General features: G+C 56.7%; 93 protein-coding genes, 1 tRNA gene and 2 pseudogenes. 51 read left to right on the plus strand and 45 right to left on the minus strand.

The features are described 5' to 3' along the window. The first annotated feature begins 73 nt into the window (after positions 1-73). From F3I47_RS21335 to F3I47_RS21365, 8 genes and pseudogenes are all read left to right on the plus strand, one after another. Positions 74-544, plus strand: coding sequence for a head completion/stabilization protein (locus F3I47_RS21335; RefSeq protein WP_150029883.1), 471 nt, complete (start codon positions 74-76; stop codon positions 542-544). Further along, entirely contained in the window at positions 544-747 is a 204-nt protein-coding gene (locus F3I47_RS21340) for a tail protein X (protein ID WP_150029882.1), read from the plus strand. Before F3I47_RS21335 ends, F3I47_RS21340 begins: the two co-directional genes overlap by 1 nt. 2 nt (positions 748-749) lie before the next feature. Further along, positions 750-968, plus strand: a complete 219-nt coding sequence (locus F3I47_RS21345; RefSeq protein WP_150029881.1) for an HP1 family phage holin — start codon at positions 750-752, stop codon at positions 966-968. Continuing rightward, positions 952-1461, plus strand: coding sequence for a lysozyme (locus tag F3I47_RS21350; RefSeq protein ID WP_150042106.1), 510 nt, complete (start codon positions 952-954; stop codon positions 1459-1461). Before F3I47_RS21345 ends, F3I47_RS21350 begins: the two co-directional genes overlap by 17 nt. Then, positions 1458-1808, plus strand: a pseudogene (locus F3I47_RS21355) (LysB family phage lysis regulatory protein); the annotation flags it as partial. The gene F3I47_RS21350 and the pseudogene F3I47_RS21355, both read left to right, overlap by 4 nt. Beyond that, complete coding sequence (gene lysC / locus F3I47_RS22585; protein WP_223812756.1) at positions 1729-2049, plus strand: Rz1-like lysis system protein LysC; 321 nt, start codon at positions 1729-1731, stop codon at positions 2047-2049. The pseudogene F3I47_RS21355 and the gene lysC, both read left to right, overlap by 80 nt. After that, positions 1982-2449, plus strand: coding sequence for a phage tail protein (locus F3I47_RS21360; RefSeq protein WP_033755169.1), 468 nt, complete (start codon positions 1982-1984; stop codon positions 2447-2449). Before lysC ends, F3I47_RS21360 begins: the two co-directional genes overlap by 68 nt. Continuing rightward, positions 2446-2901 (plus strand): phage virion morphogenesis protein, encoded by a 456-nt coding sequence (locus F3I47_RS21365; RefSeq protein ID WP_150029878.1) that lies wholly within the window; start codon positions 2446-2448, stop codon positions 2899-2901. The genes F3I47_RS21360 and F3I47_RS21365 overlap by 4 nt, the downstream gene beginning before the upstream one ends. Here F3I47_RS21365 and F3I47_RS21370 read toward each other — a convergent pair. Further along, positions 2898-3965 carry a hypothetical protein gene (locus F3I47_RS21370; RefSeq protein ID WP_150029877.1) on the minus strand — a complete coding sequence of 356 codons (1068 nt, stop codon included), beginning with the start codon at positions 3963-3965 and terminating at the stop codon, positions 2898-2900. The two genes, F3I47_RS21365 and F3I47_RS21370, sit on opposite strands and share 4 nt — an antisense overlap. Before the next feature lie 89 nt (positions 3966-4054). Between F3I47_RS21370 and F3I47_RS21375 the strand changes: the two genes are divergently transcribed. The 7 genes from F3I47_RS21375 to F3I47_RS21405 all read left to right on the plus strand — a co-directional run bounded on the left by F3I47_RS21375 (position 4055) and on the right by F3I47_RS21405 (position 8681). After that, complete coding sequence (locus F3I47_RS21375; protein WP_150029876.1) at positions 4055-4639, plus strand: phage baseplate assembly protein V; 585 nt, start codon at positions 4055-4057, stop codon at positions 4637-4639. Then, positions 4636-4986: a GPW/gp25 family protein gene (locus F3I47_RS21380; protein WP_150029875.1), complete on the plus strand. Its 351-nt coding sequence runs from the start codon at positions 4636-4638 to the stop codon at positions 4984-4986. The genes F3I47_RS21375 and F3I47_RS21380 overlap by 4 nt, the downstream gene beginning before the upstream one ends. Positions 4987-4990: 4 nt before the next feature. Then, positions 4991-5899, plus strand: a complete 909-nt coding sequence (locus F3I47_RS21385) for a baseplate assembly protein (protein ID WP_150029874.1) — start codon at positions 4991-4993, stop codon at positions 5897-5899. Next, complete coding sequence (locus F3I47_RS21390) at positions 5892-6500, plus strand: phage tail protein I (RefSeq protein ID WP_150029873.1); 609 nt, start codon at positions 5892-5894, stop codon at positions 6498-6500. Before F3I47_RS21385 ends, F3I47_RS21390 begins: the two co-directional genes overlap by 8 nt. Next, positions 6497-7456 (plus strand): phage tail protein, encoded by a 960-nt coding sequence (locus tag F3I47_RS21395; protein ID WP_150029872.1) that lies wholly within the window; start codon positions 6497-6499, stop codon positions 7454-7456. The genes F3I47_RS21390 and F3I47_RS21395 overlap by 4 nt, the downstream gene beginning before the upstream one ends. After that, entirely contained in the window at positions 7457-7861 is a 405-nt protein-coding gene (locus tag F3I47_RS21400; protein WP_150029871.1) for a tail fiber assembly protein, read from the plus strand. It abuts the gene before it with no gap. Positions 7862-8102: 241 nt separating this feature from the next. Further along, positions 8103-8681 carry a hypothetical protein gene (locus F3I47_RS21405; RefSeq protein WP_150029870.1) on the plus strand — a complete coding sequence of 193 codons (579 nt, stop codon included), beginning with the start codon at positions 8103-8105 and terminating at the stop codon, positions 8679-8681. A gap of 158 nt (positions 8682-8839) precedes the next feature. On the opposite strand, the pseudogene F3I47_RS22770 reads toward F3I47_RS21405, so the two are convergent. Then, a pseudogene (locus tag F3I47_RS22770) lies at positions 8840-9043 on the minus strand (tail fiber assembly protein). 166 nt (positions 9044-9209) lie between these two features. Between F3I47_RS22770 and F3I47_RS21415 the strand changes: the two are divergent. From F3I47_RS21415 to F3I47_RS21455, 9 genes are all read left to right on the plus strand, one after another. Beyond that, the gene (locus F3I47_RS21415) at positions 9210-10379 is read left to right on the plus strand and encodes a phage tail sheath protein (protein ID WP_150042108.1); all 1170 of its coding nucleotides are present in this window, start codon (positions 9210-9212) and stop codon (positions 10377-10379) included. 12 nt (positions 10380-10391) lie between these two features. Then, positions 10392-10901: a phage major tail tube protein gene (locus tag F3I47_RS21420; protein ID WP_150029868.1), complete on the plus strand. Its 510-nt coding sequence runs from the start codon at positions 10392-10394 to the stop codon at positions 10899-10901. A 58-nt stretch (positions 10902-10959) separates the two neighbouring features. Further along, entirely contained in the window at positions 10960-11238 is a 279-nt protein-coding gene (locus F3I47_RS21425; RefSeq protein ID WP_150029867.1) for a phage tail assembly protein, read from the plus strand. A 32-nt stretch (positions 11239-11270) separates the two neighbouring features. Continuing rightward, positions 11271-11396: a GpE family phage tail protein gene (locus tag F3I47_RS21430; protein WP_128086079.1), complete on the plus strand. Its 126-nt coding sequence runs from the start codon at positions 11271-11273 to the stop codon at positions 11394-11396. Next, a complete protein-coding gene (locus F3I47_RS21435) occupies positions 11386-13848 on the plus strand; it encodes a phage tail tape measure protein (RefSeq protein ID WP_150029866.1) in 2463 nt (820 codons plus the stop codon). Before F3I47_RS21430 ends, F3I47_RS21435 begins: the two co-directional genes overlap by 11 nt. 3 nt (positions 13849-13851) lie before the next feature. Then, the gene (locus tag F3I47_RS21440) at positions 13852-14379 is read left to right on the plus strand and encodes a phage tail protein (protein ID WP_150029865.1); all 528 of its coding nucleotides are present in this window, start codon (positions 13852-13854) and stop codon (positions 14377-14379) included. Then, the gene (locus tag F3I47_RS21445; RefSeq protein WP_150042110.1) at positions 14376-15551 is read left to right on the plus strand and encodes a phage late control D family protein; all 1176 of its coding nucleotides are present in this window, start codon (positions 14376-14378) and stop codon (positions 15549-15551) included. The genes F3I47_RS21440 and F3I47_RS21445 overlap by 4 nt, the downstream gene beginning before the upstream one ends. Before the next feature lie 78 nt (positions 15552-15629). Next, positions 15630-15845 (plus strand): ogr/Delta-like zinc finger family protein, encoded by a 216-nt coding sequence (locus tag F3I47_RS21450; protein WP_069026604.1) that lies wholly within the window; start codon positions 15630-15632, stop codon positions 15843-15845. Between the two features lie 104 nt (positions 15846-15949). Further along, a complete protein-coding gene (locus tag F3I47_RS21455) occupies positions 15950-17014 on the plus strand; it encodes a tyrosine-type recombinase/integrase (RefSeq protein WP_150029863.1) in 1065 nt (354 codons plus the stop codon). Positions 17015-17310: 296 nt separating this feature from the next. On the opposite strand, the gene F3I47_RS21460 is transcribed toward F3I47_RS21455, so the two are convergent. Genes F3I47_RS21460 through copC form a run of 3 tightly spaced genes read right to left on the minus strand, consistent with a single transcriptional unit; the run spans position 17311 to position 18945 of the window. Beyond that, complete coding sequence (locus tag F3I47_RS21460) at positions 17311-17658, minus strand: YebY family protein (RefSeq protein WP_150029862.1); 348 nt, start codon at positions 17656-17658, stop codon at positions 17311-17313. Between the two features lie 28 nt (positions 17659-17686). Continuing rightward, on the minus strand, positions 17687-18562 hold the full coding sequence (copD, locus tag F3I47_RS21465) for a copper homeostasis membrane protein CopD (protein WP_150029861.1): 876 nt from the start codon (positions 18560-18562) through the stop codon (positions 17687-17689). A 5-nt stretch (positions 18563-18567) separates the two neighbouring features. Continuing rightward, positions 18568-18945 (minus strand): copper homeostasis periplasmic binding protein CopC, encoded by a 378-nt coding sequence (gene copC, locus F3I47_RS21470; protein WP_150029860.1) that lies wholly within the window; start codon positions 18943-18945, stop codon positions 18568-18570. A gap of 151 nt (positions 18946-19096) precedes the next feature. Here copC and F3I47_RS21475 point away from each other — a divergent pair, with 151 nt between their 5' ends. Next, positions 19097-19330 (plus strand): DNA polymerase III subunit theta, encoded by a 234-nt coding sequence (locus F3I47_RS21475; protein WP_046101977.1) that lies wholly within the window; start codon positions 19097-19099, stop codon positions 19328-19330. Next, positions 19327-19998, plus strand: coding sequence for an exodeoxyribonuclease X (exoX, locus tag F3I47_RS21480; RefSeq protein ID WP_181161900.1), 672 nt, complete (start codon positions 19327-19329; stop codon positions 19996-19998). Before F3I47_RS21475 ends, exoX begins: the two co-directional genes overlap by 4 nt. On the opposite strand, the gene F3I47_RS21485 is transcribed toward exoX, so the two are convergent. Together F3I47_RS21485 and F3I47_RS21490 are read right to left on the minus strand one after the other, a co-directional pair. Further along, positions 19992-22055 (minus strand): prolyl oligopeptidase family serine peptidase, encoded by a 2064-nt coding sequence (locus tag F3I47_RS21485; RefSeq protein ID WP_150029859.1) that lies wholly within the window; start codon positions 22053-22055, stop codon positions 19992-19994. The two genes, exoX and F3I47_RS21485, sit on opposite strands and share 7 nt — an antisense overlap. Positions 22056-22171: 116 nt before the next feature. Further along, positions 22172-22828 carry a tellurite resistance TerB family protein gene (locus F3I47_RS21490; protein WP_150029887.1) on the minus strand — a complete coding sequence of 219 codons (657 nt, stop codon included), beginning with the start codon at positions 22826-22828 and terminating at the stop codon, positions 22172-22174. Positions 22829-22995: 167 nt separating this feature from the next. Here F3I47_RS21490 and purT point away from each other — a divergent pair, with 167 nt between their 5' ends. Then, complete coding sequence (purT, locus tag F3I47_RS21495; RefSeq protein ID WP_150029858.1) at positions 22996-24174, plus strand: formate-dependent phosphoribosylglycinamide formyltransferase; 1179 nt, start codon at positions 22996-22998, stop codon at positions 24172-24174. Positions 24175-24208: 34 nt separating this feature from the next. Here the strand turns inward: purT and F3I47_RS21500 are convergent, their stop codons facing one another. Together F3I47_RS21500 and zwf are read right to left on the minus strand one after the other, a co-directional pair. Continuing rightward, the gene (locus F3I47_RS21500) at positions 24209-24847 is read right to left on the minus strand and encodes a bifunctional 4-hydroxy-2-oxoglutarate aldolase/2-dehydro-3-deoxy-phosphogluconate aldolase (RefSeq protein WP_150029857.1); all 639 of its coding nucleotides are present in this window, start codon (positions 24845-24847) and stop codon (positions 24209-24211) included. A gap of 212 nt (positions 24848-25059) precedes the next feature. Further along, positions 25060-26535 (minus strand): glucose-6-phosphate dehydrogenase, encoded by a 1476-nt coding sequence (gene zwf / locus F3I47_RS21505; RefSeq protein WP_009089746.1) that lies wholly within the window; start codon positions 26533-26535, stop codon positions 25060-25062. Positions 26536-26899: 364 nt separating this feature from the next. Here zwf and F3I47_RS21510 point away from each other — a divergent pair, with 364 nt between their 5' ends. The 3 genes from F3I47_RS21510 to F3I47_RS21520 all read left to right on the plus strand — a co-directional run bounded on the left by F3I47_RS21510 (position 26900) and on the right by F3I47_RS21520 (position 30645). After that, positions 26900-27778 carry a MurR/RpiR family transcriptional regulator gene (locus F3I47_RS21510; RefSeq protein WP_190316311.1) on the plus strand — a complete coding sequence of 293 codons (879 nt, stop codon included), beginning with the start codon at positions 26900-26902 and terminating at the stop codon, positions 27776-27778. 107 nt (positions 27779-27885) lie between these two features. After that, positions 27886-29328, plus strand: a complete 1443-nt coding sequence (gene pyk, locus F3I47_RS21515) for a pyruvate kinase (RefSeq protein WP_150029856.1) — start codon at positions 27886-27888, stop codon at positions 29326-29328. Positions 29329-29412: 84 nt separating this feature from the next. Beyond that, a complete protein-coding gene (locus F3I47_RS21520) occupies positions 29413-30645 on the plus strand; it encodes an MFS transporter (RefSeq protein WP_150029855.1) in 1233 nt (410 codons plus the stop codon). Positions 30646-30671: 26 nt separating this feature from the next. Here F3I47_RS21520 and lpxM read toward each other — a convergent pair whose 3' ends face one another. From lpxM to znuA, 3 genes are all read right to left on the minus strand, one after another. Further along, complete coding sequence (lpxM, locus tag F3I47_RS21525) at positions 30672-31646, minus strand: lauroyl-Kdo(2)-lipid IV(A) myristoyltransferase (RefSeq protein ID WP_111207757.1); 975 nt, start codon at positions 31644-31646, stop codon at positions 30672-30674. Between the two features lie 125 nt (positions 31647-31771). Continuing rightward, positions 31772-33103 carry a murein DD-endopeptidase MepM gene (gene mepM / locus F3I47_RS21530; RefSeq protein WP_150029854.1) on the minus strand — a complete coding sequence of 444 codons (1332 nt, stop codon included), beginning with the start codon at positions 33101-33103 and terminating at the stop codon, positions 31772-31774. Positions 33104-33116: 13 nt separating this feature from the next. After that, positions 33117-34064, minus strand: a complete 948-nt coding sequence (znuA, locus tag F3I47_RS21535; RefSeq protein WP_150029853.1) for a zinc ABC transporter substrate-binding protein ZnuA — start codon at positions 34062-34064, stop codon at positions 33117-33119. 77 nt (positions 34065-34141) lie between these two features. On the opposite strand from znuA, the gene znuC reads away from it, so the two are divergent. Both znuC and znuB read left to right on the plus strand, forming a co-directional pair. Continuing rightward, positions 34142-34897 carry a zinc ABC transporter ATP-binding protein ZnuC gene (znuC, locus tag F3I47_RS21540; RefSeq protein WP_140923166.1) on the plus strand — a complete coding sequence of 252 codons (756 nt, stop codon included), beginning with the start codon at positions 34142-34144 and terminating at the stop codon, positions 34895-34897. Beyond that, positions 34894-35679 carry a zinc ABC transporter permease subunit ZnuB gene (gene znuB, locus F3I47_RS21545; RefSeq protein WP_009089730.1) on the plus strand — a complete coding sequence of 262 codons (786 nt, stop codon included), beginning with the start codon at positions 34894-34896 and terminating at the stop codon, positions 35677-35679. The genes znuC and znuB overlap by 4 nt, the downstream gene beginning before the upstream one ends. Here znuB and ruvB read toward each other — a convergent pair whose 3' ends face one another. The 6 genes from ruvB to aspS all read right to left on the minus strand — a co-directional run bounded on the left by ruvB (position 35680) and on the right by aspS (position 41199). Further along, entirely contained in the window at positions 35680-36684 is a 1005-nt protein-coding gene (ruvB, locus tag F3I47_RS21550; RefSeq protein ID WP_150029852.1) for a Holliday junction branch migration DNA helicase RuvB, read from the minus strand. 8 nt (positions 36685-36692) lie between these two features. Beyond that, complete coding sequence (gene ruvA, locus F3I47_RS21555; RefSeq protein ID WP_009089727.1) at positions 36693-37307, minus strand: Holliday junction branch migration protein RuvA; 615 nt, start codon at positions 37305-37307, stop codon at positions 36693-36695. Positions 37308-37402: 95 nt separating this feature from the next. After that, positions 37403-37930, minus strand: coding sequence for a crossover junction endodeoxyribonuclease RuvC (gene ruvC / locus F3I47_RS21560; RefSeq protein ID WP_150029851.1), 528 nt, complete (start codon positions 37928-37930; stop codon positions 37403-37405). 37 nt (positions 37931-37967) lie between these two features. Continuing rightward, a complete protein-coding gene (locus F3I47_RS21565) occupies positions 37968-38711 on the minus strand; it encodes a YebC/PmpR family DNA-binding transcriptional regulator (protein ID WP_009089723.1) in 744 nt (247 codons plus the stop codon). 278 nt (positions 38712-38989) lie between these two features. Continuing rightward, a complete protein-coding gene (gene nudB / locus F3I47_RS21570) occupies positions 38990-39421 on the minus strand; it encodes a dihydroneopterin triphosphate diphosphatase (RefSeq protein WP_111207755.1) in 432 nt (143 codons plus the stop codon). Next, positions 39421-41199, minus strand: a complete 1779-nt coding sequence (aspS, locus tag F3I47_RS21575; protein WP_150029849.1) for an aspartate--tRNA ligase — start codon at positions 41197-41199, stop codon at positions 39421-39423. Before aspS ends, nudB begins: the two co-directional genes overlap by 1 nt. Positions 41200-41410: 211 nt before the next feature. On the opposite strand from aspS, the gene F3I47_RS21580 reads away from it, so the two are divergent. The 4 genes from F3I47_RS21580 (at position 41411) to cmoB (ending at position 44473) form a co-directional block, all read left to right on the plus strand. Beyond that, entirely contained in the window at positions 41411-42232 is an 822-nt protein-coding gene (locus F3I47_RS21580) for a DUF72 domain-containing protein (RefSeq protein ID WP_150029848.1), read from the plus strand. 70 nt (positions 42233-42302) lie between these two features. Continuing rightward, positions 42303-42698 (plus strand): MAPEG family protein, encoded by a 396-nt coding sequence (locus F3I47_RS21585; protein ID WP_009089714.1) that lies wholly within the window; start codon positions 42303-42305, stop codon positions 42696-42698. 81 nt (positions 42699-42779) lie between these two features. Next, the gene (gene cmoA / locus F3I47_RS21590; RefSeq protein WP_009089712.1) at positions 42780-43508 is read left to right on the plus strand and encodes a carboxy-S-adenosyl-L-methionine synthase CmoA; all 729 of its coding nucleotides are present in this window, start codon (positions 42780-42782) and stop codon (positions 43506-43508) included. Continuing rightward, positions 43505-44473, plus strand: coding sequence for a tRNA 5-methoxyuridine(34)/uridine 5-oxyacetic acid(34) synthase CmoB (gene cmoB / locus F3I47_RS21595; protein ID WP_058957334.1), 969 nt, complete (start codon positions 43505-43507; stop codon positions 44471-44473). The genes cmoA and cmoB overlap by 4 nt, the downstream gene beginning before the upstream one ends. A 4-nt stretch (positions 44474-44477) precedes the next feature. On the opposite strand, the gene F3I47_RS21600 is transcribed toward cmoB, so the two are convergent. Then, a complete protein-coding gene (locus tag F3I47_RS21600; protein ID WP_150029847.1) occupies positions 44478-45101 on the minus strand; it encodes a LysE family translocator in 624 nt (207 codons plus the stop codon). A gap of 145 nt (positions 45102-45246) precedes the next feature. Here F3I47_RS21600 and F3I47_RS21605 point away from each other — a divergent pair, with 145 nt between their 5' ends. Continuing rightward, positions 45247-46344: a glycerol dehydrogenase gene (locus tag F3I47_RS21605; protein ID WP_046101995.1), complete on the plus strand. Its 1098-nt coding sequence runs from the start codon at positions 45247-45249 to the stop codon at positions 46342-46344. 30 nt (positions 46345-46374) lie between these two features. Here F3I47_RS21605 and F3I47_RS21610 read toward each other — a convergent pair whose 3' ends face one another. Next, positions 46375-47223, minus strand: coding sequence for a hypothetical protein (locus F3I47_RS21610; RefSeq protein WP_150029846.1), 849 nt, complete (start codon positions 47221-47223; stop codon positions 46375-46377). A 1339-nt stretch (positions 47224-48562) separates the two neighbouring features. Next, positions 48563-49315, minus strand: coding sequence for a copper homeostasis protein CutC (gene cutC / locus F3I47_RS21620; RefSeq protein WP_009089703.1), 753 nt, complete (start codon positions 49313-49315; stop codon positions 48563-48565). Positions 49316-49400: 85 nt separating this feature from the next. Here cutC and F3I47_RS21625 point away from each other — a divergent pair, with 85 nt between their 5' ends. Continuing rightward, positions 49401-50546, plus strand: coding sequence for a MalY/PatB family protein (locus F3I47_RS21625; protein WP_150029844.1), 1146 nt, complete (start codon positions 49401-49403; stop codon positions 50544-50546). On the opposite strand, the gene F3I47_RS21630 is transcribed toward F3I47_RS21625, so the two are convergent. Further along, complete coding sequence (locus tag F3I47_RS21630) at positions 50543-51103, minus strand: VOC family protein (protein ID WP_150029843.1); 561 nt, start codon at positions 51101-51103, stop codon at positions 50543-50545. The two genes, F3I47_RS21625 and F3I47_RS21630, sit on opposite strands and share 4 nt — an antisense overlap. 313 nt (positions 51104-51416) lie before the next feature. Between F3I47_RS21630 and F3I47_RS22640 the strand changes: the two genes are divergently transcribed. From F3I47_RS22640 to F3I47_RS21655, 6 genes are all read left to right on the plus strand, one after another. Then, positions 51417-51539, plus strand: a complete 123-nt coding sequence (locus tag F3I47_RS22640; protein WP_009089698.1) for a hypothetical protein — start codon at positions 51417-51419, stop codon at positions 51537-51539. Between the two features lie 211 nt (positions 51540-51750). Beyond that, positions 51751-53481: an arginine--tRNA ligase gene (gene argS, locus F3I47_RS21635; RefSeq protein ID WP_150029842.1), complete on the plus strand. Its 1731-nt coding sequence runs from the start codon at positions 51751-51753 to the stop codon at positions 53479-53481. Between the two features lie 83 nt (positions 53482-53564). Further along, positions 53565-54482 carry a LysR substrate-binding domain-containing protein gene (locus F3I47_RS21640; protein ID WP_150029841.1) on the plus strand — a complete coding sequence of 306 codons (918 nt, stop codon included), beginning with the start codon at positions 53565-53567 and terminating at the stop codon, positions 54480-54482. Positions 54483-54714: 232 nt separating this feature from the next. After that, positions 54715-55713, plus strand: a complete 999-nt coding sequence (locus tag F3I47_RS21645) for an aldo/keto reductase (RefSeq protein WP_150029840.1) — start codon at positions 54715-54717, stop codon at positions 55711-55713. Between the two features lie 51 nt (positions 55714-55764). Beyond that, positions 55765-56100 (plus strand): type II toxin-antitoxin system RelE/ParE family toxin, encoded by a 336-nt coding sequence (locus F3I47_RS21650; protein WP_150029839.1) that lies wholly within the window; start codon positions 55765-55767, stop codon positions 56098-56100. 84 nt (positions 56101-56184) lie between these two features. Beyond that, positions 56185-56517: a HigA family addiction module antitoxin gene (locus F3I47_RS21655; protein ID WP_046102057.1), complete on the plus strand. Its 333-nt coding sequence runs from the start codon at positions 56185-56187 to the stop codon at positions 56515-56517. Between the two features lie 130 nt (positions 56518-56647). On the opposite strand, the gene F3I47_RS21660 is transcribed toward F3I47_RS21655, so the two are convergent. The 18 genes from F3I47_RS21660 to otsB all read right to left on the minus strand — a co-directional run bounded on the left by F3I47_RS21660 (position 56648) and on the right by otsB (position 77618). Then, positions 56648-57040: a flagellar protein FlhE gene (locus tag F3I47_RS21660; RefSeq protein ID WP_009089686.1), complete on the minus strand. Its 393-nt coding sequence runs from the start codon at positions 57038-57040 to the stop codon at positions 56648-56650. After that, positions 57040-59139 carry a flagellar biosynthesis protein FlhA gene (flhA, locus tag F3I47_RS21665; RefSeq protein ID WP_046102007.1) on the minus strand — a complete coding sequence of 700 codons (2100 nt, stop codon included), beginning with the start codon at positions 59137-59139 and terminating at the stop codon, positions 57040-57042. The genes F3I47_RS21660 and flhA overlap by 1 nt, the downstream gene beginning before the upstream one ends. Then, positions 59132-60283 carry a flagellar biosynthesis protein FlhB gene (flhB, locus tag F3I47_RS21670; protein WP_046102008.1) on the minus strand — a complete coding sequence of 384 codons (1152 nt, stop codon included), beginning with the start codon at positions 60281-60283 and terminating at the stop codon, positions 59132-59134. The genes flhA and flhB overlap by 8 nt, the downstream gene beginning before the upstream one ends. A 191-nt stretch (positions 60284-60474) precedes the next feature. Continuing rightward, entirely contained in the window at positions 60475-61116 is a 642-nt protein-coding gene (cheZ, locus tag F3I47_RS21675; protein ID WP_009089682.1) for a protein phosphatase CheZ, read from the minus strand. A gap of 9 nt (positions 61117-61125) precedes the next feature. Further along, positions 61126-61515 (minus strand): chemotaxis response regulator CheY, encoded by a 390-nt coding sequence (gene cheY / locus F3I47_RS21680; protein WP_003849158.1) that lies wholly within the window; start codon positions 61513-61515, stop codon positions 61126-61128. Between the two features lie 39 nt (positions 61516-61554). Continuing rightward, entirely contained in the window at positions 61555-62604 is a 1050-nt protein-coding gene (locus F3I47_RS21685) for a chemotaxis response regulator protein-glutamate methylesterase (RefSeq protein WP_009089678.1), read from the minus strand. Beyond that, on the minus strand, positions 62604-63476 hold the full coding sequence (cheR, locus tag F3I47_RS21690; protein ID WP_009089677.1) for a protein-glutamate O-methyltransferase CheR: 873 nt from the start codon (positions 63474-63476) through the stop codon (positions 62604-62606). Before cheR ends, F3I47_RS21685 begins: the two co-directional genes overlap by 1 nt. Before the next feature lie 78 nt (positions 63477-63554). Next, the gene (locus F3I47_RS21695) at positions 63555-65231 is read right to left on the minus strand and encodes a methyl-accepting chemotaxis protein (protein WP_046102009.1); all 1677 of its coding nucleotides are present in this window, start codon (positions 65229-65231) and stop codon (positions 63555-63557) included. Positions 65232-65335: 104 nt separating this feature from the next. Further along, complete coding sequence (locus F3I47_RS21700) at positions 65336-66898, minus strand: methyl-accepting chemotaxis protein (protein WP_150029838.1); 1563 nt, start codon at positions 66896-66898, stop codon at positions 65336-65338. Between the two features lie 242 nt (positions 66899-67140). Then, positions 67141-68814: a methyl-accepting chemotaxis protein gene (locus F3I47_RS21705; RefSeq protein WP_150029837.1), complete on the minus strand. Its 1674-nt coding sequence runs from the start codon at positions 68812-68814 to the stop codon at positions 67141-67143. Positions 68815-68976: 162 nt separating this feature from the next. Continuing rightward, entirely contained in the window at positions 68977-69471 is a 495-nt protein-coding gene (gene cheW, locus F3I47_RS21710) for a chemotaxis protein CheW (protein WP_009089670.1), read from the minus strand. Between the two features lie 23 nt (positions 69472-69494). Then, positions 69495-71483 carry a chemotaxis protein CheA gene (gene cheA, locus F3I47_RS21715; protein ID WP_190311354.1) on the minus strand — a complete coding sequence of 663 codons (1989 nt, stop codon included), beginning with the start codon at positions 71481-71483 and terminating at the stop codon, positions 69495-69497. A gap of 11 nt (positions 71484-71494) precedes the next feature. Beyond that, positions 71495-72439, minus strand: coding sequence for a flagellar motor protein MotB (motB, locus tag F3I47_RS21720; protein WP_009089667.1), 945 nt, complete (start codon positions 72437-72439; stop codon positions 71495-71497). Beyond that, a complete protein-coding gene (gene motA / locus F3I47_RS21725; protein WP_009089665.1) occupies positions 72436-73323 on the minus strand; it encodes a flagellar motor stator protein MotA in 888 nt (295 codons plus the stop codon). The genes motB and motA overlap by 4 nt, the downstream gene beginning before the upstream one ends. Before the next feature lie 132 nt (positions 73324-73455). After that, positions 73456-74034: a flagellar transcriptional regulator FlhC gene (gene flhC, locus F3I47_RS21730; protein WP_009089663.1), complete on the minus strand. Its 579-nt coding sequence runs from the start codon at positions 74032-74034 to the stop codon at positions 73456-73458. Further along, positions 74031-74384, minus strand: coding sequence for a flagellar transcriptional regulator FlhD (gene flhD, locus F3I47_RS21735; protein WP_009089661.1), 354 nt, complete (start codon positions 74382-74384; stop codon positions 74031-74033). The genes flhC and flhD overlap by 4 nt, the downstream gene beginning before the upstream one ends. A gap of 1012 nt (positions 74385-75396) precedes the next feature. Then, a complete protein-coding gene (gene otsA, locus F3I47_RS21740) occupies positions 75397-76833 on the minus strand; it encodes an alpha,alpha-trehalose-phosphate synthase (protein WP_009089660.1) in 1437 nt (478 codons plus the stop codon). Further along, on the minus strand, positions 76830-77618 hold the full coding sequence (gene otsB / locus F3I47_RS21745; protein WP_150029836.1) for a trehalose-phosphatase: 789 nt from the start codon (positions 77616-77618) through the stop codon (positions 76830-76832). The genes otsA and otsB overlap by 4 nt, the downstream gene beginning before the upstream one ends. Positions 77619-78072: 454 nt before the next feature. Here otsB and eptA point away from each other — a divergent pair, with 454 nt between their 5' ends. From eptA to F3I47_RS21775, 6 genes are all read left to right on the plus strand, one after another. Then, positions 78073-79704, plus strand: coding sequence for a phosphoethanolamine transferase EptA (gene eptA / locus F3I47_RS21750; protein ID WP_009089656.1), 1632 nt, complete (start codon positions 78073-78075; stop codon positions 79702-79704). After that, positions 79701-80381, plus strand: coding sequence for a two-component system response regulator PmrA (gene pmrA / locus F3I47_RS21755; protein WP_046102013.1), 681 nt, complete (start codon positions 79701-79703; stop codon positions 80379-80381). Before eptA ends, pmrA begins: the two co-directional genes overlap by 4 nt. After that, a complete protein-coding gene (pmrB, locus tag F3I47_RS21760; protein WP_150029835.1) occupies positions 80378-81436 on the plus strand; it encodes a two-component system sensor histidine kinase PmrB in 1059 nt (352 codons plus the stop codon). The genes pmrA and pmrB overlap by 4 nt, the downstream gene beginning before the upstream one ends. Positions 81437-81728: 292 nt before the next feature. Beyond that, positions 81729-82295 carry a flavin reductase family protein gene (locus F3I47_RS21765; RefSeq protein WP_181161902.1) on the plus strand — a complete coding sequence of 189 codons (567 nt, stop codon included), beginning with the start codon at positions 81729-81731 and terminating at the stop codon, positions 82293-82295. Positions 82296-82354: 59 nt separating this feature from the next. Then, positions 82355-82888, plus strand: coding sequence for a peptide-methionine (S)-S-oxide reductase MsrA (gene msrA, locus F3I47_RS21770; protein WP_111207736.1), 534 nt, complete (start codon positions 82355-82357; stop codon positions 82886-82888). Positions 82889-83142: 254 nt separating this feature from the next. Further along, a tRNA-Ser gene (locus F3I47_RS21775) sits at positions 83143-83230 on the plus strand. A gap of 337 nt (positions 83231-83567) precedes the next feature. Here F3I47_RS21775 and phoH read toward each other — a convergent pair. The 5 genes from phoH to putP form a co-directional block, all read right to left on the minus strand. Further along, the gene (gene phoH / locus F3I47_RS21785; protein ID WP_009089645.1) at positions 83568-84356 is read right to left on the minus strand and encodes a phosphate starvation-inducible protein PhoH; all 789 of its coding nucleotides are present in this window, start codon (positions 84354-84356) and stop codon (positions 83568-83570) included. Positions 84357-84927: 571 nt separating this feature from the next. After that, positions 84928-86205, minus strand: coding sequence for an iron uptake transporter deferrochelatase/peroxidase subunit (gene efeB / locus F3I47_RS21790; RefSeq protein WP_150029834.1), 1278 nt, complete (start codon positions 86203-86205; stop codon positions 84928-84930). 2 nt (positions 86206-86207) lie between these two features. Further along, positions 86208-87323, minus strand: coding sequence for an iron uptake system protein EfeO (gene efeO, locus F3I47_RS21795; RefSeq protein ID WP_111207734.1), 1116 nt, complete (start codon positions 87321-87323; stop codon positions 86208-86210). A 52-nt stretch (positions 87324-87375) separates the two neighbouring features. Further along, positions 87376-88200 carry an iron uptake transporter permease EfeU gene (gene efeU, locus F3I47_RS21800; protein ID WP_150029833.1) on the minus strand — a complete coding sequence of 275 codons (825 nt, stop codon included), beginning with the start codon at positions 88198-88200 and terminating at the stop codon, positions 87376-87378. A 190-nt stretch (positions 88201-88390) separates the two neighbouring features. Then, positions 88391-89875: a sodium/proline symporter PutP gene (gene putP, locus F3I47_RS21805; RefSeq protein ID WP_140923187.1), complete on the minus strand. Its 1485-nt coding sequence runs from the start codon at positions 89873-89875 to the stop codon at positions 88391-88393. 451 nt (positions 89876-90326) lie between these two features. On the opposite strand from putP, the gene putA reads away from it, so the two are divergent. Next, positions 90327-94274 carry a trifunctional transcriptional regulator/proline dehydrogenase/L-glutamate gamma-semialdehyde dehydrogenase gene (gene putA / locus F3I47_RS21810; protein WP_150029832.1) on the plus strand — a complete coding sequence of 1316 codons (3948 nt, stop codon included), beginning with the start codon at positions 90327-90329 and terminating at the stop codon, positions 94272-94274. Positions 94275-94672 lie beyond the last annotated feature (398 nt).

Raw genomic sequence — 94672 nt, forward strand, 5'->3', positions numbered from 1 at the left:
CGGGCGGCAGGACGGCAACGCACTTTCAGTGTCTGCGCCGTCCTCCACCGCCCACCTATTTCAAAGGCCGATTATGAATAACACGGTTGTTATCCCCGCCCCGCGACCGGCAGACGCTGCCGAGCCGGCGGTAAAGAATACGTTTTTCTGGCCTGACGTTGACCTGCAACAGCTGCGCGATTCGCTGCGCTATGAGGGAACGGTCACGGCGCAGCGCCTGCGCCTGGCCGTGAAGACGGCGATTTCAGAAGTGAACGCCGAGCTGTACGACTGGCGCGCCGCGCAGATTGCGGCGGGCTTTAAGGCGCTGGCCGACGTGCCTGCGGAATCGCTGGACGGCGAGAGCGAAAAGATTACGGCCTACCTTGCCGCCGTCGGTGCGCTGACAGCTGCCACCATCGTTGAGCGCTATCGTGGCTATGACGCCAGCGGCACGAAAAAAGCGGGAGAAATTGAGGCGAGCGCCGACGAGTACTGGCGCGATGCGCGATTCAGTATCAGCCGCATTGCCGGTAAGCCTGGCTGCATTGTGGATCTGCTCTGATGAACGTTTACGCGCAACAGGGCGATACCGTTGACGAAATCTGTCAGCGCTTTTACGGGCGAACCGGTCAGGCCGTCGAGCTGGTTTATGCGGCTAATCCGGGCCTCGCCGAAAGCGGGCCGGTGCTGCCGCACGGCTGTGAGGTAACGCTGCCCGATCTGCCTGACTCTTCAGCAGGTGAAACCGTCAACCTGTGGGACTAAAAATGGAAAAAATCAGCTCTGTGATTAACTACCTGATAAGCCTCATCCTGATGTGGTTCGGCCGTCATACGCCACAGGATATCGCCTTTATGGTCGGTTCCGGAGTGGCCGTTATCACGCTTATCACTAACGTGGCGACGTTCTTTATCAACTGGCATTACCGCCGTAAAACCTACGAGCTGCAGCGCCTGCGGGGGGTGAGCCTTGAGCCAGACCGTTAAACGCTGCGCCGTGGTGGCCGTGCTGGCAATTGCCGCGCTGCTGCCACAGTTTAAAACCCTGAAAACGTCCGAGGCCGGACTTGCGCTTATCGCCAACGCCGAGGGGTGCCGCACCTCGCCCTATCAGTGCAGCGCCGGAGTCTGGACTAACGGCATCGGTCACACAGAGGGCGTGACCCCGCGAAGCCAGATCAGCGAGCGACAGGCGGCGGTCAATCTTGTTTATGACGTGATGCGCGTCGAGCGCGGGATTGATGCCTGTATGTCGGCTGAGATGCCGCAGCCGGTCTATGACACCGCCGTTTCATTCGCCTTTAACGTCGGCGTGCGTGCAGCCTGCAGCTCGACCTTTGCCCGTTATATCAGGCTGCAGCACTGGTCTGATGCCTGTAATGAGCTACGGCGCTGGGTGTTCGTTAAGGGCGTGAGAAATCGCGGGCTGGAGAACCGCCGCGCGAATGAGACAGCCTACTGCCTGCAGGGTGTGTCATGACGCGCCTGATAGCTCTGCTTTTGGCCGTCGCTCTGCTGGCGCTGGGCGTGACCGGCTGGCAGTGGAAAGTCGTTAAGGATGACCTGACCAGCGCACAGCGCATTATCGGCACGCTGTCGGCCGGTATCGAGAGCAGGGATAAAGCGATAGCGAGGCTTGATGCCGATGCAAGGGCCAGCCAGAAGCGCGAGGCCGAGCTGCGGCTGATGCAGGGGCGCGCCAGCACAGCCGCGCTTAACCGTGAAATGACCATACAGAGAGAAACCGATGCAAATCCGATACTGCGTGACTGGTCTGCTGCTGATCTGCCTGACGATGTTATCCGGCTGCACGCCCGTCCGGCCTTCGCCAGCGCCAGAGATTATCTGGATTGGGTGTCCGCGCGTGACAAGCTGCCCGGTGCCGGGAAACAGCCTCAAAACGGCGGGCGATCTGGCGGCGGATAATCGCCAGTTAGAGGCCGCGCTCGCTGCCTGCGGGCTGCAGGTCGAAATCATCAAAGACTGCCAGGAACAACACGATGCTGAAACCGCAACAACTACGCCGGGCGCTGACCGACAGCGTGCCGGAGCTGCAGCGAAACCCTGACGCGCTGAACGTATTTATCGACAGCGGGCGCATTGTCTCGACGCTTGCCAGCTCGCTGTCGTTTGAATATCAGTACCGGCTGAACATGGTGATTACGGATTACGCCGACAATATTGACCTGCTTATCGTGCCGCTGCTTGAATGGCTACGGACGAATGAACCCGACATTATGGCAACAGAGGAAAAGCGCCGGACGGGCTTTACCTTCACGGCAGACGTGATCAGCGACACGACCAGCGATATCAGCATAGAGCTACAACTGAGCGAGCGCGTGATCGTGAAGCAGGTAGACGGCGCGCTGCACGTCACTCACGTTGGCGAGAATCCGCTGCCGGATAACGATGCGAGGCCGTTGCAGCTTTACGCAGGCGGTAAGCTCATCAGCGAGTGGCAATCATGAGCGACCTGCAGCTGGTAAACGACCGTCTGGAGGCGCTCATCAGCAGCCTGTCAGCCCCGGCGCGTAAAGAAATGGCGCGCAGCATTGGCCGCAAGCTGCGCGCCAGTCAGCAGCAAAACATCAAGCGCCAGCAGGCGCCAGACGGTACGCCGTTCAAGCCCCGAAAAGCGCAGCCGGTACGCAGCAAAAAGGGCCGGATAAAGCGCGAGATGTTCGCAAAGCTGCGCACGGCTAAATACATGAAGATGCAGGCCAGCCCGAATGAGGCCGTGATCGAGTTTGCGGGTAACGTGCAGCGCATGGTACGCGTGCATCATTACGGGCTGCGTGACCGGCCATCGCGCAAAGGAAAGGAGGTGCGATATGAGGCTAGGCCACTGTTAGGAGTAAGTGACCATGACATCATTTTTATTGAGAATTACATAATAAATTATCTACATCTCTCTTATTAACCCTTCGATCCTTTAACGGCTTTAATCATGTTAGCAAGCTGATCAACACCATCAAATGTCGATGGGATTTTTTCTTCAGCAGTCATGATGTTCGAAAAGATTATATCTTCGAATTTATCAAGCGGGTTGTGCTCTTTACTTTTTATCTCCTTGCTATAATCAACATAGCTTTGAATGAACTGACAAAGAGTTTTCCTTAACTCAACTTGCAATAATTGAGCTTTTAGCGAGTTATAGTTTCTGAGAGATATGCGGAAGAAGTAAATTAGCAACAGGGACATTGATGCAGCGGGTAGGATTTTAATTAAATCCCAAGCTGAGGTGAATGTCACATCATTAAAAACAAAGTATACAGTTTCAAATATGATAGGCATGGGAACCATTATGGCTAAGGCAACAAGAAGTGCTTTTGCAGAGCGCGCTTCTTGTTTTTTGCTATCGCCTAAGTCGAAGAATCCCTTAAATAAACCTGCAAAATTGAAAGCTTGCTCATATTCTTTCAAGGTTTCTTTTAAACTGTTTGTTTTAACAATCCTTTCTTCCAGCTCGGCATCCCACTTTTCTTTGAGATTTTCAGCATGCTCGGTAATTGAAGGTAACTCTCTCAAGGCTTTAAATTCTGCACTATGCAAAATGTCTTTTAGGATATTTATTGGCATCTCCCTCAAGGCATACTCGATTTGAGCCTTAGCAGAATCAGTAAAATCATCAAGGTGATGTACGGCAAATGACTTGATAGAACCGAAAGGGTGACCAAGTTCGCTTGGCATGTTTATATAGTATTCAAGTAAAAATCTAAAGCAGCTGGAAAAAACCTCATCTAAAGAGTCTTGATTAGACTCTTTAGCTTGTAACTCATTAAAAAATCTTTCACCTATGTAATTAATGTTAACTTGTGACTTCTGATCCCACTCTTGAGCATTTCTTGAAAATGAGGCGAGCATTGTGGAAATATTTTCGTTCCTACTTTTTTCAAAAGAGTTTGCTGGAGTAAGGTTGTTTAACATGCTGCGGTAGTAGGCAATTATATTCTGAACATTACTTAACGTAAAAAAATCCTGCATACATCCACCCGAAGAATAATTGTGTTTGTTAGTAGACCACCATACGACATGGTTTTGAATCTTGAATTGCTCTGCTTCATCATCTTGCCATGAATGAGCAAATTTTTGAAATCCAGCGCTTGCTGCGCAACCTAATCCGCATCGGAACCGTGTCGGCCGTCAATCTTGACGGCGGACTGTGCCGTGTCGATACGGGAAAAAACACAACCGGCTGGCTGCACTGGCTGAGCTCCCGCGCGGGTAAAACCCGCTCCTGGAATGCGCCGTCAGTGGGGGAGCAGGTGCTTGTTCTTTGCCTGGGCGGCGAACTCGATACCGGCTTTGTGCTGCCGGGCATTTTCTCCGATGACAACCCGGCTCCGTCAGCCTCGGCTGATGCGCTGCACTGGTCATTTCCTGACGGCGCGGTGATCGAGTACGAGCCGGAAAACGGCGCGTTGATCGCAACCGGCATACAGACCGCAACTATTAAAGCAGCGGCAAAAATCCTGTTTGACTCGCCCGAAGTGGAATGCACAACGCTGTTAAAAACTGCGCAGCTGGAGGTCACAAAGGGCGGCACGATGAAAGGCGACGTTACGCATACCGGCGGCAATCTGTCCTCAAACGGCAAGGTGCTGCATTCGCATATCCATCCGGGCGACAGCGGCGGCAAGACGGGGGCACCAGTATGACAACCACAAAATATATCGGCATGAACCGCGAAACCGGCGGCACGCTGACCGATCTCGATCATATCCGGCAGTCGGTGCGTGACATTCTGCTGACCCCGCTCGGCTCCAGGGTGATGCGCCGCCAGTATGGTTCGCTTTTATCCGCCCTGATTGACAAGCCGCAGAACGAGGCGCTGCGCCTGCAGATTATGTCGGCCTGCTATCTGGCGATCCTAAAGTGGGAGCCGCGCGTAAAGCTGACCGCCATCAGCTTTGAGTCGGATATCAACGGCGCAATGGTGGTTGAGCTGTCCGGCAGCCGCACCGACAGCGCGCAGCCTTTTTCCTTAACCGTTCCTGTGAGCTGAGACTATGGCAACTATCGACCTGAGTCAGCTTCCCGCGCCTGATGTGGTGGAGCCGCTGGACTATGAAAGCCTGCTGGCCGAGCGAAAGGCGACGCTGATTTCCCTTTACCCTGCTGACCAGCAGGAGGCCGTCGCCCGCACGCTGACGCTGGAGTCAGAGCCTATCGTTAAACTGCTGCAGGAAAACGCTTACCGCGAGCTGATCCTGCGCCAGCGCATCAACGAGGCGGGACAGGCGGTAATGGTGGCGTATGCACTGGATGGCGACCTTGACCAGCTCGGCGCAAACAATGGCGTAACCCGCCTGACGATTACCCCGGCCGATGATACGACCATTCCACCAACCGCCGCCGTGATGGAAAGTAACGATGATTTCCGGCTGCGCATTGCCTCGGCGTTTGAGGGGCTTAGCGTTGCCGGGCCGACCGGTGCATATGAGTATCACGCCAGAAGCGCCGACGGCCGCATAGCTGATGCATCAGCTATCAGCCCGTCGCCCGCCGTTGTCACTGTGACTGTGCTCGCGCGGGAGGGTAGCGGCGTGGCGGGCGACGACTTGCTGGCCGTGGTTAACGCTGCGCTCAATGACGAAGACGTGCGCCCGGTTGCCGACCGGGTGAGCGTGCAGTCAGCGAAGATTGTGAATTATGAAATCGTGGCCGAACTTTACCTCTATCCGGGGCCTGAGGCGGAGCCAGTCCGAGCCGCCTCTGAGGCAAAGCTCGCCGCCTTTGTCAGCGCGCAGAAGCGTCTCGGCCGCGACATTCGTCTGTCTGCGCTGTATGCCGCCATGCACGTTGAGGGCGTGCAGCGCGTCAACCTCATCAAGCCTTCTGCTGACGTGGTGCTCGATAAAACGCAGGCCGCTTACTGCACGGGCTACATGCTGACCGTGGGAGGCTCGGATGAGTGATCGCCTGCTGCCGACCGGTTCTTCAGCGCTTGAGGTTGCCGCCGCTGAGGCGCTGGCAAACCCTGGTGCTATGAGCGTGCCGCTGCGCCAGTTATGGAATCCGCAAACCTGCCCGGTGGATCTTCTGCCCTATCTGGCATGGGCGTGGTCAGTTAACCGCTGGGATTCAGCCTGGCCGGAATCGACAAAACGCGCCGTGGTTGCCGCCTCGCAGTACGTGCACCGGCATAAAGGCACTATCGGCGCTATCCGCCGCGTCGTTGAGCCGCTGGGCTATCTCATCAGAATCATTGAGTGGTGGAAAACCAACGAAGCGCCCGGCACGTTCCGGCTTGACGTGGGCGTGCTGGATACCGGCATTACCGAGGAAATGTATAACGAGCTGGAGCGCCTGATAGCCGACGCGAAGCCCTGCAGCCGACACCTCATCGGCCTGTCCATCAATCTTGATGCTAACGGCACGCTGCCGGTTGCCGTTGCCAGCTACAGCGGCGACGAGCTGACCGTTTACCCTTACACACCAGAACTTATCAGCGTCGGCGGGCCGGGTTATTCCGGCGTGGCGGTGCATCTTATTGACTTGACGGAAGTGAGCGCATGACGACTAAATATTTTGCCCTGCTGACCAATCAGGGCGCGGCTAAGCTGGCGAACGCCGCCGCGCTCGGCACAAAAGTGAATATCACATCATTGGGGGTCGGGGACGGTGGCGGCACGCTGCCGACGCCAGACGCGGCACAGACTAAGCTCATTGGCGAGAAGCGCCGCGCGCAGCTTAATTCGCTGACCGTTGACGCGGCAAACAGCAGCCAGATTATCGCTGAGCAGATTATCCCCGAAAGCGAGGGCGGTTTCTGGATCCGCGAGATTGGTTTGTATGACGCCGACGGTGTGCTGATTGCCGTAGCTAACTGCCCGGAGACCTATAAGCCGCAACTTGCTGAAGGTAGCGGCCGTACGCAGACCGTGCGCATGATTTTAATCGTGAACAGCAAAGCGGCCGTCACGCTGAAAATTGATCCATCAGTCGTGCTGGCAACGAGGAAATATGTTGATGACGCTGTGATCGAGGTGAAGGCTTACGCAGACAGTGTAATGAAAAACCATATCGCGGCGAAAAACCCACACAGCCAGTACCTGCAGATCGCAAGCGCCCTGGCAGAAATCAAAGACGCCGGGGTGGTTCCTGACGTTCTCAAAAACCTCGGTTTAGGTGACGCGGCAAAAAAGACCGTAGGTAATGGCACCGGCCAGCTGCCTGACATGAGTTTCTTCTCAATCGTTAAAAGCGGTAACGGGTACTGCAAATTCCCGAACGGCCTGATCCTGCAATGGGGGAGTGGCACATTTGCACAGCAGTCAACCACGATTGTTACGCTTCCTGTGTCGTTTCCAAGTGCCGGATTTTCACTTGTTGCTAATAAGGGATCTTCAATTCCGTCAAAAGGCGAATACGCAGTAGGTGTGCAATTTCGCGATAAATCATCTTTCTCTCTTACAAACAGCGGCCCGGATACTACTCAGCAGGGCATCTGGTGGATAGCGTTAGGAATTTAAATGAAAAAATATTCGCCTTCGAATAATGCCTTTTATGATACCGCCATTAATCGGGATATCCCGGAAGATGCGATCAATATTACCGAACAGGCCTGGGCTGATTTACTGTCCGGGCAGGCAGAAGGAAAGCTGATTGCCTGTGGTGCTGATATGCGGCCCTGCCTGACTGAACAGCCATTACCGACAGCTGAGGAACTTATCAGCCAGGCTGAGGACAAGCGAAGCAGGTTGCGGGCTGAAGCTGATGCGGCTATTCAGCCCCTGCAAGATGCGAACGATTTAGGGATAGCGACAGATGATGAGGCAAGCCAGCTTATCGCCTGGAAAAAATACCGCGTCATGCTGATGCGGGTGAACCCGGAAGATGCTAAAAAAATAATATGGCCTGAACAGCCTGTCCAATAAGAAGGCTGCGTTATTGTCTGGCTCAGTATTTGTTCTGCATTGTGGAGCTGAGCCAAACTTAAAACCCACCTCCAGCCATGAGCGGCATACATAAGTCTACATTATTCTCTCAACCTGATAGACATAACGAGCGTGATTATTTTTTGAACGGCAAGTATACTTGGATATTTTAGAGCATTTTAAAGTAGAATTGGCATTGATTTATTAGTCTATATGTATGCTCAAACAAAAAGAGGAAGCCATGAATTTAAAAGAGTTGTCGAATTTCATTCGTAAAAACCTTGTCGCCTGTATTGTTTCTTTACTTATTTTTGGCGCTTTTGGTGCTTTTTTAGTCCAGCAATATATAGTTCTATATGATAAGAAAAATGAATTAGACCAGCAGGTTAAAGCTTTTTACGATGAAAGCCTTATTAAGCAGGAGGAGTTTTTAAAAAGGGAGAAAGAAGTATATAAGCAAGAGATCTCAATTAAAAGCGAAAAAGAAACTTATGCCAAGAAACTCTTGGAATTAGATAGCTTAAAGATAAAATATGAGAAATTAAATGCTGAGCTTAATGAGAGCGCGAGAGCTTCATCAGTGGAAATACGTAGGCAAATAGCAGAAGAAAAACTAAATAACTTAATGTCTGAATTTTCTGCAACAGGTGCTAATTTAAGGGTCACTCCTGAATGTAATGATAAAGAAGGTTGGAAACAGTATAATATCGCCAGATCCAAGCTTAATGAAGCAATAAGTTTTGCACGTGCAAATGGACTATATGAGGACTATCAAGGCTTTTTTAATGCAAATTCATCTTTGATGATGTCAACATGTTGAGTTGCTCTTCATTGAGATTCGCAAACTCTTAATAGATTTATCTTTAATCATAGTTGGTGTTGTGCAGTAATCAGAGTCCGCTTTTGGCATAAAGCGGACTCAAGAATATATTTCTCTCAGGAATGGTGTTAGCTTAAAATTTAGTTGACACGCTTATTTTATTTCGCCCTTTCAGGCCATTCGATATCTGGCGCTTTGCTGGTATCAATCCAGCTCAGCGCCACCCGATACCGTTTTCATTCTGCCATGCAGGTGATCTCCTTATCAGATGCAAAACTAATATCAACCGCATCCTGCAGCGGCGCAATGGTCCGGTTTGTCTCATCCATTTCAGCGGCCAGTCTGCTGCTGGCAATCAGCACTGCATTCTCGTGGTATCAGTAAAAAAACCCTTTACCGATACATACCGGCCAATAGGCAGCGCCAGATTATTAATTTTGTCTGCTGACTGACCAGCAAACCCCCATCAGATGCACTGCAAAACCTGACCTGACACCCTGAGCACACCCTCAAAACGGAGTGCATCAGATGTCTGATTATCATCATGGTGTCCGCGTCGTCGAAGTTAACGACGGCACGCGCACCATTACAACCGTATCAACTGCAATCGTCGGCATGGTCTGCACCGCCCAGGATGCGGATGCGGCAACTTTCCCGCTCAATACGCCGGTACTTATCACCAACGTGCAGGCCGCTGTCGGCAAGGCCGGTAAAAAAGGCACGCTCGCTGCCGCGCTGCAGGCTATTGCTGACCAGTCAAAACCCGTGACCGTCGTCGTGCGCGTCGCTGAAGGAGCCGACGAAGCCGAAACCACGTCCAATATCATCGGCGGCACGGATGAAAACGGCCAGTATACCGGCATGAAAGCGCTGCTCGCCGCGCAGACCCAGCTCGATGTGAAGCCGCGTATCCTCGGTGTGCCGGGACTGGATTCACTGCCAGTGGCAACCGCGCTTGCCAGCATTGCTGAGCAGCTGCGCGCCTTTGCCTATGTGTCAGCATGGGAATGTAAAAACATTTCCGAAGCCCGCCTGTACCGCCAGAACTTCAGCCAGCGCGAAATCATGGTTATCTGGCCTGATTTCGTTGCATGGAACACCGCAACCAGTAAATCCGATACCGCCTTTGCCACTGCCCGTGCGCTGGGCCTGCGCGCCAGAATCGACAACGACACGGGCTGGCATAAAACCCTGTCTAACGTCGGCGTCAACAACGTGACCGGTATTTCCGCATCAGTGTTCTGGGATCTGCAGCAGACCGGCACCGACGCCGACCTGCTCAACGAGGCCGACGTTACCACGCTGATCCGTAAAGACGGTTTCCGCTTCTGGGGTAACCGTACCTGCAGCGATGACCCGCTGTTCCAGTTCGAGAACTACACCCGCACGGCGCAGGTGCTGGCCGACACGATGGCCGAGGCGCATATGTGGGCGGTTGATAAGCCGCTGACGCCGGTTCTGGTGCGAGAGATTATCGCAGGCATTAACGCGAAATTTCGCGAGCTGGTCACTGCCGGTTATCTGCTGGGTGCATCCGCCTGGTATGACGAAAGCGCCAACGACAAAGACAGCCTGAAGGCGGGCAAGCTCTCTATCGACTACGACTATACGCCGGTTCCGCCGCTGGAAGACCTGACGCTGCGCCAGCGCATTTCCGACAAATATCTGGCGAACTTCGCCGCATCCGTAAACAGCTGAGGAGCCGGATAAATGGCACTGCCACGCAAACTGAAGGGCATGAACCTTTTCAACAACGCCAACAGCTATCAGGGCGTCGTCACCGCCGTCACCCTGCCGAAGCTGGCGCGCAAGCTCGACCCGTTCCGCGCGGGCGGCATGAGCGGCGCGGCCTTTATCGATAACGGCCTGGAAGATGACGCGCTTGATATGGAATGGAGTATCGGCGGCATTGATGAGCTGGTACTCACGCAGTGGGGAGCCTCCGACATTCCCCTGCGCTTTACCGGCTCTTACCAGCGCGACGATACCGGCGAGGAAATCGCGGTAGAGATTGAGGTGCGCGGTAAGCATCAGTCTTTCGACTTCGGCGAGGCCAAGCAGGGTGAAGACTCGGAAATCAAAATCACCAGTAAAAACACCTATTACAAGCTGTCCTTTAACGGCAAGGAGCTGATCGAAATCGACACCATCAACATGGTGGAGAGGGTTAACGGCACTGACCGCCTTGAGCAGCGCCGTAAAAACCTCGGCCTGGTATAAACCCTGACGCCAGCGTCCGCCGCTGGCGTTACCTGACTACAGTGAACAGAGAACAATCATGGAAAAGAAAGATAACGTTGTTGAGTTTAAAACCCCGCTGCTGCGCGGCGAAACCGAAATCAAAAGCGTGGAGCTGATTAAACCGACCGCCGGAAGCCTGCGCGGCGTGCGCCTGGCCGATCTGTGCCAGTCGGATGTTGACGCGCTGCTGACCGTGCTGCCGCGCATTACCCTGCCAGCGCTGACAAAGGCTGAATGTAACGCCCTCGATGCGGTTGACCTGATTACGCTGGGCGGAAAGGTGATCGGTTTTTTGCAGTCGAAGTCGGACGAATAGACTGGCCTCGCGGCCTGACGGTCAATGACCTGATGGCCGATATTGCCACGATATTCCACTGGCAACCCTCCGAGATGTACGACATGCCGCTGGCCGAGCTGATCGACTGGCGGCATAAAGCCTTTATCCGCAGCGGAGCGAACCCGGATGAGCAATAACCTCAAGGTGCAGGTGCTGCTGAACGCGGTAGACAAAGCCTCGCGCCCCTTCAAAGCCGTTCAGACTGCCGCTAAAAATCTGTCGTCTGACATTCGCCAGACACAATCAACGATTAAGGAGCTGGACGCGCAGGCCGGGAAAATTGACGGCTTCCGTAAGGCCAGCGCGCAGCTGGCCGTCACGCAGCAGAGCCTCAAAAACGCAAAGCAGGAGGCCGCAGCGCTGGCCGTGCAGTTTAAAAACACGGAGCGCCCCACGCAGCAGCAGGCCCGCGCACTGGAAAAGGCCCGGCAGGCAGCGGCAGAGCTGCAGACGAAAACCAACAGCCTGCGCCTGTCGGTGCAGCAGCAGCGCGAGGCGCTTAACGCAGCAGGGATTTCCACCAAAAGCCTGAGCAGCGAGCAGCAGCGTCTGCGAACTGCATCAGCGCAGGCAACTGTAAGCCTGAGCCGTCAGAAAATGGAACTTCAGCAGCTGAATGCACAGCAGGAACGACTGAACCAGACAAGTGAGCGCTACCGGAAAGGCCAGGAGCTGTCGGGCAAGGTGCGCAATATGGGGGCGGCCGGTATCGGGGCTGCAACGGTCGGCGGCATGGCGGCAACTTCGCTGCTGATGCCGGGCTTTAATTTCGCACAGAAAAACTCCGAACTGCAGGCCGTACTCGGCGTGGCGAAAGATTCAAAGGAAATGACCGTACTGCGTGCGCAGGCGCGTCAGCTCGGCGATACAACGGCCGCATCTGCCGATGATGCGGCCGGCGCGCAAATCGTTATTGCCAAAGGTGGTGGCGATGCCGCAGCCGTGCAGGCCGTTACGCCGGTCACGCTCAACATGGCGCTGGCAAACAAGCGCACGATGGAGGAAAACGCCGGGCTGCTGATGGGGATGAAATCAGCCTTCCAGCTTTCTAACGATAAGGTTGCACACATCGGCGACGTGCTGTCGATGACCATGAATAAAACGGCCGCTGACTTTGACGGGCTTAGCGACGCGCTGACCTACGTCGCCCCGGTGGCGAAAAATGCGGGCGTCAGCATCGAGCAGGCGGCAGCGATGGTCGGCGCTCTGCACGATGCCAAAATCACCGGCTCGATGGCCGGTACCGGAAGCCGCGCGGTGCTAAGCAGGCTGCAGGCTCCCACCGGCGAGTCATTCAAGGCTATCAAAGAGCTGGGCATTAAAACGGCAGACGGCAAAGGAAATACCCGCCCCATCTTTGCCATTCTGAAAGAAATGCAGGCGAGCTTCGACCGTCACAAGCTGGGATCGGGCCAGCGCGCCGAGTACATGAAAACTATCTTTGGCGAGGAGGCCAGCTCATCAGCGGCCGTGCTGATGACAGCCGCCTCAACCGGTAAGCTCGATGAGCTGACTGCCACGTTTAAAGCCTCTGATGGCAAAACGGCCGAGCTGGTCCAGGTCATGCAGGATAACCTCGGCGGTGATCTGAAAGAGCTGCAGTCTGCATATGAGGCTATCGGCACCGACCTTTTTGATCAGAACGATGGCGCCCTGCGAACACTCACCCAGGATACAGCGGCGCTGCTGCTTAAAGTTGATGGCTGGATTAAAGCTAATCCTGAGCTGGCGGGCGGTATTGCTAAGGTGGTAATGGGCGGGCTGATGTTAGCCGGGGCGCTGGGCGCTATCGGGCTGGTAGCCTGGCCGGTGATTGCGGGCGTGAATACCCTGATTGCCGGAGCGGGCTTCCTCGGCACGGCATTCAGCATCGCGGGTGGAGCGATTACGGCGGCGCTCGGTGCCATCACGCTGCCGGTAGTGGCCGTCGCGTCGGCAATCGTGGCCGGTGCGCTACTGGTTCGCAAATACTGGGAACCCATCAGCGCCTTTATTGCAGGTATGGCCGAAGGCTTCACAGCTGCGATGGGGCCGATCAGTGATTCCTTCGGCTCGCTGAAGCCCGCTTTTGAGTGGGTAGGCGGTAAGGTCAAAGAGCTTTGGGACTGGTTCGGCAAACTGCTGGAGCCGGTCAAATCCACGCAGGCCGAACTTGCCGCCGCCGGAGACATGGGTAAGCAGTTCGGCAACATGCTGGCCGAGGCGCTGAAAATTCCGGGGCATGCGCTCGATCAGCTGATGGGTGGCATCAACTGGGTGCTGGATAAGCTCGGCATTATCGACACGAAATCCGACGGGCTGAAAGACAAAGTGCCGTCGACCGATCCAATAGCAACCGGCGGCGCGGGCGCAGATACCGGCGGGCTGGAATACAACCTCGCCTATGGTGGCGCGGCGTACCGTCCGGTTTCAGCCCCGTCAGCTGGAGGCGGATTTACCGACCGCAGCCAGAATACCTATCAGTATGAAATCAATATGCATGAGGGGATGACCAAAGACGACGCAATGGCGCTGATGGCGCAGCATCAGGCAAAAGAGCAGCGCAACCGGCAGGCGCAGAACCGCAGCAAAATGGGCTGGGAGGATTAACCGATGATGATGATTTACGGCATGATGCCGTTTATGCGACAGACCCTGCCTTACGGGGATATGCAGCAGAATATCGACTACCGCTGGCCCACTAACAGCCGGTTCGGGCAGCGTCCGTCGGCGCAGTTTATCGGGCCGGGCGATGAAAAAATCACGCTTTCCGGGGAGCTGCGGCCGGAAATAACGGGCGGCTCGGTATCGCTGATGACAATCCGCCTGATGGCAGACAAGGGCATGGCGTGGCCGCTGATTGGCGGCAGCGGTATGATTTACGGCATGTACGTGATCGAGAGTATTTCTAACACCTTCAGCGAGTTTTATCCCAACGGCACGGCCAGCAAAATCATGTTTACCCTGAGCCTGAAACGCGTCGATGAGTCGCTTACGTCTATATTTGGCGATCTAAAGAAACAGGCTGACGGGCTGATCAGCGGTTCCGCCAGTCTGACAGGCCAGCTTACGTCAGCAATCGACGGCGTTAAGTCGGCGGCCGGCAGCCTGATTACAACTGCAGGGGTGCTGCTCGGATGATCGGGATAAGCAGCCTGCCGGTGCAGGCCGGGGCGCAGCTGACGCCGGATTTCATGCTGAAGGTTAACTCTAATGACGTCACAACCAGTATCCGGGATCGCCTTATCTCGATGACGCTGACTGATAACCGCGGCTTTGAGGCCGACCAGCTGGATATTGAGCTGGACGACGCCGACGGGCAGCTGGCTATGCCGGTTCGCGGCGCAGTGATAACGCTGTTTCTCGGCTGGAAAGGCCAGACACTTTTTGGCAAAGGTGATTTCACTGTTGATGAGGTTGAGCACCACGGCGCGCCGGACACGATGACAATCCGCGCCCGCAGTGCTGATTTCCGTGGCTCGATCAATTCCCGCCGGGAGGTGTCCTATCACGACACTACCCTGGGGGACGTCGTGACGCAGATAGCCCGGCGCAATAACTTAAAGCCTATGCTGGCCGATGGATTCGCCGGAATTGCCGTGGCTCACATTGACCAGACGCAGGAAACTGACGCTAAATTCCTGACGCGACTCGCCACACTTTACGGCGCGGTTGCGGCAGTGAAGGCTGGAAGGCTTCTGTTTATAAAACCCGGTAGCGGCGTCACCGCCAGCGGCAAGCCAATCCCGCAGATGACAATCACGCGGCAGGATGGCGACCGGCACAGCTTCAGCATTGCTGACCGTGGCGCATACACCGGCGTCTCGGCGAGCTGGCTGCATATCAGAGACCCGAAGCCGAAAAAGGTTAAGGTAAAGCGCAAGCCGAAGGTTAAGCACCTGCGCGCGCTGGAACACCCGGCGGCTAAAAAGAAAAAGACAACCGCGACCAAAACGCCGGAGGCCAGAGAGGGTGATTATCTGGCAGGCACGGAAGACAATATCTTCACGCTGACGACCGTGTATGCGACAAAAGCGGCAGCGATGCGGTCAGCTAAAGCAAAGTGGGATAAGCTGCAGCGCGGCGTCGCGGAGTTCTCGCTTACACTCGCGATGGGGCGTGCCGACCTATACCCGGAGACGCCGGTCAGGGTGAGCGGCTTTAAATCCGTGATCGATGCGCAGCCATGGATTATCAGTAAGGTGACGCACAGTCTGAGCAGTAGTGGATACACAACCACGCTTGAGTTTGAAGTGCTGCTTTCAGATATTGAATATCAGTCAGAAACAGAGGGTGAAACGGAAAATGCTTAATTCGTGTGTAATTTGCAAAACGTGATTTGCGTATTCAAACTAAGTGGCTCTACCCTGCCCTTTTTGAGGATATTGATGATGATGCACTGCCCTTTATGCCAGACAGCAGCTCACGCAAAAAGCAGCCGCTATGTATCGAAAGAAACAAAAGAACGTTATCACCAGTGCCAGAATATTAATTGCAGCTGCACATTCAAAACGCACGAGACCGTGACTGGAATGATTGTCTCGCCTGGGCAAATCAATAAGGTGCCACTCTACACCAGTCAACAGCAACCTTCCCTTCTGCATTAATTTAGCCCGCTCAGCGGGCTTTTTCATGTTTGAAAATCGATAATCAAACATTGAATACTGTTTTTATATACAGTAGTTTAATCCCCTTTTATCAAGGGGGCTACATGGCAATAAGGAAATTAAATACAGGTAAGTGGCTCTGCGAGTGCTATCTCAACGGGAGGGATGGTAAACGTGTAAGGCGACAGTTCAGGACCCGTGCCGAAGCCATTGCCTTTGAGCAATACACTCAGGACGAAATGAAGGCTAAACCCTGGCTGGCAGAGAAAGAAGATAACCGCAAGCTTAGCGAACTTATCGAACTATGGTACAGACTGCACGGTTGCTCGCTAAGTGATAGAAAGGGCCGACTCGGCAAACTCAATATCATTTGTAATGGCATGGGGAACCCCGTAGCTGCCTCTATCACTTCGAAGGATTGGGCACATTATCGGGATCGGCGTTTACAGGGCCTCATACAGAACGGATACAAAACCAGTGATAAATCGTTAAAGGTCTCACCGGGTACCATTAACTGTGAACATGCATTCCTTCGCGCTCTTTTCAATGAGCTGGAACGGCTTGGCGAAATCAGCTACCCCAACCCACTTAAAAATATACGGGAGTTTGATCAGCCAGAGAAAGAAATGGCATGGTTGACTGAAACCCAGATACAAAAGCTTTTTGCCGCCTGCAAATTTCACGATAACCCTGATCTGACGCTGATTATCAAAATCTGCCTTTCAACCGGGTGCCGGTGGAGTGAAGCCGCGAATCTTAAAGCCTCACAATTGTCTCCAAACAAAATCACCTTCATCAATACCAAAGGCAAAAAGAACCGCTCGGTACCCATCGACAACGCCCTGTATAACGAATTAAAAGACAAAGAAGGCCGTTTTTTTGCAGAGTGCTATCGCCAGTTTTATCGGGTCATTCGGCTGGCAGGCATTGAATTACCCGAAGGCCAGATGAGCCATGTACTGCGCCATAGCTTTGCCAGTCACTTTATGATGGCCGGGGGAAATATCATCGTGCTGCAGCGTATTCTTGGGCATTCCGACATCAGGGTGACGATGCGTTATGCGCACTTCGCGCCCGACCATCTTGAGGATGCAATTCGCTGCAATCCGCTGGCGTTGATGGCGAAGAAAAGTGGCGACAAAGTGGCGACTCAGAGTCCAGCAGAGTAGAACAGAAGGTAACAGGGTTGGACTTAAATGATTGATTATATTGTAAGTTACTGTTTTTAAATCCCAACCAAAAAAAGACCGAATACGATTCCTATATTCGGTCCAGGGAAATGGCTCTCAAGGAGCCGTGCGCTAAAAGTTGGCATTTATGAAGGCGATAACGCCTTGCAACTTAAGATTAGAACAGCGCGGAGGAATTGCCAGCTGAGGCACGGCACAGGGCCATAAACAGGATCAGTTTGTGATCGCAACGGCAAAAAACAGTCGGGCGCAGCGTGATGCTGCACCCGGCAGGCTTACTTACCGCACAGCGCCTGAGTGCGCTCAACAATCGGCTGCAGGCTCATCATCTGGCCCGGATGCGCTTTATCCTCGCTCTGGATCACGCTGATCGGCTGCGCTTTCACCTGGTTGCTCTTAAACAGCGCATCCGCTTTGTCGTTCAGCGAGTATTGCATCAGCGTGCTCGGGTTGATGGCAAACATGGCACCGTCCTTCTCGCAGGTCAGCATCACCTCTTCACGATTAAACGGCCACTTATCTTTACCGATCTCAAAGCGGCTGACGGTAATGATTTGTGCCGCCAGCGCCTGGCCGCATACAGATAATAACAGGATTGCGGGGACCACTTTCTTCAGCAACATAACTGCCCTTTTCTCTCTTAAATCACATTCAGGCTGGCGACAGCGTGGCAAACACGCTGACCAGCCCAACCACGCCACACGCCAGCAGCAGTTCGAGCTGTGTCATGCGGATAAATTTTTGCTGGGTGCCGCTACCCGCGACGCGGAAACGCGGCACCAGCCAGTAACGGTTAATCAGCGCCACTCCCACCATCAGGGCCACCAGCAGCACTTTCCCCAGCAACAACAGACTATAGCGGGATTCGTGCCACGTCAGCGGCCAGCCCAGGATCATCAGGCTGTTTACCCCGCCGGTCAGCAGCGTTAACGCGACCGCCAGATGACCGTAGCGCGAAAAGCGCATCATGATGCGGATCGCATCGGTACGGCGATCGATCTGACGCGCTTCACGCATCAGCAGCAGAAGCGGAATAAGTCCCCCCACCCAGAACGCTGCCGCAATCAGGTGCAGCGCATGATTGATCTGATGCAGCAGGCCAGGCCAGCCTTCCCGCATCGCGGCATGCCCCGTCAGGGCCATGCCGGCCAGTTGCAGCACGCCTGCCAGCAGTAAGGCCTGCTGGCGCAGTTGCGCGGTCAGTAACAACGCCGACACGGCGAGCACGCTGAACACGATTTCCCACTGCCACACCGCACCGAAATGGGTGCCCAGCACCGCCAGCCAGATGTCAGGCTGAAGCAGATTGGCGCTGTCGCCGCTCATCAGCACATTCTGGCAGGCCAGCATCGCCAGCGCGCTGAGCAGAGCCAGCCACGCACTTCCGTTTACCAGCGGATTAAGTCGCCGCGCCAGTTGTGGACGATAACGTTCTGGTGCCAGCAGCGCGCTGTAGCAGGCGCTGGCGGTCAGCAGCATCACGGCAGCAAAATGGAGCGCACGCAGCGCTGGCCAGAGGGTCATCACGACGCTTACTTCACGCTGAAGCGGTAGCTTCCTGCGGTTTTATGTCCATCCACCGACAGGACATGCCAGTTAACCTGATAGTGCCCCGCTTTCAGTGGCTGAGGCAGGCTGACAATCAGCCGATCTTTGTGGCCGGACGCTACGCTCGCCTTCTCCGTCGCAACAGGCTTCTGATGATCGTCAAGCAGCGTAACGCCGCTGAACGCGGGTTCAATCTCTTCAGTGAAAGTCAGCGTCAGCGCATCGGTAGCGGTCGTTACTTCTGCTTTGGCCGCCGGCGTGGAGACGCGGAGATGGGCGTGCGCAGCTGCCAGCGAGCTGAATGCCATCGCACCGGCTGCCACCAGCGTAATAACCATGCGGGAAATGTGTTTTTTCTGCATCAGATCATCCTTTTAGCCGCCGCCAGGGCGATAAACGAGGCAAAAGGATACGCTGCTGCATTTGCACTGTCGAGGCCAGCAATGCGATCCTTAATCCTTGATTCAGACCGGCGAAAACATTACTTTTGCCCCCTGTCATCAGGAGAATATTATGAGCCATAACCTTGCCCTGCTGTCCCAGGACGAGAAAGATAAGTTAAACGTCGATTTAGCGGCTGCGGGCGTGGCGTTTAAAGAGCGCTATAACATGCCGGTAGTTGCCGAGATGGTGGCGCAGGAGCAGCCCGAAGCGCTGCGTGACTGGTTTCGTCAGCGTCTGATGCATTACCGCCAGGCGTCACTGAGCCTGTCACGCCTCCCTTATGAACCGAAGATGAAGCAATGATGTTTCGCGTAATTGATACCGAAACCTGCGGCCTGCAGGGTGGCGTGGTGGAAGTGGCCTCAGTCGATGTGGTCGATGGCCAGATTGTGAATCCGATGAGCGATCTCATCCTGCCTGACCGCCCTATCAGCCGTCAGGCGATGGCCGTGCACCGCATCACCGAAGCGATGGTGGCCGGAAAACCGACCATTGAAGAGGCGATCCCGCGCTACTACGGCAGTGCCTTCTATGTGGCACATAACGCCAGCTTTGACCGCCGGATGCTGCCGGAGATGTTTGGCGAATGGATCTGCACCATGCAGCTGGCGCGTCAGCTCTGGCCGGGCATCAAATATGGCAACCAGGCCCTGCGTCATTCCCTGAAGCTGGATGTTACCCCGCCAGCCGATCTGCATGCGCACCGCGCGCTCTATGACTGCTATGTGACGGCGGCCCTGCTTATCCGCATTATGGAGACTTCGGGCTGGAACGCCTCCGAGATGATTGTGCGCTCACAACCGGCGGCCCAGCGCGACGACATTCTGCCATTCGGCAAATACCGTGGTCAGGCGATTGCGGTGGTGGCGCGCAAGGATCCGGGCTATCTGAAGTGGATGCTGGATAACGTCAGCGATCTGCGCCCGCCACTGCGGCAGGCGCTGCGTAAATACCTGACCGAGCCTCAGTAATCCTCTGCCGGGGGCAGGGTGCCCTGCGCCAGCCCCAGCAGGAAGGCATACTCCATCGCAATCCCTTCATAGGCTTTAAAGCGCCCCGATTTGCCGCCGTGTCCGGCATCCATATCGGTGCAGAGCAGCAGCAGATTATTATCGGTTTTCATCGACCTCAGTTTCGCTACCCATTTGGCCGGTTCCCAGTACTGAACCTGCGAATCGTGCAGGCCGGTGGTGACCAGCAGATGCGGATAGGCTTTTGCCTCAATGTTGTCATAGGGGCTGTACTGGCGGATGTAGCGGTAGTACTCCGGATCGCCGGGATTGCCCCACTCATCATATTCGCCGGTCGTCAGCGGGATCGACTCATCGAGCATGGTGGTGAGCACGTCCACAAAAGGGACCTGCGCCACAACGCCATGGAAGCGCTGCGGTGCCATGTTGATCACCCCGCCCATCAGTAAGCCACCTGCGCTGCCGCCCATGGCGTAGAGACGTTCCGGATGCCCTATCCCGCGCGCCACCAGCGCATTGGTCACGTCGATGAAATCCGTGAAGCTGTTCATTTTGTTCAGCAGGCGACCGCCGTCATACCACTGCTGCCCCAGCTCCCCACCGCCGCGCACCTGAATCAGGGCAAACACAAAGCCGCGATCCAGCAGGCTCAGACGGCTGACGCTGAAATCGGCATCCATGCTGCTGCCATAGGCGCCATAGCCATAGACCAGCATTGGATTCTGGCCGGGCTGATAGTGTCTGCGATGATAGACCAGCGACACCGGCACTTCGGTGCCATCGCTGACTTTTATCCAGTGGTGCTCGCTTTTGTAATCATCGGCGTTGAACCCTTTGACCGCGCTCTGCTTCAGGATGCGGCGCTCGCCCGTGTCCATATCCAGCTCAAACAGCGTGGTCGGTGTGGTCATTGAGGAGTAGCCGTAGCGCAGTTTGCTGGTGCGCGGCGTCGGATTGTAAGCCAGCCAGGTGACGTAAGTGGGATCGTCAAAGGCGATGCCACTGGTTTCGCCGCTGGCCCAGTTAATCTGGCGCAGGCTGGTCAGGCCGCGCTGCCGCTCTTCAACCACCAGCCAGTCGCGGAACAGCTGGAAATCTTCCATCACCACATTTTCACGCGCCGGGATGAGAGTCTCCCAGCGGGATTCATCCAGATAACGGCTGCGATAGAGCCCGAAGTTTTCGCCTTCCCGGTTAGACCGGATAAAGAACTGATGCTCGTAGTGATCGATGCTGTATTCATGATCGCGGCGGCGCGGCAGAAACACATGCGGCTGCGCATCAGGGAAATCAGCATCGATCAGCTGAATCTCGCTGGTGTTGGTGCTGTAGAGCGCAATCATGATGAACTGCTTTGAGGTGGTCTTGTGGACGCTCAGATGATAGGTGTCATCCTGCTCTTCATAAACCAGCTGATCATCAGACTGCGGCGATCCCAGCTCGTGTCGCCAGACCTGATAAGAGAGCAGCGTCTGCGGGTGTTTCCGCACATAGTAGAGCGTACGGGAGTCGTTACCCCAGGCGAAGCTGGAGGAGGCGTTGCTCAGCACTTCAGGATACCAGCTGCCGCTCTCAAGGTTGCGGAAGCGGATGCCATACTGGCGGCGCGAGAGAAAGTCCTCGGCCAGCGCCATCACGCGGTTGTCGGGGCTGATATGCAGCGCGCCCATGGTGTAAAAGTCGCTGTGTGACGCGCGCTGGTTGGCATCCAGCAGCAGGGTCCACTCCGCCGACTCCTCGCTCGCCGCGGGCTGGCGGTAATAGGCCGGATACTCATTGCCGCTCTGATAACGACTCTGATAGCGGTAGCCGTTTTTGACATAGGGCACTGAGTGATCTTCCGGTGGCAGCCGGTCGATGATCTCTTTTAATATCCGGTCCTGCAGCGGCTGCTGTGACGACATGACTTTTTTGCCGTAATTATTTTCAGCACGCAGGTAATCAAGCACTTCGCTGTTTTCGCGCTTATCGTCGCGCAGCCAGTAATAGTTGTCGACGCGCGTCTCGCCATGCAGCGTCATTTCATGAGGAATTTTTTTTGCAATGGGAGCTTTCATCCATCCGTCTCCGTGAACGTCATGATCTGTAAGCGTAACACTTAAGTGGCGGGAAGCCAGGGGGCAGCGAGGAAGCGGCGGCAGGCGGGTCCTCTTCTGAGGCCCGCCAGGAGAAGTTAACTGGCCGGAAGACGGGCTTTTTCGGCCTGGATATCCTGCTGAATGCCGTCGCGGACATCCTGAGGGATTTTCAGCGCGTCACCCAGCGCAGAGAGGTAGCTGCGTTCCATGAAATGATCGACGTCAATGGCGGCGCAGCTGAGGAAATAGAGCTCCAGTGCCTCTTCCTCGTTCTTCACGTCAGCGGCCAGCCACTGCGGATCCAGCGGGCGATTCATCGCTTTCTGGATCAGCTTTTCCGCATCCTGACCGTAGCCGGACTGATGAATATTCTGCTCAATAGCGGCACGTTCCTGATCGTCGATGTGTCCGTCGCTTTTGGCGGCAAACACCAGCGCCGTGACCAGACGCTCAGCGCGCAGATCGACCGGTGTCTGCGACACGCCGAAGTCCGGTTCACTCTGATGCGCGTCGCTGACCCGCTGTTTATATTTGTTCCACAGTACCGCACCCGCCGCCGCCCCGCCGCCGATAATCAGCGCCTGGCCGCCATATTTTGTCAGCAGTTTGCGGGAAGACTTACTGCTGATCAGCATCGCGGCCAGCCCCCCCAGCGCGCCCGGTGCCAGCATATCGCCCAGGCCTCCGCCCGATTTACCGTCACCGCCCTTCTTCGCCAGTACCGACTGAATCTGTTGCAACCAGTTGTTCATCATCCGCTCCTGTTCACGATTTCAGCCTGCTATCCTGGCGAAAGGGTTGTCAGGAAACGTCAGAGCGGGAAAAGTAAGGCAAATGGCGGCGTTATACGGACGAAGCGTGAGAACGCAAACGTTTTCGTTTATACTTGCGCGCGAATTTTGACTGCTTAGGTGAATGTATGACAACTCTCGGAACGGCGCTGCGTCCGGCGGCAACACGTGTGATGCTTTTGGGTTCGGGTGAACTGGGTAAAGAGGTGGCGCTGGAGTGTCAGCGTCTGGGTGTGGAAGTGATTGCGGTCGATCGCTACCCGGATGCCCCGGCCATGCACGTGGCGCATCGCAGCCATGTGATCAACATGCTGGATGGTGCGGCCCTGGCTGCGTTAATCGCGCAGGAGAAACCTGACTTTGTGGTGCCGGAAATCGAGGCTATCGCCACGGATACCCTGATTGAGCTGGAGCAGCAGGGCCAGCGCGTGGTCCCGACAGCCCGTGCCGCACGGCTGACCATGAACCGTGAAGGGATTCGTCGCCTCGCCGCGGAAGAGTTATCCCTGCCGACCTCACGCTATCGCTTTGCCGACAGCAAAGCGCGCTTTGACGAAGCCGCCGCAGAGATTGGCTTTCCGTGCATCGTAAAACCGGTCATGAGCTCCTCCGGCAAAGGCCAGAGCTTTATCCGTGACGCCAGCCAGCTCGACAGCGCCTGGGACTATGCGCAGCAGGGTGGCCGCGCCGGAGCCGGTCGCGTCATCGTAGAGGGCGTGGTTAACTTCGACTTTGAAATCACCCTGCTCACCATCAGTGCCGTTGACGGCATCCATTTCTGTGCGCCGATTGGTCATCGTCAGGAAGATGGCGACTACCGCGAATCCTGGCAGCCGCAGCAGATGAGTGATGTGGCGCTGCAGCGGGCACAGGAGGTTGCCGCGCAGGTGGTCAAGGCGCTGGGTGGCTATGGTCTGTTCGGCGTCGAGCTGTTTGTCTGTGGCGATGAGGTGGTGTTCAGTGAAGTGTCACCGCGTCCCCATGATACCGGCATGGTCACGCTGATTTCGCAGGATCTGTCAGAGTTTGCGCTGCACGTGCGGGCGTTCCTGGGTCTGCCGATTGGCGCAATTCGTCAGTATGGTCCGTCCGCCTCGGCCGTTATCCTGCCGCAACTGACCAGCCAGAATGTGCAGTTCGTCAACGTCGAAGCGGCGCTGGGTGCCGGTCTGCAACTGCGCCTGTTCGGTAAGCCGGAGATTAGTGGTCAGCGTCGTTTAGGTGTGGCGCTGGCGAGCGGTGAGACGACGGATGAGGCCATTGCGCGTGCCGTTGCCAGCGCAGCAGCGGTGACGGTTCAGGGGTAACAGCGTGCGGTGAGCAGACGCTCACCGCTTCAGCTTACTTCGCGCCTTCAACGGCTTCACGCGCCAGGCGGGTGATGCGATCCCAGTCGCCCGCTTCCAGCGCATCATTCGGCACCAGCCAGGAACCGCCGATGCAGAGCACGCTTTTCAGCGCCAGATAGTCACGGTAGTTTGTCGGAGAGATGCCGCCAGTCGGGCAGAAACGGACCTGCGGGAAAGGCCCGCCAATGGCCTGCAGCGCTTTGACACCGCCATTCGCCTCGGCCGGGAAAAACTTAAATTCGCGCAGACCGTAGTCCATTCCGGTCATGAGTTCAGAGACGGTGCTGATACCGGGAATCAGGGGAACCGGCCCTTCCACCGCGGCCTTCAGCAGTGATTCCGTAATCCCCGGACTGATAACAAACTGCGCGCCGGCATCGGTCACCTGCTGAAGTTGCTGCGGATTGATGACGGTTCCCGCCCCCACAATCGCCTCCGGCACCTCTTTGATCATCGCACGCAATGCCTCCATCGCGACGGGCGTGCGCAGCGTCACTTCCAGCACCCGGACACCGCCCGCCACCAGCGCTTTTGCCATCGGCACGGCATGTTCCAGTTTATTCACGACGATGACCGGCACCACAGGCCCGGTGGTCAGAATCTGTTCAGCACTCATCTTCCAGTTTTTCATCAGTTCCCCTTGATTAATAACACCGGGATAGCAGCCCGGTCACGGAGCCTCGGCTCCTGCCCTGTAATGATGACACTACCATACATGATCGGCTTCCGAAGCGTCCATTACCCTGCTCTCATTTTGAAACAGCAGTTCAGTTTTATCTGCCTGCGCCAGTCGGATGACGGGCAAAAAAAAAGCCCGCGTTGCGGGCTTCTTCATCACTACCGTTACTCGAACTCGTTCCAGGAACGGCCATCGCGGGTGATCATCGCGACGGAGGCCACCGGCCCCCAGGTGCCAGCCTGATACGGTTTAGACGAGTCACCATCCGCAGCCCAGGCGTTGATGATGGAGTCGACATAGGTCCATGCCGCTTCAACTTCATCGCGACGCACAAACAGCGCCTGAATCCCGCGCATGCTCTCCAGCAGCAGACGCTCATAAGCATCGGCCAGGTGCGACTGGTTAAACGTCTCAGAGTAGCTCAGATCCAGCTTGGTGGTCTGCAGCTTATGCTTGTGGTCGAGACCTGGCACTTTGTTCAGGATTTCGATATCCACCCCTTCGTCCGGCTGCAGACGAATAGTCAGCTTGTTCTGCGGCAGCTCTGAGTAAGAGTCTTTAAACAGGTTCATCTCAGGGTTTTTGAAATAGACCACGACTTCAGAACATTTGGTTGGCAGACGCTTACCGGTTCGCAGGTAGAACGGAACACCCGCCCAGCGCCAGTTGTCGATATCGACGCGAATCGCCACGAAAGTCTCGGTCGCGCTCGATTTGTTGGCACCCTCTTCCTCCAGATAGCCGGGGACTTTTTTACCCTGTACAAAGCCGGAGGTGTACTGACCGCGCACGGTTTTCTCACGCACGTTGGTCTGGTCGATGCGGCGCAGCGAGCGCAGCACTTTAACTTTCTCATCGCGGATGCTGTCTGCGCTGAGATCGGACGGCGGCGACATAGCGATCATGGTCAGGATCTGCAACAGATGGTTCTGGATCATGTCACGCATCTGGCCCGCTTTGTCGAAGTAACCCCAGCGGCCTTCGATACCCACCTCTTCGGCCACGGTGATCTGCACGTGGTCAATGGTGCGATTGTCCCAGTTGTTCACGAAGATGGAGTTCGCGAAGCGCAGCGCCAGCAGGTTTAGCACCGTCTCTTTGCCCAGATAGTGGTCAATACGGAACACCTGGCTCTCATCGAAGTATTCGCCAACGCTGTCGTTGATCTCCTGTGAGGTTTCCAGTGAGGTGCCGAGCGGCTTCTCCATCACAACACGCGCCGGTTTGGCGTTCAGTTTCGCCGTGCCCAGTCCCTGACAGATGGCACCGAAGGTGCTCGGCGGCATGGCGAAATAGTTGATGGTGGTGCGGTTTTTCTGATCGAGCATCTTGCCCAGTTTAGGGAAGTGCGTGGTGTCGTTGACATCGAGGTTGCAGAAGTCGAGACGGTTGCTGAGTTTATCCCACAGCGCTTCGTCAACTTTCTCCTTCATGAAGGTTTCCAGCGCTTCACGTACCACTTTGGTGTATTCCGCTTTGTCCCACTCAGCACGTCCGACACCAATAATGCGGGTTTCCTCATGGATCTGACCCGCTTTCTCTAACTGGTACAGTGAAGGCAACAGTTTACGGCGTGCAAGATCGCCTTTGGCACCGAAAATCACCAGATCGCATGCCTGGGCTGTTTGTGTTACCGCCATTTTCCTCTCCTCGTTGCAGGATAGTCCGGTGGTGATGCATCCTCTGCCACCGGGTCCAGGTTATTATTTTCTTTCCGCACAATGTACTTTTTTCCCTGCGCCAGGTAAACCGACTCGCCGGGCTAACCGCATTAACTCTGTACCGGATAAGCAAAACCGGTGTGATGACGCGTGCGGATTGTCGGTTTTTTCTGTATCCGGGGGTGTCAGTGAAATTTGCCCGGGGTCAAAGTATCCCAAAAAAAATGCAAATCGGCTTGTCCGTCACTGCGCCCGCCCCCCGCTGACGCGATATATTCTCTGTTAATCAGCTCTGACGACAGGGATTTCTGAAATTGCTAAAAATGATAATGGTCATCGGCTTATGAACATGCTGGAAAAAATTGAGGTGCAGCTCGCTTCGCTGAGTAAAGCGGAACAGAAAGTCGCCCGGCAGATTCTGGCGGCGCCGCAGGCGGCGATGCACGCCAGCATTGCCACTCTGGCACGCGAAGCCTGCGTCAGTGAGCCCACGGTAAACCGCTTCTGCCACCGTTTAGGCGCACGCGGTTTTCCCGACTTTAAACTGCAGCTGGCGCAAAGCCTGGTACAGGGCAGCAACTGGGTGAGCCGGGGTGTGGAGGAGGATGACAGCGTGGAGAACTACAGCCACAAAATCTTTGACTCCGCGCTGGCAGGTCTGCAGCGGGTTCGGGATCAGCTGGAGAGTTCGCGGCTGCAGCAGGCGGTCACTCAGCTTGCGCAGGCCGATAAAGTCGCCTTTTTCGGTCTGGGCGCCTCCGCCGTGGTGGCCCATGACGCCTTTACCAAATTCCTGCGCTTTAATATTCCTGTCATCTGGTCTGACGATATTGTGATCCAGCGCATGAGTTGCATAAATAGTCGAGCCGGTGACGTTTTTGTTCTCATTTCACATACTGGGCGCACAAAAAATATGGTAGAACTGGCTCGCCTGGCCCGTGTAAACGGTTCCACCGTTATTGCCATCACCTCTCCCGATTCACCCCTTGCCGATGAAGCCGCCATCGCTTTAGTGCTTGATGTCCCGGAAGATACTGATGTCTATTTGCCGATGGTATCGCGCCTGGCGCAGTTGACCGTGATCGATGTGTTAGCGACCGGCTTTACCCTTGAACGGGGTGCGCCGTTCCGCGAAAACCTGAAGCGCGTGAAAGAAGCGCTGAAAGCGTCGCGTTACGAAAAGCAGTCTCCAGGGAAAGAGGATGCACCGCAAAAAAATTAACATCACATTTACAATGTGAGTCGTATCACACGCTGTCGATCATATAGAATAGATAACCATGCTGTGTCCACTGATCCGGACACGCTTAAATGTTTACGGAGTCCCCGATGTCAAGACGTCTCAGAAGAACCAAAATCGTTACTACCCTCGGTCCGGCCACCGATCGCGACAATAATCTTGAAAAAATCATCGCGGCGGGCGCGAACGTTGTACGACTCAATTTCTCTCACGGCACGCCAGAAGATCACCAGCTTCGTGCGGATAAAGTGCGTGAGATTGCCGCTAAACTGGGCCGCCATGTTGCGATCCTTGGCGACCTCCAGGGGCCAAAAATTCGTGTTTCGACCTTCAAAGAAGGCAAAGTTTTCCTGAATATCGGCGACCGCTTCCTGCTGGATGCCACCCTGGGTAAAGGTGAAGGCGACAAAGAGCGGGTGGGCATCGACTATAAAGGCCTGCCGGAAGATGTGGTGCCAGGCGATATCCTGCTGCTGGATGATGGCCGCGTGCAGCTCAAAGTGCTGGAAGTTCAGGGCATGAAAGTCTTCACTGAAGTCACCGTGGGTGGCCCGCTGTCGAACAATAAAGGCATCAACAAGCTGGGCGGCGGCCTGTCGGCGGAAGCCCTGACTGAAAAAGATAAGGCGGACATTATTACCGCCTCCAGAATCAAGGTCGATTATCTGGCCGTCTCCTTCCCGCGCTGTGGCGAGGATATGAATCTGGCGCGTCGCCTGGCGCGTGAAGCGGGTTGTGATGCCCGCCTGGTCGCGAAGGTAGAGCGGGCTGAGGCGGTCGCCAGCCAGGAAGCGATGGATGACATCATTCTCGCCTCTGACGTGGTGATGGTAGCCCGTGGCGACCTGGGCGTCGAAATTGGCGACCCGGAACTGGTCGGCATTCAGAAGGCGTTGATTCGCCGCGCCCGCCAGCTTAACCGCACCATCATCACCGCGACACAGATGATGGAGTCGATGATCACCAATCCGATGCCGACCCGTGCCGAAGTCATGGACGTGGCGAACGCCGTACTGGATGGCACCGACGCCGTAATGCTCTCCGCGGAGACCGCCGCAGGCCAGTATCCGGCTGAAACCGTCTCGGCGATGGCGAAAGTCTGCCTGGGCGCGGAAAAGATCCCGAGCGTTAACGTCTCCAAACACCGTCTGGACGTGCAGTTCGATAACATCGAAGAAGCGATTGCGATGTCATCCATGTACGCCGCAAACCATCTGCAGGGCGTTACCGCGATCATCACCATGACCGAGTCGGGCCGTACGCCGCTGATGACCTCGCGCATCACCTCAGGCCTGCCGATTTTTGCCATGTCGCGCCATGAGCGCACGCTGAACCTCACCGCGCTCTATCGCGGCGTCACCCCGGTCTACTTCGACAGCAATAACGACGGTGTGGCTGCGGCACACGATGCCGTCAATCTGCTGCGTGACAAAGGTTTCCTGGTATCAGGCGATCTGGTCATCGTGACGCAGGGTGATGTGATGGGTGCCACCGGCACGACCAATACCAGCCGCGTGCTGCGCGTGGATTAATTAAGCCCGGATTGACATTGTCAGTGTAGAATCAGTAACGCGACTGCCAGCCAGTCGCGTTTTCTTTTCTGACAAGGAGGCCAGATGGCCCGTTTTCAACCCATCAGCCAGCTGACCGGCCGGATTCTGCTTTTCCCTCTGGCATTAGTGCTGTTTGAGTTTGCCACCTATATTGCTCACGACATGATCCAGCCGGGCATGCTGATCGTCACCAGCGAATTTGCTGTCGGCCCGGAGTGGGTCTCCACCTCACTGACCGCCTACCTGATTGGCGGCGTGGTACTGCAATGGCTGCTTGGCCCGCTCTCTGATAAGTTTGGCCGCCGCCCGGTGATGCTCGCCGGCATTCTGTTTTTTGCCATCGCCTGTATCCTGACCAACTGGGTCAGCTCCATTGAAGAGTTTGTCAGCCTGCGCTTTGTTCAGGGCATCAGCCTCTGTTTTATTGGCGCAGTGGGTTATGCCGCGATTCAGGAAGCCTTTGATGAGGCGCTGGCGGTGCGCATGATGGCGCTGATGGCCAACGTGGCGCTGCTGGCTCCCCTGGCCGGCCCGCTGGCCGGTGCTGCCTGGCTGACCGTCGGCAGCTGGCGCAGCATGTTCTGGCTTTTTGCCGCCTGCAGCCTGGTGGCGTTCGCGGTGCTGTGGCGGGTCATGCCCGAAACTGCGGGCGACCGCAGTCACTCTATCGCCCTGCCCAGTCTGGCGCGCAACTATGGCCGGCTGATGAAGGATCGGCTGGTGATGTCCGGCTCTTTTGCCATCGGCATGGTCTTTATCCCGATCCTCACCTGGGTTGCCCTCTCGCCGGTGATCCTGATGCATGACGAAGGCCTGTCGCGGATGCAGTATGCCCTGCTGCAGCTTCCGGTCTTTATGGCGATGATCGCCGGTAACCTGACGCTGAGTAAGCTGGCGGGACGTGTGCCGATTGAGCAGCCGGTAAAGTTTGCTGCCTGGCCGATTCTGATCGGTCTGAGCCTGGCACTGGTGGCGAGCCTGCTGAACAGCCATGGCTATCTGCTGATTACGGCCGGTCTCAGCCTCTACGCTTTTGGTGCAGGCATGGTGAACGCCGGTCTCTATCGCCTGACGCTGTACGCCAGCAATGAGGGTAAAGGCAGCGTGGCGGCGATGCTGGGGATGATCAGTATTCTGACGCTGGCGGTGGGGATTGAGCTGGCGAAGAGTGGCTACTTCAGCGGTGGCACACTCTGGTTCTGCCTGATCAACTTTATCAGTGGCGTGCTGTGGTTTGGTCTGGTGATCCTGTTTATGCGCGAGCGAAAGCGTCGCAGCAAACTGGAAGCGTTATAAAAAAGGCCGCTTGCGCGGCCTTCAGACTATTTGCGTGGATAGAGCTCTTTGCGCGAGTAGGGTTCGATGTCACCCTCTTTGCGGGTCTTCAGCAGCTTGAGGATCCACGTGTACTGCTCAGGATGCGGGCGGACAAAAATTTCCACCTCTTCATTCATCCGGCGAGCCAGCTGATGATCATCCGCTTCAAGCAGATCATCCATCGGCGGACGCACATAGATTTCAAGAATATGCCGCTCACTGTTATAGACCGGGAACAGCGGCACCACGCGGGCCCGACACACTTTCATCAGCCGCCCGACTGCGGGCAGCGTTGCTTTGTAAGTCGCGAAGAAGTCAACAAACTCGCTGTGCTCTGCACCATGGTCCTGATCGGGCAGATAGTAGCCCCAGTAGCCCTGGCGCACCGAACTGATAAACGGCTTAATGCCATCATTTCGGGCATGCATCCGGCCACCGAAACGACGACGCGCGGTGTTCCAGGCATAATCGAGCAGCGGATCGCTCTGATTATGGAACATCGCCGCCATCTTCTGCCCTTCTGACGCCAGCAGCATGGCCGGAATATCCACCGCCCAGCCGTGCGGCACCAGGAAAATTACATTCTCCTGCGCGGCTTTCATCTGGTCGATGATTTCACGACCATGCCATTCGACACGCTGACGAATGCGGGCCGGATCGCGCAGCACCAGCTCGGTCATCATCGTCATTGCCTGCGGTGCTGTCGCAAACATTTCGTCCACCAGCGTGGCGCGTTGCGCTTCGCTGAGTTCCGGCAGGCAGTAATAGAGGTTAATCAGCGCACGACGACGTGCACCCTTTGCCAGCTTACCGGCGAACCGGCCTAAGCGGCTTAACAGCGGATCGCGCACTTTCGGCGGTAAATAAGCCAGGCCGGCCAGTGCGCCAATCGCCAGCCAGCTGCCCCAGTATTTCGGTTTGAGAAAAGATCGTTCAAAAACGGGAATGAATTCAGTGTTATTTTTTTTACGGGTTTCCATGCACTCGCCTCAAGCAATGACCGGCTAATGATAGTGGCGGCAAACAAATTTGCAATCATCACGGTCCGGATTACAAAAAACCGACGGGGAAACCGTCGGTTTTTGCGCGACCTGATGAAAATCGCTTACTTAAGGCCCAGCTGCGGCAGCCAGGATTTCACCTGCGCCAGGTACTCGCTGCGCTCTTTACCGGTCAGGCCTTCCATGCGCGGCAGTTTCGCCGTTAATGGATTGACCGCCTGATTATTGATCCAGATTTCAAAATGCAGGTGCGGCCCGGTTGAACGTCCGGTATTACCGGACAAGCCGATACGGTCACCGCGCTTCACTTTCTGACCCGGCTTCACCAGCACTTTCTTCATGTGCATATAGCGCGTCATATACTGACGGCCATGACGAATGGCAACATAGTTACCGGCGGCACCGCCATTTTTCGCCACGACAATCTCACCATCCCCGACAGCCAGTACCGGCGTGCCGATCGGCAGTGCAAAGTCGACGCCCTTGTGCGGCGCAATACGCCCCGTCACAGGGTTAAGACGGCGCGGATTAAAGTTGGAGGAGACACGATACTGCTTAACCGTCGGGAAGCGCATAAAGCCGCGCGCCAGGCCGGAGCCGCTGCGATCGTAGAACTTGCCATCTTCGGCACGGAACGCGTAATAGTCTTTGCCCCCGCTGCGCAGGCGCACGCCCAGCAACTGGCTCTGCGCACTTTTACCGTCCAGCATTTCGCGCGACATGAGAACGCTGAACTGATCACCGGCACGCAGCTTGCGGAAGTCCATCTGCCACTGCATCGCTTTGATGACGGCGCTTGCTTCAGCGCCGCTCAGTCCGGCCCGCATGGCACTGGCAGCAAAACTGCCACGCACTTCGCCCTGCATGACACTGTTGCGCCATTCGCCCTTCTGCATCTCCGCTTCCATCTTAAAGCCACCCTTCGGGGTGCGCTCATAGGTGCGGGTTTCACGACGGGAGATTTCCCAGCTCAGGGTTTTCAGACCGCCATCATCATCCAGCGTCCAGCTCAGCTGCTGACCCACCTGCAGATTTCGCAGATCGCGGTCGCTCACCACCAGCGCATTGATGTCAGCGATATCGATGCCATACTGATTCAGGGCGCTGCTCAGCGTATCGCCGGAAGAGACGGTGTAGTCATGCACGCCTGCCGTATCCGGCACGTCGGTGTCGACATCGTCTGCAGGCAGCTCTTCGTCCGGTTCCGGTGTGCTCTGATCGATAGGCTCACTGGCTTCTGGCAGCAGCGTACGAAGTTCACTTTTGTCCAGCTCGATCGTTTTGACGATAGGCGTCACGTCATCGGTGGGATGGTAAACATAAGGCCGCCAGACAGCGACGGCCAGAGTGACTACAGTTAAAGAACCCAGCATTACGCGGTGGGGGCGCGGCAAATTATTCAATGCGAGGGCGACAGAGCGGGCTATCTGCTGCACTTTTACCTATTCCTCATGCTCCTTTCAGGCAGCTTTCATACTGGCCCGACAGCTGTGAGAGGAATTTCACATAGCTGTCTTTTGCCAGACTGATGTCTGTCCCCAGCGGGTCGAGCGTGCCTTTATGCACCTGCGTTCCGCGGGCAACAGCATCGATGACTGCTGGCCTGAATTGTGGCTCAGCAAAGACGCAGACCGCCTTTTGCTCAACCAACTGTGTTCGTATCTGGTGTAAACGCTGTGCGCCCGGCTGAATTTCAGGATTCACGGTAAAATGCCCGGCAGGCGAGAGACCGTAGTGCTTTTCAAAGTACGTGTAAGCGTCGTGAAAAACGAAATATCCTTTATTTCTGACCGGAGCAAGTTGTGCGCTAACGCGTTTGTCCGTGTCTGCCAACGCTACCTCAAACTGCTGGAGGTTGGCGTCAAGTTTGGCTTTATCTTGCGGCATAAGTTCCAATAATTTTCCATGGATTGCAACCGCGGTCTTGCGCGCGATCTCTGGCGACAACCAGAGGTGCATATTAAACTCACCGTGATGATGGTGATGTGCATCGGCATCCTGTTCTTCAGAATTTTCCGCTGCGTGTTCATCTTCATCTTCACCGCCGCTAATCAATAACGGTTTTACGCCGTCGATGTCGACCATAGCGAGATTTTTTTTGGCCGGAAGTTCAGATGCAGACTTCGCCATAAACGCTTCCATTTCAGGGCCAACCCAGACGACTAAATCCGCGTTTTTTAAGCGTTTTGCATCAGAGGGGCGCAGGGCATAATCGTGTTCAGAGGCACCATCTGGCAGCAGGACATCAACCGGGGTAACACCATCGGCAATGGCTGCGGCGATAAAACCGACCGGTTTTAATGAGGCGACGACGTTTGCCTTTGCAGGAAGAGTTAACGAAGCTGAAACAGCGAGGGCTGATAAGGCGAAAATTGCGCCTTTTTTATTATGTAACATATTGCGTCATTCCATCGTGACCATGAAGTGGAATGTGATATTATAACATTCGAAATTCTGTGCAACCTGTAAATACTATGACCTCACTTGTCACACTTGATAACGTTTCGATAAAATTTAACCAGCGCAACGTCTTATCGGGCGTCAGCCTGGCGTTGCAGCCTGGCCGTATTCTCACCCTGCTCGGGCCTAACGGCGCCGGTAAGTCTACGCTCGTCCGTGTGGTGCTGGGTTTGCTCGCCCCCACCAGCGGCACGGTTCAGCGCCATGCCGATCTGCGTATTGGCTATGTGCCACAGAAACTGCATATCGATCCGACGCTGCCGGTGACCGTCGAACGCTTTATGCGTCTGACCCGCGGAAGTAAACAGGCGGAGATCCTCCCCGCCCTGAAACGCGTGCAGGCGGGCCACTTACTCAACGCGCCGCTGCAGAAACTCTCGGGCGGCGAAACGCAGCGTGTGCTGCTGGCCCGCGCCCTGCTCAACCAGCCTCAGCTGCTGGTGCTGGACGAGCCGACGCAGGGGGTGGATGTCAACGGTCAGGTCGCCCTCTATGATCTGATCAATCAGCTGCGCGTTGAACTGAACTGCGGCGTGATGATGGTCTCTCACGACCTCCACCTGGTAATGGCCAAAACCGATGAAGTGCTCTGCCTGAATCACCACATCTGCTGTTCCGGTACCCCCGAAGCGGTGTCACAGCATCCCGAATTTATCGCCATGTTTGGTCCTCGCGGTGCGCAGGAGCTGGCGATTTACCGTCACCATCATAATCACCGTCACGACCTTCAGGGACGTATCGTTTTACGCAAAGGACAGGGTTCATCATGATTGAGTTGTTATTACCGGGCTGGATAGGCGGCGTGATGTTAGCGCTGGCTGCCGGTCCGCTGGGTTCGTTTGTCGTCTGGCGCAAGATGTCCTACTTCGGTGACACTCTGGCACACGCCTCCCTGCTCGGCGTCGCGTTTGGCCTGCTGTTTAACGTTAATCCTTACTATGCGGTCATTCTGGTGACGGTCTGCCTGGCGCTGGGTCTGGTCTGGCTGGAACGGCGCCCCCATCTGGCGATCGACACGCTGCTGGGGATCATGGCGCACAGCGCGCTGTCGCTGGGTCTGGTGGTCGTCAGCCTGATGAAGAATGTGCGCGTCGATCTGATGGCCTATCTGTTCGGCGATCTGCTGGCGGTGACGCCGGACGATCTCTGGATGATGGGCGGTGGCGTGGTGGTCGTGCTGCTGGTGATGGCATGGCAGTGGCGATCGCTGCTGTCGATGACCATCAGCCCGGAGCTGGCGCAGGTGGATGGCGTCAATATTCAGCGCACCCGGCTGATCCTGATGCTCATTACCGCACTGACCATCGGCGTCGCGATGAAGTTCGTGGGGGCGCTGATTATCACGTCGCTGCTGATCATACCGGCGGCGACCGCCCGGCGTTTTGTTCGTTCGCCGGAAGGCATGGCAGCCGTCGCGGTGGTGATCGGGGTCATCGCTGTAACCGGCGGGCTGACCTTCTCCGCGTTCTATGATACGCCAGCCGGCCCGTCAGTGGTGCTGTGCGCCGCCATCCTGTTTATCTTCAGCATGGTGCGCAAGCCCGCCGTTTAACTACTCTTCACGCGTAATGCCGAAGTGACGATAAGCATGCTGCGTGGCGAGACGGCCACGCGGTGTGCGCTGAATGAAGCCCTGCTGAATCAGGAAGGGTTCAATCACATCTTCGATGGTTTCGCGCTCTTCACCGATAGCGGCCGCCAGGTTGTCCAGTCCGACCGGCCCACCCATAAACTTATCAATAATGGCCAGCAGCAGCTTGCGGTCCATATAGTCGAAGCCTTCACTGTCCACATTGAGCATATCAAGCGCACTGCAGGAGACTTCACCGCTCATCTCACCGTTGGCCCGGACTTCGGCGAAGTCACGAACCCGGCGCAGCAGACGGTTGGCGATACGCGGCGTGCCGCGGGCGCGGCGGGCAATCTCTAACGCACCGTCATCACTCAGCGCCAGACCGAGACAGGCGGCGCTGCGGCCCACGATGTGCTGCAGATCCTTAACCTGATAGAACTCCAGCCGCTGCACAATGCCAAAGCGGTCGCGCAGTGGCGAGGTCAGAGAGCCGGCACGGGTGGTGGCACCAATCAGGGTAAACGGCGGCAGATCGAGCTTAATCGAACGCGCTGCCGGGCCTTCACCAATCATGATATCCAGCTGATAATCTTCCATCGCCGGATAGAGCACCTCTTCCACGACCGGCGAGAGGCGGTGGATTTCATCAATGAACAGCACGTCGTGCGGCTCAAGGTTGGTCAGCATCGCCGCCAGATCCCCGGCTTTTTCCAGTACCGGGCCGGAGGTGGTGCGCAGGTTAACACCCATCTCGTTAGCGACGATGTTCGCCAGGGTGGTTTTACCCAGCCCCGGCGGACCGAAGATCAGCAGATGATCAAGCGCATCACCGCGCAGCTGCGCGGCCTTGATGAAAATCTCCATCTGCTCACGCACCTGTGGCTGTCCGACATACTCATTCAGCAGCTTTGGCCGGATGGCGCGATCGATAATCTCTTCTTCGTTAACGCTGGCAGCGGAGACCAGACGGTCAGCTTCTATCATCACTTACCTCAAATGGCGGCGCGTAGCGCTTCGCGGATCAGGGTTTCACAATCCGCATCCGGTCGACCGACTTTACTGATCATACGGCTCGCTTCCTGCGGTTTATAACCCAGCGATACCAGCGCTGCAACCGCTTCCGCTTCCGCATCGTTGGTGTCCGCTTCCGGCCCTGGCGTGGTGAGTGTAAAGGCTGAATCACCGCCAAACAGGTCACCGTGCATCCCTTTAAAGCGGTCCTTCATCTCCACCACCAGACGCTCGGCGGTCTTTTTACCCACGCCGGGCAGTTTCACCAGCGACGCGATCTCCTCTTTTTCCACCGCGGTCACAAACTGCTGCGCCGACATGCCGGAGAGGATCGCCAGCGCCAGTTTTGGCCCGACGCCATTCACTTTGATCAGTTCGCGGAACAGCGTGCGCTCCTGCTTGCTGTTAAAACCAAACAGCAGCTGGGCATCTTCGCGCACCACAAAGTGGGTAAAAATCACCGCTTCGTGCTGAAGTTCAGGCAGCTCATAAAAACAGGTCATAGGCATGTAAATTTCATAGCCGACGCCGTGTGCCTCAAGCAGCACCAGTGGCGGCTGCTTTTCCAGAATGTTGCCCCGTAAACGACCTATCACCTGAATGCTTCCTTAACTTACGAATGTGGCGGATTTTATAACATAAAAAAGGCTGGATGAATATCCAGCCTGAGAGTGAGACGGTGCCGCGGCCGTTAAACGGATCGCAATCGTCCGCGCGTGAGTACCAGCTTGCTGTCACTCATCCGCGTCGCATTCTGTGCCACGTGACAGTGCGTAATCGCAATGGCCAGGGCATCAGCGGCATCCGCCTGCGGGTTTGCCGGTAACTTCAGCAGGGTCCGCACCATGTGCTGCACCTGGCTTTTCTCGGCGCTGCCGATGCCAACCACCGTCTGCTTAACCTGACGGGCGGCATATTCAAACACCGGCAGGTCGTGGTTGACCGCAGCAACAATCGCCGCACCGCGAGCCTGACCCAGCTTCAGCGCCGAGTCAGCATTCTTTGCCATAAATACCTGTTCAATGGCGAAGTAATCGGGTGCGAACTGGGTGATGATTTCGCAGACGCCCGCATAAATCAGCTTCAGGCGGGCGGGAAGCTCGGCGGTGTTGGTGCGGATACAGCCGCTGCCCAGGTAGGTGAGCTGGCGGCCAGTCTGACGAATAACCCCATAACCGGTGATGCGTGAGCCGGGATCGATACCCAGGATAATCGACATTACGCCTCTCCGGTTGAAGCGGTGATGGCCAACGCCATTACAGCGTTTCCGCCACCTCGTCGGAGATTTCACCGTTGTGATAAACCTCCTGAACATCGTCGCAGTCTTCCAGCATGTCGATCAGACGCAGCAGTTTCGGTGCGGTTTCCGCATCCATTTCCGCTTTGGTGGTCGGGATCATCGACACTTCTGCGGTATCCGCTTTCAGGCCGACGGCTTCCAGTGCATCACGCACGCTGCCCATCTCTTCCCATGCGGTGAAGACATCAATCGCGCCATCGTCGTAGCTGACCACATCTTCAGCACCCGCTTCCAGCGCCGCTTCCATGACCGCATCTTCATCCTGGCCTGGCGCATAGGAGATGACGCCTTTTTTGTTAAACAGGTAGGCCACGGAGCCGTCAGTTCCCAGGTTGCCGCCGGTTTTGGTGAAGGCGTGACGCACTTCGCCAACGGTACGGTTGCGGTTGTCACTGAGGCATTCAATCATAATGGCGGAGCCACCCGGACCGTACCCTTCATAGATGATGGTTTCCATGTTGGCGTTGTCATCGCCGCCCACACCGCGCGCGATGGCGCGATCCATGGTGTCACGCGTCATGTTGTTAGACAGTGCTTTATCCATCGCCGCACGCAGACGGGGGTTAGACCCCGGATCGCCGCCGCCCAGCTTGGCTGCCGTCACCAGTTCACGAATGATTTTGGTGAAGATTTTGCCGCGCTTCGCGTCCTGTGCCGCCTTACGGTGTTTGGTGTTAGCCCACTTACTGTGTCCTGCCATTTTCTCTTCTCTCCGATCTTTTACAGGGTGCGGGCGATCTGGCTGCGATCCTGTCCTCCGGCGTAGCTCAGACAGGTCGTAACCTGTCAGCCCGTGACGGGCGAGCCTGCGCGTCATCCTCGCGTTCAACCTGACGCGGGTGCCCTCTTGCTGGCGGGGAACATTGTCGCGGCGGCGATGACGCCCGACTGTTTAATAGTGTGGTGTCGTTGTGTTAACACTCACCCGATTCAACTTATCATCTCTCCGTCGCCGGAATAGCGTGCGGCGACAGGTTTTCAGGCGAACTCTTCGATTGCCTGGCGGTTACTCCATGAACGGGTCAATGCTGCCGCCTCCGCCGCTGCCAGCCAGCGAAAGGCCAGATGCTCGGTCAGCCTCACATCGCGCTCCGCTGGCAGTTGCAGGCGAAACCAGTGCTCGTGATTATGGGTGACATCCGGTGCATAGCGATGGCGGAAATGGGGAAAGATTTCAAAGTCGATTTGACGCTGACAATCTTCCATCTCCAGACGCTCAGCCAGCACATCAATACCGACCTCTTCATTCACTTCGCGACAGGCGGTCGCCAGCGGAGACTCACCCGGCTCCAGGCTGCCGGTGACCGACTGCCAGAACGCGGGATCGTCACGCCGCTGCAGCATCAACACCCGGCCAGTATCACGCGCCGAAATCACTACCAGCACTGAAACCGGGTGTTTATAGCCCATTATTTATTCTCAGGCTTTTCTTTTTTAACCACCTGAATGCCCAGCTCCAGCAGGGAAGCCGGGTTCGCTTCGCTTGGCGCTTCGGTCATCATACAGGCGGCAGCCGTGGTTTTCGGGAAGGCGATCACGTCACGGATGTTGTCGGTGCCGGTCAGCAGCATGGTCAGACGGTCCAGACCAAACGCCAGGCCCGCATGCGGCGGCGTACCGAACTTCAGCGCGTCCAGCAGGAAGCCAAACTTCTCACGCTGCTCATGCTCTTCAATACCCAGAATGCTGAACACCGTCTGCTGCATGTTGCCGTTGTGGATACGCACAGAACCGCCGCCCACTTCGTAACCATTGATCACCATGTCGTAGGCGTTCGCCACGGCACGGGTCGGATCGGCCGCCAGCTCTTCGGCGCTCATCTCTTTTGGCGCCGTGAACGGATGGTGCATCGCGGCCAGACCGCCCTCCTCGTCCTCTTCGAACATCGGGAAGTCGATTACCCACAGCGGTGCCCAGGCGTTCTCGTCGGTGAGGTTCAGCTCGCGACCCACTTTCAGGCGCAGAGCACCCAGTGCGTCAGCCACCACTCTGGCGCGGTCAGCACCAAAGAAGATGATGTCGCCATCCTGCGCGCCGGTACGGCTCAGGATGCCCTCAACGATCTCCGCAGTCAGGAATTTGGCAACCGGGCTCTGCACGCCCTCCAGTCCATTGGCACGAACATTGACCTTCATCCACGCCAGGCCTTTCGCCCCGTAAATCTCGACAAACTTGCCATACTCATCAATCTGCTTACGGCTCAGCTGTGCACCGGTCGGCACGCGCAGCGCAGCGACGCGGCCTTTTTCATCATTGGCCGGGCCAGAGAAGACCTGGAATTCGACGTTTTTCAGCAGGTCGCCTACGTCCACCAGCTCCATCGGGTTACGGAGGTCCGGCTTGTCGGAGCCGTAGCGGTGCATCGCTTCCGCAAAGGTCATCTGCGGGAACTCACCGAGATCCACACCCTTGACGTCCAGCCACAGGTTGCGAATCAGACGCTCCATGGTTTCACGCACCTGTGGCGCGGTCATGAATGAGGTTTCAACATCGATCTGGGTAAATTCAGGCTGACGATCGGCACGTAAATCTTCATCGCGGAAGCATTTCACGATCTGATAGTAGCGGTCAAAACCGGACATCATCAGCAGCTGTTTGAACAGCTGCGGTGACTGCGGCAGTGCATAGAATTTACCTTTGTGAACCCGGCTTGGCACCAGATAGTCACGCGCACCTTCCGGTGTCGCTTTGGTCAGCATCGGGGTTTCAATATCCAGGAAGCCTTCGTCATCCATAAAGCGACGCACAAAGCTGGTGATGCGGGCGCGGGTTTTCAGACGAGCCACCATCTCCGGGCGACGCAGATCCAGATAGCGATACTTCAGGCGCGCTTCTTCGCTGTTGGTCTGATTAGAGTCCAGCGGCAGGGGTTCAGAGCGGTTGATGATGGTCAGTTCCTGGGCGAACACTTCCACTTCACCGGTTGCCATGTCGCTGTTTTTGTTCTTCTCATCACGCGCACGCACGGTACCAGTAATCTGGATGCAGAATTCGTTACGCAGTTCAGAAGCCAGCTTAAACGCGTCCTGACGATCGGGATCGAAGAACACCTGTACGATGCCTTCACGGTCGCGCATGTCGATAAAAATCAGACTGCCCAGATCGCGACGGCGGTTTACCCAGCCGCAAAGCGTGACTTGCTGACCCACATGAGACAGATTGAGCTGTCCGCAATATTCTGTACGCATAACACTATCCTTTTAACTTCGCCGCTGCAGCTGACAGCATCCGGCCGCGTTACCTGATGCGATGCTGTCGCAAAAATGGCGGCCATTATAATGGAAAAAGCCAGGCAGGATAAACATATCCGCGCCAAAGCACCGATTTCCTCTGTGCATTTGCCCCCCAGCCTGAGCCTGACAGATAATAGGGTATCTTAACCGGCCGCGAGGAGCGCGCGTGACACTGCGTATTGGCCTGCCCCAGTGGCAGCACTCACACTGGAAACGCTGGGGCATTGAAAGCCTGGCGGACTATGCCCGCTATTTCCATTGTGTGGAGGGAAACACCACGCTGTATGCGCTGCCGAATGCCGAAACGGTGATGCGCTGGCGCGACATGACGCATGAGGCATTTCGCTTCTGCTTTAAGTTTCCCAACACCATCAGCCATCAGGCGGCGCTGCAGCACAGCGACGATCTGCTGACCGATTTTCTGCGCCTGATGGAGCCGCTGGCCGATCGCATCGGTCAGTACTGGCTGCAGCTGCCTGCCAGCTTCTCCCCGCCGCAGCTCGATGACCTGTGGCGTTTTCTCGACAGCCTGCCGCGCCGTTTTGATTACGGGGTGGAGGTGCGCCATCCCGCGTTCTTTGCCAAAGGCGAGGCGGAGCGGGCGCTGAACCGCGGCCTGCTGGCACGCGGCATCAATCGCGTGATGCTCGACAGCCGTCCGGTGCATGCTTCCACCTCACAGAGTCCGGCCGCGCTGGCCGCCCGGGCGCAGAAGCCGCGGGTGCCGCCCCACGCGCTGCGCACCGGTTCACAGCCGATGGTGCGCTTTATCGGCAGCGACAGCGTGGAAGAGAGTGTGCCGCTGTTTCAGATCTGGCGCAGCAAACTGGCCGAGTGGCAGCAGCAGGGTGACGCCATGCTGTTTCTGCACACGCCCGATATGGGCCAGGTTTTTCCACTGGTGCAGGCGCTGTGGCCGCAGCTGCAACAGATCGATCCGGCCATCGGTTACGGGCCAGACTGGCCGCAGCAGGCATCACTGTTTTAAACGCCATACGGGACAGCGTGCCGAACGCTGGATAGAATAGCCCCTCTTCTGAATGCGTACCGGAGTGACAATGATAAGCGCGTTATACGTGGTACTGGGTGCCTTACTAATCATGAAATTCACGCTGGACGTCGTGCGTTTCCGCCGTTTTTATCGCGTGGCGTATGGCGACGGCGGCTATCACGACCTGAAAATGGCGATTCGCATTCACGGTAACGCCATTGAAACCATTCCCCTGGCGCTGCTGCTGCTGGTCGTGATGGAGATGAACGGCGCCGATATCTGGATGGTGCACCTCACCGCACTGCTGTTTTTCATCGGCCGCTTTCTGCACGCCTGGGGATTACGCAACAGCGCAATGACCGGTCGCAAATATGGCATGATGCTGACGCTCTTTTCCCTCTGCGGCATGGTTATTTTTAACCTGATCTATCTCCCCTGGGATCTGGTGCTGTCGCTCCATTAAGCGGGGCGGGGTTAAGGGGTGCAGCCTGCCCCACTTTCTGCCAGAATAGCGCCCTTTCCGTCGTCTCTTCGGATTTTCGATATGTCTGACCGCGATCAACTCTTCTCAGCGCCCATTGCAAAACTGGGCGACTGGACTTTTGACGAGCGCGTGGCTGAAGTCTTTCCTGACATGATTCAGCGCTCGGTGCCTGGCTACTCCAACATCATTTCGATGATTGGCATGCTGGCAGAACGTTTTGTTACCCCGCAGAGCCGGGTGTATGACCTGGGCTGCTCACTGGGCGCAGCCACCCTGTCGGTGCGCCGCAACATTCATGTGCCGGGTTGTGAGATCATCGCGGTGGATAACTCGCCCGCGATGGTGGAGCGCTGCCGTCGTCATCTGGATGCCTTCCGCGCCGATACGCCGGTGACGGTGCTGGAAGCGGATATCCGCGATATTGAGATTGAGAACGCCTCGCTGGTGGTGCTCAACTTCACGTTACAGTTTCTGGAGCCGCCTGCGCGCCTGGCGCTGCTGACGAAAATCTGGCAGGGACTGAAACCGGGTGGCGCGCTGGTGCTGTCTGAGAAGTTCAGTTTTGAAGATGCGGAAGTTGGTGAGCTGTTATTTAACATGCATCACGACTTCAAGCGCGCCAACGGGTACAGCGAACTGGAAATCAGCCAGAAGCGCAGCATGCTGGAAAACGTGATGCTCACCGACAGCGTTGAAGCCCACAAAGCCCGCCTGAAGCAGGCCGGTTTCCCGCACGCCGAACTCTGGTTCCAGTGCTTTAATTTTGGTTCACTGGTGGCGTTGAAATGATCGACTTTGGCCGTTTTTATCAGCAAATTGCGGTAGGCCCGCTGGCGAAGTGGCTGGAAGTATTACCGGCTCAAATCAGCGAATGGCAGCGGGAAAACCTGCACGGTCACTTCCGGGACTGGTACAAGTCGCTGGAGTATCTGCCGCTGCTCGCGCCCCAGAAGCTGGACCTGCTGCACAGCGTCACCGCCGACCGTGATGACATCAGCGATCGTCATCGTCAGGGCATTGAAAAATTACTGCGTAACCTGATGCCGTGGCGCAAAGGGCCTTACTCCCTCTATGGCACGCACATCAACACCGAGTGGCGATCTGACTGGAAGTGGGAGCGCGTGTTGCCGCATATCTCCCCCCTGGCGGGCCGCACCGTGCTGGATGTGGGCTGTGGCAGCGGCTATCACATGTGGCGCATGATCGGTGCCGGTGCGCATCTGGTGGTCGGCATCGATCCGATGCAGCTCTTCCTGGTGCAGTTTGAAGCCGTGCGCAAGCTGCTCAATGACGATCGCCGGGCGCACATGCTGCCGCTGGGGATCGAGCAGTTACCGGCACTGCAGGCGTTTGATACCGTCTTCTCTATGGGCGTGCTCTATCATCGTCGCTCCCCGCTGGATCACCTGTTACAGCTCAAGAACCAGCTGGTCAGCGGCGGCGAGCTGGTGCTGGAAACGCTGGTGATTGAGGGCGATGTGAATCAGGTTCTGGTGCCCGGCGAGCGCTATGCCCAGATGCGCAACGTCTTCTTTATTCCGTCAGCCGAGGCCCTGAAGAGCTGGCTGGAAAAAAGCGGGTTTGTGGATGTGCGGATCGTTGATTTTGCCCGCACCACCACGGAAGAGCAGCGCCGGACCGACTGGATGACCAGCGAATCCCTGGCAGAGTTTCTCGACCCCGATGACGCCAGCAAAACGATTGAGGGCTACCCCGCTCCCCTGCGTGCCGTGCTGGTCGCCACCAAACCCTGACGTCTCAGCGGCGGGACAAGGCCAGTTTCGCCGCAAATCCAATAAACACGCAGCCGGTCAAACGATCCATCACCTTCAGCACCGCAGGTTTTTGCAGATGACCGGCGAAAAAGTGGCTGCCGCCAATCAGCACCGCATTCCAGACCAGCCCCAGCAGCATGTGAGCCAGCGCCATCAGGCTGCACCAGAGCGGCACTGACGCTCCGGCCGGAATGAACTGAGGCAGAAAGGTGACGTAAAAGACCCCCACTTTTGGATTCAGCAGGTTGCCCATCAATCCCCGACTGAAGCAGGCCAGATAGCCCTGCTGGCGAACCGCGGGCTGAGCTACAGCAGGCGACTGCTGGCGCGGGGTGACCAGCAACCGAATGCCCAGATAGCAGAGCCAGGCCGCGCCGATCCATTTCAGCAGGTTATAGGCAATCTCAGACGCCATCAGCAGCGCCCCCAGCCCCAGCCCGACTGCGATCCCCCAGAGCAGACAACCCAGCGTCACACCCAGCGCTGTCGCCCAGGCGCGCTGCCAGCCCTGTGCAATGGCCGTTCGCAGCACCAGCGCGGTGTCAAACCCAGGCGTGAGCGTCAGAATGGTTATCGCAAACAGAAATGAAAAGAGCGTGGCGCTCATAATGATTCTCCGTTGTTTCTCCCGGTAAGGGGTGTTCAGGCAGCTTAACAGCCCTGACAGCGTAATGCGCGGGATCACCTGCCATGCCGGGCGGATTGTGCCAGGCTGGATCGGGTCGGGCTATTCATATTAAGGAGACGTGATTATGAGTAAATTTATTTTTTCATCACCCCGTAAATATGTGCAGGGCGCAGGTGTACTGGACGAGCTGGGAACGTTGCTGACTGAACTGGGCGATCAGGCTTTTCTGGTGGCGGATGAGGTTGTCTGGAAGCTGATTGGTGAACGGACGCAACAGACGTTGCAGTCCGCGGGAGTGAAATTCAGCTGGCAGCAATTTAACGGCGAGGCCTCCAGCAATGAGATCACCCGTCTCAGTGCGCTGGCGAAGCGCCAGGGTTGTAACGTGATTGTCGGGCTGGGCGGCGGCAAAACGCTGGACACGGTTAAGGCGGTAGCGGACGAACTTCAGCAGCCGGTAGCCATCGTGCCGACCATTGCCTCTACCGATGCCCCCTGCAGCGCCCTGTCGGTCATCTACTCTGACAGTGGCGTATTTGAGAGCTATCGCTTCTACAGCAAAAACCCTGATTTGGTGCTGGTGGATACGGCTGTCTGCGCCAGTGCGCCTGCGCGACTCTTTGCCTCTGGCATTGCCGATGGGCTGGCCACCTGGGTTGAAGCGCAGGCCGTGGCGCGTTCCCATGCGAAATCAATGGTCAATGGCGATCCGACCCTTGCCGGACTGGCGATTGCCCGTGCCTGCGAAGAAACACTGCTCAAGTGGGGTTACAGCGCCTATATCGCCGTGAGCGAAAAACGGGTCACGCCCGCCGTGGAAGCGGTGGTTGAGGCGAATACGCTGCTCTCAGGACTGGGCTTTGAAAACGGCGGGCTGGCAGCCGCTCACGCCATTCACAATGGTTTTACCGCCATTGATGGTGACATTCATCATCTGACCCACGGCGAAAAAGTTGCCTATGGCACACTGACGCAGATGGTGCTTGAGCAGCGTCCGGACGAGGAAATTGCGCGCTACATCCGTTTCTATCGCTCTATCAACATGCCGACCACGCTTCGGGAGATGCATCTTGAAAATGAAAGCTGGGAGAATCTGGTGAAAGTGGGCGCTCTGGCCAACAGTGAGGGGGATACGCTGAAAAACCTGAATCCTCATCTGTCACCGGAAGATATTGCCAACGCCCTGCTGGCGCTGGATGCCTTTAGTCAGACAGTGAAATAAGCCGCCAACGGGCGATGATCCGATCGCCCGTTACTCCTCCGCCGCAGGATGATCCCAGTACTCATATTTATAGGCAGAACTGAGGTGGCGTTCGATGGTGCCGCGCGTGAAGATTTCGGTCTCATGCAGGTAGCTCAGCGTGCAGTTACCGACCTCATCCCATGACTGGCACTCGTCCACCGAGCGGATGGTGCTCAGCGGCGTGGTGGCCGTGCCGTTCAGACGCACTTCACGCCATTGCGGATCGTAGGTGTAGTTATCCGTGCTGCGGGCGGAAGTGGTGCGCGTCACCAGTCCCTTTGGATTCCAGTGATAGTGAAACTCGCCGTTGGTCGTCGGGTCGCTGCCGCGCGCCACGCTCTTCTCCAGGCGCAACTGGCGATCATAGCGATAGGTCGTGTCGGTAAAACCGCTTTTTCCCATGCTGATAAATTTATCAGAGGCGCTGGTGATATTGCCATGCTCCCCTTTTTGCCAGTTGATCGTCCCCTGTCGGTTGTCGACCACGACTTCCTTGCCCTCTTTCAGCACTTTCACCATCCAGGCATATTCCGCCACCCAGCCGCCCTGCACTCTGGCAATGTGCTGCTCCATACTGAGGATAACGTTGCGCTCATTTTTGTCATAGCTGACGTCAGCCACGGTCAGGTCGCCGCAGGCGTCAAACTGGCCCAGCACCCGCTTTTGAGAATTCACATCCTTACCAAATTCCCCCGCAATCACCTGCTTCACTGCGCCTTTGGCATTGCCGCCGAGCAGAATCAGGTTATTGCTGTTGGTGATGGTTGTGCTCTGCGGCCGGCATGCGCTGGCCGCCACGCTGCCACTGCACAGCGCAGTCAGCAACAGGATGAGAGCGGCACTCTGATTGCGATTCATAGGGTCAGTTCCGGGCAACGTTGCTGTAAGTGTAAACCCTGCCGTGAAAAACAGCGGCAACCGGTGACGAATTGAAGCTGCCGCCCGAAGTTATGCCTGAAGCGGTGCGGTGATCTAAGCGTAACGGATAGCGCGGCGGCTTGCGTGGCTCTCTGCGGTAAAAGTCCCGGATGGCAGTGAATAATTCATCTGAACGACGGCTGCGCATTGTGCGGGTAGTCTACCCGGCTGATCGGCTTTAAGGGATATGAAAACACGCTGAAGCGGCGGCACGTATTTTCCTCATCCGGATTCAGTAGGGAAAGCGAGGGAGCCATTCCGTATCAAGCTGGATAGCAAGTATTGGGCTGAAAACCGTCAGACAGTTATTTTCAGGCTGTCGCTAGAATCGCCTCTGGCAGGGCTCAACACTTTTGCGTTGCTTAACGGAATTATTTATATTTACTCCAGCTTTTTGTCCAAACCGATACTGCCGTCTGTCTGTATTACTCATCATGTCGGGTTTATAACGCACGGAGAAAGGAATCATGGCGCGTAATATTGCCCCCGGATATTGTGTTGTGAATACTTCTGGGTCCGGGGGCGTTGCCTGTGCTGCAGTGGGTTCGCTAGTCGGCGGGACCGCTGCAAGTGCAGCAAACGATTATTTTATGGATATGTGGTTAAAATAAAATGGAAAATAGGCTTTTTTATCTCGCTATGGGCTCTGCCCTTGTGCCTTTATTTATTACCATTATACAGTTCGTGATTTTTTCCATTAACAAAGAGAAATATGAATCTTTGTTATCTTTTTACCATGTTGCCAGGTTTGAATTACCACCCCTTTACAGGTTTTATGGGTCTATGGGTTTTTTGGGGTCGTTTGGCATGTCCTATTTCTTCTCAAGACTCAAAAAAGGAAAAAAGGTCATTTTTCAGCCCAGACAACACGTTGCTTTTACCGAGCATCTGAAAGGCATGAACTACAACCTCACTGGATGGATTGATAATTACTATTACCTTTCACTCTTATCGCTGTTTTTGTATGCCGTTTTTTTAATAATTTCTTTAGTGAAAGCTATCATCACACAATTCTGAAACCCGCCTTTATCAGACGCAAAAAGAGCCAGAAAGTCATACGTGTAATACATAGTCCTGGCCTTACTTGTACAGACTATCCAGCCAGAGACAGGTAGTGCGTTTTAAAGAAACCTCAGGCTTTTACAAAACCTGAGCCGATGCTGATTTGATCCTAAACCTTAATTTCAGACAAAAAGAACCCCAGCAAGCATACTGGGGTTTGGTACTTGCAAACACCACGTCAATGATCGGCGTGCTGCGCGGCAAAATCTGTTGTAGCTCAGGCGACCCGGACGCTGCTCATCTGCATCACGCTTTTCATCGCCTCAACCACATCGCCGTCGACGCAGTAGCGGCTGAACTCGTCGGTTTCGGCTTCTGAACACATAGAAACACCCGCTTTGCGGTAGCGCATCGGCGAGGCCATCAGGCGGCTGGCCGAGCTGTGCACTTCGCGAATGCCCATATCGAGAAACTTTTGCAGGTTGCTGAGACGTACCCCGGCACCCGCCATAATAGTAGGACCCGTGCTGGTCTCATTAAGTTCCCGGAGTAATGCAATTCCGTTTTCGGCGCTCTGCTGCTGCCCGGAGGTCAGAATCCGTGCCACCCCCAGATCGGTTAATGTTTCCAGGGCGCGCTTAGGGCTGTGACAGAGATCGAAGGCCCGATGAAAGGTGACGCTCAGGCCGTCACACAGCGCCATAATCTGACGCATCTGCCCCTGATGGATGTGGGCATCTTCATCCAGCATACCAATCACCAGCCCCGGGAAACCGAGTTCACGGATCAGCGCCACGTCCGATTTCATCGCTTCAAATTCACGTGCGGTGTAACAAAAATCGCCCCCGCGTGGCCGGACAATAGGATGAACCGGAATCGAAACCGCCTGACGGGCCGCCTTCAGCATCCCCGCAGACGGGGTCAGACCGCCTTCGCGCGGGGCGGCACAGAGTTCAACCCGATCGGCACCCGCCTGTTGTGCGGTCACGGCGCAGTCCACGCCATAGCAGCAAATTTCCAGTGTGGTCATTCTCTTCTCCTTTACATGACTCTGGTTCAAGGCAGATTCATCAGTTAGTCTGGCTGCTGGAATGAGTTTACCGGGAAAGTTAACTATGGCATTCAATTTCGACCAACGGATAGACCGCCGTCACAGCGATAGTCTCAAATGGAACAAATATGCGGACCAGGACATTCTGCCGTTGTGGGTCGCGGATACCGATTTCCGATCGCCGGATTGCATCATCAACGCGATAAAAGCCCGTGCCGAACATGGGATTTTTGGTTACGGCGACACGCCCGTTGAGTTTATCGACAGCGCGATCGCCTGGCTTGCCTCACGCTATCAGTGGCACGTAAATCCGGAGTGGATTGTGGTACTGCCCGGCGTGGTGAGCGGGCTGAACCTGGCTGTCCGTGCCTTTACGGCCTCAGACGAACGCACGATAGCGCCGACCCCGATTTATCCCCCGTTTCGCGGGGCGTCAAAGCTGGCGGAGCGCACTCAGCTGAATCTGCCGCTGACCCTGAACGCGGGACGCTGGCTGCTCGATCTGACGGCAGCTGAGGGTGAGATGACGGGCAGCGAGCGGCTGTTAATGCTCTGCAATCCGCAGAATCCGGGCGGCACCGTCTATCGCCGGGATGAACTGCTGGCGCAGCTCGCCTTTGCGCAGAAGCACGATTTGATTGTCTGCTCTGACGAGATCCACAGCGATCTGCTGCTGGAGCCGGGTGTTCAGCACATCCCGTTTGCCAGCCTGAGCGAAGATGCCGCGCAGCGCAGCGTAACCCTGATGTCGCCGTCCAAAACCTTTAATATTGCCGGGCTTGGCGCATCCATCGCCATTATTCCGAACCCCGAACTGCGCGCGCGCTTTACGCGGTTGCGGCGCGGCATTGTGCCTGACGTCGATATTCTGGCGATTACGGCAGCGGCGGCGGCATGGCGCGAGGGTGAATCCTGGCTGGACGCGCAGAACCTCTACCTGCGCAGCAACCGCGACTGGCTGGTGTCGCAGGTCAATAAAATGACCGGTCTGTCACTCGCCGCGCCGGAAGCCACCTACCTGGCCTGGATCGACGCCAGCGAACTGGGCGTCGCCAGCCCGGCGCTCTACTTCGAAAAACACGGTCTGGGTTTAACCGCAGGCCGGGAATTTGGCAATGACCAGTTTGTCCGGCTCAATTTCGGCTGCACGCGCGCGCTGCTTGACGAGGCGGTCGCCCGCCTGAAACGCGCGGTCGCCGCCCGGATTTAGTTCTGCTCGCTGGCGACAATCTCTTCCAGTCGCCACGGATGAAACTTGATTGTCGTCTGTCCATCCGTCACCGCCAGCGTCGGATTGGGCAGACGCTCATTCTCTCCCTTCGGCGCGCTGGTTTTAAACGAAATGCCCGGCTGCGTCAGTGCCGCGTCAGAGAGTAAGGCCATTGCGCGCATGCCCAGCGACTCCGGATCGCCGCGTAACACGACCTCAACGTGTTCCCAGCCTTCATGGCGATAGCGCTTTTCACCCGGCCACGGCAGTTCCACCACATCAATCTGACACCCTGCCACGGTTAAGGGTTGATCGAGCTTAAACAGACAAATCGGTCGCCCGTTGATGACGGCGGAGGAAAATTCTGTGCCCATCTGCTGCAGACCCTTCTGCCAGCGTGCCGCCGTGGTGTCCTGATGACAGCGCACCGCAATATGGTCGATTTCGTGATCGCAAAGAGACAAACCCAGGCGCTGCGCAAAGTTTTGCAACGATTCTTCAAAACGCTCTAAATCTGACTTTAAATCATCCAATTCTGCCGGAAAAGTATGCTTCACAACCCTTATTCCTCTCTCTTTATTTAACTTTTGTGACCAGTCTGCTTTATTGTGCGCCGGGAGTTAAGCGTAATAAATGATAAGATTCATCTTATTTGACCGGAAATTTAACGCAAAACCGCATAATAACATCTTTCATTTCGGATTTATCTCCTGTTTAGGACCATGAGTTCCTTGATGAACTTATATTAAATATATGATTAAATTAGACTTCTTTATTACAATAAGATAACTCTCATTTCAACCTCAATCAATTGCAGCTCTCCCTGCCTTCCTATAAATTTGACCTAACACAACCAAAAGGAATGGCTCTATGTCTATGCTCATCGTTGTCGCTGTCCTGATCGCACTGATGGGATTTGCAATTTCCCGCCACTGGAAGGTGCGTGAAGATAAAAGCGTTAAGAACCCCCGCCGTCATCTGAGACGTCGTTAATGCCTCCGGGAAACATCTTCTCTGGCTCTGTTTCCCCGCTTCATCCAGCTACTGACGCCCACTGACATTTCACGTATACTTTCCCCCTCATTTTTTTCCGTTTTGTCTGCCTCATCCGTTTCTGCCCGTCCGTGACGCGATGCTGTCAGGCAAGATGATGACAGTCCGGCTTAGCAGGCTCGGGCGTTGTTCAGCTTATGAAGGTAACTCGGTGAATATTCAGGCACTTCTTTCCGCAAAAGTCAGTCAGGCAATGGTTTTAGCCGGCGCACCCGCCGATTGCGAACCGCAGGTTCGTCAGTCCGCCAGGGTCCAGTTTGGAGACTATCAGGCCAACGGTATTATGGCCGTGGCGAAAAAGCTGGGACAGGCTCCGCGACAATTAGCGGAAGCGGTGATCCAGCATCTCGACCTGACCGGCATCGCCAGCAAAGTCGAAATCGCCGGACCGGGCTTCATCAATATTTTCCTTGATCACGCCTGGCTGGCGAAGCATGTCCGTGAAGCCCTGAGTCTGCCGCGTCTGGGCGTGCAGCTGGCTGAGCCTCAGACGATCGTGGTCGACTACTCTGCGCCTAACGTCGCCAAAGAGATGCACGTGGGCCACGTCCGTTCCACCATCATTGGTGATGCCGCCGTTCGTACGCTGGAGTTTCTCGGCCATCGGGTGATCCGTGCGAACCACGTCGGGGACTGGGGCACTCAGTTCGGCATGCTGATCGCGTTCCTGGAAAAGCAGCAGAACGAGAACCACGCAGAGATGGCGCTGGCCGATCTCGAAGCCTTCTACCGTGAAGCCAAGCGCACCTATGACGAAGATCCTGAGTTTGCCGAGCGTGCACGCAGCTACGTGGTGAAATTACAGGGTGGCGATCCTTACTGCCGTGAGATGTGGAAGAAGCTGGTCGACATCACGATGAGTCAGAACCAGAAGATTTATGACCGCATGAACGTCACCCTGACCCGCGACGATGTGATGGGTGAGAGTCTTTACAACGATATGCTGCGTGGCATCGTGGCTGACCTGAAACAGAAAGGGTTAGCCGTCGAGAGTGAAGGCGCGACCGTGGTGTTCCTGGATGAGTTCCAGAACAAAGAAGGTGAGCCGATGGGCGTCATCATCCAGAAGAAGGATGGTGGCTACCTCTACACCACGACCGATATCGCCTGTGCGAAATATCGTTATGAGACCCTGAAAGCTGACCGTGTTCTTTACTACATTGACTCCCGTCAGCATCAGCACCTGGTGCAGGCCTGGACTATCGTGCGTAAAGCCGGTTATGTTCCGGAGTCGGTGCCGCTCGAACACCATGCCTTTGGCATGATGCTGGGCAAAGATGGCCGTCCGTTCAAAACCCGCAGCGGTGGCACCATCAAGCTTTCCGACCTTCTGGATGAAGCTTATCAGCGTGCTTACACGCTGGTGCGCGAGAAGAACCCGGAGATGAGCGAAGCGGAAGTCAAAACGCTGGCGGAAGTGGTCGGGATCAGCGCGGTGAAATATGCTGACCTTTCCAAGAGCCGCACCACCGACTACATCTTCGACTGGGACAACATGCTGGCCTTCGAAGGTAACACGGCGCCCTACATGCAGTATGCCTACACCCGCGTACTCTCGGTGTTCCGCAAGGCGGGTATTGATGCCGGTTCGCTGGATGCAGAGATTGTCATCAGCGAAGAGCGCGAAGCCCAGCTGGCGACCCGCCTGCTGCAGTTCGAAGAGATCATCACTCAGGTTGCCCGTGACGGCACTCCCCATGTGATGTGTGCCTATCTCTACGATCTGGCCGGTCTTTTCTCCGGCTTCTACGAGCACTGCCCGATCCTGACGGCAGAATCAGAGTCAACCCGCCTGAGCCGGCTGCAGCTGGCTGCGCTGACCGCGAAGACGCTGAAGCAGGGTCTGGATACGCTGGGCATCGACACCGTCGAGCGCATGTAATCGTCGCGGCGGAGAGGGCCTTCCCTCTCCGCCGCTGACCGCTCCTGTCTTATTCCCCCTTCTCTGAGTGGCAGAACGACCTCATGGCTGTAGCAGCGCATCTCATCAGCCGTCACCTTCCTGCGGTAAAGCAGTTGCAATGCTTTCTGGCGGTCGCGCATGAGCTTAACTTTCGCCGGGCCGCCGAACGCCTCAGAATGACGCAGCCTCCCCTGACCCGCCAGATTCAGAGTCTGGAAGATCTGCTGGGGCAGCCCCTCTTCAACCGGACGCCCCATGAGGTGACGCTCACCGAAGCCGGGCAGGCCCTGGTTGCTAAAGCGGAAGCGATCCTCATCGCCCTCGAAGCCTTAACCCAGGATGCGGGCCCTGTTGCCTCGCGCCTGCGTATCGGCGTAACCCGAACGCTGAACTTTGAAGCTATCACGCCGCTTAACCAGCAGCTCGTGGCACTTCATGCCAGTGAAGAGATGGAGATGCCCAGCCTGACCTCCGCGCAGCTGCTGCAGAACCTGGCCCGAAACACGCTCGATTTAATCCTCACCGGAGAAAAAGGCGCGGAGGCTGATGAGGCCGTCCACTACGCCTGGGTTTACCGCGAGCCGCTGCTGGTCGTCCTGCCCGCCTCCCATCCTGCCGCACGGGCGGAACAGGTTTCGCCTGAGGCCGTGGCTGACCTGCCCCTGTTCTGGTTCGCGCGCAGTGCCAATCCGCTGTTCTACGACAAATGTGAGCGCTACTTCGCCACGCTTCGCGTAGCGCTGAAACGGCAGCGGGAGCCGGAAGATTCACTGCTGATGCTGTCGCATATCGCCAGAGGCAAGGGTTTCGCCCTGATGCCCCGCTCAAAATGTACCTTCAATCAGACCGGACTCTGCTACCGGCCGCTGAGCGAACGCGCGGCCCGGCACCTGGCAATTGATGTTTATGCTGCTATCCGTGCCGATGAAAAAAACGAGGCGGTTCTCACAGCGCTGGAAAAATTATCCACTCAAAAGTAAGCCATCCCTTAAAAACAGCCGCACTTCATCGGCGAAAATATATTTACGCTGCTCTCAAAAAGAAGCGTTAATTACCCATTCCCGCCGTTTTCAGTTGTGCAATTAATAACCTCCTCCGTCGCTTATCCGCTTATTTATTCACCTGCCTGATACCTTTCTGGTATTGCCAGAACAGCAATTCATGGCTGTCGGCATGAGTGAAACAATGGCGGCTCACTCACGAGGAGAGACAATGAAAACACGCACGTTATCTCAGGGGCTGGAGGTCAGCGCGATCGGTTATGGCGCAATGGGGCTGAGCGAATTTTATGGTCATACCGACGACCGCCACGCCCTGCAGCTGCTTAACCAGCTACGCGAAACCGGCATCACCTTTATCGACACCGCCGATCTTTATGGCCGTGGCCACAACGAGCAATTGATCGGACAGTTTCTCGCCGGGCTGAGCCAGGCTGACCGGCAGACATTTACCGTCGCCACCAAATGTGGCATCGCCCGGCCAGCGGATGAGGCCTATGCCCGCACCATCAATAATGAGCCGGACTACATTATCCGCAGCTGCCACGCGTCGCTGAAACGGCTGGGCGTTGAGCGCATCGACCTGTTCTATCTGCATCGTATCAGTCCGGCGACACCGATTGAGGAGAGCATGGCGTGCCTCAGCAGTCTGGTGCAGCAGGGCAAGATTGCACAGATTGGATTGTGCGAAGCCTCCGCCGCCACGCTGAAGCGGGCGCATGCCGTGCACCCTCTGGCGGCATTACAGACGGAGTATTCACTCTGGACGCGGGACATTGAGGCGGCGATCCTGCCAATGGTGAAACAGCTCGGCATCGGACTGGTGCCCTACTCGCCGCTGGGCAGAGGTTTTCTTACCGGTAAATACCGTAACAACAGCGATTTTACTGAAGGCGACTTCCGCAAAAATAATGACCGCTTCCAGCAACAAAATCTCGACCACAATCTCAGCCTTCTTCACGCGATCGCGCCGCTGGCTGAGAAATATCACGCCACCAGCGGGCAGATTGCGCTGGCGTGGTTACTGGCTCAGTATGAAAAAGTGGTGCCGATTCCGGGCACGAAGCAGCTCGTCTGGCTCCATGAAAATGCCGGAGCCGCAGAGATTGAACTGGAAGAGGCCGATGTCCGGCTGCTGAATGGCCTGCATCAGCAGATTGAGGTCAAAGGTGGCCGCTACTCTGAGGAGGGAATGAAGGGGGTAAATGGCTGACCCTGATTAGCACTTGCGCACTGTGCAACGGTGCGCTAAGCTAATTTCAACATGATACAGGGAGGTCATGATGTGGCAACGTTAAGGAACATCGACAGTTTCAGGGATGAATGGCTCAGAGACTTTTTTTTATATGGGAAACATTCCGGAAAAATCCCGATGACACTCTCATCAGCCCTGGCCAGAAAGCTCGATATTATTAATGCCGCGGTAAACTATCAGGATCTGAGATCACCACCAGGCAATCGTTATGAGGAGCTGAACCCACCTCTGAAAGGATATGCGGCAATCAGAGTCAATGAGCAATACCGGCTGATTTTCAAATGGATCGACGGTAAGGCTGTTGATCTTTATCTGGACCCGCATAGCTACAAAAAACACAAATGATGATCACCAGACATCCTGATGTCGGACGCTGCCACCCTGCCGGCAGCATCATCAGACGCTGAAAGAGAGGAAGAGAGCAACGATATGAATCAGGCGACCCGAAAACCGACTACTGTTGGCGACGTATTACTTTACGAATACCTGGAGCCAGCTGGCCTGAAAATCCTTGATTTAGCAGAGATGCTGAAGGTACACCGTAACACCGTCAGCGCTCTGGTGAACAATAACAGGAAGCTGACACCGGATATGGCTTTCAGACTGGCTGCGGCCTTTGAGACCAGTGTGGAGTTCTGGCTTAACCTGCAGAACAGTGTTGATGTCTGGGAAGTGATGCACGATGCACGCGCTCAGGAGGAGATCAGTCGCGTAACCCCGCTGAAGACGTTTCTGGCGCAGAAAGAGAATCAGGTGGCGTGAAAGTGAAGAACGTCGCCCTGACGGCGCGTTTACAGGCAAATCTTTCAACGGACACCAGGGCCGCGCTGAGCGCGCCCTGATATCACATCACGCGGATCTCAGGCCTCTTTCAGGCTCTCCGGTGACCGCCCTACTCGTAGTTGACCATCACTTCGCTGCTGACCACCCGCAAACCTGGCGGCAGCGCCCCGCTTCCGGCAAAACCAAACACCATATGCAGCGGTTCATCGGCACTCAGATGGGCCAGCCCGCGCGTCACACCGCTGGCCCCCTCCAGCGTTGCGCAGCGCTGCACGCCGCAGAGCCGCACCTCCAGACCGGAAGGCGCCGGCCGGCTCAGCTCATAACGCCAGCTGATTACGCTGACCTCACCGCCGACACCGGTGGGGGGCGTCAGCGGCTGCGACCGCATCCAGCTGCCCCGGTTTGCCAGCGGTGGCCCGCTGGCACTGCCACTCCAGGCCCCGCCGGCCGCCTGTGCCATCAGCGGCAGCAGCAACAACAGAGCAATTGGCCAGCGCATTATTTGCCTCCGATAGTGGCGGTCATGCGGATCTGGCGGTTGTCGCTCAGCTCCAGATTTGAAATTACCACCAGCTGTGGCAGGTTGCGGCGCAGGAAACGCGCCAGCAGCGCACGCAGCGGATGATTGACCAGCAGCACCGGTGGCGCGCCCAGCATCTCCTGACGCTGCAACGCCGCCTGTGCCTGGCTTAACAGCCGATCGGCCAGCCCCGGCTCCAGCCCGCCGCCGCCCTGCAGGGCCTGCAGCAACAGCCGCTCCAGCGTCGAGTCCAGCCCGATCACCTGCACCTCATCATTACCCGGGAACCACTGCTGGGTAATCGCACGGCCCAGCGCTACACGAACGACGCTGGTCAGCTCCTGCGGATCGCTCTGCACCGGCGCATGCTCCGCCAGCGTTTCAATGATGGTTCGCATATCGCGAATCGACACCCGCTCAACCAGCAGGTTCTGCAACACTTTATGCAGCGTCGTCAGCGTGATCACACCCGGCACCAGATCTTCGGTCAGCTTCGGCATCTCCTGCGTCACCCGATCCAGCAACTGCTGCGCTTCCTGACGACCAAACAGCTCGCTGGCGTACTGACCAATCAGGTGATTCAGGTGGGTCGCGACGACGGTACTGGCTTCCACTACGGTAAAGCCCTGAATCTGCGCCTGCTCTTTCAGCGCGCTGTCAATCCAGACCGCCGCCAGGCCAAAGGCGGGATCGACCGTGGCTTCACCCGGCAGCGAGCCAGCCGCCGTGCCTGGGTTGATCGCCATCCAGCGGCCAGGGTACGCATCCCCGCTGCCAATCTCCACCCCTTTCATCAGAATGCGGTAGCGTGCAGGCGGCAGCTCCATATTGTCGCGAATGTGCACGACCGGCGGCAGGAAACCGACATCCTGAGCGACCTTCTTACGGATACTGCGGATACGCCCCAGCAGCTCGCCATTTTGCTGATGATCGACCATCGGAATCAGGCGGTAGCCCACTTCCATGCCCAGCGTGTCTTCCAGCTGCACATCGGTCCAGGAGGCTTCCGTGGTAGCAGGCGTGTCCGCCGCCGCTTTGTTACTGATGCTGCCTGCACTGTCCACTTTCTTCTTCGGCTGCATTTCGCGGCCGCGCAGCCACCAGGCCAGACCCAGTAAGGCCGCGGTAAACAGCAGGAAGACAAAGTTAGGCATGCCCGGCACCAGGCCCAGCAGACCGATTACCCCGGCGCTGAGCATCAGCACGCGCGGATCTTTGAACAGCTGGGTGACCATCTGCTCGCCCACATCCTGATCGGTGGCGACGCGCGTAACGATAACACCGGCCGCGGTGGAGATAACCAGCGCCGGGATCTGAGCGACCAGACCATCACCGATGGTCAGCAGGGTATAGGTTTCTGCGGCATGACCCACATCCATACCGTGCTGCACCACGCCGACCAGCAGGCCGCCGATGACGTTAATCACCATGATCATGATGCCTGCGATGGCATCCCCGCGAACGAACTTACTGGCACCGTCCATCGAGCCATAAAAGTCCGCTTCCTGGGTCACTTCCGCACGGCGACGCTTGGCCTCATCTTCGCCGATCAGACCGGCGTTGAGGTCGGCATCGATTGCCATCTGCTTACCGGGCATCCCGTCCAGCACAAAGCGCGCGCCAACTTCCGCGATACGCCCGGCACCCTTGGTAATAACCATGAAGTTGATGATGACGAGGATGATAAACACCACAATACCGATGGCGAAGTTTCCGCCCACCAGGAAGTGGCCGAACGCTTCCACCACCTGCCCCGCCGCCGCGGCCCCCGTGTGTCCTTCCATCAGGATGATACGGGTCGATGCGACGTTGAGCGCCAGGCGCAGCAGCGTAGAGAAGAGCAGGATGGTCGGGAATGCCGCAAACTCCAGGGTCCGCTGGGTGAACATCGACACCAGCAGGATCATGATTGACAGCGCAATGTTAAAGGTAAACAGCAGATCGAGGATGAATGGCGGTAAAGGCAGCACCATCATCGACAGGATCATCAGGATCAGCACCGGACCTGCCAGCACCTGCCACTGCATCTCTTTAAAGTTGCCCGGTAAACGTAGTTTTGCGGCCAGGTTGTTAGCCATCGTTTTTGCTCTCTCCTGCAAAGTCCATCTCTGCCGGAACCGGCAGGTTTTTTGGTTTGGCTGGGATCAGGCCGCCTTCACGCTTCCAGCGGCGTGACTGCCAGACCCATGCCAGTACCTCTGCCACGGCAGCATAAAGCGCGCCGGGGATGTGCTGACCAATCTCAGTGTGTCGATACAAGGCACGCGCCAGCGGCGGTGCTTCCAGAACCGGGATGCGGTGCTCTGCGCCCAGTTCACGAATTCTCAGGGCTATCTCGCCTGCGCCTTTGGCGACGACTTTTGGCGCACTCATCTTCTTCTCGTTGTACTGCAGCGCCACCGAGTAGTGCGTCGGGTTGGTGACGATAACGTCAGCTTTCGGCACATCCGCCATCATGCGGCGGCGCGCGGCGGCACGCATCTGCTGGCGGATACGCCCCTTAACGTGCGGGTCACCCTCCTGCTGCTTATGCTCGTCGCGGATCTCCTGCATCGACATCTTCAGCTTTTTGAAGTGGCTGTAGAGCTGCCAGAAGACGTCATACCCCACCATCGGCACCAGCCCCAGCATCACCAGCGAACAGCAGACGGCGATCATCTCCATGCCGTGGATTAGCGCGTTAATCGGGGCTTCGCTGATCAGCCGCAGCATTTCCGGCCAGTGGCTCCAGATGTACCACCAGCCCACGGCACCGACGAGAATGGTTTTGAGCACGCCTTTAAACAGTTCGGTCCAGGCCTGAGCGGCAAACATCCGCTTGAAACCGGCCATCGGACTCAGTTTTTTCAGGTCGAACTTGATCGATTTGCCGCTGAACACGATACCGCCCAGCAGCATGGGGGCGGCAATCGCCACCAGCACCAGCCCGCCCATCAGGGGCAGCAGCGCCATCAGCGCCTGCGTGATCAGTCCGCCGATGTGGCTGACAATGATTTTGTCATCTCTGACCATGCCATGATCAAAGCGGAGGCCGGTGGCCACCATCGCGGCCAGCCGGTGCGCCATCATGTTGCCGCCTACCCACAGGATCATGATGCCGGCCAGCAGCATCAGTAATGACGTCAGTTCGCGCGAACGCGGAATCTGGCCCTCTTCACGCGCTTTCTCAAGTCGGTGGGCCGTGGGCGATTCTGTTTTGTCTTCGTCGCTTTCTTCAGCCACGACAAACCTCAGCTGGCAGGAATTCTGAGCATAGGATGCCAAATCTGGCTTAAGTCAAAGCGGAGATAAGATGGGGAAAAAGGGCGTTCTTTCGGGGATGAATCTGGCAATGGGGAACGGGGCCACCGGAGGGTGACCCTGTTTTGCGGCAGTACAGCGCTGTTGCCCGCCCGCAGGCGGACAACATCGGGTCAGAACCCTAAGCTGTCCAGCAGGTCATCAACCTGATCCTGGTTCGCCACCACGCCCGGAGCATCGGCGTGGATCTGCGGCCCGTTCAGCAGGCTGGTGCCTTCCTGGCGCTTCTCTGCGCTGACTTCCGGCATGTTCTCCAGCAGCACCATCAACAGCTGGCGCTCAATCTCCTGGATCACATCCATCATGCGCTTGATCACCTGACCGGTCAGATCCTGGAAATCCTGCGCCATCATGATGGCCAGCAGCTGTTTGTTGGTGAAGGAGGTATGCTCTGGCACAGCGTCGAGGAATGCGCGCGTATCCGTCACCAACTCCCGCGCATCACCCAGTTCAATCGGGTTCTCAAACCACTCATCCCAACGCCCTTTCAGCTGAGTTGCCCCGGCTTCCATTTTATCCTGATGTGGCTGAGCTGCTTCAACACAGTTCAGCGCACGGTCGGCGGCCTGCGCCGTCATCTGCACCACGTAATCCAGACGGTCGCGGGCATCAGGAATGGCTTCAGCGGCATCGGCGATGGCTTTATCCAGCCCCAGCTCGCGCAGGCTGTCGCGCAGCATGCGGGTCAGAGACCCGATGCGACTGATGATGTCGTGTGCCGAGGCATCCATAGTTGGTTTCGGAAGGTCGCTCATCACATCTCCTTACATGCCCAGTTTTTCAAAAATTTTACCCAGCTTCTCTTCCAGGGTAGCGGCGGTGAAAGGCTTCACCACATATCCGCTGGCGCCTGCCTGAGCAGCAGCGATAATGTTCTCTTTCTTCGCTTCTGCGGTCACCATCAACACCGGCAGCGTGCTCATCGCCGCGTCGGCACGAATGGTCTGCAGCAGCTGCAGGCCATCCATGTTTGGCATGTTCCAGTCAGAAATGACGAAGTCGAAACCGCCTGCTTTCAGTTTGCCAAGGGCATCCACACCATCTTCTGCTTCTTCTACGTTATTGAAGCCCAGCTCTTTCAGCAGGTTACGGACAATACGACGCATCGTATTGAAGTCGTCTACTACCAAAAAGCGCATGTTTTTATCAGCCATATCTACTCCTGAGTTGTCTCGCCCGGCAGGACGGGCCTGTTAAATACGCAATGCCTGTCCGGCGCTAATTTTCGCCAGCATGTGCTGGCTGATGTTGCTTAAATCCACGACTTCATTCACACCGCCTGTGGCAATTGCCTCACGCGGCATGCCAAATACCACACAGCTGGCCTCGCTCTGCGCGATGGTCCAGGCTCCCGCCCGGTTCATCTCCAGCATCCCGGCGGCGCCGTCGTTGCCCATACCGGTGAGGATCACCCCCACCGCATTTCGTCCGGCGTTGATCGCCACCGATTTGAACAGCACATCCACCGACGGTTTGTGCCGGTTAACCGGCGGGCCGTCATTAAGTTTCACGACATAGTTGGCACCGCTTCGGGCCAGCTCCATATGCATCGCGCCTGGCGCGATATAGGCGTGACCCGGCAGAATACGCTCGCCATCTTCCGCCTCTTTCACCGTGATCTGACACAGCTTGTTCAGACGCTCGGCAAAGGAGCGGGTAAAGCCTGGTGGCATGTGCTGGGTAATCAGCAGCGCCGGGCTGGTCGCCGGTAACGGCTGCAGCACATGACGGATCGCCTCGGTGCCGCCGGTAGAGGAGCCAATCGCAATCAGTTTCTCACTACTCAGCAGCGGCCCTGCTTTCAGCGTCACCGGGGCCGGCATCGCGGCGCGGTTATGCAGACGGGCACGGGCCGCGGCGCGGATCTTGTCGCCAATCATCTGGCTGTAAGCCAGCATCCCTTCGCGGATGCCGAGCTGGGGCTTGGTGACGAAATCGACCGCCCCCAGTTCCAGCGCCCGCAGCGTAATCTCGGAGCCTTTTCCGGTCAGCGAGGAGACCATCACGACCGGCATCGGGCGTAACCGCATCAGTTTTTCCAGGAAATCGAGACCATCCATGCGCGGCATTTCCACATCCAGCGTCAGCACCTGCGGATTGAACTGCTTAATCAAATCGCGGGCGACCAGCGGATCCGGCGCCGTAGCGACCATCTCCATATCCGGATGACTGTTGATGATTTCCGTCATCAGTTGCCGCATCAGCGCAGAGTCATCTACGCACATCACGGTGATTTTGCTCATCATCTTTCCTTCGTCAGTCCATAGACGGTTTGTCCGCGCAGCCAGAACTCTTTACTGATCTGACTGAAGTTCTCTGAGTGACCGGCGAACAGAATGCCGCCCGGCTTCAGCAGCGGGACAAACCGACGCAGAATCTTCTCCTGCGTCTCTTTATCGAAATAGATCATCACATTGCGACAGAATATGGCGTCAAACGGCCCCGGCAGCGCCCACTCGTTAGCCAGCAGGTTAAGCTGGGCGAACGTGACCAGGCCACTGAGCTCAGGGCGCGCCCGCACCATGCCTGCATGCGGCCCGGTTCCGCGCAGGAAGAAGCGCTGCATCTGCGCCGGTGACAGCGTGCGCAGCTCCTCCTGGCGATAGACGCCGGAGACCGCTTTTTCCAGTACCTGGGTGTCGATATCGCTGGCGTGAACCTGAAATTTGCCGGGTCCGGTCCCCAGCGTTTCGGCCAGCGTCATGGCGATCGAATAGGGTTCTTCGCCGGTTGACGCCGCGGTGCTCCAGACGCTGAAGTTGCCCTGACGCTTACGTGCATGCTCCGCCAGAATCGGGAAGTGATGCGCTTCACGGAAGAACGCGGTCAGGTTAGTCGTCAGGGCGTTAATAAACGCCTGCCACTCGGCACTGTTCGGGTCGGACTCCAGCAGCGCCAGGTAGCGACCAAAATCGTCGATGTTCAGCGTGCGCAGACGACGAACCAGACGGTTGTAAACCATCTCACGCTTGTGATCGGCCAGTACGATACCGGCACGCTGATAGATCAGCTGGCTGATACGGCGAAAATGCGCATCGGAGAGCGGCAGGCGCTGCACCATCTGTGACAGCAGCGTTGTCGTCTCATTTTGATCTAATATCGTCGATTTTTTCATCTCTGCACCTGGCCCGAACTGAATACATTAACTCTGCTGCGATGTCCGGCCGCGAAACGGCGGCCGGACGACGGGCGATTAAAAGGTTTCCCAGTTGTCGTCACTGCGCGCAGCAGACTGACGGCCAACGGCTAACGGCGCATCAAGCTGTAGGGTTTTTGTCGCCGTTGTCTTGTTAACGGCCTGAGCGACAAATTCTTTACCAATATTGAACACTGAAACCGCCTGTTTTAAGTGACTTGCCTGATCTTCGAGCGCCGCAGCGGCTGCCGCTGACTCTTCGACCAGTGAGGCGTTCTGCTGGGTCACGCGATCCATCTCGGTAACCGCCAGGCCAACCTGGTCGATACCGCGGCTCTGCTCGTCTGACGCAGAGGCGATTTCACCCATGATGTCGGTCACGCGGGTCACCGCGCTGACGATGTTGCTCATGGTGTCACCGGCGCTTTCTACCAGCACCGAGCCGGTGTTCACGCGACTCACGGAATCTTCAATCAGGCCTTTGATCTCTCTTGCGGCCTGGGCGCTGCGCTGCGCCAGGCTGCGCACTTCACCGGCCACCACGGCAAAACCGCGCCCCTGTTCACCCGCACGGGCGGCCTCAACCGCCGCGTTCAGCGCCAGAATGTTGGTCTGGAAGGCGATACCGTCGATGACGCTGGTGATATCGGCAATTTTCTTCGAGCTGCCCGCAATCTCTTTCATGGTGGTGACCACGCCATCCACCACTTTGCCGCCCTGCTGCGCGGTTTCAGAGGCGGTCAGCGCCAGCTTGGACGCCTGACGGGCGTTTTCGGCGTTCTGCTTCACGGTGGCCGTCAGCTGCTCCATACTGGCCGCAGTCTGCTCCAGAGAGGCCGCCTGCTCTTCCGTACGCGAAGAGAGATCGTTGTTGCCGATAGCGATTTCGCTGGCACCGGTGTAGATGGCGTCAGAGCCATCACGCACGGTACGTACGGTACGCACCAGCTCCTGCTGCATGTGCTGCAGAGAGGTCAGCAACTCACCGATTTCGTTTCGCACGCTAATCTCGATCGGCTGAGTCAGATCGCCACGCGCAATGTGCTGGATATGTTCCATGCTCTGACGCAGCGGACGGATCAGCACCGAGCGCATCACGTTCCACACCAGGATAATCATCAGCAGCGTGACCGCCAGCGTAGCCACCACGATGGTGATAGAACGGGTATAGGCCTGCTGGTTAGCTTCGACCCCCTGCTTCGCCAGGACCTGGTTGTACTCAAGCCAGGCGGTGTAATCTTTCTGGAACTTGTCCTGATAGCTCTGGGTTGGCTGATCGACAAAGCCTTTGAAGTTGCCGGTGGTGAAGAAGACCATCAGCTCCGCCAGCGCATCGTGATAGGCCTTGTAGTTCGCCTGCAGTGCCAGGACGTTTTCGGCCGTTTTGCCCTTCTCCGACAGGTTATCGTTGAAGATCTGATAGTTGATTTCCGCCTGTTTCAGCTCTTCACCCGCCAGTGCCACCAGCTCTTTCACGCTGGCACCCGATCCCGCCATCTGCGCATCCTGCAGAAAACGAATACCGGCGCGGTTGAGGGTGTTGCGCGCCTGAACAAGCGAAACCCATGAGGTGCCCATAGCCTGCTGCAGCGTATTCAGACGCTGGTTGTAGGCAAAGTTATCTTTATCTGAACTGACAGTTTTGAAGAACATTCCGCCGGAAAACAGCTGCAGCAGCGCAAACAGCGCCAGCACACACAGCAGGCCGGAAACAACGCGTACTCGACTAAACATAAACACCTCATTGGTTGCGATTCGTTTTGTTTATCGGCGCAACGTGAGGGAACTTTATGGATGGCGACGGCTTTACGCCGTCACCAGAGTCAAAGGAAGGAAAATCAGGCGCGGGAGATTTTGAAAACGGAGACCGCCTGCATCAGTACGCTGGCCTGCTGCTCCAGTGCGGCGGCCGCGGCGGCCGACTCCTCAACCAGGGAGGCGTTCTGCTGCGTGACGCGATCCATCTCGGTCACCGCCTGTCCGACCTGCTCAATACCGCGGCTCTGCTCATCCGATGCCGAGGCGATTTCGCCCATGATGTCGGTGACGCGGGTGACCGCCCCGACGATCTCGCTCATGGTACTGCCGGCGCTTTCCACCTGCAGTGAACCACTGTTGACGCGCGACACGGAATCTTCGATCAGGCCTTTAATCTCTTTGGCGGCCTGCGCGCTGCGCTGCGCCAGGCTGCGGACTTCACCGGCCACGACCGCAAAACCGCGACCCTGTTCACCGGCTCGCGCCGCTTCCACGGCGGCGTTCAGCGCCAGGATGTTCGTCTGGAAGGCGATGCCATCGATCACGCTGATAATGTCAGCAATTTTCTTCGAGCTGCCCGCGATCTCTTTCATGGTGCTGACGACACCATCGACCACTTTTCCGCCCTGCTGCGCGGTTTCCGAGGCGGTCAGCGCCAGCTGAGAGGCCTGGCGGGCGTTGTCCGCATTCTGCTTCACGGTGGCGGTCAGCTGTTCCATGCTGGCTGCGGTCTGCTCCAGCGAGGCGGCCTGCTCCTCGGTGCGGGCCGACAGATCGTTGTTACCGGCCGCGATTTCGCTGGCGCCGGTAAAGATGGCATCAGAGCCGTCGCGCACATTGCCGACCGTCATCACCAGTGACTGCTGCATCTCATGGATGCCTGCGGCCAGCTGGCTCATCTCGTTGCGGCCTTCAACCACAATCGGCTGTGTCAGATCGCCAGACGCGATAGCGCGAATCTGGGTCAGCAGCTGGTGCAGCGGCTGAATCAGCACCTGACGCAGGCCAAACCAGCAGGCGACGATTACGGCAATGACCGTAACGCCAATCGCGCCCAGCAGCCACATCATCTGGGTAAAGGCACGCTGGTTCTGCGCCATGCCCTGATCGGAAAGCTCAGTCTGACGTTCACGCCATGCGCTGTAACTCTCCTGCATGGCAACCTGCTTCTGCTCGATGTTCTGTTTGAACATCCCTTCCAGATCGCGGGCCTGCAGGCTCGCCACCATCCCTTTCAGCCCTTTTTCATATTGCGCATAATCCGCTTCGAGTCTGTCACGCAGCGCCACTTCCAGGCCCGGCGTGGCAGGCAGATCGTAGTAGACTTTGAAGTGACGATCGGCTTCCGCTAACTGACTGTTAGCGCGGTTCATCAGATCATCCAGCTGACCGCCGTTCATCTGCGCCGCCATGCTGGTCTGCAACCGCAGCATGGCGCGGTTCAGTGTGGTGCGGCTGTTGTTCAGAGAGATATAGGCATCCGTCATCGAGGTGACGTTGCGGTTAGAGACCTGCGACAGTGCAAAAGCCGCTTTGTCATTATTCAGAGCGGACCAGAAAAGGCTGCCAGACATTAACTGGAGCGCGCCAAAGATAACCAGTACGGCGATTAAACTGGTCACCACTTTTATTTTTTTTAACATCTCGTTCCCCTGCAGGTTGATTAAGGTGCAGCGGCTATATCGGCGTGATTACGGGATTAATTAACGCTTTTCGGCACCTGAAGACCGAAAATGGCTTTTGTAATTATTTTTATCAGTGCGGGGCTATCAGTTTGACTTTAGTCAGAAAATCACGGAGGGCGCTGCGCAGCCCGCAGGATGCGCAGCGTAAAATCGCACGGATCGCCAGTGCGTTTCACTGGCGTGTGGCGGTCTGACAGCGGTCAGAAGGTTTCCCAGTGGGTGTCACTGACCGGTGCGGTCAGGGCTTTGCGTGAGGCCGGCAGCGCGGTCACGGGGGCGGCGATCGGCACATGCTTCGTCAGGGTCTGTGGGGCAGCGTCGCGTCTGATTTTAAACAGCGATACGGACTGGCTTAACCGGCTGGCCTGATCTTCCAGCGAGGCCGCCGCGGCCGCAGACTCCTCTACCAGCGAGGCGTTCTGCTGGGTGACACGATCCATTTCGGTGACCGCCTCCCCCACCTGATCGATTCCCCGACTCTGCTCATCAGAGGCCGAGGCGATTTCGCCCATGATGTCGGTGACGCGGGTCACCGCGCTGACGATATCGTTCATGGTTTCACCGGCGGTGCCGACCAGCTGTGAGCCAATGCTGACCCGGTTGACCGAGTCGTCGATCAGCCCTTTGATCTCTTTGGCCGCCTGGGCGCTGCGCTGCGCCAGGTTGCGCACTTCCCCTGCCACCACCGCAAATCCGCGTCCCTGTTCACCGGCGCGGGCCGCTTCCACGGCGGCGTTCAGCGCCAGAATGTTGGTCTGGAAAGCGATGCCATCAATCACGCTGGTGATGTCGGCAATCTTCTTCGAGCTGCCGGCGATTTCACTCATGGTTTTCACCACGCCATCCACCACGCTGCCGCCTTTTTCTGCGGTTTGCGAGGCACTGAGCGCCAGCTGTGACGCCTGACGGGCGTTTTCGGCGTTCTGTTTCACGGTGGCAGTCAGCTGCTCCATGCTGGCTGCGGTCTGCTCCAGTGAGGCGGCCTGCTGTTCCGTCCGGGCGGAGAGATCATTATTCCCGGCGGAGATCTCACTGGCACCAGTGAAAATCGCATCTGAGCCATCGCGCACCTGGCTGACGGTACGCACCAGCGACTGCTGCATCTCATGCAGACTGGCGGCAAGCTGCGTCATCTCGTTGCGCCCTTCCACGACGATGGTGTGGGTTAAATCACCCCGGGCGATATGCCGGATGTGATCGATGCTCTCGTTCAGCGGCGTCAGAACGATTTTACGCAGTCCGGACCAGCAGAGCAGAATCACCGCCAGCACGGCGACCAGAATCGTGCCCAGGATCCACATCATCCGGTTGTAGGCCGTGCTGTTCGCCTCTGCGCCCAGCGAAGCCAGGCGATTCTGATCGGCACGCCACTCACGATAGAGGGTTAAAAAGGCACTCTGACTGGGGGCGACCGGAATTTTACCGGCGGCGGTGAGATCGCCCGCCTGCAGCGCCGTCTGCATGGCACCCAGCGCCCCGGCATAATCCGCGTAGCGCTGGTCGAGCTGGCTGTTAAGTTGCTGATTCTGTCCCGGGGTGTCCGGTATCTCTTTGAATAGCCGGTAAAAGCCCTCTGCCGACTGCTGGAATCCTTTGCTCTCTTCAAACAGCCCCGCGACGTCGGCAGTTTTGCCCTCCAGTTTGCTGGTGGCGAAACGTAACTGAACACGCGTCAGCAGGACCCGGCTCTGATTCAGGCTGAGATAGGCGTCGTTCAGTGCCTCAGTATTTTTGGCCGCCAGCTGGGAGACCGCGAAACTCTGCTTGTCGTGGCTCAGCGCGGAGTAAAAAACAGAACCGGAGATGGCCTGTAAAAGCCCAAACACCAGCAACACCAGCAACAGACTGGTGACAACACGGATTTTCGTTAACATGATTAACCCTGAAAAAAGTAAGTGATTTGAGGTGACGTCTGAAGTATCGGCAGGAGGAGGCAAAAAATCAGAGGGGGAGACGTGTTTATTATCTGAACAGAAAGGGATAATTACCGGTGAGAATGATCACGGGCCGGTTAAGACCGGCCCGTGATAAACACCTTACGCGCGCAGGTTATCGACCAGCGCCATCTCGTCGCTGCTCAGCAGCTTCTCGATGTCGACCAGAATCAGCATACGCTCGCCGAGCGCACCCAGACCGGTCAGGTATTCGGTAGACATGGTGACCGCGAACTCCGGGGAAGGACGGATCTGATCCTGGGTCAGCGACAGCACGTCAGAGACGCCGTCAACCACAATGCCGACCACGCGGTTTTCCAGATTCAGCACGATGACCACGGTGTTGTCATTGTACTCCACATCGGGCTGTGCAAACTTCACGCGCAGATCGATGATCGGTACGATAACGCCGCGCAGGTTGGTTACACCACGGATAAAGTCAGGGGTGTTTGCGATACGGGTAACCTGATCGTAACCGCGGATCTCCTGCACCTTAAGGATATCGATGCCGTACTCTTCGTCGCCCAGCGTGAAAACCAGGAACTCCTGACCTACGGTTTCGCCAGCAATTTTTGTCACGGTTGCCATTCCATTCATGTTATTTACCTTTTCGTTTTCAATCAGGCGGCAGCGCCGGCCACACGTTTTTCACGGTTCAGAGATTGCAGGGCGGAGACATCGACAATCAGCGCGACGCTACCGTCACCCAGAATGGTCGCGGCAGAGATGCCCGGCACCTTGCGATAGTTGCTCTCCAGGTTCTTCACCACCACCTGATGCTGACCAATCAGCTGATCGACCAGCAGCGCATAGCGTTTGCCCGCGCTCTGCAGGATCACGACGATCCCCTGCGTGGCTTCCGTTTTCGCGCCCTGCACATCAAAGACGTTCCACAGTTCAACCAGCGGCAGATATTCACCACGCACTTCCAGCACGCACTCGCCACCCGCCAGCGGCTTCAGCTCTTCGGCGCGCGGTTGCAGCGACTCCATCACCGCATTCAGCGGCAGAATGAAGACTTCGTCGGCCACACGAACGGACATGCCGTCGAGGATGGCCAGCGTCAGAGGCAGCAGGATGCGAATGGTGGTGCCTTTGCCCTGCTTCGAGGCGATTTCGACGTGACCGCCCATCTCCTGAATGTTTCGTTTCACCACGTCCATACCTACGCCGCGTCCGGAAACATCTGTCACCTGCTCTGCAGTGGAGAAGCCTGGCGCGAAGATCAGCATGCCGACCTCTTCATCGCTCATGTTCTCGCTGACCGGCAGGCCGGATGAGAGCGCTTTAGCCAGAATACGTTCACGGTTAAGGCCGGCACCATCATCGGAGACTTCGATGCAGATGTTGCCGCCCTGGTGTTCCGCGGAGAGCGTCAGGTTACCGGTCGCAACCTTGCCAGCCGCCACGCGTTTCTCAGGCGTTTCGATACCGTGGTCCAGGCTGTTACGCACCAGGTGCGTTAACGGGTCGATGATGCGCTCAATCAGGCTCTTATCGAGTTCGGTCGAGCTGCCCAGCAGGGTCAGTTCAACCTCTTTGCCGAGCTTGCTGGCCAGGTCACGCACCAGACGCGGGAAGCGGCTGAAGACATATTCCATTGGCATCATACGAATCGACATCACCGATTCCTGCAGATCGCGGGCATTACGCTCCAGCTGACCCATGCTGTTCAGCAGGTCGCCATGCGCGACCGGGTCCAGCTCGCCGGAACGCTGCGCCAGCATGGACTGGGTGATCACCAGCTCGCCCACCAGGTTGATCAGCTGATCAACCTTCTCTACCGCCACGCGGATACTGGTGGATTCGCTTGATTTGGCCGGGGCCGCGGCGCGCTTGCTTTCACGCTTCGCTGGTGCCACCGGCAGTTCGGTGACGCTGGCCGTGTGGACTTCTTCCACCACGGGCGCGGCAACCGCCGCCACCGGTGCGGCAACGGCGTCGTCCGCCTCCGGGAAGCGGATCTGTGCTTCGTCGATGACGAAGCAGAGCACCGCCACGATGTCATCTTTGCCCACACCATCGATGCAGACATCCAGCGTGGTGCTGCCTTTCTGCACGTTGGTCAGAGTGCCGAGGTTGCCCATCTCTTCCAGCATCAGATCGACTTCTTTCTCTTTGAGGTCGATCAGCTGAACACGCAGGCCACTGCTGCTGGTGCTGGTGCTGACAGGTTCTTCACTGACAGGCACCACGCTGACCGGCAGTTCTGCCGGCAGACCTTTAGCCTCCAGCGCCAGCTGGCGCAGTGCTTCACAGATATATTTGAAGCTTTCCGCGTTCGGCTCCTGCGCGGTTTTATATGCATCGAGCTGTTCCTGCATAATATCTTTGGTTTCCAAAAACAGGTTGATGATGTCGGTGCTGAGCTGCATCTCGCCGCGACGAGCACCATCCAGAATGTTTTCCAGGATGTGAGTCGTTTCCTGTAATACCGTAAAACCAAAGGTTCCGGCCCCACCCTTAATGGAGTGAGCGGCACGGAAGATGGCGTTGAGCTGTTCAGAATCTGGCTCCTGCGGGTCAAGGCCCAGCAGGTGTTGTTCCATATCCGCTAATAGCTCATCGGCTTCATCAAAAAACGTCTGGTAAAAATCGCTGATGTCCATACTCACGGGAATCACCTCGGCTGTGAGGGGGCTGCTGTATTCACCGCGCTGCCCTGGGGTGCTGGCGGTGCGGTAATTTTTTCAATGGCCGCCGGATCGCTGATCTGGACGGCATCACTTTCTGCGTTCTCTTTTTCTATTGCCGCTTCGGTGTCATGGTTCAACACCAGCAGGCTGATGCGGCGGTTCACTGCATCATTCCCGCCGCGATTTTTCAGGCGCATGGTGTCGGCCATACCCAACACCCGCAAAACTTTGCCGCTGTCCAGGCCGCCCATCACCAGTTCACGGCGGGAGGCGTTAGCGCGGTCGGTCGAGAGTTCCCAGTTGCTGTAGCCTTTGTCGCCGCCGGCATACTGGAAGTCATCGGTATGTCCGGCCAGGCTGATGCGGTTCGGGATGTCATTGAGGATCGGCGCTATCGCACGCAGAATGTCGCGCATATAAGGCTCCACCTCGGCACTGCCGGTCTTAAACATCGGGCGATTCTGGCTGTCGATAATCTGAATACGCAGCCCCTCTTCCACCATGTTAATAATCAGATGCGGACGCAGCGTTTTCAGACGCGGATCGGCCTCAATCATCTGATCGAGCTTCTCCCGCAGCCGGTTGAGACGGATCTCATCCAGCTGACGTTTCTGCGCATCCATATCGACCTTTTTGTTCACTTCACCGATCTTTTTCGTCGGATCATCCCCGCCGCCGGGGATCGGGCTTTCGCTGTCGCTGCTGCGCTGCCCGCCGGTGATCGCCACTTTCAGTGGCGTTTTAAAGTAGTCTGCTATCTGCACCAGCTGCTGCGGGTTTGCGATCGACAGCAGCCACATCACCATAAAAAAGGCCATCATCGCCGTCATAAAGTCGGCGTAGGCAATCTTCCACGAACCGTGGCTGCCTTCATGGCCTTTATGTTTGCGCTTTTTGATCAGCACAATTGGGCGATTGCCGTGTTTCATGAAGCCTCGTCCGAAGTCTGTTTAGCCGGGTTTTTCGCGTTACGCACATGCTCTTCCAGTTCGCTGAACGACGGGCGCTCGGCGGAATAGAGCGTCTTACGACCAAACTCCACCGCAATCTGCGGGGCATAACCGTTCAGGCTCGACAGCAGCGTCACCTTGATGCACTGCATCATCTTGGTGGTTTCCGCACACTTCTGACGCAGAACGGATGACAGCGGAGAGATAAATCCGTAGGCCAGCAAAATGCCCAGGAAGGTTCCCACCATCGCATGGGCCACCAGTGCACCCAGTTCCGCCGCCGGACGGTCGGCCGACGCCAGTGCGTGCACCACGCCCATGACCGCTGCCACGATACCGAATGCCGGCAGTCCGTCACCCACCGCCGCTATACTCTGCGCTGGTACGTCACACTCATGTTCGTAAGTCTCAATCTCTTCATCCATTAACGCCTCAATTTCAAAGGCGTTCATGTTGCCGCTGACCATCAGACGCAGATAGTCAGTAATGAAATCGACTAACTGTTTATCGGCAAGAATGCGGGGATAATTAGCAAAAATTTCACTCTGGCTGGGATCTTCGATATCGCGTTCTAGCGATAACATCCCCTGCTGACGCGATTTGGCCATCAGACGATAAAGCAGCGCCATCAGATCCATGTAAACCGCTTTGTTGTACTTTGAGCCGCGAAATAACAGCGGCAGCGCTTTCATGGTCTTTTTAATCGACTTGCCGTTGTTGCCGACTAAAAAAGCACCGGCACCCGCGCCGCCGATCATTAATAATTCGGCTGGCTGATAAAGCGCGCCCAGATGGCCACCGACCAGTGCATATCCGCCCAACACGGAGCCTAAAACAACCAGGTAACCTATAATTATCAGCACAAAAAATCCTTACGTCCGTAACGTGTTGGTGGAAGTTAAGCCAGAGAGCCGCAGGCGTTATTCTCAAACCGGAAGCAAAAAAAAAGCAGCGGTATTAACCGCTGCTGGATGGCTTCCACAGTGCGAACAAACTTAAACGGCGTGTTTAACCTGTTCATCCAGCAGTTGTGGAAACATATCGGCAGATTCTGCAGAAAGTTTACGTCTTTTTACGGCACGTGATGGTGGCTGGCACAGGCTGCAGGTAAAGCTGCCAACCGGCTGATGTGCATGGTTAATAAAGCTGCCATTGCAGCATTTGCAGTCAGCCAGTTCCAGCATGCCACTTTCAACAAATCGGACCAGGGTCCAGGCGCGGGTCAGCGCCAACAGCGGGCCCTCGTCCGATTGCGGACACTGCTCAAGGTATAACCGGTAGGCTTTGATGACGGCATCGACGCCACTGCACAGGCCGGTTTTCAGCAAAAATTTCCAGGCGTTACAGAACATGGAAGCGTGGATGTTCTGCTCCCAGGTCATGAACCAGTCCGTGGAGAACGGCAGCATGCCTTTTGGCGGCGGGCTGCCACGCAGTTCTTTATAGAGCTTGATCAGGCGACCCCGGCTCAGCTGGGTTTCGCTCTCTAACATCTGTAAGCGTGCACCTAACGAGATCAACTCCATTGCGAGCTGAATGTCACGCGCTTCCTGAACAATACTTTTCTCACTCATGACATTGCTCTCTTTTTAGCAGGCAGATCTTCTTTAGACGCATTACGCAGTAAACGGCTGGATAATAAAATGCCGGTATGAATCTGCTGTAAATCATCCACGCGGGATTCCTGCGTCAGGCGATTAATCGTGCTGCTGTCGGTAAAACGAAACTGGCAAACCAGCTGATTGGTTTCCGCCATTTTTACCATTTCAGGCAATGTTAATTCTGATAATGCATTCGCCATTTTTTCGTCAATGCCGAGGCGAAACATTGCAGAAGCTTTATCCTGGTTAATTAAACGCTGCGCAAGCAGTAAATAAGACAAGTTGAGATCGTAAATATGTTTCAGTACTTCAGAGGTGCCCATTATTTTCCATCCTGAGAGATGCGACGTAACTGTATCGCAGAATATGATCTGCGGTTCGAGCTGCTGTTTGATAAATCAAAAGATGGCAAAAAAATTTCACATAAATTTGATGTCACTGTTTTTCGCCTTCTGTTTTTTGTGAGTTTCAGACCCACCGAAGGTCGAAAATCCATGCCATTTTATTTTCGAGTTCCGGACATCTTCCGTGACGCCTTCTTACTTTTTTTAGGACTATTCCGAAAACAACGCAAATCTATATCGTCTGATTTCGGGTTACAACGACAGCCAGGAGAAATTTTAGATAAAGTGTGACGCAGATCACACTTTTAAGGCAAATTTCTTCAGCAACCCTTTACCATTGCTTATCGAGTGGTCATTTTTTGAGCAAAAAAGAGCGATTTTAAGTCCAATTTGTCCTGAGAAAGGTTTAATAGGGGGTAAAAGCAGCGTTATTCGACGGTTTGCGCAGTCCGGAATGAATAATGGGTGTTAATCGTTTTAACACCCTATTTAGAACCATTTAAAGATGAGTAATCAGCATTTTATGCTGAAATTCAGGCCGGGTATTTGCTGTGAAATTAGTTACTTAAGGGGAGCAACGCTGCGGGTATGTAAATAAATCGTCAGGGTATAACGGCTGTGAGAAGGCCTTCTGACAACCTGGCGTTAACAGTGACAAGGGGTCGCTAAGGAACCGGCACCTGATGTAACAAGGGTTTACATAAGAAAGCCGAATGAGTTGAGGGGTACGCATACGATGGCACTATGAGTATCGGCACGCGGGGCTAAAACTTGAGTTAAAAAGGTAAAGAAAGCGGATAAGCCCCACAGCGCGGGATTTCTGCGTGGGTTGCATTTATCGGGCCAGCCTCACGTCCTGATCGGCCTGCCAGACGAAATGCGCCGAAAACGGCGTATCAGACAAGTTGTGGTACCTGCGGAAAGGTTTGAAAAGCGGTGGGACGAAAACGGCGGCGATATCGCAGGGATATCGCCGCCGTTGTTAACGAGGTCAGGCGAGTTTCGGGAAGGTCGCGACCTTATTATCGGTGCCGTGGTCAGCGCTGCGCGGGGAAATGGCTTCCAGGTCTTTCAGGAAGTTTTCACGCCAGGCGGTAATATCGTTCTTACGCAATACCGCCATCATGTCGTTGTAGCGCGAGATCCTTTCCGTCCGCGGCATGGTAATCGCTTTATCCAGTGCCGCCGCCACTTCATCGCGGTCATAAGGGTTCACGATTAACGCTGAGGTCAGCTCGTTGGCGGCCCCGGCAAAGCGGGAGAGCACCAGAACGCCGGGATCGTCCGGGTCCTGGGCGGCGACATACTCTTTAGCGACCAGGTTCATCCCGTCACGCAGCGGCGTGACCAGGCCGACGTCAGTCAGGCGGAAGATTTTCATCAGCAGGCGACGGTCAAAATGCTGGTTAAGGTAGTAAAGCGGGGTCCAGCCCAGCGTACCGTACTTACCGTTGATACGCCCGGCTTCGGTCTCCAGCTGATGACGGATATCCTGATACGCCTGCACATCTCCGCGCGAAGTCGGTGCAATCTGCGAGTAGCGGATTTTGCCGCGGTGCTGCGGGAAATTCTCCAGCAGCGCTTCGTAAGCCAGAAAACGCTCCGGCAGACCTTTGGAATAGTCGAGACGCTCACAGGCGATAATGTTGCGCGCATCGCCCAGCTCTTTTTTCATCGCCGCCATTTTAGGCGGCAGAGGTCCTTCGGCCATCTCTTTAATACTGTCCGGCTCAATCCCGATAGGGTAAACCTCAGTCATAAAGGTATTGCCAAAGGCACGATGCTTTTTATCGCCCTTATTCTGCAACTGCGTTAGCTGGCTGACGCTGTCGAGGAAGGCCACGCGGTCAGATTCGGTCTGGAAGCCGAGCAGATCATACTCGCACAGCATTTCCAGCAGCTCTTTATGCGGCGGCAGTGCATTGAATATTTCCGGGGTCGGGAACGGAATATGCAGGAAGAAACCAATGCGGTTATTAATGCCCGCGCGGCGTAACGCGGCGGCAAACGGTAAAAAGTGATAATCGTGGATCCAGACAATATCATCAGGCTTAATCAGCGGTTTCAGACGCTGCGCAACCATATCGTTTACGTCACAATACCCTTCCCAGGCTTCACGCTGGAACTGCACCAAATCGAGACGATAATGGAAAGCGGGCCAGATGACGGTATTGGAGAACTGGCAATAGTAGAGATCATATTCGTTCTGGTTGAGCGGGAAGGAGGCATACTCAATGCCCTCATGTTCCTGAACGCTGACCTGCTCCTCTTCTTCACCAGAAAACTCGCTGATTTCACCGTTCCAGCCAAACCACAATCCACCCGTGCTTTTCAGGGCATCGAGGATGCCGACGGCCAAACCGCCTGCGCTGGTTTTAGACCCATCTGGCATGGCGACACGGTTAGATACAACCACTAAACGACTCATAACCTAAACTCCTTACCGACGTTGTCTTGCTCTAATAGTAATAATGTTTTTTCCAGCCAGCCGTAAACCGCATCGACATCAGTAAGCCGATAATGGGCCTGACTGGAACCTTCACCGACCTTAATCGAGATGCCCTGCTGCGCGTTAACCGCCACAAAGCCCTTCTCGTCGGTCAAATCGTCACCGATAAAAACGGGGATACGTCCGGCAAACGGGGCCTGCTGCATAAGGTCGCTGATCGCTGCGCCCTTATCGATGCCTGCCGGTTTAATTTCAACGACACATTTCCCCGGCTGCAGTGCCAGTCCGGGAAAACGCTTCACGGACTGTTCGGCCAGTCGCATCACATCCTGCTCATGCTGCATCGCCTGGCGATAATGGAGCGCAAAGGCCATGCCTTTTACCTCCAGCTGCGTACCAGGCCAGCCTGCCATGGCATCCTGCAGTTCCTGCCGGAGCGCCTGCTCGACCTCGGCGGGCAGGCTGATGCGATGCAACTCACCCTGCGCATTGCGGCGCTCTGCACCATGCACGCCCGCTGCGGGTCCGTGCCAGGGCGCGGCCAGCGCATCAAGCTGTGCAATGGGTCTGCCGGAAACCAGCGCGAGGGCACCCTGACAATGGTCAGAAAGCTGTTGCAGTTGTGCGATGACCTGCTGAGGAATGAATACCGCTTCGGGACGGGACTGTATCGCTGCCAGCGTGCCGTCGACATCAAAAAAGAAGGCGTACTGTCCGCTGCGTAATGCCGGATACGTGGGATGTGTCTCTTCCACCTGGGTCACGTCACTTCTCCTGAAAATCAGATTTAATAAAACATTGAGTTGAAACAAGAATGTCCTGACGCAGTCAGGTCAGCAAGCGGGAAATTCTGATAAAGCGGTGATTGAGGGGCAAAGCTGGATGAATAGATAGGTCACTCTCCTCAAACGTGCAAACGCGTTGCTGACAATACTGACTCACTGAGAACATCTTCAGATTAAGTGTAGTCATTAATAGGGGTAATGCCAGAAAGATGCACTTTTCATGCCAGCCGCTGCGGTTAAGTAAGCAGAAAAGTAGCCAAAACAAGGGGCGTGCTGTTTCCCCCGCTGCCCCGCAGGGCCAGTGCTGGCCGGAGCTGCGGCCGTTTCGCTTCGGGAATCCGGCGGCCTGAAACGAAGCTTAAGCTTCTTAAGGTATTCCTAATATTGAAAGCGCACTCTCAGCACACTTTCCTTTCCTCGGGTGCCTGCACACATGGCGTTTACACTGAAGAGGCCGCTGATTAGCCGCCTGACTCTGCTCCTCCTGGCGGCGATCTATATCGCGGTTTTCCTTAATCTGGTCTATTACCGTCAGGTGCTGGCGGTGATGCCGCTGACGAGCCTGCATACCACGCTGGTGTTTTTATCCATGCCGCTGGTCGCCTTCAGCGTCATCAATATCGTGCTTACGCTGGCCTCATTTTTCTGGCTGGATCGCCTGCTGGCGGCGCTCTTTATTCTGCTCTCCGCGTCGGCGCAGTATTTTATCCATACCTACAACATCGTGATCGATCGCTCGATGATCACTAACATGATGGATACCACCGCCTCCGAGTCTTTTGCCCTGCTGACACCGCAGCTGCTCCTCACCCTGCTCACCTCAGGCGTGCTGATGGCGCTGATGATGTTCTGGCCGCGGATAAAACGGCAGCAGTGGCGCGGGGTGCTGGCACGCCTGCTCAGCATTGTGCTGTCAGCGGCGCTGATCGCGCTGATCGCCCTGCTCTTCTATAAGGATTACGCCTCGCTGTTCCGCAACAACCGCGAGCTGGTCAAAGCACTGAGCCCCTCTAACAGCATCGCCGCCACGCTCTCCTGGTATAAACATCATGAGTTGCAGAATGTGCCGCTGGTACGGATCGGTGAAGATGCCCATCTGGACGCCAGCCACAGCCGGGGCAAACCGAACCTGACGATTGTGGTGCTGGGTGAAACCTCACGCGCGCAGAATTTCTCGCTGGGCGGATATGACCGGCTGACTAACCCCCTGCTGGCGAAAGATGATGTGATTTACTTCCCGCACACCACCTCATGCGGAACGGCGACGGCGGTGTCCGTGCCCTGCATGTTTTCCAACATGCCGCGCGCCCACTATGATGATGTGCTGGCGGCCCATGAAGAGGGGGTGCTGGATGTCATTCAGCGCGCCGGGGTCAGCGTGTTGTGGAATGAGAATGACGGTGGCTGTAAGGGAGCCTGCGATCGGGTGCCGCATCAGGATATGACCAGCCTGAACCTGCCCGGCATGTGTATTGAGGGCGAATGTTATGATGACGTGCTGTTCCACGGCCTGGATGAGTACATCAGTCAGCTAAAAGGCAACGCGATTATCGTTTTGCACACCATAGGCAGTCATGGCCCGACCTACAGCCATCGCTACCCGCCACAGTTCCGCCAGTTTGAGCCGACCTGTGACACGAATCAGATCCAGGACTGTTCACAGCAGCAGTTGATCAACACCTATGACAATACGCTGCTCAATGTGGATCACATCGTGGATAAGGCGATTGGCGTGCTGCGTGCGCATCAGGATCGCTTTACCACCAGCCTGGTCTATCTCTCTGACCACGGCGAGTCGCTGGGGGAAAACGGGGCTTACCTGCATGGCCTGCCCTATGCGATAGCGCCCGATACGCAGAAGCATGTGCCGCTGCTGATCTGGCTCTCCCCGGATTATCAGCAGCGTTATGCGGTTAACCGCACCTGCCTGAATAAACTGGCGGCGACAGACGATTTCTCACAGGATAATCTGTTCTCAACGCTGCTGGGATTAACCGGCACCGCAACCCACGAATATGTGCCTGCGGATGATATTTTGACGTCGTGTCGGAGCCAACACGAATGAAGATACTGATAGTGGAAGATGACGCCCTGCTGCTGCAGGGCCTGATACTGGCGCTCGAAGGTGAAGGTTATGTCTGCGATGGCGTCACCAGCGTGCGGGATGCGGAAGCGCATTATGCCAGCGGCCTCTACAGTCTGGTGGTGCTGGATCTCGGCCTGCCGGACGAGGATGGACTGCACTTCCTGATCCGTCTGCGGCGGCAGAAGAAGATGACCCCGGTCCTGATACTCACCGCCCGCGACACCATCAGCGAACGCATTGCCGGACTGGACGCGGGTGCCGATGATTATCTGATCAAACCATTCTCGCTGGATGAGCTGCTGGCGCGCATCCGTGCGCTGATCCGCCGCCACGTCAATCAGGGCGACAGTCAGGTCAGAGTGGGCGCGCTGGCGCTGGATATGACCCACCGTCAGATCACGCTCAGCGATGTGCTGCTGGATCTCACCCCGAAAGAGTTTGCGATCCTGTCACGGCTGATGCTGAAGGCCGGCAATCCGGTTCACCGCGAAATTCTCTACCAGGATATCTATAACTGGGAGACCGAGCCGTCGACCAATACGCTGGAAGTTCATATTCATAATCTGCGCGACAAAATCGGCAAAAGCGCCATCCGCACCGTACGCGGATTTGGTTATGCGCTGGTCACGCAGGAGACCCCGCGCGAGGCAACATGACAGGACGATTCGATCACCGCAGTATGCGCTTTCGCCTGATCCTGACCATCGGCCTGATCCTGCTGGTCTTTCAGGTGATCAGCGTGGTCTGGCTCTGGCATGAGAGTAAAGAGCAGATTCAGTTTCTGGTGGAAGCGCAGCTGCAGAAGCGTAACATGGACAGCCACGTCAAGCGCGAGGTCCATGAAGCGGTCGCCAGCCTGGCGGTGCCGAGCCTGGTGATGATTACGCTGACGCTGCTGCTCTGCTACCAGGCGGTGAAATGGATCACCCGGCCGCTCTACCAGCTACAGCGTGAGCTGGAAAGTCGGGGTGAAGATAATCTCCATCCCATCACCTGCCACAGTCCGGTTCATGAAATCGAGGCGGTCACTCTGGCGATCAATCAGCTGGTAGCGCGCCTTAACACCAGCCTGGAGCGTGAACGTCTGTTCACCGCCGATGTGGCGCATGAGCTGCGCACGCCGCTGGCCGGCTTACGGCTGCATCTGGAGTTAATCGAGCGCAACAGCGATGTGAAAGTGCAGCCGCTGGTGCAGCGACTGGATCAGATGACGCACAGCGTCTCGCAGCTTTTAAGTCTGGCACGCGCCGGCCAGTCCTTTACCTCCGGCACCTACCAGAACGTGGGACTGATTGCAGATGTGATCCTGCCGATGGAGGCGGAGCTGAGTATCATGCTGGAGGCGCATCAGCAGACGCTGCTGCTCGATCTGCCGGAAGAGCAGTTTGTGCGCGGGGATGCGACGCTGCTGAAGATGCTGCTGCGCAACCTGGTCGAGAATGCCCATCGCTACAGCCCGGACAACAGTACCATCACCGTCCAGCTGCTCGCGTCTCCGCAACCGATGCTGGTGGTGGAAGATCAGGGGCCGGGCATTGATGAGAGTAAAAGTGGTGAGCTGAGTAAAGCGTTTATCCGCATGGACAGCCGCTACGGCGGCATCGGACTTGGGCTGAGCATTGTCAGCCGGATTGTCCAGTTACACCGGTTTCAGTTTTTTCTGGAGAACCGCCGGGACAGAAGCGGTTGCCGGGCCGTGGTAAAATGTTAGGCGCTGAACCAGGCACTAAGGAACAGAATAAGGGTCGCTGCGGTAATCAGCAGGGCAGCATATTCACTCAGCGGACGCGGAGTCGCAACGGGCAGGGAAGCAGACACAGTTTTCATAGTAACCTCCTCAACAGGAGCCGCCAGTATCGCGACTGCAGATTAAGGAAACATTAAGATCGCGGCGCGGGCGAAAAAATATCCGCGCTGCCCGCCCTCGCCCCTCTGCCTCCCCCCTGCTGCATGCGCTGCGTGCTCTACACTTAATGACGACATTCCGTTAAAGGAGTTAAGCCATGAGCCAACGCATGCACAAATATGCCTTTCCGGTCAGTAAAGCCCGTAAATATCTCGAACCGGGTCCGGTGCTGCTGCTCAGTTCGCAGTACAACAATGAGCAGGACATCATGACGCTCGGCTGGCATACGGTGCTGGAGTTCTCGCCCTCTCTGGTGGGCTGCATGATTGCCGGTATGAATCACAGCCACGCCCTGATTCGCAACAGTGGCCAGTGCGTCCTCAATATCCCGGCTGCTTCGCTGATTGATGAGGTGGTGGCGGTCGGCAACAGCCACGGCGACCAGCTGGATAAGTTCGCCGCGTTCGGCCTGACGCCGGAGCCGGGTCAGGTGGTCAGCGCCCCCATGATTGCCGAATGTTTTGCCAGCTTTGAGTGCCAGCTCTATGACGACTCGATGGTGGCTAACTACAACCTGTTTATTTTTGAGATCGTTAAGGCACATGTGGCCGAACAGCCTGAATACCCGGCGACCCTGCACTACACCGGCGAAGGCCGCTTCAGCGTGATGAGCGATAAAATGCTGGATAAGAGCGGAGATTTTAAACCGGAGATGCTGATCTAGTTGAAAGCCTTCCGCTGCGCCCCCATTCACCTCTTTCGACCTGACAGGAGTAAAATATTATGGCAATCGAATACGCAGTTATCGCGGGTGGCTGTTTCTGGTGTACCGAAGCGGTCTTTAAGGATGTGATCGGCGTAGAGTCGGTTGAAAGCGGTTATACCGGCGGCGCGCGCCCGAATCCTACCTATGAGCAGGTCTGCAGCGGCGCGACCGGCCATGCGGAAGCGATCCGCATTGGGTTTGACCCCGAGCAGGTGAGTTTTGGCGACCTGCTGGATATCAGCTTCGTGACGCACGATCCAACCCAGCTTAACCGCCAGGGTAACGATATCGGCACCCAGTATCGCTCCGCCATTTTCCCGGCCAATGCTGAGCAGGAAGCGGAAGCGCGTGCCGCCATTGAACGTGCTCAGGCCGACCATGATGTGCCGGTGGTAACCACCATCGAGCCGCTGAAGGAGTGGTATCCTGCCGAAGCCTATCATCAGGATTACTGGGAAGGCGCGGGTCAGCGCAACGGCTACTGCATGGCGGTCATCCCGCCGAAGCTGCAGAAGCTGCGCAAAAGCTTCGCTAACCGTGTGAAGAGCTGATTTCAGCCATCCGCGGGACGGCATCCGGTTTGAGACGTTGCTCAGGATGTCGTCCTGCCCGCTGCCCTGCTCTGTCTCACTGCGCGGACAGGACGGGAAATCAGGCGGAGAAATGGCCAGTTTCAGGCCGGAATAAATCAATTCGTTCAGAGCTTAAGCGAATAGATCAAAAGAAAAAAATAGTGCTTGACCGTTTTCAGCCGACTCCCTATAGTACCGCCCCGTTGACCCAGCGCGGTCAGCGAAACAAATGTGGTGAGGTGTCCGAGTGGCTGAAGGAGCACGCCTGGAAAGTGTGTATACGGCAACGTATCGGGGGTTCGAATCCCCCTCTCACCGCCACATTCTGAAGAAGAGCCTGAACGAAAGTTCAGGCTTTTTTTTGCATATTGCACGGAGAGGGGGTGAGAAGCCCCGCCGGGGTTCGACAGCGGGCGCAGCCCGATGGACAGCGGAGCCTGCGACGCTGCCCGCAGGGTGAGCGAAGCGAATCAATCCCCCTCTCACCGCCACATTCCGAAGAAGAGCCTGAACGAAAGTTCAGGCTTTTTTTTGCATATTGCATGGAGAGGGGGTGAGAAGCCCCGCCGGGGTGCGACAGCGGGCGCAGCCTGCCCTCCACAATAAGAAAACCCGGCCGGAGCCGGGTTTGGGCGCTACACTTCTACTCAATCGAACACTAGCTGTACGCGTGCAGGGTGCGCTGACACAGCGCTGAACGCACACAATCCTCTTTGCCGAAGCGCACAATGCCAACCATCTCGTCCTCTTCAAACCGCGCCAGCGCGTCTGCGAGACCAGAAGGCACCCCAGCGGGCAAGTCGCACTGGGTAATATCGCCGTTAACAATGACCGTGACGTTTTCGCCCAGTCGGGTCAGGAACATTTTCATCTGCGCGGCGGTCACGTTCTGCGCCTCGTCCAGAATCACCACAGCATTTTCAAAAGTGCGGCCTCGCATATAGGCGAAAGGCGCAATCTCAACTTTGGCAATTTCCGGACGCAGACAATATTGCATAAAGGATGCGCCAAGACGTTTAACCAGAATGTCATAAACCGGACGGAAATAAGGGGCGAATTTCTCAGAAATATCGCCGGGCAGGAATCCCAAATCCTCATCTGCCTGCAGTACCGGGCGCGTAACGATAATCCTGTCGATATCCTTATGAATCAGGGCCTCAGCCGCTTTTGCGGCGCTGATCCAGGTTTTACCGCATCCGGCTTCACCGGTTGCGAAGATCAGCTGCTTCGTCTCTATGGCATTAAGATAGTGCGCCTGAGCCTCATTCCGGGCTTCAATCGGCAGCCGGTCCCGCGCATCGCGTGCCATGCCAATCGAATCCAGTCCGCCCATATGCACCAGCGAAGTGACCGACTCTTCTTCGCGCTGACGATGACTCCGTGAGTCATTGCGAAGCACTCTTCTCGCTTCACGACGCGCTTTGATCACTGCTTTCTGTCTTCCCATAGTGGCACCTTTCAGTTGGTTTCATTTCCCGTGTCAGGCCGGTGGCCCGTTACGATTACGTGAACGCTTTAGAGGTTTCAGTTGGCTTCCTTTTAAGCCATGACAGGACAGGATAGTGGGTATGCAGCAGCGCAGAAGCGTGGCTGAACACCGGATAAAAAAGGAAACGGTAAGACAAAAGAGTTGGTTGAAGGAAGGAAGAAATAACGAGGCAGAATGGCCCTCGCGGTCAGGCGCAATCTATTTACTGACAATGACTTTCCATAAAAGACTCGACCCATGCGCGAACTCCAGTGTGATACATCGACACGTCCGATTACGCCTGTTTAATAAAGTGCATCATTTTGCTGAACCTTTGCAACAGTAATTTTAACTGCTGGCAAAGGAATTGCTATTCGCGGGTAAGCCTTTATTTTACCATTGCGTGTAAAAATCAGCTATTTCAGTCAGTTAGATTATTTTAATTCGGCGAAGCCCCGGCTGATTCTCAGTTAAAACTCAGTCAGTCAGGTTACGGGAAAGAAAAGTCGGACGGCCAGAAATCGGGCCGTCCGCAGTGGCTGAAATTTAATCAGGCTTCCAGCAGGGGTTGCGCTAAATAATGGCTGGCGTCCGGGACACCCGGCAACGCAAAGAAATAACCGCCGCCAAAGGGCCGGATATATTCTTCCAGCGCCTCGCCGTTCAGTCGCCCCTGCACCGTCAGAAATCCGCGCTCCAGATCGTGCTGATAGCAGACAAACAGCAGGCCCATCTCCAGCTGTCCTGACGCCGAGATCCCGGCGGAGTAACTGTAGCCGCGGCGCAACATCAGACTGCTGGCCGTCTCTGGCGTGCGGGGGTTAGCAAGGCGAATATGCGCATCCAGCGCAATCACCTGCCCGTCCGGATCGCGGGCATAGTCAGGAACATCATGCTCATGCTGCATCCCCAGCGGAGCGCCACTCAGCTTATCGCGACCAAAGATGGTCTGCTGCTCGCCCAGCGGGGTGCGATCCCACATCTCCACGTGAAAGCGAATCAGCCGCACCGCCTGATAGCTGCCATGACGCGCCCAGACCGGTTCATCCTGATCCGCCGTCACCCACAGCAGCTGATTCATCAGGGCAGCGTCGTGCGTATCCGGATTCGCGGTGCCATCCTTAAAGCCCAGCAGGTTAATCGGCGTCTCCTGCCCCTGACTGCGTGCCGCGTGGTCAGAGATAAAGCCTTCCCGTCGCCAGCGAACCCCAAGCAGGTCGGGGGTGTGCTTGATGATATCGCGCAGGGCATGGATCACCGTATCCTGGGTGTTGGCGCAGATCTGCAGCAGCAGATCGCCATGACACTGAGCAACATCCAGCGAATCGTTAGGGAAGCGCGTCATCGGCTGCAGTTTTTTCGGCTTATGCGGGGCCAGACCAAAACGCTCATCGAACAGGCTGCTGCCGACCGACACGGTGATAGTGAGATTATCCGGCGCGATCGTCGGGCCGAGAATGCCCGAATCCATTGGCGGCAGCTGCGGGTTGGTGACGACCGGTGCCGGCCCGCCCGCGGTAAGAAAGGCGATGCGCTGGGTCAGCAGCCGGAAGAGCCGCTCCAGATCGGCTTTATCACTGCTGAGCAGGTCAAACGCCACCAGCATCATCGATGCCTGTTGTGGCGTGATAATCCCCGCCTGATGCTGACCATAAAACGGCTGCTTTTGCTGCCGCGCCTGAGGCGTCACCGTACCCGGCGAAAACGTGTCGGCGGCGGCATGAAACGGGCAACCGCCGGAGAAGGCAGCGGCGCCTCCCAGCAGGCCCAGCCCTTTTAATAAACGACGACGCGCAGGCTGCTGCGCGTCCTCTGGCTTACGACTCATGATTAATCCAGACCCAGCGTGCCACGAAGTAAGGAAAGATCTTCCGCCAGGGCGGTGACAGGCCCTTTCAGCGCATTGCGGTCAGCCGTACTCAGTTTCTCGTACGATTCGAAACCGGTTTTCGTGCGGTATTTGCTCAGGATCGCATCCACTTTTTTGAAGTTGGCATCCACCTTCGCCAGCAGCTGCGGATTGGCTTTGCTGACCAGCGGGCGCAGCAGATCAACGATTTTCTGAGCTCCATCAATATTTGCCTGGAAGTCCCACAGGTCGGTACGGCTGTAGCGATCTTCTTCGCCGGAGATCTTGCTGGAGGCAACCTCTTCAATCAGACCGGCCGCGCCGCCCACCACTTTGGCCGGCGGGAAGGCCAGTTCACTGATGCGCACCTGCAAATCTTTCACATCTTTGTTGAGCTGGTCGGCATAGCCCGTCATCCCTTTAGTGCTGTTCTCCGCAAACAGCGCTTTCTCCAGACGGTGGAAGCCGGTGAACTTAGGATCCTCCGCTTTCTTTTCATAGTCATCTTCACGGGCATCAATGCTGCCATCGAGATCGGAGAAGAGTTCAGCAATCGGCTCAATGCGCTCGTAATACTGGCGGGTCGGGGCAAACAGCGCTTTGGCTTTTTCGACCTCCCCGGCTTTGACCGCATCGGTGAAGGCCTGCGTCTGGCTCACCAGCTGATTCACCTGCTCCGTCACCCAGGCTTTGTATTGCGTGATCGGGCCTTCCAGCTGCATCCGCGCGGAGGTTGCGCCGGGCGTCGCGCTCTCCCCCGCCTGCACAATCAGTTTGCCCTTTGGATTGCTCAGCAGACCACAGGTCATCTCATATTCCCCGGCCTCCAGATTAGCGGTCAGCTTCTGGCTGAAGCCCGGCGCAATGTTTTCGCGCTCTTCCACCACCAGCACACCTTTCAGGATCTCCCACTCCAGCGCTTTCTGGCTGTTATTTTTAATCAGAAACTGAGTTTTACCGGCCTTCACCGTTAAGCTCATCGGCTCACACTGCCTGTCGTTGACGCTTACGGTAACCTGAGGAACGGCTGCCGCCGCAGAAGCAGAAATCGCCAGCAGAGGAAGCAGCAGTGCCTTGCGGCGGAAACGCATTGTCATCTCTTTTTCCCTATCACGTTGCGGGCGTAAGATGCGCCCGTTAAAGGTCGTATTACACAGTGGCCGACGCAGCAGAACGCGCAGGCATAAAAAACAGAATCAGGGCCGGGATCAGGTAGACGAAGTAAAGGGTCACTTCACTGACGCTGGGGGCCTCCTGATAACCCAGCACGCCTTCCAGCAGGGTGCCAAACAGCGAATGGGTCGATAAGGTATTGCTGAGATCGAAGGCCACATCCTGATAGTGATTCCACAGACCCGCCTCGTGGAAGGCGCGAATCGCCCCTGCGGCCAGACCGGCCGCCACAAACAGGATGAAGACGCTGGTCCAGCGGAAGAAGTGCGCCATGTTCAGGCGGATACCGCCCCAGTAGAGCAGCATGCCCAGCACCACCGCTGTCGCCAGCCCCAGCACCGCGCCAATCGGCGGCGCATAACCGACATCCTGCGTAAAAGCGGCCAGCAGGAAGAAGACTGACTCCAGGCCTTCACGCGCCACGGCAAGAAAGACCATCAGCACCAGCGCCAGACCGCCCCGGCCCGAACGTTGCAGCGCCTGGTCGACCGCCTGCTCCAGCTCAACTTTGATATTGCGCGCCACTCTGCGCATCCAGAACACCATGGAGGTGAGGATCACGACGGCGATCAGCGCCACAATGCCTTCGAACAGCTCCTGCTCTTTTTGCGGGAACTCGCCAGTGGTGGCATTGATAAACAGACCCAGCCCCAGGCAGAGTGCCGCGGCGACAAAGACGCCTGCCCACATGGCCGGAAACCACTGGGTGCGCTGGGTGCGTTTGAGGTAGCTGGCGATCAGGCTGACAATCAGCGCGGCTTCAAGTCCTTCGCGCAGCATGATGAGAAAGGGAACGAACATTGCCAGCCTCTTGAATGTTAAGCAGCGTCAATTAACGGTAAATTCAGGTAAAGTGTAAACGATACCGATTATCATTATCGCTGCGAAAAAAACAAGTTGCCGATGGAGATAATTGCATTTTTGAGGCTTTTATCTTTGTAACAAAAAGGCCCGTCCCCTGCGGGACGGGCCTTCACTCCTGACGCTCTGCTTATTTGGTCTGGAACTCCGCCTCAGCGGCGGCAAAACGCTGCTGCGCTTCAGCTGAAGGTTCACGTCCCATCAGGCTGAAGAGCACAATCGCGATGCTGGCGAAGATGAAGCCCGGGATGATTTCATACAGACCCAGCCAGCCATACTGTTTCCACACCAGCACGGTCAGCGCACCGACAATCATACCGGCCAGCGCGCCGTTGCGGTTCATGCGCTTCCAGCAGACGCCAAACAGCACGACCGGTCCAAAGGCCGCCCCGAAGCCTGCCCAGGCGTAGCTGACAAGACCCAGTACGCGGTTTTCCGGGTTAGACGCCAGTGCAATCGCAATCAGCGCCACCAGCAGCACCATCAGACGCCCTACCCACACCAGCTCCTGCTGACTGGCGTTTTTACGCAGGAAGCCTTTGTAGAGATCTTCAGTCAGGGCGCTGGAGCAGACCAGCAGCTGACAGCTCAGGGTTGACATCACCGCCGCCAGAATCGCTGACAGCAGAATACCGGCAATCCATGGGTTAAACAGGATGCGTGCCAGTTCGATAAAGACGCGCTCTGCGTTGTCGTTGACGCCGGTCGCCAGCGTCGGGTTGTTCTGGAAGTAGGCGATACCAAAGAAGCCAACAGCGACCGCCCCCGCCAGACAGAACACCATCCATGCCATGCCGATGCGGCGTGCGGTGCGGATTGAGCGATGCGAATCCGCCGCCATAAAGCGCGCCAGAATATGCGGCTGGCCGAAGTAGCCCAGGCCCCAGCCGAGCAGCGAGATCACCGCAACGAAGTTCAGCCCTTTGAGCATGTCGAGATTTTCCAGGCTTTTCGCCTCAATCACCGCCAGCGAATCAGACCAGCCGCCCACCGCGATAATCACAAACACCGGCGTCAGAATCAGGGCGAAAATCATCAGGCTTGCCTGAACGGTATCCGTCCAGCTCACCGCCAGAAATCCCCCCACCAGCGTATAAAGGATGGTGGCTGCCGCCCCCGCCCACAGTGCGGTCTCATAGCTCATGCCAAAGGTGCTTTCAAACAGACGCGCACCGGCAACCACGCCAGAGGCGCAGTAGATGGTGAAGAACACCAGGATCACAATGGCCGAAATCACACGCAGAATTTTGCTGTGATCTTCAAAGCGGCTGGTAAAGAAGTCTGGCAGCGTCAGCGCATTGTTGTGGTGTTCGGTCTGAACACGCAGGCGGCCGGCGACGATTTTCCAGTTCAGCCAGGCACCGATGGTCAGACCGATCGCAATCCAGCTCTCAGAGATCCCTGAGATGAAGATCGCCCCCGGCAATCCCATCAGCAGCCAGCCACTCATATCTGAGGCACCCGCAGAGAGTGCGGTGACCACACTACCCAGACTGCGGCCACCCAGGATGTAGTCATCAAAGTTTTTGGTCGAACGGTAGGCCACAAAACCGATTAACACCATCCCAAGTATATAAACCACAAAGGTCACCAGCATTGGTGTACTTACACTCATCTGTCTCTCCACTTATTATTTGATATCCCAGAGAAATCGCCAGCTACCCGCCTGCCGGAACGGGGCAGAACGGGCCGATTGTTTTCGTCAGGGCGTCAGTCATTTCCCAGCGGCGCGGTATCCTGCCGGAAAGGCGTGGCGCGCACAATGGATTTAACACAGGCGTTACAGTGATTTCACTAACCGGTTGTGAAAAAGTGTCCAGAGGTTGCACTCGCTCACAGTTATCCGGTTGCACCACCGTGTAACCTGCCGGAAACCCGCATTTTATCGGGTCTGCCAACCTGGCGAGGATCTTGCAGCAATATCCGTGCCGAATTGTCAGATTTAACAATTGGCGATGTCACAGGGGTGTTAACTGGCTCACATTTAACACGGTTGCACAAAGTTGCAACTTAAGTGATAGTGCAGCCCACGCCGTATCGAACCACTATTAAGGAGCCTGGAAGTCATGGGTACAACCACCATGGGTGTAAAACTGGATGACGCGACACGTGAGCGCATCAAACTGGCTGCGCAGCGCATCGACCGCACGCCACACTGGCTGATCAAACAGGCGATTTTTAACTACCTAGGCCAGCTGGAAACCGGGGATGCCGTGCCGGAGATCCCTCTCACTGCACAGGCCGCCGCCGAGTCTGACGACATCCAGCCAGAGGAGCTGCATCAGCCGTTCCTTGACTTCGCAGAGCAGATTTTACCGCAGTCCGTGACCCGTTCCGCCGTGACCGCAGCCTGGCGTCGTCCGGAGACGGATGCGGTGCCGATGCTGCTGGAGCAGGCACGCCTGCCGGCGCCGCTGGCAGAGAAAACCCATCAGCTCGCTTATCAGCTTGCCGACAAGCTGCGGCACCAAAAAGGTGCAACCGGACGCGCCGGTATGGTGCAAAGCCTGCTGCAGGAGTTCTCATTATCGTCTCACGAAGGCGTGGCGCTGATGTGCCTTGCCGAAGCGCTGCTGCGTATTCCCGACAAGCCAACCCGCGATGCGCTGATCCGCGACAAAATCAGTAACGGGAACTGGCAGTCACACCTGGGACGCAGCCCGTCCCTGTTTGTCAACGCGGCCACCTGGGGTCTGCTGTTTACCGGCCGTCTGGTCTCAACCCATAACGAAGCGAACCTGTCACGCTCTCTGAACCGCATTATCGGTAAGAGTGGCGAGCCGCTAATCCGCAAAGGTGTGGATATGGCGATGCGACTGATGGGCGAGCAGTTCGTGACCGGTGAAACCATTGCCGAAGCCCTGGCAAACGCCCGTAAGCTGGAAGAGAAAGGCTTCCGCTACTCCTATGATATGCTGGGCGAAGCGGCACTGACCGCAGGCGATGCCAAAGCCTACCTGCTCTCCTATCAGCAGGCGATCCACGCGATTGGTAAAGCCTCCAATGGCCGGGGCATCTATGAAGGCCCGGGCATCTCCATCAAACTGTCAGCCCTTCATCCCCGTTACAGCCGCGCGCAGTATGAGCGGGTGATGGAAGAGCTCTACCCGCTGCTGAAATCGCTGACGCTGCTGGCGCGCTCCTATGACATCGGCATCAACATCGACGCCGAAGAAGCTGACCGGCTGGAACTGTCGCTGGATATGCTGGAGAAACTCTGTTTCGAGCCGGAGCTGGAAGGCTGGAACGGGATCGGCTTCGTCATCCAGGCGTATATGAAACGCTGCCCGTTTGTCATCGATGAGCTGATCGACCTGGCTCAGCGCAGTCGCCGCCGCCTGATGATCCGTCTGGTGAAAGGCGCTTACTGGGATAGCGAAATCAAACGCGCGCAAATGGAAGGTCTGGAAGGCTATCCGGTTTACACCCGCAAGGTCTACACCGATATCTCCTATCTGGCCTGCGCCCGTAAACTGCTCTCCGTGCCGAACCTGATCTATCCGCAGTTCGCCACGCACAATGCCCATACCCTGGCCGCCATCTATCAGCTGGCGGGCAACAACTACTATCCGGGACAGTATGAGTTCCAGTGTCTGCACGGCATGGGTGAACCCCTCTATGAGCAGGTGGTCGGCAAAGTGGCGGACGGGAAGCTGAATCGCCCCTGCCGCATCTATGCGCCGGTGGGGACGCATGAAACCCTGCTGGCTTATCTGGTGCGTCGTCTGCTGGAGAACGGAGCCAACACCTCCTTTGTTAACCGCATCGCGGATACCTCACTGCCGATTGACGAGCTGGTTGCCGATCCGGTGCTCGCCGTTGAGAAACTCGGGGCCAGCGAAGGCGCGATCGGCCTGCCGCATCCGAAGATCCCGTTGCCGCGTGACCTCTATGGCGAGAACCGCGTCAACTCTGCGGGTCTGGATATGGCCAACGAACACCGCCTCGCCTCGCTCTCCAGCGCCCTGCTGAGCAGCGCCGCCCACCCTTACCTGGCCGAACCGATGATCGATGGCGAAGCGGGCACCGGTGAGCTGCACGACGTGCTGAACCCGGCCGTGCCTGGCGATCGCGTGGGTCAGGTGCGTGAAGCGACAGAGCAGGAAGTGTCATTGGCGCTGGATGCCGCCGTGAACAGCGGGCCAATCTGGTTTGCCACCCCGCCGCAGGAGCGTGCCGCGATTCTGGAGCGCGCGGCGCAGATCATGGAAGGCCAGATGCAGAAGCTGATGGGCATTCTGGTGCGTGAAGCGGGCAAGACCTACAACAACGCCATCGCGGAAGTGCGCGAAGCGGTCGATTTCCTCTATTACTACGCCGGCATGGTGCGCGACGATTTCGACAATGAAACCCATCGCCCGCTGGGCCCGGTGGTCTGCATCAGTCCGTGGAACTTCCCGCTGGCGATCTTCACCGGTCAGATTGCGGCGGCACTGGCAGCAGGCAACAGCGTGCTGGCCAAACCTGCCGAACAGACGCCGCTGATTGCCGCGCAGGCGGTGCAGATCCTGCTGGATGCGGGCGTACCACCAGGCGTGCTGCAGCTGCTGCCAGGCCAGGGTGAAACCGTTGGCGCACAGCTGACCGGCGACAACCGGGTGCGCGGTGTGATGTTTACCGGCTCCACTGCCGTGGCAACCCTGCTGCAGCGTAATCTCGCCGGTCGTCTTGACCAGCACGGCCGCCCAGTGCCGCTGGTTGCGGAAACCGGCGGGATGAATGCGATGATCGTTGACTCCTCCGCGCTGACCGAGCAGGTGGTGGTTGATATCGTTGCCTCGGCGTTCGACAGCGCCGGACAGCGCTGCTCCGCCCTGCGTCTGCTCTGCATCCAGGAAGATGTCGCTGACCATACGCTGAAAATGTTGCGCGGTGCGATGGCAGAGTGCCGCATGGGTAACCCGGAGCGCTTCTCCACCGATATCGGCCCGGTCATTGACGCCGAAGCCAAAGCCAATATCGACCGCCATATTCAGGCGATGCGTAACAAGGGCTTCACGGTCTATCAGGCGGTGCAGGATAATCCGCAGGACAGCAAAGAGTGGAACAGCGGCACCTTTGTCAAACCCACGCTGATTGAGCTGGATCAGGTCAGCGACCTGGATAAAGAGATTTTCGGACCGGTGCTGCACGTGGTGCGCTTCACCCGCAACACGCTGCCGCAGCTGGTTGAGCAGATTAACGCTTCCGGTTACGGCCTGACGCTGGGTGTCCATACCCGTATTGATGAGACCATTGCGCAGGTCACGGCGAGCGCCCGGGTCGGTAACCTCTACGTTAACCGCAATATGGTGGGCGCCGTTGTTGGCGTGCAGCCGTTTGGGGGTGAAGGCCTATCCGGTACCGGTCCGAAAGCGGGCGGTCCGCTCTATCTCTACCGCCTGCTGGCACATCGCCCGGATGGCGCGCTGCGTCTGACCTTCGATCGCCAGGATGCGGAGCGCCCGGCTGATAGCACGCTGCGTCACGCTCTGCTGGCTCCGCATCAGGCACTCAGCAGCTGGGCCAAAGATAAACCGGCGCTGGCTGAACTCTGTGATCGCTATGACCAGCTGGCCCAGGCCGGTGTGGTACGGCTGCTGCCGGGCCCGACGGGTGAGCGCAATACCTTCTCGCTGTTGCCACGCGATCAGGTGCTCTGCCTGGCTGACAACGAGCAGGATGCGTTGATTCAGCTGGCGGCCGTGACCAGCGTCGGCAGTAAAGCGCTGTGGCAGGATGATGAGCTGCATCGCACCCTGCGTGCCTCGCTGCCGGACGCGGTGAAAGCGCGCATTACGCTGGCGCGAGACCCGCTGACGGCGGAGTTTGATGCGGTAATCTATCACGGCGACGCCGATCAGCTGCGCGCCCTGTGCGAACAGATTGCCGCGCGTGAAGGCGCGATTGTGTCGGTGCAGGGCTTCGCCCGCGGCGAGACGAATCTGCTGCTGGAGCGTCTGCTGATTGAGCGCTCACTGAGTGTGAATACCGCGGCCGCAGGTGGTAACGCTAGCCTGATGACCATCGGGTAAGGGGGGGGTTGCCGGCGAGGTCGCTGCGCGGGCGGAGTCTGAGAAGGTTTCGTGCGCCGGGTCGCTGGGACTGATGGGGTTTGCTGCGCGGGCGGAGTCTGAGAAGGTTTCGTTCGCCGGGTCGCTGGGACTGATGGGGTTTGCTGCGCGGGTTGAGTCTGAGCAGATTTCGTTCGCCGGGTGAATCCGGCAGTTTCAGCTTCGCCTCTGCAGGCGACCGACAAGGGGGCGCCAGTCGCCGCGCCCCCTTGACCCCGGGCTCCGGCCTGCTTCACCGCCGCTTCGCGGTCCCTTCGCTTCTTCCGGATTTCTCACGGACCGGCAGGACGCGCCATCCCTGGCGCGACCCTGCCTCTTCGCGACATCCCTGTCGCTCGTCCTGAAATCCCTCATCCGCT

The organism is Pantoea sp. M_10 (assembly GCF_008631515.1).
Classification (GTDB): Bacteria; Pseudomonadota; Gammaproteobacteria; order Enterobacterales; family Enterobacteriaceae; genus Pantoea; species Pantoea anthophila.

Coding starts and splice junctions, on each gene's coding strand:
- F3I47_RS21405 (WP_150029870.1), top strand. CDS start 8,103: ATGAATTTAAAAGAGTTGTCGAATTTCATTCGTAAAAACCTTGTCGCC.
- F3I47_RS21335 (WP_150029883.1), top strand. CDS start 74: ATGAATAACACGGTTGTTATCCCCGCCCCGCGACCGGCAGACGCTGCC.
- F3I47_RS21360 (WP_033755169.1), top strand. CDS start 1,982: ATGCTGAAACCGCAACAACTACGCCGGGCGCTGACCGACAGCGTGCCG.
- F3I47_RS21385 (WP_150029874.1), top strand. CDS start 4,991: ATGGCAACTATCGACCTGAGTCAGCTTCCCGCGCCTGATGTGGTGGAG.
- F3I47_RS21695 (WP_046102009.1), bottom strand. CDS start 65,231: ATGTTTAGTCGAGTACGCGTTGTTTCCGGCCTGCTGTGTGTGCTGGCG.
- F3I47_RS21375 (WP_150029876.1), top strand. CDS start 4,055: ATGAATGAGCAAATTTTTGAAATCCAGCGCTTGCTGCGCAACCTAATC.
- F3I47_RS21400 (WP_150029871.1), top strand. CDS start 7,457: ATGAAAAAATATTCGCCTTCGAATAATGCCTTTTATGATACCGCCATT.
- cheZ (WP_009089682.1), bottom strand. CDS start 61,116: ATGAGCGACCTTCCGAAACCAACTATGGATGCCTCGGCACACGACATC.
- F3I47_RS21430 (WP_128086079.1), top strand. CDS start 11,271: ATGGCCGATATTGCCACGATATTCCACTGGCAACCCTCCGAGATGTAC.
- cheW (WP_009089670.1), bottom strand. CDS start 69,471: ATGAATGGAATGGCAACCGTGACAAAAATTGCTGGCGAAACCGTAGGT.
- F3I47_RS21395 (WP_150029872.1), top strand. CDS start 6,497: ATGACGACTAAATATTTTGCCCTGCTGACCAATCAGGGCGCGGCTAAG.
- exoX (WP_181161900.1), top strand. CDS start 19,327: ATGATGTTTCGCGTAATTGATACCGAAACCTGCGGCCTGCAGGGTGGC.
- F3I47_RS21655 (WP_046102057.1), top strand. CDS start 56,185: ATGAATCAGGCGACCCGAAAACCGACTACTGTTGGCGACGTATTACTT.
- F3I47_RS21685 (WP_009089678.1), bottom strand. CDS start 62,604: ATGAGCAAAATCACCGTGATGTGCGTAGATGACTCTGCGCTGATGCGG.
- znuA (WP_150029853.1), bottom strand. CDS start 34,064: ATGTTACATAATAAAAAAGGCGCAATTTTCGCCTTATCAGCCCTCGCT.
- F3I47_RS21510 (WP_190316311.1), top strand. CDS start 26,900: ATGAACATGCTGGAAAAAATTGAGGTGCAGCTCGCTTCGCTGAGTAAA.
- cutC (WP_009089703.1), bottom strand. CDS start 49,315: ATGACCACACTGGAAATTTGCTGCTATGGCGTGGACTGCGCCGTGACC.
- F3I47_RS21440 (WP_150029865.1), top strand. CDS start 13,852: ATGATGATGATTTACGGCATGATGCCGTTTATGCGACAGACCCTGCCT.
- F3I47_RS21650 (WP_150029839.1), top strand. CDS start 55,765: ATGATACAGGGAGGTCATGATGTGGCAACGTTAAGGAACATCGACAGT.
- F3I47_RS21485 (WP_150029859.1), bottom strand. CDS start 22,055: ATGAAAGCTCCCATTGCAAAAAAAATTCCTCATGAAATGACGCTGCAT.
- F3I47_RS21365 (WP_150029878.1), top strand. CDS start 2,446: ATGAGCGACCTGCAGCTGGTAAACGACCGTCTGGAGGCGCTCATCAGC.
- znuC (WP_140923166.1), top strand. CDS start 34,142: ATGACCTCACTTGTCACACTTGATAACGTTTCGATAAAATTTAACCAG.
- efeB (WP_150029834.1), bottom strand. CDS start 86,205: ATGAGTCGTAAGCCAGAGGACGCGCAGCAGCCTGCGCGTCGTCGTTTA.
- F3I47_RS21425 (WP_150029867.1), top strand. CDS start 10,960: ATGGAAAAGAAAGATAACGTTGTTGAGTTTAAAACCCCGCTGCTGCGC.
- F3I47_RS21455 (WP_150029863.1), top strand. CDS start 15,950: ATGGCAATAAGGAAATTAAATACAGGTAAGTGGCTCTGCGAGTGCTAT.
- pmrA (WP_046102013.1), top strand. CDS start 79,701: ATGAAGATACTGATAGTGGAAGATGACGCCCTGCTGCTGCAGGGCCTG.
- F3I47_RS21445 (WP_150042110.1), top strand. CDS start 14,376: ATGATCGGGATAAGCAGCCTGCCGGTGCAGGCCGGGGCGCAGCTGACG.
- F3I47_RS21645 (WP_150029840.1), top strand. CDS start 54,715: ATGAAAACACGCACGTTATCTCAGGGGCTGGAGGTCAGCGCGATCGGT.
- F3I47_RS21420 (WP_150029868.1), top strand. CDS start 10,392: ATGGCACTGCCACGCAAACTGAAGGGCATGAACCTTTTCAACAACGCC.
- cheA (WP_190311354.1), bottom strand. CDS start 71,483: ATGGACATCAGCGATTTTTACCAGACGTTTTTTGATGAAGCCGATGAG.
- flhC (WP_009089663.1), bottom strand. CDS start 74,034: ATGAGTGAGAAAAGTATTGTTCAGGAAGCGCGTGACATTCAGCTCGCA.
- F3I47_RS21610 (WP_150029846.1), bottom strand. CDS start 47,223: ATGAATCGCAATCAGAGTGCCGCTCTCATCCTGTTGCTGACTGCGCTG.
- F3I47_RS21415 (WP_150042108.1), top strand. CDS start 9,210: ATGTCTGATTATCATCATGGTGTCCGCGTCGTCGAAGTTAACGACGGC.
- F3I47_RS21490 (WP_150029887.1), bottom strand. CDS start 22,828: ATGAACAACTGGTTGCAACAGATTCAGTCGGTACTGGCGAAGAAGGGC.
- phoH (WP_009089645.1), bottom strand. CDS start 84,356: ATGGGAAGACAGAAAGCAGTGATCAAAGCGCGTCGTGAAGCGAGAAGA.
- lysC (WP_223812756.1), top strand. CDS start 1,729: ATGCAAATCCGATACTGCGTGACTGGTCTGCTGCTGATCTGCCTGACG.
- F3I47_RS22640 (WP_009089698.1), top strand. CDS start 51,417: ATGTCTATGCTCATCGTTGTCGCTGTCCTGATCGCACTGATGGGATTT.
- msrA (WP_111207736.1), top strand. CDS start 82,355: ATGGCAATCGAATACGCAGTTATCGCGGGTGGCTGTTTCTGGTGTACC.
- nudB (WP_111207755.1), bottom strand. CDS start 39,421: ATGGGCTATAAACACCCGGTTTCAGTGCTGGTAGTGATTTCGGCGCGT.
- F3I47_RS21390 (WP_150029873.1), top strand. CDS start 5,892: ATGAGTGATCGCCTGCTGCCGACCGGTTCTTCAGCGCTTGAGGTTGCC.
- F3I47_RS21435 (WP_150029866.1), top strand. CDS start 11,386: ATGAGCAATAACCTCAAGGTGCAGGTGCTGCTGAACGCGGTAGACAAA.
- F3I47_RS21605 (WP_046101995.1), top strand. CDS start 45,247: ATGAGTAAATTTATTTTTTCATCACCCCGTAAATATGTGCAGGGCGCA.
- F3I47_RS21460 (WP_150029862.1), bottom strand. CDS start 17,658: ATGTTGCTGAAGAAAGTGGTCCCCGCAATCCTGTTATTATCTGTATGC.
- flhA (WP_046102007.1), bottom strand. CDS start 59,139: ATGGCTAACAACCTGGCCGCAAAACTACGTTTACCGGGCAACTTTAAA.
- purT (WP_150029858.1), top strand. CDS start 22,996: ATGACAACTCTCGGAACGGCGCTGCGTCCGGCGGCAACACGTGTGATG.
- efeO (WP_111207734.1), bottom strand. CDS start 87,323: ATGACAATGCGTTTCCGCCGCAAGGCACTGCTGCTTCCTCTGCTGGCG.
- F3I47_RS21700 (WP_150029838.1), bottom strand. CDS start 66,898: ATGTTAAAAAAAATAAAAGTGGTGACCAGTTTAATCGCCGTACTGGTT.
- znuB (WP_009089730.1), top strand. CDS start 34,894: ATGATTGAGTTGTTATTACCGGGCTGGATAGGCGGCGTGATGTTAGCG.
- F3I47_RS21600 (WP_150029847.1), bottom strand. CDS start 45,101: ATGAGCGCCACGCTCTTTTCATTTCTGTTTGCGATAACCATTCTGACG.
- efeU (WP_150029833.1), bottom strand. CDS start 88,200: ATGTTCGTTCCCTTTCTCATCATGCTGCGCGAAGGACTTGAAGCCGCG.
- cheY (WP_003849158.1), bottom strand. CDS start 61,515: ATGGCTGATAAAAACATGCGCTTTTTGGTAGTAGACGACTTCAATACG.
- F3I47_RS21565 (WP_009089723.1), bottom strand. CDS start 38,711: ATGGCAGGACACAGTAAGTGGGCTAACACCAAACACCGTAAGGCGGCA.
- F3I47_RS21625 (WP_150029844.1), top strand. CDS start 49,401: ATGGCATTCAATTTCGACCAACGGATAGACCGCCGTCACAGCGATAGT.
- flhD (WP_009089661.1), bottom strand. CDS start 74,384: ATGGGCACCTCTGAAGTACTGAAACATATTTACGATCTCAACTTGTCT.
- aspS (WP_150029849.1), bottom strand. CDS start 41,199: ATGCGTACAGAATATTGCGGACAGCTCAATCTGTCTCATGTGGGTCAG.
- F3I47_RS21345 (WP_150029881.1), top strand. CDS start 750: ATGGAAAAAATCAGCTCTGTGATTAACTACCTGATAAGCCTCATCCTG.
- F3I47_RS21380 (WP_150029875.1), top strand. CDS start 4,636: ATGACAACCACAAAATATATCGGCATGAACCGCGAAACCGGCGGCACG.
- F3I47_RS21520 (WP_150029855.1), top strand. CDS start 29,413: ATGGCCCGTTTTCAACCCATCAGCCAGCTGACCGGCCGGATTCTGCTT.
- motB (WP_009089667.1), bottom strand. CDS start 72,439: ATGAAACACGGCAATCGCCCAATTGTGCTGATCAAAAAGCGCAAACAT.
- cheR (WP_009089677.1), bottom strand. CDS start 63,476: ATGAAAAAATCGACGATATTAGATCAAAATGAGACGACAACGCTGCTG.
- eptA (WP_009089656.1), top strand. CDS start 78,073: ATGGCGTTTACACTGAAGAGGCCGCTGATTAGCCGCCTGACTCTGCTC.
- copC (WP_150029860.1), bottom strand. CDS start 18,945: ATGCAGAAAAAACACATTTCCCGCATGGTTATTACGCTGGTGGCAGCC.
- F3I47_RS21500 (WP_150029857.1), bottom strand. CDS start 24,847: ATGAAAAACTGGAAGATGAGTGCTGAACAGATTCTGACCACCGGGCCT.
- zwf (WP_009089746.1), bottom strand. CDS start 26,535: ATGGCGGTAACACAAACAGCCCAGGCATGCGATCTGGTGATTTTCGGT.
- pyk (WP_150029856.1), top strand. CDS start 27,886: ATGTCAAGACGTCTCAGAAGAACCAAAATCGTTACTACCCTCGGTCCG.
- putP (WP_140923187.1), bottom strand. CDS start 89,875: ATGAGTGTAAGTACACCAATGCTGGTGACCTTTGTGGTTTATATACTT.
- cmoB (WP_058957334.1), top strand. CDS start 43,505: ATGATCGACTTTGGCCGTTTTTATCAGCAAATTGCGGTAGGCCCGCTG.
- otsA (WP_009089660.1), bottom strand. CDS start 76,833: ATGAGTCGTTTAGTGGTTGTATCTAACCGTGTCGCCATGCCAGATGGG.
- F3I47_RS21765 (WP_181161902.1), top strand. CDS start 81,729: ATGAGCCAACGCATGCACAAATATGCCTTTCCGGTCAGTAAAGCCCGT.
- pmrB (WP_150029835.1), top strand. CDS start 80,378: ATGACAGGACGATTCGATCACCGCAGTATGCGCTTTCGCCTGATCCTG.
- F3I47_RS21370 (WP_150029877.1), bottom strand. CDS start 3,965: ATGCAGGATTTTTTTACGTTAAGTAATGTTCAGAATATAATTGCCTAC.
- ruvC (WP_150029851.1), bottom strand. CDS start 37,930: ATGTCGATTATCCTGGGTATCGATCCCGGCTCACGCATCACCGGTTAT.
- F3I47_RS21585 (WP_009089714.1), top strand. CDS start 42,303: ATGATAAGCGCGTTATACGTGGTACTGGGTGCCTTACTAATCATGAAA.
- F3I47_RS21340 (WP_150029882.1), top strand. CDS start 544: ATGAACGTTTACGCGCAACAGGGCGATACCGTTGACGAAATCTGTCAG.
- F3I47_RS21705 (WP_150029837.1), bottom strand. CDS start 68,814: ATGTTAACGAAAATCCGTGTTGTCACCAGTCTGTTGCTGGTGTTGCTG.
- putA (WP_150029832.1), top strand. CDS start 90,327: ATGGGTACAACCACCATGGGTGTAAAACTGGATGACGCGACACGTGAG.
- cmoA (WP_009089712.1), top strand. CDS start 42,780: ATGTCTGACCGCGATCAACTCTTCTCAGCGCCCATTGCAAAACTGGGC.
- ruvB (WP_150029852.1), bottom strand. CDS start 36,684: ATGATAGAAGCTGACCGTCTGGTCTCCGCTGCCAGCGTTAACGAAGAA.
- F3I47_RS21660 (WP_009089686.1), bottom strand. CDS start 57,040: ATGCGCTGGCCAATTGCTCTGTTGTTGCTGCTGCCGCTGATGGCACAG.
- F3I47_RS21475 (WP_046101977.1), top strand. CDS start 19,097: ATGAGCCATAACCTTGCCCTGCTGTCCCAGGACGAGAAAGATAAGTTA.
- F3I47_RS21450 (WP_069026604.1), top strand. CDS start 15,630: ATGATGCACTGCCCTTTATGCCAGACAGCAGCTCACGCAAAAAGCAGC.
- lpxM (WP_111207757.1), bottom strand. CDS start 31,646: ATGGAAACCCGTAAAAAAAATAACACTGAATTCATTCCCGTTTTTGAA.
- F3I47_RS21640 (WP_150029841.1), top strand. CDS start 53,565: ATGGCTGTAGCAGCGCATCTCATCAGCCGTCACCTTCCTGCGGTAAAG.